Consider the following 113131-nt stretch of genomic DNA (forward strand, 5'->3'; position numbering starts at 1 on the left):
CCTCGACCGGGAACCGGAGCGGAACTGTGGGGCGAACGCCTGGCGCCATCAAATGCGCATCGGCGCCGCCATCTCGGCCGCAGTCTGCACAGCTGATCGAATGTTTGAGAGATTGTGTAGATGAGGTTCTTCCGCGGACGTAGCTCTGAGCAGCCGATCGCGTCTGTGCCGTCGAAGGCCAGTTGTCTGGTTGAGATGACTGGTACGACGACCTTCGGTGCTGAGGCGCTAGCGGACTTGTTCATTGCACATCAGGCGCCTGAAGGCGGCGTCCTCGAGCTCCCGGGGATGCTGATCGCAGAGCCAGAAAACCCGGCCGACGCCAGCGCCGTTGCTGTGCACGTTCAGGGCGCACGCATTGGCTATCTCCCTGGGTACCTGGCGCAGGAGGAACCTTTCGATGATGTCGGTAGCTGCCGCGTCCAGTTGTGGGCAGCCCAGACGGACAAGGGATTGCGGGTGCGAGGCTGGGCCGCGTGGGGTGGTGAGACGATCGCCTGGCCGTATACGACGTCGAACCCGCCGGCGGTGACCGTCGAGGATCGCCGGGTAGAGGCCGCAGCCGCGACCAGCACGATGGTCGACGAGGCGCTGCGGGGTGGCGGCGAGCGGGCGGCACAGTTCCAGCGTGGGTTGCTGGGCAGCTACCACTACCTGGAAACGGTTGAGCCGATCAAGGAGTTGAAGCGCCTCGGACGTCTAGATGAGGCTCTCACATTGTGCTACGGCGCAATCGAGGCTGCCTAGAAAGACCGTGAGGGTCGCGAGCCCGCGCCTTGGTACACAGAGCAGGCTGCCATCATCCACCGCAAGCTCGGTGAACGGATCGAAGAGGAAGCGGTGCAGAAGCGGCTCATCAAGCTCGCCGGGCACGATCAACTTCCTTATAGACATCCCGTACATCTGCCACGTCGACGACTGGTAGCTGGTTGGCGCGACCTGGGGCTAAGGCTGTCGTGCGGGGAATGTGGCCAGCGTTGACTGCAGGGACTCGAGGGTGTCCAGGACGATGTCGAAGAGTGGGCGATCGTCTGTTTGGTCTAGCCATTCGTTCAAGGAGACGTTCAGTAAGGTCACGCTGATCTCGGCCAGTAGGGTCGCGGTCAACGGGTCCTCGCCGCGCTTGACGAAACCGGCGCGGATCGCGTCGCGGAGGGCCGCGAGTTTGCGGAGGTTGCGTTCGCGGAGGCTTTCGTCGGTTTGGATGATCTGGCGCTTCTCGCGGAGTTCGTCGAGCCGGCCCTCGAAGCGGGTCTCCGCGATGGTTTTCAGGCCTTCGACGATCAGTGTCACCGGGTCGATCGCGGCGGGGGTGTCAGCCATCATCTGGGTGACTAGGCCCGGTACCTCCTCCTCGCCGGAGAAGAGGACCTCGCGCTTGTCGGCGAAGTGGCGGAAGAACGTGCGGGTGGTGAGCCCGGCCCGCGCGGTGATCTCCGGCACGGTCGTCGCGGCGAACCCCTGCTGAGCGAAAAGGTCCAGCGCGGCCCGCTCCAAGCGCTCACGCGCGTCCGGCTGCCATCTGCTCACGAGCCGAGTGTAGTTGATGACATGCGGTGTCATCAGTCTGTGTAGAGTGATGACATCACGTGTCATCACTCGGATGGCGCCAAGGGGTTGGAGCTGAGCGCGATGGGCAACGAGGTCTGGATTCTGGGCGGTACCGGCCGGAGCGGCGCCGCGATCGCGGCCGAGCTGGTGAACCGGGGCATCACGCCCGTACTGGTCGGCCGGGACGCCACTCGCCTGCAGGCGGCCGCAAAACGCTTCGGCGACGGCCGGACGGTCGTGGCTGCGACGGTTGAAGCGATGGCGACCGAGATCCGGCGGCAGCAACCGGCGGTGGTGATCAACACGGTCGGGCCGTTCGGTACGACGGCAGTACCGATTGCTCAGGCCTGTCTGCCCGGCAGCCACTACGTCGACCTCGCCAACGACGTGGCGGCAGTGTCCACGCTGCTCGGGATGACCGAGGCGGCCGCGGCGGCCGGACGGAGCTTCGTGACGGGAGCGGGATTCGGCGTGACGGCGACCGAGACCGTCGTCGTCAGACTGTGTAAAGGCCGGCCGGCCCCGGCACACGTCAGGGTGGACATGGTGCCGTCCCTGGCGATCGAGGCTGGCCCCCTCGGCGAGGCGCTCGCGGCCAGCATCCTCGACGGGATCCCCGGTGTCGAAGAGGGAGGGCGCTTTCAGGGGCGCCGGTATGAGGGTGGGCGGCTCGTACCCGCGCGACTCGGTACCGGCGTACAAGCTCTCACGCTGCCCGACGGCTCAACCGTCACCACCGCGAGCATGCCCCTCGGCGAACTCCTCGCAGCCCAACGCGCCAGCGGAGCCCCATCGGTCGACGCAGCCTCCAGCGAAGCCCCGAGCTCGCCCATCGCCCGCGCCCTGATGCCGCTAGCCACCTCATTGCTCGCGATAGGCCCGATACGCCGCTTCGCCATCCGCCGCCTGGCCCAACTGAAACTCAAAGCCCGCGAACGCCCCCGCGAACACTCCTGGGGCCACGCCCGAGTCGAGTGGGCCGACGGCACGGTCCGCGAGGGCTGGCTACAAGTCGGCGACGCTCAGACCTACACCGGCGCAGTCCCTGCCGAAGTAGCCCGCCGCCTCCTCGCAAACGAGGCCAAACCCGGCGCCTACACCCCAGCAGCCCTCTTCGGTACGTCCCTAGCCGAATCCTGCGGCGGCAAGTACCTGTAACTGACTGTCGGTGGGGGCAGTTAGCTTCGCGGGTATGGGCACTTTGTGGAGTACGGCGTTGGCTTCAGTTGCTGAGAAGTTGAACGGCGGGCGGATCGAGTGGATGTTGCTCGGTAGTGCGGCGACGGCGTTGCGGGGTGTGGCGATCGTTCCTGGTGACATCGACATTGCGATTCTGACGGCTGATGATGTCATTCGCGCCGCTGGTGTTCTGCCGACGCCGGACGTGCTTGGAGCAGTTGAGTCCGGCGGATTTGTGCCGGCTGACTGGATCAGTACGGTGGCCGAGCCGGTACTTCAGTTTGCTCCGGCCGGTGAGCGGTGGACCTTTGGGCGGTGGTACGTCCAGGGGGTCAAGGTTGAGCTGGCGCATATCGATGCGCCCGCGGTGGCCGGCCTGATGGTCGAGACGCGCGCGCCACTGGTCTTTCAGGAGCGCGAGACTCTCCGCTGCCACGGACAGTCCATCCCGACCGTACCGATCGAGGTGCAGCTCGCGACGATGGTCGCTCGGCAGCAGGATGCCCGGATCGACGCGACCATCGCCGGCATCGACTCGGCGCTGCTCGATCTGCCACTCCTGCGCCGCGCGATTCGGGACAAGCAATCGGAGGTCCCCGGTTTGGCGGTTCCAGAGTCGGTGCAGAGCCTCGGCTTGAACTAGATGCCGAGAGCGGCGTGGTGGCTCTGTCCCTCGTCAGGAGGTGATGAACTCCTTGGCGAAGAGGCGGATTGTTTCGGGGTTGAGGGCGTCTTGGAAGCCGATGATCAGTTCGTCGACGCCGGTGGACTCGTAGACGGCGAGGCGTTGGCGGATGGTGTCGATCGTGCCGATCAGGCCGTAGGCGCCGAGGTCGCCGGGGAAGACCATGGGGGCCCAGGGTGGGACGGCGGCGCGGGCCTCTTCGTCGGTGTCGGCGATGATGCAGTACGACGTCGACGTCTTGGTGATCGAGCCGAAGTCCCGGCCCACGGTCTCGCAGTGCTTCGCGAGTACGTCGTACTTGCGGGCCACCTCGTCCGGCGGCTCCTGGACGTTGCACAGGTCGCCGTACTTCGCGACCAGCTTGAGGGTGACCTTCTCGCCGCCGCCGGCGATCATCACCGGGACGTGCGGGGTCTGGACCCCCACCGGCTGGTTGACGACGCCTGAGGTCCGGAAGTACTCGCCGGTGAAGGTCGTCGCGGGATCGGTCCACATCGAGTGCGCGATCCGCAGCGACTCCTCGAGCCGCTTCAGCCGTTCCGGCGCGCTCGGGAAGTCGTAGCCGAAGGCAACGTATTCGTCCTCGTACCATCCCGCGCCGATGCCGAACGTGAACCGCCCACCCGCGATCACGTCCAGCGTCGAGGCCATCTTGGCCAGCAGGGCGGGATTGCGGTAGCCGTTGCCGGTGACGAGCTGGCCGAGGCGGATCCGGGTCGTCTCCCGGGCCAGCGCCGACAGCGTCGTCCAGGCCTCGAAGACGTACGCGCCGGGCGGCCCGAACGGCATGAAGTGGTCCGGTGCCCAGATCGTCTCGAAGCCGCTCTCGTCCGCGGCGACGGCCAGCTCCCTGATCTTGTCGAAGGCGGCCATCGGGTCGGTGTAGCCGTGGAACTCCTGGGTGGTGCCGGTCGGGATGTACAGGCTGAGTTTCACCTGAGGTCCTCTCGAGGGAGTACGGATCGCGATCCCCGGTGGGAAGTCGCTCAGTGAGATAGACCTCCCGGCCGGCCGGAATGCATCGGTTACCGGGCCGCCGGTTGCGTGCGGGGAAAGCCGAACCGGGGCACGAGCTCCGGCTCGGCGAAGACGGTGAGCGCGCGGATGTGCTGCCGGTCGACCGTCAGTACGGCGATCGCGAACGCCGCGAAGTCGTCGTCGGTCGTCGGGCGGTAGTAGGCGGCGGCCGCGGGCTGCCCGTTCGCGATCGTCGGCAGCATCCGGTACAGCCCTGGCTCGGTCATCACGCGCCCCCGCAGATGGCCGACGCAGGTGACCTTGCCCTGGAACCAGACCTCCGACGGCACGAACTCCAGCCTCGCGTCGGACCGGAGCAGTTCGTTCATCGCCTCGACATCGGCGCGCTCGAAGGCGTCCATGTACCGGTTCAGGATCGCTCGCGCCTCGGGGGAGTCCGGCTCGACCACCTCATCGGTCGCCGGGGCGATGTCGTCGATCCTCGCCCGCGCCCGTTGCAGCGCGCTGCGGACCGCCGGTACCGACATCTCGAGCATCTCGGCGACCTCGGACGCCGGATACCCCAGGCTCTCGCGCAGGATGAGGACCGCACGCTGCCGCGGCGCCAGGTGTTGCAGGCTGGCCACGAGCGCGAGCCGCAGGCTCGAACGGGCCGCGACGACATCGGCCGGATCCTCGCCGCGGGCCGGCACCAGTACCGACTCGGGCAGCGGATCCAGCCAGAGTCTGTCCTCACTTGTGGGAGCCATCGGTACGTCGGGATCCTGCCCAGGCCCGAGTAGCCCGGACGGCAGCACGCGGCGCTGGCGCGACCCGAGGACGGTCAGGCACTGGTTGGTCGCGATCCGGTAGAGCCAGGTGCGCATCGAGGATCGCCCTTCGAACGACTCCTGTTTGCGCCAGGCCCGCAGCAGCGTCTCCTGCACGATGTCCTCGGCCTCGTGCAGTGAGCCGACCATCTTGTAGCAATGCGCGATCAGCTCCCGGCGGTACTGGTCGGTGTCCTCGAGGAACTGATCGCGGTCGTCGCTGGAGATCATGCGGCAGTGTCCTGAACGGTGTCGGAGGAAGCGGGCCGGTATGTGAGGCTGACCAGACCGGGGTCGTGGCCCGGGCCGGCCTGGACGAGTTCCCAGCGCCGGCTCTCGCCTCCCTCGCGGAACAGCGGCGTCCCGCCGGGTACTGAGACCGGCACCAGCGTGAGCGTCAGCTCGTCGACCAGCCCCGCGTCGACGAGTGTTTGCCCGAACTGTCCGTGCCCGTAGAACAGCAGGTCGTTGCTCTGCTTCAGCGTACGCACCGCATCGACGACATCGCCGGAGACGACCGTCGTGTTGTTCCACTCCGCCTCCCGCAAGGTCGACGAGAACACGTACTTCTTCGCCCGGTTGAGGGCGTCGGCGTACGGGCCGGTCGCGGCGGGCCATTGCCGGGCGAAGATCTCATACGTCCGCCGTCCCATCAGGAAGCCGTCGCTGCGTTGCAGTGTGGCCAGTGAGCGGATCGCGCTCCCTTCGCCGAAGTAGGGACCGGCCCACGTCAGCGGCTCGCCGATGACGCCGTTGAGTGACACGAGGACCGACTGCACCAGCCGGTGACTGCTGTTTTCCGTCATGACAGGTAGACCTGGTCCGTCGCCGAAATGAATCGGTCTAGACCTGTACAGGACCTCGTCTTGAAATAGTCGACGGCGAGATGTCGAGAGCGGCGTGGTGGCTCCGTCCCAGGGGTGAAGGCGGCCAATGGGGTCGCGCATCGTTCGTACGGAGGAAGAGGCATGCGCAAGCTTGTAGTGCAGCAGTGGGTGACTGTGGACAACATCGCGGCGGAGGAGGATGGCGGGCTCAGCTTTGTGTCGGGGGAGCCGTTTTCGGAGAAGACCGACCCGGCTTTCAAGGCGAGCATGATGGGCTTCGGTGACTCGGTGGACACGATGATTCTCGGCGCGAACACCTATCACCAGGCCAAGGATTACTGGCCGTACGCCGAGGAGCAGGGCGAGTGGGGCGAGAAGCTCAACAACTTCACCAAGTACGTCGCCTCGTCGACACTGGATGACGCTCCCTGGGGCGACTTCTCCGCGGCGACCGTGACGCGCGACCCGGTCACCACCATCCGGGAGCTCAAGGAGCAGGACGGCAAGGATCTCTGGCTGTGGGGGAGCCTGAAACTGATGCACTCCCTGCTGGCCGCCGGCGCCGTCGACGAAGTACGGATGCTGGTCTGCCCGGCCTCGCGCGGCAAGGGGACCCGCGTCTTCGAGGACTCGCAAGACCTGAACCTGGTCGAGGCCACCTCGTTCAAGAACGGCCTGGCCCTGGTCCGCTACGAGATCAAGAAGTAGCCCGGGTCAGGCGAAGTCGCCTTTGGTGATGCCGTCGGGGTGATCGGCCGGCCATTGGACGAGTTCGATGCGGTACCCGTCCGGGTCGGTGATCCAGCAGGTCCGCGGGCCGGGGTTCTCGACCGGCCCGGCCTCGATCCCCTTGGCGGCAAGATCGGCGCGGGTCGCGTCCAGGGACTCCACCTGGATCACCAGATGGTTGATACCCACGCCGGGACCGGTCGGACCGGACGCCGGGTCATAGACCAGCTCGATGGTCACGAAGTCGTCACCGAGCAGCTGGAGCATCGTCAGAGTCCCGTACGCCGTGCCCTCGACGGTCCCGACGACCTCATAGCCGACGGCGGTGTAGAACGCCAGCGACCGCTCCAACTCACTGACCCGCAACCCAAAGTGCAAGGTACGCATGACAAACACCGTAGTACTCCACCAGCGCACGGCAGCGCGGCCGACCTCATCCAGTACGCCGTCAGCCAGCTCGCGTCGCAGGTGTTCTGTGCCCGGAGCCGGTACTCGGCGGTGAGCAGCGGGCGCGTCTCGAGCAGCTCGCCCACCTGGTAGGCGGCCGCCTGCGCAACGCAGAGCACCGGTCCGCCCGGCGACATGGCGGAGTATCCCGAGCCAGAGGACCGGCCGGACAAGCCCACGCTTTCCCAGAGACACATGGCGAGCCGCTCAGTGGTCATCTCAAGTGGGCGACGTAGGAGCCCGCGTTCGGGGTGGGTGGGAGCTAGCCGCAGAGGGAGCGACGTAGGAGCGGACGTTGCGGCAGGCGTGGGGAGTACCCGGTCCGTGGGGACCGGGCCGTGTCGATGGGCGGGGGAACCTCGGGGCTGAGATGGTTGGGGGATGAGCGAGCAGGTTCCGGTGCAGACGTTTGTGGTCGGCATCGATCGGGGTGCGGTGTTGCAGCGGCGGGCTGTGGTCAGCAAGGTGCAGCGGCGGGGTGCCTGGGTGACTCTGGTGATCGGTGCTTTGGGCATCGTGCTGGCGCTCTACGCCTTGATCGCCTTCCAGGGAGCCGGCATGTGGCCGTTCTCGTTGTTGTTGATCGCGGCAATGGTTCCGCTGGTCGTGAGTACCTTGCTAGCGCTCAAGCTCGACAAGGAGCGTCAACGCTGGTTCGCCGCCAACGAGTTGCCGCCAGTAGCGATGCGCATGTCACCCAAAGCACTCGAGCTCGCCTGCGAAGGCGCGGCGTACCCAGTGATCCTGCCGTGGACCGCGGTCCAGGGGTTCAAACAGGTCAAGATCTTCGGCCAGTTCGTCCTCGAGCTAAAACTGGCGCCCGGGATCGGTGCGACGACGGCCGGCGTACGAGGCCTCGACCAGCCGGCTGTCCGGACCGTCATCAAGCCCAGCCCGCTCCTCAAACCGACCGGCCTGTACCTCGTGAAGTCCCTCGACCAACCGGTCCACGTGATCGACCAGGCCCTCAAGCACTTCTCAGGCGGCAAGGCCTCGGTCACGAGCTAGCAAGGCAGCGACCGGAAGGTATACCCGCGAGCGCTCAACACAGTCAAAGCCCGATCCAGCGCCGCGACCGTCTGAGTACGGGTCCCACCCCCGTCGTGCATCAGGATGATCGCCCCCGGCCGCGCCCCGCGCAGGATCTCGTGCTGGATCGCCGCCGCGCCCGGCTTCTCCCAGTCGTTGGTGTCGACGTCCCAGAGGATCTGCCGCTGGTGGTTCGCCGCCGCGACCGCCGCCACCGCCGCGTTCGTGTCGCGGTACGGAGGCCGGAAGCACTTCGACTTCACCCCGCTGAAGATCTCCTCGCGCACCCGCTTAGGGGTCAGATGCGTGAGCATCGGGTGGTCCCAGGTGTGGTTGCCGATGTGATGCCCCTGGCTGCGGGCCAGTTCGACCAGCTCCGGATGCGCCGCCGCCTCACGGCCGAGGACGAAGAACGTCGCCTTCGCGTGGTGCCGCGCCAGCACCCGCAGAACCTGAGGCGTGTACGTCACCTGCGGCCCGTCGTCGAACGTCAGGTACAGCACCTTGCCGTCGTTCGTCAGCGTCCAGTCGTCCGCCACCGCGGGCGTCGTCGTCCGCTGATTTTTCCGCCCCGTACTGCGATGTTTCGCGACCACCTTCGACGCCGTCGAAATCTTCAGCGGCGCGGGCCCGGCCGGTCCGGAGGCGACCAGGTGGTGTGCAGCGGCCGGCGGTGTGGCGGGAGTGGCCGCCTGAGCGAGGGCGGCACCGAACAGAATGGCGGCAATCAGAAAGAGTTTGCCGGGCGGCAAGGTCATTGAGGCATCCTCTCGTGTCGCGAGGGCCATCCCTGCACCACCCCCCGGCGTTTCGCACGTATCGTGCGTGTCGGGGCAGGCCCGGCCGGGCCCACAGGTACCGGCGGGGTGGTCCAGCAACAAGTCAGGCAGCAACGCACAGGCAGAACCCGACGACGCGTGAGGCGACAGTGATGACGGACAGCGACCAGACGACGGCCGGTACTGGGGCCGGCGGCCCGGAGTACCAGGCAGACGGAGCAGTGGACCGGAACATGGGCAGGCGAACGGTGATCGGTGGCGCCGCCGCGGTGCTGGCCGCTGCCGGTTTCCAGGCGGCCCCGGCGTACGCCGGAAAGCCGAAGGACCCGGAGGTGGTCCGGCTCACGATCATGGGCACCACCGACCTGCACGGCAACGTGTTCAACTGGGACTACTTCAAGAACGCCGAGTACGACGACGCGGCGCACAACGACATCGGCCTGGCCAAGATCGCGACCCTGGTGAAGGCCGTCCGGGCCCGGGTCAAGGCCACTCGGCACGCGCCCGACCCGCTGATGATCGACGCCGGCGACACGATCCAGGGCACTCCGCTGGCCTACTACTTCGCCAAGATCCAGCCCATCACCGGCGGTCACCGGCACCCGATGGCCGCGGCGATGAACGAGATCGAGTACGACGCCGCTGCGCTCGGTAACCACGAGTTCAACTACGGCCTCGACATCCTGCGCAAGTTCCAGAGCCAGCTGCACTTCCCGCTGCTCGGCGCGAACGCCCAGGACTGGACCACCGGCCTGCCGGTCTTCCCGCCGTACGTGCTGAAGAAGGTCCAGGTGCACGGCCAGGGCACGGTCACGGTCGGCATCCTCGGCCTGACCAACCCCGGCATCGCGATCTGGGACAAGGCCAACGTCGAGAACAAGATCAAGTTCGGCGGCATCGTCGAGCTCGCCAAGGAGTGGGTCCCGAAGGTCCGCGCGGCCGGTGCCGACGTGGTGATCGTCTCCGCGCACTCCGGGATGGACCTTTCGTCCTCGTACGGCGATGCGCTGCCGGTCCCCGAGAACGCCTCCGTCCTGATGGCCGAGACCGTCCCCGGCATCGACGCCGTCCTGGTCGGGCACGCGCACCTGGAGATCCCGCAGCGACTCGTCACGAACAAGGTCAGCGGCGAGCAGGTCGTCCTGACCGAGCCGCTCAAGTGGGGCATGCGGCTCTCGCTGATCGACCTCGACCTGCAGAAGGTCCGCGGCAAATGGAAGGTCCTCGGCCGGGCCAGCCAGGTCCTGAACGCGAACACGGTCGCGGCCGACGCGAAGGTCGTCCGGATCCTGCAGGAGGACCACGACAAGGTCGTCACCTACGTCAACTCCAAGGTCGGCACCTGCACCGAGGCGATGTCCGCCGCGACCGCGCCCTGGGAAGACACCGCCGCCCTGGACTTCGTCAACTTCATCCAGGCCGACGCCGTCAGCAAGGCCCTTGTCGGTACGCCGCAAGCCGCGTTGCCGGTCCTTGCGATCGCCGCTCCGTTCAACCGCGAGGCGTCGATCCCCGCCGGCGATGTCTCGATCCGCGACGTCGCCGGCCTCTACATCTTCGACAACACGCTGCTCGCGGTCACTATGACCGGCGCCCAGGTGAAGGACTACCTGGAGTTCTCGGCGCAGTACTTCAAGCAGGTCAGCGGCCCGGGCCCGTTCCCGGCCGACCAGGTCACCAACGCCGTGACGCCGACCGCTCCGGGCGGTACGCCGGACTACAACTACGACATCATGGGCGGCCTGACCAAGCCGATGGCGTACAAGATCGACATCGCCAAGGCGCCCGGCGCACGGATCACGGACCTCACGTACGACGGTACGCCGGTGGCCGCCGACCAGCAGTTCGTCGTTGCCGTCAACAACTACCGCCAGTCCGGCGGCGGCAACTTCCCGCACGTCAAGACCGCGCCGGTCGTCTACAACCGGCAGGTCGAGATCCGCCAGCTGATGATCGACTACGTCATCGCCACCGGCGAGGTGAACCCCAACACCTTCCACACCACCGACTGGTCACTGACCTCCAACGGCGCACCGATCGTGGTCAACGGCTGATCATCGGTGCGCCGAGTGAACTGATCAGCGCGCCCAGGACGAGCAGGGCGTAGGCGAGTAGGACGCCCACCAGCAGTGCGGCGCCGACCACCCCGAGGGTGTCGTTGGTCGCGCTGCTGGTGGCGTGGGTTATAGCGAGGGTGGTGTTCATCAGGCTGCCTTTGCGGGGGTGCTGTGCCAGTCCGGGTGGCCTGGCATGGGTGGGGTGGTCTTGCCGTAGATCCAGGCACAGAAGTACTGCGTGAGGTCGCGTCCACTGACCTCGTTGGCCGTGTCGATGTAGTCCTGGGTGCCGGCGCTGCGGTCGCGGTACCGGTCGAAGAACGTCTGCTCGATCCGCCGGAAGGTCTGCTCGCCGACGATGCTGTTGAGCCCGGTGAGCATCAGCTGTCCCGGTACGTCGGTGTCGAACAGGACCGCGAGTTGGCTGTTCAAGCGGCCCATCGGACCGGAGTCGTGGCGGGACTGTTGGTCGGTCTCGTACAGGTCTTTGAGCTCTGCGTTGAGGTTAGTGAAGCCGCGGGACGCGTCGTATTTGCGTTCGTAGTACCGGGCATGGCCTTCGCTGATCCACATGTCGTCCCAGCTCCGGACGGAGACCGCGTCACCGAAGTACTGGTGGGTCAGCTCGTGGACCAGCGTGCCCGCTTCGTCCTTGGCGGGCAGGGAAAGTGGGAGGCCGAAGGTGGACAGGCCGGCCGTTTCGAGCGCGACGCCGTCGTACGGGCTCGTGAGGCCGAGGACGCCGTACTGCTCATACGGGAACGGCCGGCCGATCTGCTTCTCCAGCCAGGCGAGCTGTTGCGGCGTCTCGATGGCGTTGGCTTGCATCGCGTCGGTGTAGGACTTGCCTTGGAATTTAGCGAGACCTAAGTAGCTACGGATAGGCAGGCCGTGCGGTCCGGTCTGCTTGATCTCACGGAACTTGCCGACCGCGATCGCGACCACGTCGGTCTTGATCGGGTGTGCGGTTTTGTAGACCCAGGTGGTGGTCTGGCCGTGCTTGTACTTCGCTGTGCGGCGGCCGCTGGCGATCCCGGTGCGGTCGTTCGGGGTGGTGATGCGGATCGTGTACTGCGCCTTGTCGCTCGGATGATCGTTGGACGGGAACACCACGTGGGCACGGTTTGGCTGACCCATCACGCCGAATCCGTCCGGCGTCTCGTTCCAGACGGTGAACGGGTTGGGCACTCCCGGAGGAAGGTTGAGCCCCGGTGGTACCGGATTCTGCGAGCGGTCGGCGGTGTAGACGACGCGGACGGTGAACGGCAGGTGCTTGTACAGGGTGCTTCTTGGGGTGATCGAGAGCTTCTCGCCAACCAGCCTGTACTCCGCCGGCCGCCCGTTGACCGTCACGGCCTCGATCCGCTGCCCAGCCGAGTCGACACTGAACCGGGTCAACGACTGGGTGGCGACCGCCCGCATCGTCACCACACCCGGCATCTTGGTGGTACCGACCTCGTAGCCAAGACTCACGTCATAACTCTGCGCGTCATACCCACCGTTGCCGAGCCCTGGGAACAGCCGATCCCCGAGATCCCCCGCACCGGGTGCCGCCGCAGCCTGCGCGGAGACGACCCCAACCGGCACCAACAGAACAGTTGCTGCCAGCAAACTCCCGGCCCGCGTCATCATTTTCGTTGCCATAGGCCCAGACTGCCGCCCGGCCGACCCACTCCACATCCACCGAAAACAGCAACCTCCGTACTACTAAAGTGCTAGACGCCTGAGCCGGAAGTTCCCCCACGCGCTCTCCACGCCTGCTGCTGCGTCGCGCGGTGCGACCACGATCCCGGTCAGCGGCTCGGGTGGGGTGGAGGTGATGGGGTGTTCGGCGCGCTCGCCTACGCCGGGTCCAGGTCTCGCGATTGCGATGGCGCCCTTGGCCACACGGTGGGCGGGGCCGTTAGGTGGAAACTACTTGTCGCTGGGTGCAAGTTAGTTACCGCTCAGACGTCATGACCCCCGCAGGCGGCACCACCAACCACCTTCGCTCAAGTCGATGACCGGCCCGAACCGTGGTCGCAGTCGCGTGGGGGAATACCTGCTGGAGGCACGCGACCCTACCTGAGGTCTTGACCGGGGGAGAGAGCAAGTGATTTAGTCACTTTGTGACTAACTCAACGGTGGCGCCCAGCCTGTCGGACCGGTTGACCGAGGCGATCCTCGGCATCATCCGGGACGCCGACCTGGGGCCGGGCGATGCGATCCCGTCGGCCCGCGAGCTGGCGAAGCGGTTCGAGATCACCACCCCGACCATCCGCGAGGCACTCCGCAAACTGGAGGCCACCGGAGCCGTCGAGTTCCGCCACGGCTCCGGCACGTACGTCGGTCCGACCATCAACAACGTCGTCCTCGCCAACCCGCACCGCCCGCCGATCACCAAGGAATCAGTCCTTCAACTAATAGGCGCCCGCCTCCTGCTGGAGCCCGCAGTAGCCGCCCAAGCGGCCAACGTCCAGGCAACCGCCGCGCTCGCGCCTAGCGGCGCGAGCGCGGCGGGAGAACGTGCGGGAGCCGAAGGCGGTGTGGGCGCGCATCCAACCGCAGCCCCGGCTGCGGCGCCCGCTCCCTCCACCGGTTCCGGCGGAGCCGGGAGCGGCGGACGGTCTCTGGAGAAGCTGGAGGCGGCGGTCACCAATGCGTTGACGCCTCCGGGTGGGCCGGCGTTTGCGCTGAATTTTCATGTCGAGTTGGCCGCCGCGAGTGGTAATCCGGTGGTCGAAGAGCTGATCGGGAGCCTCCTCAAAGTGCGTCTCCGCGAGCAGCAGCAGATCAGGCAGCTGTACGACAACCGTAAGCGTGACTACGAGGAGCACCGGGCGATTTTCGAAGCCGTCCAGGCCGGCGACGCCGCCGCGGCCGAGCAGCTCACGCGCGAGCACCTTGACCACATCCGTACCGCCATTGAGGCCGCCACCTTCCCGGAGTTGCCGTGAGCAACAAGCTTGCGGAGATGACGACTGACCAGGCGCGCGACGCCGTCCGGCTGGCGCCGTTGGTGATCATTCCGGTGGGTGCCCAGGAGCAGCACGGCGGTGGGATGGCGATGTCGACCGACACCGTACGAGCGGAAGGCCTCGCCGATCTCGTGGCCGAACGCCTCGACGGTCGCGCGGTCATCGCGCCACCGCTCAACTACGGCGTATCCCCACACCACATGGCCTTCGCCGGTACCGTGACGTTGTCCCCGGCAACCTTCCAGTCCGTACTCCGTGACCTCATCGCCAGCCTCCAACAACACGGTTGGCGCCAGTTCCTGGTGATCACCGGCCACGGCGGCAACAACGCCGCGCTGTCGGTTCTGGCCCAGGAGTACCTCCTGCAACCCGACCTCACCTTCGCGTGGACACCCATCACGCCGCTGGTCTCCGACCTCATCGCGGGCATGGAGGTCAGCCAGGTGCACGGCCATGCGGGCGAGGCGGAGACCGCCCAGATGTTGTACCTCGCGCCCGAACTCGTCCAGCCAGAACTCCTGGAGCCCGGCGCGACCCAGCTCGACGAACTACCCCCGAAAGCCCGGCTGTCCCGGCAGGCCCAAGGTCCACGCCTGTCCGTCGGGTTCGATGTCTACCACAAGCGTGGCGTCCTGGGTGATCCCCGACGTGCCACTGCCGAGGACGGCCGGCTCCTGGTCGAGACCGCCGCAGACCGCATCGCCGCCTTCGCCGAAGAGCTGCTCTCGGCCTGACCAGCACCACCCCTTCATAGAACTGGACCGCCCGATGCGTTCCAGGCGCGAGCCTGCCCGCCCGCAGGCCGCCGGCCCGAGGAGGCACCCCGATGAACCTCGCACGCCCGAAAACCCTGGCCGCCCTGCTGCTGACGGCCGGCCTGGTGACCGCCGCCACCATGTTGCCTACAGCAACAGCATCAACCGACTCCCGAAGCGCCGGCTGCGGAAAAGCAGCGGCGACCGGTGACTACACGGTCGAGAGCGGCGGTCTCACCAGGACCTACCGCCTGCACGTCCCGGTCAACTATCAGCCATCCAAGCAGTACCCGCTCATCCTGGTCTTCCACGGCCGCGGCAAGACCGGCGCGCAGACCGAGGCGTTCTCCGACCTCTCGAAGCTCGACGCAGTCGTTGCCTACCCCAACGGTGTGATCGGCGACGAGAACAAGCAGGCCTGGCAGGGCGCGCCGTACGCGGCGAAGGGCGTCGACGACGTGAAGTTCACCGCTGACCTGTTGGATCAGCTCGAGGGCAAGTACTGCGTCGACACCCGGACGGTCTACGCGACCGGCAAGTCCAATGGCGCCGGCTTCACCGGCATCCTGGCCTGCCGGATGGCCGACCGGTTCGCCGCGATCGCCCCGGTCTCCGGCGCGTTCTACATCGAGGGCACCCACTGCGCTCCGAGTCGGCCGATCCCGGTGCTCGACATCCACGGCACCGGCGACACCACGATCCCGTACGGCGGCGACGGCCAGCGCGACCTGCCGGACGTGCAGACCTGGGTCCGCGACTGGTCGGTCCGTGACCATTGCGACCAGGACACCAAAGTGAGCCAGTTGGGCGACGACGTACTGATCACGAAGTACAAGGGCTGCAAGGCGGACGTAGTACACGTGGCCGTGACCGACGGCGGCCACTCGTGGCCGGGGTCGGATGCGTCGTCAGGCCCCGGCTATGTCACCCAGACCTTCGAGGCTCACCAGATGATCGGTGACTTCTTCAAAGCTCACAAGTTGAGGAGCTGAGATGACTACCACCGCAACCGAGCCGAAGAAGGACCTGCCCCGCCTGGTCCGCGGGATGGCCGTGATCGAGCGGGCCGGCAACGCGCTACCGCATCCGTTCTGGCTGTTCTGGATCCTGTCCGCGATCCTCGCCGTGGTGAGCGCGATCCTCGCCGCCCTGGACGTCTCGGTCCTGTCACCGAAGGACGGCAAGGTCGTCGCGGTACAGAACCTGCTGTCTGGAGACGGCCTGCAGATGGCCGTCTCGACCGCGATCTCGAACTTCGCCGAGTTCCCGCCGATGGCCACCATCGTGGTGGTGATCATGGGCGTGGCGCTGGCCGAGCGGACCGGGTTCCTGCAGTCGCTGATGAAGGTCAGCGTGTCCCGGGTGCCGACCTCGATGGTGGTCTTCGCGGTCGCCTTCGCCGGCACGATGGCGCACGTCGCCTCGGCGGCGGCGTACATCATCCTGGTACCGCTCGGCGGGCTCGCGTTCCGCGCGGTCGGCCGGTCGCCGATCCTGGGCATCGTGGTCGCGTACACGGCGATCGCCTCCGGGTACGACGCGAGCCCGATCCCGACCCCGAACGACGCGATCTTCGCCGGTATCACCGAAGCGGCGGCCAAGACGATCGACCCGAACGCGTCCATCTCCCCGCTGTCGAACTGGTTCTTCAACATCGTCTCGTCGGTGCTGCTCGCCCTCGTCATCACGCTCGTCACCCGGCTGGTGCTGAGCAAGCGCGACGACCTGGACGCGGATCCGGACGCCCCGGGCGACGACCCGGACGCGCTGGTCCTGTCCGATCGCGAGCGCACGGGGTTGCTGCGGGCAACGATCGTGTTCGGGATCGCCGCGGTCGCGATCATCGCCGTACTGGTCCCGCACGACTCGCCGTTGCGGGGCGAGAACGGCAGCATCGTCGAGTCGCCGTTCCTGGACGGGATCGCGATGGTCGTCGCGGTGCTGTTCGGGCTGGTCGGGATCACCTACGGCGTGACGGTCGGCGTGATCGAGAAGGCCGGCGACGTACCGAAGCTGATGGCCGAGGGGATCAAGCAGATGGCGCCCGTGCTGGTGCTGTTCTTCGCGATCGCGCAGTTCCTCGCGTACTTCAGCTGGAGCAAGATCGGCGACCTGTTGTCTGCCGAGTCGGCCCGCTGGCTGGGCGATCTGGGCGCCCCGAAGATCGTCATCTTCCTCGGCATCCTGGTCCTGCTGACGCTGATCAACATCCTCGTCACCAGCGGCTCCGCGATGTGGTCGCTGACCGCGCCGATCCTGGTCCCGATGATGCTGCTGCTCAACGTCCCCGCCGAGACCACCCAGGCGCTGTTCCGCATCGCAGACTCCGGCTCGACGGCGATCACCCCGATGAGCCCGTACTTCGTGATGGCGCTGGGCTTCTTGCAGCGCTACCGCAAAGACGCCGGCGTCGGCACCCTGGCGTCGTACACAGTCCCGCTAGCGGTGGCGATGACCCTCGCATGGACCCTGCTCTTCCTCGCCTGGTGGGCCCTCGGCATCCCACTCGGCCCCGGCGCGCCCGTCAGATAACCCATCCCATCGCCCACGCCACCTCGCGGACAGTCCCATCCGCGGCCGACACGACTGTCGCGCTGCGCTGCAGGCACCCGCCCGGACCGCCAGCACATCAATAGCCCCGCGAACGAGCCGGATACGCAGAGGCAAGCGTTTGCAAGCGGGTCATTGATGTCCTGGCGGTCCGGACAATTGCCAGCAGCAACCAATTCGGCCCGCCAGGCAGCACCACCCCCACCGGCCTTGCCGTCATCACCCCGTGGCCTACGTGGCCAACCCGTGTCGATTCCGAGTTAGGCGAGTGCCACGCCCGCAGTACGGAGGTCTACGAGGGTCTGTTCGGTGCTGGCCGGTGCCACCCCTGCGGTGAGGCCGGTCAGCACTGTGGTGCGGAAGCCTTCGCGGTTGGCGTCCAGGGCGGTCGCGCGGACGCAGTAGTCGGTGGCGATCCCGCAGACGTCGACCTGGGTGACGCCCTTCTCGCGGAGCCAGTCGGCCAGGGGCTTGCCGTTCTCGTGGCATTTGCCCTCGAAGCCGGAGTAGGCCGCGGCGTACTCGCCCTTGTCGAAGATCGCGTCGAAGGGTTGCGGATCCAGGTTGGGGTGGAAGCCGACGCCGTCCGTGCCTGCCACGCAGTGCACCGGCCAGGAGTTCACGAAGTCAGGCGTCTCGGAGAAGTGGTCGCCCGGATCGATGTGGTGGTCGCGGGTGGCGACGACGTACGCATAGTCGCGCTGGTCCGGTTCGGCGTCGTGCCAGTGGTGCAGCAGCTCGCCGATCCGGAACGCGACGTCCGCGCCACCGCTGACCGCCAGACTCCCACCTTCGCAGAAGTCGTTCTGCACATCGACCACGATCAGCGCCCGGGCCATCACAACACTCCTTCGAAGAAGGGTCTCTGACCCCACCGTACAAGCCCGCGACGTTGTCAGCGCTGAGGTTTGCCCGCTTTGAGGATGGTGTCCAGTGCCTCGGCGGGTGGCGGTGCGGCCGGCAAAGGCGGTCGGTCGGTGGCGCGCAGACCGTCCAGGATGAGCGCGAGATAGCGCCGCCACAGGTCCGGGGCAACGTCCCGGGTCATCTCGTACGCCGGTCCGAGCAGGGCGAAGATGGCCGCGATGTCCTGCGGGACAGCATCGGCCCGAACCACGCCGGCCGCCTGTGCCCGGGAGAGAAGCAACGTCACGTCCGCGACGATCCCGGGCCAGATCTGGTCCTGCCGTTCGGCATCACCGAGCCCGGTCAGCCGCTCGTACAGCCCTCGATCCTCCGCCTGCCGGGCGCCGTTGCGCTCGAAGAACGTGACCAGGGCCTCCCACGGGTCCTCGATCGCCAGCGCGTCCGCCGCGTCGGCGGCGATCTGCTCGGTCGCGTCCGCGAGCACGACAGCGGCCAGTGCCTGCTTGTTGGGGAAGTGCCGGTACGCCGTACCGACGCCGACCCCCGCGTGCCGGGCGATGTCGTCGAGCGTCGCGCCGAAGCCCCGCTCGGCGAACACCGCCCGAGCGCTGTCGATCAACCGCGCCCGGTTGCGGACGGAGTCTTTCCTGGGTCCCTTCACCTCACTGCTCACGGGTTCATCAGATCACTTTCCAGTCGAGCAGGCTGCGACCGCAGGCGACCACGGTCTCCGCGGCGGGACGGGCCTTCCAGCCGAGGACCCGCTCGGCCTTGGCGGTGCTGTGCTGGTTGCGGCGGCCCAGCGAGACGACGATCGAGCGCAGTGGTTTGTCGAAGAGTGCCGAGAGCCGCACCACGAAGTCGGGCAGTTGGCGGGTCTTCACCTGCGCGCCGTCCGCGCCCAGGCCGTTCTTGAGGTCGACCGCCATGTCCCGCATCCAGAGGAACTCACCGGTCGCGAGGAACCGTTGCCCGGCCGCCTCGGGCGACGTCATCGCGCGGATGTGGATGTCGGCCAGGTCGCGGACGTCGACGATCTCGAGCCCGATCCGCGGCGTACCGGGCATCTTGCCGCCGACCATCCGGGCGATGATCTGCACCGACCCGAGATTGCCTGTACTGAGGATCGGCCCGAAGACCGCGCCGGGCAGGATCGTGGTCAGTAGTTCGGGCCGGCCTTCGCTCTCGACGAAGGCCCAGGCCGCCTTCTCCGCAACGGTTTTCGAGCGTCGATAGGGAATCAGGGTCGGGTCCTCGGGGTCGGTCCAGAGAGTCTCATCGGTGATGCCCTCTTCCTTGTAACTCGACGGGCTCGCCGCGTTCGCCGCCGAGGTCATCACGACCCGCTTCACGTCAGCCTTGGCGGCGGCGCGCAGTACCCGGAGAGCACCGTCGCGCGCCGGAGTGATCAGGTCCTCCTGGCCACCCAGCGGCGAGGCGACGTGCAGTACGTAGTCGACGCCGGCGACGGCCTCGTCCCAGCCCTCGTCGCTGGTCAGATCCGCGACCGCGAAGCTCAACCGGTCACCCGGATCCACCACGGTCCCGACCGCGTCCCGGACCGTCTGTTCCTTCTTCAGGCTGCGCACGGTCGTCCGTACGTCGTACCCACGCTGCAGCAACGCCGTGATGCACCAGCCCGCCACATACCCTGTGCCGCCGGTGACCAGCACCAACTCGTTCATGTCGACCTTCCCAGTTAACGGAGATGGCATCTCCGTTTCTCCCCGAGCGTACACCCAGAGAGGAGATTCCATCTCCGTTTGACTGGAATGATCTACGCCACACGCACCGCGCCGCCGTTCACCCGGACGATCTCGCCCTGGGTGGCGGTGGTCCGGGCTGAGCAGAGGAAGACGATCGCGGCGGCGACATCCGCGGCCTCTGGCAGGTGTCGGGCGGTGAATCCCTGCGCGAACTGGCCGATCACCTCGTCCGGGATCACCCGGTGGCTGCCGTTCTCGAGTGTGACGCCCGGCATTACGAGGTTGACCAGAACGCCGTCCTCGCCGAGGTCGTGTTGCAGGCTGGCGACGAGTCCGTGCAGCCCGGCCTTCGCGGCGGTGTAGGCCCAGGCGCCGGCCATGCCGCGCTCGACGAGATCGGTTGAGAGAAGTACCAGCCGGCCTTGATTCGACTCGCGCAGGGCGGCCGCGGCGTGCTGGACGAGGCGGAAGTTCCCGGTCAGGTTGTCCCGCAGCACCGGGAGCCACTGGTCAGGCTGGGCGTCCTCGATCCGCTTCGGCCGCTCGTGCGGACTCGCATTGCCCCAATTGACCGCGTTGCCGACCAGCACGTCGAGCCCGCCGAACCGTTCGATCGTCTGGCTGACCGCGTCGGCGATCGACTCAGGTGCCCCCAGGTCCATCGGTACTGCGAAAGCCTCGGCGCCAAGCGCGTCGACGACGTCGTGGGCAGCCTCCTTGCGTGAGTTGTAGGTGATCGCGACCCGCGCACCCTCGCGAGCGAACGCCAGCGCCGCCTCCTTGCCGATCCCGGACGACCCGCCCGTCACCAGTACCCGCCTGCCCTGCAATCCCAGCTCCATCAAGCGTCTCCTCGCGGTAGAGTCGACTCATTAGCCGACTAAGAGAAAAACTTAGCCGACTAACAAAGACTGCGCAAGAGAGGCTGGACCCAAGCCGGCAAGCAGCCTGGATCCAGCCTGGAGGGTCAGTCCTGGAGGCGCTTCCTGACTTCCTCGAGGTCGCTGGTGACCGCGGCGAGGCGGGCGGTGTCGCCGGCCTTGTACGCCGCGAGCTCCGCGCCGGCCGCCGTTGCCTGCTCGCGCAGTCGGCCGATCCGCCGGACGGTGTCAGCCTGCTCGCCGGACCGCTTCTTCCGGGCCGCCCAGAAGCCGTAGCCGCCGATGCCGATCAGCACCAGCCCGACCGCGATCCAGAACGGGTGCACCAGGAACCCGAGCCCGATCACTACCAAGAGCCCGACGACGCCGAACCCGATCGGCCCGCGTAGGTCCTGAGCGGACAACGGCTGCACGGTCTGAGTGATCTCGAGCTCAGCCTTCGCGAGCGAGAGCCGATCCGCGCCGTCCGGCGTCAGAGTCACCTGCCGCCACTCGATCTCCTTGCTCACCTGCGTCGGGGTCGGCAGGCTCGCGGTCTTGGCCAGGTCCTCGGCGTCGGCCAGTACGACGGCAGCGACCACCCGCAAGGCCGTCGCCGCGAGGTGCGGCTCCTTCGTCTTGCCGAGGTCCGCCTCGAGCAGCTTGCCGAGCTCACCGGCCGAATCGCCGAGCGCGCCGTTGCTGGGCGCGCTTCCGTTGGTCACCTTGGCGCGGAGCTCGCCGACGCGAGCGAGCATCTCCCGCTCGGGCTCGCTGCCTTCCGAGATCAGCAGCCGCAGCAGGGCGGAGGTGCTGTCGGGGTCGGGGCTGTCGGAGTCCGGGTTGTCGGGGTCCGGCTTGCTGCCGGCGGCATACGCGAGCGCGCCGTCCGGCTCGAGGACGCTGGTGTCACCGGTGATCGCCTCGACCCCGGCACGCAGCCGGGCGAGGTCCGCCCCGGCTTTGAACTGGGTGGTGAACTCCTTGAAAGGCGGCGCCGCGCTGACGGGCAGACCGGTCGCACGTTCCTTCACCACCGCGGCCCAGCGCTCGCTTCCAGCGTTGCCGACCTTGAGCTGGGTGACGATCCAGTGCTGGCCCTCGGCCCCGAATCCACCGCGCGCCGCCGCCGTCCAGAGCGCGCGCTGCGTACGGGTGACAGTGCCGTCAGCGGCCAGCTGACCGAACGCGGTGCTCAGCCACTCCGCCCGGACCTCGTTGCGCCGACCGAGCGCGGCGAGCGCGAGGCAGAGGAACGTACTGGTCCTGACCTCGTCCCTTTTCATCGCCTCAGCCAGCTGAGCCTCGTCCAGAGCGCCCAGCTCGCGAATCGCTTCTACAGCAGGCGCGAGCCAGTACGCCGGTACGTCGCGACCCACCCGGGTCGGCGACTGGCCAGAAGCCAGAGCTGCCAGCACCTGACCCGCATGCCGGCGCACCTCGGCGGCGTCCGCGAACCCGATCAGGCTCTCGCGGATATCGGACAGCTCGACGAAGGCGTCGAAGGCGGTGGTGAGCCGCTGCAGCCGCGTCTCCATCGTTCCCTGCACCTGGGACAGCCGGGACCGCAAGTTCGACGCCTCGGACGAAGCCGCCGCCATCTGGTCCCGGAGGTCTTCGAGCTCGCGGTTCTGGCGGTTGTCGGTGTACCAGTTGTTGGACATGGGCGCTCCCGTTCGGTGGTTCCGGCGCGCAACAGCATCCCGTGCCGACGGGGTCAGCTGATCGGCAGGGCCGGAAGTGGTGATTTCGGGGGAGGATGGGACGGCACCGGGAGGGGACTTGGTGCGTCCGAGCCTAGGCTCGGGGTCATCCAGACGGAGGGGGAATCGGCATGCGGAGCGAACTGTTCGCCGCGACGAATCAGGAGCGGGAGTCGGCTCAGGCCGGCTTGCGGTTGCAGAACTCGAAGCTGCTCAAGGTCGAGTTGCGCGGTGAGGTCTTCGCCCGGCAGGGCGCCATGGTCGCGTACCAGGGGAACGTGCAGTTCGAGGCGCAGGGGGCGGGTGGGATCGGCAAGTTCCTGAAGCAGAAGCTCACCGGTGAGGGCATCCCGCTGATGAAGATGCGCGGGGAAGGGGATGTGTTCCTCGCCGACCGCGCGTCCGACATCTACCTGATAGATCTGGACGGACCGCACGACGGGCTGAGCATCAACGGCGCCAACGTGCTGGCCTTCGAGCCGACGCTGAGCTGGGACATCAAGATGGTCCAGGGCGCCGGGATGATGTCGAACTCCGGCCTGTTCAACTGCAACTTCGCCGGCCAGGGCCGGATCGCGATCACCTGCAAGGGCACCCCGGTCGTACTGAACGTGGACCAGCCCACGTTCGCCGACCCGCAGGCGGCCGTCTGCTGGTCGACCAGCCTGCAGACCGGGTACCAGCGTGCCGACTCGATCGGCCTCGGCACCCTGCTCGGCCGGACCACCGGCGAGGCGTTCACGATGGCCTTCACCGGCCAGGGCTTCGTCGTCGTCCAACCCTCCGAAGAACCGCCCGGCGGCCTGATCGGCGGCACCGGCGGCGGCCAGCAAGCCGGCCAGGAAGGCGGCGTGGCCGGCATGCTCGGCGGCCTCCTCGGCGGCCGCTGACCAAACCAACTGCCGGCCGCTGACCAAGACACCCGGCGCAGGCTGACCAACGCCTGCGCCGGGCCTGGTTCTAAGGCTTTCCGGGCTGAGGGCCGCGAAGGTCTGGCGTGACCATGTTGAGCACCGCCCAGTAGGCGCTCCCGAAGTCATGGTTCGGCTTGAGGGATCTACTGTCGACACTCGTTGATGTCTCGACGCCGACCCACCCCTGGAACTTGCGGTCGTCGTCGATGATCTGCAGCAACGACTGAACGTGGTTGTTGGCCTGGTAGCACGCCGCTCCCTGGGCCAGACACTCACACCAGTAGGTGTAGATGTTGTTCCGGGCCGGGGGTGCATCGGCCAGGTAGCGGATCCGATCCCTGGGGTTCGGGAACTTCTCGCAGAAGCAGCCGTCCTTCGTCTTCTCCCGGAAGCCCACACACTTCCCGCTCGGACAAGACCGCCACTGGTCGAAGGTGGTTGCCTGGTTGAAACCGGCTGCCCAGAGTCCGGCGCCCTCGCGGCCAACTGTGCCCTTGTTGGCCCTGACGAAGGTGCCCACGAACTCGTCCTGCCCATAGGTTGTCCGGATGTCCGTGATGCTCACTTTGTTCCCGGCCGACAGCGGCGCGTTGCTGCCATATCCGATCCCGAAGCTCGCGGAGTAGCTCGAGAAGGTGGACGGCACCACCACCGGGCCGGCGACCGTGCTGTGGTAGCCGTCGCTACTGATCCGGGCGACCTTGCCGCCGGGAATCGGATCGAGTAACCAGTGCTCGGTCAGTGCTGGCGTGAGCGCTTGACCCGCACCGTCCTTGGTCCACGTGACGTCGACCTTGCCGTCCGAGGTCTGGTAGGTGCCCTGGAAGACGCCGGTAGGCCCGGTCAGGAAGCTGCCCATCGTCTGGACCGGACATTTCGGCACGTCGCCACCGCAACTCGCAGTCATGCTGGTGACACGCTCGGGCTCGTCCAGCTCTTTCCACATCCAGTAGTTCGTTCTGACGGTCCCGTCGGCCGCGAAGATGTACCAGCCCAACCGGGTCCAGTTCGCGTAGTTGTTGTCCGCTGCATCATGCAGTCCACCGACCGAGACCACCCAGTTGGCTTTGCCGCCTGGTAGCTCCACCGGGAGCGGTACCGCCGGAGCGGTCACCCCCAGGGTCGCGACCAGCCCCAGCACGATCCATCCGATCAATCGTTTCATGGAGCAGAGCATCGCCCACCCGACTACCGACTGCAACCAATTGGTCACCGATGGATGTGTCCGAAACTGTCGCAAACGGTGACTTGAAATGTGCGGCAGACTATTACCCGGACTTTCTCCGGCCGCCACGAGTGTTTCATGGGGGCCGTGCGCAAGGAATCTGGGTAGAGATTACCCATTGACTGATTTCCCCCGTGTGGGCAGGCTTCCTGGGCGGTACGGAGCGGGCTCGCCTACTTCGGAGAATGCCCAAAAAAATACACTGAAATACCTTTATCGGGCGCATTGGAATAAATAGCCTGAAGTGCTCTAATGATCGCGTTGCGGCGCCGCAATGCGATTGACCCACCCACGACAGTTGGAGGAAGTCATGGAGCAGAAGGCTGAGGTCCGCGAACCGCGGAAACTCCTGGTTCGCAAGCTGGAGAACCTCGAGACGACCCTGATCATCACCGACCCGGGCGGCGGCGGCGGTGGCGGCGGCGGCTGCCGCGACGCCACATGCGGCTAGCCGGTCAGTAGGGCCGGGGCGCGGGAGACCGCGCTCCGGCTCCCCGGCAGCACACCGCCGGAGCACACGAGTCGGGGACACGAGCGGCACTCTGGGGACACGGGAGGTAGCGATGTTGCGGCCACGGATCAAGGGCATCCACAAACCCGTCCGGCTGACGCCGACGCTGATCAACATCGGCGGCCGTCAGCTCGGCATCGGCGCCGAGATCGACGACGAGGACGGCGACCGCTGGCAGCTGCTCGGCCTGATGGACGGCACCCGCACCCGCGACGAAATCGTCGAGCAGCTGCTCGTCGAGCGACCGGAGCTCTGCTCGGTCGAGATCAGGGACTCGATCCAGGGCCTGATCGACGCCGGGTACGTCGAGGACGCCGCCGGTCCGGCCCCCGCCAATCTCAGCCCGGCCGAGATCGAGCGCTACGACCGAGCCACCACGTACTACTCCTGGGTCGACCTGACCCCACGCCCCAGCCGGTACGACGTGCAGTCCCGCCTCAAGGCCAGCAGTGTCGTAGTACTGGGCCTCGGTGGTACCGGCTCGGCAGTGGCCTCGTCACTTGTGGCGGCCGGCGTCGGCACCGTGCACTGCGTCGACTTCGACACCGTCGAGGAGGGCAACCTCACCCGCCAGCTGCTCTACACCGAGGACGATCTCGGCAAGCCCAAGGTCCCGGTAGCAGTCGAGCGACTCAGCCGGATGAACCGGCATGCCACCGTCACCGGTGAGGAGAAGCAGGTCTTCAACACCGAGGACGTGGCCGCGCTGATGCACGACCGCGACCTGCTCGTCCTCTGCGCCGACCAGCCGCAGAAGCTCATCCGGCAGTGGACCAACGAGGCCGCCCTGCGCACGAGCACCCCCTGGATGCTCGCCCAGTACGCCGGGCCGATGGCGGTCATCGGACTCTTCATCCCCGGCACCACCTGTTGCCAGGAGTGCCTGATCAGCATGACCGACTTCATCCGGCAGCAGTACGGCCAAGAGCCCGAGGACCTGTTCCCCTTCGACGGGCACGCGGTGATCGCGCCGACCGCGAACCTCACCGGCCACATGGCGGCGATGGACGCCGTCTACCACCTGGGCGGGATCCCCACCAGCACGGCCGGCCGGATGTTCCACTTGAGCCTCACCGACCTGACCTACCACTACGTCGTCACGCCGCGGACGGGCGAGAAGTGCGACACCTGCGGCTGGGTCGGGCAATGACGGTGGCCGCCGTCGACGCGTCGAGCCGGCCGAGTGTCGGCCATCTGCTGGTGCGCAAGGAGGACGAGGACGAGTTCGTTCTCGGCAATCCGGAGACCGGCAGGTTCGTCGTCGTACCGGAGGCAGGCGCGCGCCTGATCGAGCTGCTGGTCGCCGGGCACACCGTCGCCGAGGTGGCCGAGCTACTGGAACAGGAGCTCGGCGAGCCTGTCGACGTACTGGACTTCGTCGAGATGCTCGTCGAGGCCGGCCTTCTCGACGAACGCGAGGCTGCGGGTGAGGTCGCGTCCACGCGGGTCGAGGAGGCCGTGCCGGGCAAGAAGGTGAAGTACTGGGTGGTCTCGAAGATCCCGCAGTGGGTGGTGAAACCCCTGTTCGGCAAGGCCGCCTGGACGTTCTACGTGGGCTGCCTGGTCGCGACCGGGGTGATGTTCGTCGCCGACCACTCGCTGCTGCCGAGCTACGAGGACGCCTTCGTGGTGACCGACATCCTGCTCAGCGTGATGATCACCAACGTGGTCGTGATGGGCCTGGCCGTCGTGCACGAGATCTGGCACGCCTTCGCCGGGGCGGCGGCCGGCGTCAAGTCGCAGCTGCGGTTCGAGCGGCGCGGCATCTTCACCGTGCTGGAGACCGATCTGACCGGCCTGTGGGCGCTGCCGCCGAACAAGCGCTACAGCCCTTTCCTCGCCGGGATGGCGTTCGACTCGTTCGTGCTGTTCGCCGCCGTCGCGCCGCGGTTCGCCTACTCGCGCGGCTGGATCGATCTGAACCCGCACCTGGTCCGCTTCTTCGCGATGCTGGTGCTCAGCCAGGTCGGCAAGCTCGCCTTCCAGACGATGGCGTACCTCCGTACCGACATGTACCTGGTGATGGCCACCGCGACCGGCTGCAAGAACCTGCACCAGGTCACCCGGCTCGGGCTCAAGAAGCTGATCCGCAAGCTCACCCCGCTGGAGCAGAAGCTGCTGCGTGAGGCCGACGCCAAGGACATCCGGGTCGCCCGGTGGTACCGGCTGCTCTATCTGGCCGGGATCGTCTGGATGGGCTGGTTCGCCTGGAACTTCATCCTGCCGGCCGCCAAGGTGACGCTCGGCTGGGCGTCCGGGGTGATGGTCGGCGCGCCGGTCTTCAGCTTCTACTGGACGGAGGGCATCGTCCTGATCGCGTTCGCCGCGGTCAACCTGACCGCGCCGCTGATCATTGTCCTGCGCAACCGGATCCGCGCCCGGCGTGCGCGCGCCGCGGTGGCCGCCGAAGCAGTGGCGGTGCCGGTATGACGACGACCGTGCGCAAGTGGGGCCTGCTGATCAGCGTGATCGTCGTCGGCCTCAGCGTGCTGACCATGTCGGGCCTCGCGTTCGGCGTCCTGCTCGGCTCGTTCACCGACAAACCCGCGCTGGCCTGCGACCAGGTCCCCGGCACACCCCAACCGTTCGAGGGCAAACGCCACATCGCGTACGACGGTGCGCCCCACGACCCGTATCGCTCGATGCCGCCGACGTCCGGCCCGCACTCGCCGCGCGTCGTCCCGCCCGGCATCTACCGCAAGCCGGTCGCGGAGGAGTTGCAGGTGCACGTACTGGAGCACGGACACGTATTGCTGCAGTACGCGCCCGACGTACCGGCCGACGTGGTGGACGACCTCGAGCGGATCGGGCGGCAGTACCCGCGCGACGTGGTCGTGGCGCCGTACCCGAAGCTCGGTCATGGCATCGCGCTGAGCGGCTGGCAGCGATCGGAACGTCTTGACTCGCTCGACGAAGCCGCTATCGTCGCCTTCGCCACGAAGGTGCCCGGCCGGTACAACCACCAATGGCGCGACGGTGCGACGGACTGTCTTCCACCGCATCCGCCGGATGGTGAGAACTGACAGCGGTGTTCGTGTTCACGGTGAGTCACGGGGGACGTAGATGGGCCGCGAGGAGTTGGAGTTTCCTGGCCGGCAAGGCGTTCTGGACGCCTCGCTGCGCCTGCAGGTGGTGCGTGCCGCGCGCTGCGACGAGTGGGCCGCGGGCCGGACGACGCACGCGGAGGTGCACCTGTTCGGCCGGGACGTACTGACGCTGCGCGACTGGTTGCGTGACGAGTGCGCGAGCGCGGCCGAGCTGATCGCGGTCACCTCGATCCGGGACCAGACGGTGGAGACGTTCGCGCCGAGCCACCGGGCGAACCGCGAGCTGGTCCGGCGCGGGGTCCGGATGACCAGCTTCTTCGACAACAGCGGCGGCTCGTCCGCGGTCACCGACTTCATCATCGCCGCCAGCCGGGACATGCCGTACCACGTCGCCTGCGGGCCGATCCAGATGAAGCTGTTCGACGGTGAGCGGGTGCTCGTCGAGGGACCGGTCACCGGCGAGGGGGAACGCAGCCTGATGGTGATGACGGGCGCGGAGGCGGTCAACGCGGCCCGGCAGTACCTGAAGGCCGTTCGGCAGACCAGCGTCCGGGCATGCGAACTCCGCGACCGTGCCGTCGAGCTGACGCCGCGCCAGCACTTGATCGCCGCCCAGCTGAGCGCGGGCTGCACCGACGACGAGATCGCCGAGCTGCTCACGATCAGCGTTCGCACGGTCAGGTACGAGGTGTCACGACTGCTCGACGAGCTGGACGTGAAGACCAGGTTCGCGGCGGGGGTGCGCTACGCGCGGATGAGAACGCACCCCGACTGACTCGCGAACAGCTGTTACCGGCGACCCTGCTTGGTCGGGGGGACGATCGTGCTGTCCGAGGCGTTCGACTTCGGCGTCTTGGGTTGCTTGGGTTTGCGGACTTCGCGTCCGCCCTTGTTCTTCGCCATGGGGTGCTCCTGGGTGAGGATGTCGCGTGGGCTGCCTGAGCTCTGCCGAGCCTGGTGCGCCGCGGAACTCCTGGTCCCCGGTGGTTACTTCAGACCGTACACCCAGAGTTCTCTAAGCTCTCAGGCATGAAGACGGGACCGCGGTGACCCGCGGGCAGCTGTGACTGGGCTGGAGCAGTTGGCGATCATCGGCGCCGGCCTCGGCGCGGGCCTGCTGACCTCGACGGTCGGCGTCGCGTCGCTGCTGAGCTTCCCGGTGCTGATCGCGCTCGGGATCCCGCCGGTGGTCGCCAACGTGTCGAACACGGTGGGCCTGATCCCTGCCGCACTCGGCGGTTCGCTCGGCTATCGACGGGAGATCCGCGAGCAACCGCGGGTGGGCAGGGTTGTCACGGTGGCGTGCGCGACCGGGGCCGTCGGCGGTGCCGTGCTGCTGCTGGCCCTGCCGCCGGGTGTCTTCGAGTCGATCGTGCCGTGGTTGATCCTCTTCACCTGCCTGCTCGTCGGCGCCCAGCCATGGATCTCCCGCTGGCTGCGTGCCCGCACCATCGCCGGGCAGGCGCCGCGGACCGCGATGTCGCCCGCGACCATCGTCTTCGCGACACTGACCGGCGTTTACGGCGGGTACTTCGGCGCCGCCGCCGGTGTGATGATGATGGCCGTCCTGAGCCTCGGACTCGACCTGGACCTGCGCGTCGTCAACGCCCTGAAAACGCTCGCCCTGCTGGCCGCGAACGTGGTCGCCGGCCTGATCTTCGTCTTCGTCGCCGACATCGACTACACCGTCGCGGGACTGCTGGCGATCGGCTCCGTCGTCGGCGGCTACACCGGCTCCCACATCGGCCGCCTGCTCCCGCCCACCCTCTTGAGAGTCCTCATAGTCCTAGCCGGTATCACCGCCGCCATCACGATGCTCTGAGGGAAGGAAGGAAGGAAAGAAGAAGAGGGGGCGGCGTCACAAGAGGGCTTGGCCGAGGCCGCTGAGCAGGATCAGGCCGAGGATGATGCCGTTGACCCACTTGTGGTCGAGGAGGACGGCGGCGAACTCGCGGATGGTGGCGCTCGGCCAGAAGTACGCGGCCGTGGGGGAGCCGAGGACCTGGCCATTGACCTTCGCCTTGCGGGCCGTGAACGCGGCGCGCAGCGCGTGGTAGTTGTTGGTGACGATCAGACACCGGTACTTCGGGTTGAGGCCGGCCATGATCGTCCGGCTGAAGGTCAGGTTCTCGAACGTCGACGTCGACTGGTCCTCGAGCAGGATCTGATCGGCCGGTACGCCGTGATCGACCAGGTACGTCGCCATCGCGTGCGACTCGGGGACGTCCTCACCGGGGCCCTGTCCGCCGGACGTGATGAGCAGCGGCGTACGGCCCTTGGCGCGAGCCCGTTCCCAGGTGAGTTGCGCGCGATCGAGCCGGCTCGCCAGCAACGGTGGCACGCGGCTGCCGCGCAGGCCCGAGCCGAGCACGACGATGAAGTCGACCTTGCGGGAGCCGCGGATCCGGGCGTACACGAACGAGTACGCGAGAAAGCAGACGAACAGGAACGAGATGTAGGTCAACGCGAGCAGCAGCGTCGACTGGAGCGCATCCACCTTCGGCGACGACCACTGCGTCACGATCAGGTTGAACACGACGAACCCGATGATGCCGAGCCCGGCCGCCAGCGAGAGCAGGTTGGCCGGCCGATGCCCCTCCCGCTTCCACATCGTCACCCCGTTGACGGTGAGGAAGATCGCGAGCACAAAAATGATGACCGGTATCGCCACCAGCACCGCAACCACCAGCAGCCGCGCCGCCGTATCCGACACCGCATCAAGCGCGAACACCGTCCCGATCCCGGCGAACATGATCGTCAGCACGAGATAGACACCGTTGCGCAACACCCGCCGATCCCGGATCCAGGTGATGAGGAAAAGCAGAAAGAAGAACCCGGCGATCCCGAAAGCGATCATCTGGCCACCTCGGCTCCGGACATGGGTTCGGCTTCGAGCCGGCGCCAACTGGCCCAGAAGATCAGCGCGGTGACAACCGATCCGGCCGACGCGAGCGAAGTACCGCCCAGATAAAGCGTCCACGCGTTGTCCCGAGCCGAAGTAGTCAGCCCTTCCCCAACCAGCGGCGCGATCCACAAGATGAGGCCGAGGGCGAGGAAGCCCACGGCGTACAGGCTCCACAGCGAGACGAAGACGACCCGCAACGGATAGCGCCGGCGCCCTTCCCGCTCGCGGAGAGAGCCGCGTCGCAGCAACCACCAGGAGGCGCAACAGGCGAGCGCGAGCGCGACGGCGTCAGCGGCCAGCGTGTCCGACAACCGGTGCCACTTCGCCGTCATCGTGTAGGCACCGATACCGACCGCCCATGGGAGTACGAAGAACATCGTGACCCCGCGCCATCGGTACGGCACGATGATCAGAGCCGCGAACAGCACCGTCATCGCGATCGTCGTATGACCGCTCGGCAGACTGTTGCCCTTGAAGTCGCCGGTCACATCAACCAACTCGGGCCGCACGAGGATGAACCGTTTGAGGCTCTGTGTCACCACCTGGCCGGCGACGATCAGGCCGACGGCCGCGATCATCAGGTCCAGCCGGCGGCGGTTCAGCCCAACGAGCACGATCAGGACACAGGCCGCGGCCAGGGAGTACACGGTGATCTGGGCAAGCGCATCGTCAGCCGTGACGGTCGCGTCGTGGTTGTACGACTCGTCGGCGCCTCGTAGTACCGCGTTCTCGAGGGTCTGGCCGGTCGCGGTCCGGACGGCGAGTAGGTAGACGGCGGCGGCAGCCAGGACTGCGGCTCCGGCGGTCAGCGTCCAGCGCCGGGGCGAGATCACTTCGGGTTGCTCCTTGGTCACCGAGAGGTCGGGCGGTGGTCATCAAACCACGCGCCCGACCGTCGATCGGGGATTTGGAGCTGTGTTGATTCCTTCCCCGCCCCACCGCCCCGGTCGTCAGGCGAGCTTGGTGAGCGAGCTGATCGTTGCCTTGTGCAAGTTCTTGATGACGTTCAGGGTCTTGGAGTCGCCGGCGTACAGGTGCGAGCCGGACTCGAACACCAGGTAGGCGCGGCCGCCGTACTCGGTGATGCCCTCGGACATGCTCGGCGCCCGGAAGCACTTCAGCTTGGCCTTGTCCAGGTCGGGCTGGCCGCGGCGGACGACGTACAGGTTGCTGCGGTTGGTCCGGCCGTACGAGGTGCTGAAGATGAAGTGGGTGCCGGTGACCAGCAGGCCCTGCGTCTTGGTCGGGATCTCCCACGCCTTGTTGATCGTGGTCAGCGAGCCGTTGCTGTTGATCTTGTACTGGTACATCTTGTCGCGGCCCTTGTCGTTGAACTTGCCGGACCAGATGTAGCCGCCGTAGCTGGTCAGGAACGAGGCGCCGTAGACCTTCCGCTCCGCGCCGACCGACTTGATGTACGGCGTACCGGCCGCCTTCATCGCGGTCTTCAGCGTGGACAGCTTGTACTTGCGGATGCCGTTGGTGCTGCCCTGCACGAAGGCCCAGCCGTTGCTGGTGGTGATCCCGCCGCCGTGGGTGGCGTCGATCGCGACGACGCCGACCGTCTTGTTGGTGGCCGGGTCGATGCCGACGATCCGCGAGCGGGCGCCCGCGCGGTACTCCGTGACGAGCAGGAGGTCCTTCGAGCCGTCCCAGTTCCACCAGGTGCCGATGCCCTGCGGCGTGTAGGTGCTCAGGTTCGGCACCGCGGCGCTGTTGGTGAACCGGTCGTTGTACATCTTCGACGCGGACGGGCCGTCGTAGAAGTCCTTGCCACCGAGCGCGGTGCTGCAGCTGATCGCCGCGGTGGTGCTGACGCTCTGGGTGGCAGCCTGCGAGCTGTCAGCTCCCTTGAGCGCGACCGCGACGGCGGTGCCGCCGGCGGCCAGTACTGCGGCCAGTCCGAGGGCGGTGAACTTGGTGAAACGCAAGATGATTCCTCTCGACATTACTTGTGGACAGCAGCCAGGAAGTGTTTCAGACCAGCCGGGTCAAGGTCCGGGGTGTAGGCGGCGTAGTGCGGCTGGTTCCATCCAGACGCGCCGAACGGGAGATAGGTTCCACCGGCCTGCTGGACGAGGAGCTGGCCGGCGCTGATGTCCCAGGCGTTGACCGAGAAGCCGACCGCAGCGTCGACCCAACCCGCCGCCACGTGGGCGAGGCTCAGCGCGGCGCTGCCTGGGCGACGCAAGGTCCCGTACGCCGAGACCAGTTCACCGAAAGCCGCCAGTCCCGCAGCCCCGTCCTCAGCCACGTCGCGCGCGCTGGGGTAGCTGGTGAGGATCGCTGCCTCGGCCTCCTCGCGAGCACCGGACGAACGGAGGATGTTGCCGTTCAGCCAGGCGCCGGACAGGTCGGTGGTGAAGAGCGTGCCCGCCATCGGGTCGAGGATCGCGCCGGCCACGATGCGGCCGTCGAGCACCGCGCCGATCGAGGTACAGAAGAAGGCGAGTCCGCGGGCGAAGTTCGCCGTACCGTCGATCGGGTCGACGTACCAGGTCACCTCGCCGGAACCCTCGTGCGCGCCGTCCTCCTCGCCGACGATGCTGCTGCCGGGGAAGCGCTCGGTGAGCAGACCCGAGATGGCCTCCTCGGCCCGGCGGTCGTGCACGGTCACCGGGTCGTGCTTGTCGCGCTTGAACTCGACGTCCATCCCACCGCGGAAAGCCGTGCGCAGGTCATCCGCGACGAGCCGGGCCGCCTCGGCGGCGGTGGCGGACAGCTCCTGGGACAGGGCGATGTGTTCGTCAGTGGGCATATGCCTCAACCTATCCGAGTCGATGTGGAAGGCTGCGGGCAGACGACCGAAGGGCAGTGGGGCGCATGACGACGAACTGGGCAGGGAACATCACCTTCTCGGCGGAGGTCCGGACACCGCGGACCGTGTCCGAGCTGCAGGAGCTGGTGCGGTTGTCGGACCACGTCCGGGTGCTGGGCAGTGGGCATTCCTTCAACCGGATCGCCGACACGACGGGCACGCTGATCTCCGTCACCGGGCTGCCTCGCCAGGCCGCCTACGACCCGTCCGACGAGACCGTCACGATCGCGGCCGGCCTCCGGTACGGCGAGGTGACGGCCTATCTGCAGGACGAGGGCCGGGCGCTGCACAACCTCGGCTCGCTCCCGCACATCTCCGTCGCGGGTGCCTGCGCGACCGGTACGCACGGCTCGGGCGACGCCAACCGCCCACTCGCCGCCGCCGTCACCAGGACCACCTTCATCGCCGCCGACGGCGAACTCGTCACGCTGACCCGCGACGACCCCGACTTCCTCGGCTCGATCATCTCGCTCGGAGCGCTCGGTGTGGCCGTCGAGCTGGAGCTCGAGACGCGACCGACGTACGAGATCAGCCAGGTCGTGTACGACGGCCTGCCGGTCGCACGCCTCGGCACCGACTTCGAGGAGATCTTCTCGAGCGCCTACAGCGTCAGCGCCTTCACCGACTGGGTCGACCCGGACGTGATGGTGTGGCGCAAGATGCTCGCCGGTACGCCGTACGAGCCGTCCTGGCTGGGCGCCCAGCTCGCCGACGGAGCCCGCCATCCGATCAAGGCGATGCCCGCCGACTTCGCCACCCAGCAATTCGGCGTCGCCGGCCCGTGGAACGAACGCCTCCCGCACTTCCGCCTGGAGTTCACCCCCAGCAACGGCGAAGAACTGCAGTCCGAGTACTTCGTACCGCGAGCAGCCGCCCCCCAAGCCTTCGAGGAGCTGAAGGCCCTCGGCGAGCGGATGGCCCCCGTCCTGCAGATCTCCGAGATCCGTACCATCGCCGCCGACGACCTCTGGCTCAGCCCGAGCCAGGGCCGCGACACCGTCGCCCTCCACTTCACCTGGATCCGGGACGAGACAGCAGTCCGCCCAGTCGTAGCCGCCCTGGAAGAAGCCCTACTCCCGCTAGGCGCCCGCCCCCACTGGGGCAAGGTCTTCACCGCCGACGCCGGCACCCTCCGCGAGTGCTACCCGAAGGTCCCCGACTTCATCGCCCTCGCCACGAAGTACGACCCCAACGGCAAGTTCCGCAACGACTACGTGAACACCTACCTCCCCGCCTGAACCATGAACTGTTGACGGCCCGGGGGTCCTGACCTACCTTTTGTCGAAACGCTTCGTCGAAGCGTTTCGACGGGGGGATGACCAGGAGTCAGATGGCGACGATGACGGATGTCGCGCGGCGTGCCGGGGTGTCGGTCAGCACGGTGTCCTATGTGCTCACCGGGACGCGGCCGATCTCCGAGGCGACCCGGGATCGGGTGCTCAAGGCGATGGCTGAGCTGGGGTATCAGCCGAATGCGATGGCGCGTGGGTTGGCCAGCCGGCGGAGCAACATCGTCGGGTTGCTGCTGCCGCTCACCGGGCGTGGGCTGGGAGCGACCGAGACGGCCTTCGTCACCGGGGCGACCGAGGCGGCGCGCGAGGCCGGGTACCACCTGATGCTGTGTCCGGTCGGCAGTGACGACGCGGACGAGTTGCAGACCCTCGCGACCCAGCGGCTGCTCGACGGCTTCCTGGTGATGGAGGTCCAGCTGGAGGACCGGCGGGTCGAGCTGCTGCGCAAGCTGGAGTCGCCGTTCGTGCTGATCGGCCGGACGACGGACACCAACGGGCTCGCCTGCGTGGACATCGACTTCGAGCAGACCGTCGACGACGCGGTCGCGCACCTGGTCGGGCTCGGCCACCGGACGATTGCCTATGTCAACCATTCGGAAGCCAGTCTGGCCGGCGGTTACGGGCCGGCGAAACGGACCGCCGCCGCGTTCGACGCCGCGCTGGTCCGGCACGGGATCACCGGCGTGATGGTGCCGAGTGAGGACACCGCCAGTGGTGGCAGGCGCGCGATCGGTACGGCCCGCGAGCAGTGTCCGCAGCTGACCGGCGTCCTGGTGATGAACGAGAACGCTGCCCTCGGGATCCTGGCCGAGCTGCGCGAGGCGGCGCTCGACGTGCCCTGGGACGTGTCGGTGGTGTCGATGGTGACGTCCGCGGCCGTCGCCGATCTGGCCAGCCCGGCCCTCACCGCGATGACGTCGCCGGGCGCGGCGGTCGGGGCAGCCGCGACCAGGGTCCTGCTCCGGCGCCTGGCCGACGGCGCCACCTCGACGTACGAAGAGTTGTTGCCCTGCGTGCTTGAGGTCCGGGGAACCAGCGCCGAATCGAGAAGAAACAAGAGGCAGTAGATGAAGTTCACAGACGGCTATTGGCAGCTTCGCCCCGGCCTGACCCGGCTGCGCCCGGCCGCGGTCGAGAGCGTCGAGACCACCGAGCGGTCACTGGTCGCCTATGCGCCCGCGAAGCCGATCATCGGCCGTGGGGACACGCTGAACCAGCCCCTCTTCACCGTCACCGTCAGCTCGCCCGCGGCCGGCGTGATCGGCGTCCGGATCGAGCATCACAGCGGGGGAGTACCGCCCCGGCCCGCGTTCGGGCTGAGCACCGACGACGGTCATCCGGTCAAGATCGAGGTGGACGACGAGGTGGCCCGGCTGACCAGCGGCGACCTCACCGCCGTACTCCGGCTCGACGGTCCCTGGGACCTGCGCTTCGAGCGAGACGGCAAGGTGCTGACCGGATCCTCGGCGCGCAGCATCGGACTGATCACCGACGCCGCCGGCCGGCACTTCCTGCACGAGCAGCTCGCCCTCGGGGTGGGCGAGACCGTCTACGGGCTGGGTGAGCGGTTCGGCCCGCTGGTGAAGAACGGCCAGGTGGTCGACATCTGGAACGCGGACGGCGGTACGTCGAGCGAGCAGGCGTACAAGAACGTCCCGTTCTACCTGACCAGCGCCGGGTACGGCGTACTGGTGGACACCCCGGCGAAGGTGTCCTTCGAGGTCGGTTCGGAGGTGGTGGCGCAAAACCAGTTCAGTGTCGAAGGGCAGGAGCTGAGCTACTACGTCATCAGCGGGCCGGAGCCCAAGGACGTACTGCGCCGCTACACGGCCCTCACCGGACGTCCCGCCCGGGTGCCCGCGTGGTCGATGGGGCTGTGGTTGTCGACCTCGTTCACCACCGACTACACCGAGGAGACGACGAGCGGCTTCGTCGCCGGGATGGCGTCGCGGGACCTGCCGCTCAGCGTCTTCCACTTCGACTGCTTCTGGATGCGCCAGTTCCACTGGTGCGACTTCGTCTGGGACCCGGTCGCGTTCCCGGATCCGGCCGGCATGCTGCGCCGGCTGAAGGAGCGCGGCCTGCGGATCAGCCTGTGGATCAACCCGTACATCGCGCAGCGGTCCGTCCTGTTCGAGGAGGGACGGCAGCTCGGCTACCTGCTCAAGCGCCCCGACGGCTCGGTCTGGCAGTGGGACCTGTGGCAGGCCGGGATGGCGATCGTCGACTTCACGAACCCCGCCGCGACCGCGTGGTTCCGGTCCAAGCTGCAGGTGCTGATCGACCTCGGCGTGGACTGTTTCAAGACGGACTTCGGCGAGCGGATCCCGACCGAGGACGTGGTCTGGTTCGACGGCTCCGATCCGGAGCGGATGCACAACTACTACCCGTACCTCTACAACGAGGCGGTCTTCGGGCTGCTGGAGGACAACCGCGGCGAAGGCGATGCCGTCCTGTTCGCCCGGTCCGCGACCGTCGGCGGACAGCAGTTCCCGGTGCACTGGGGCGGCGACTGCGAGTCGACCTTCGAGGCGATGGCGGAGTCGCTGCGCGGCGGATTGTCCTTGGCTGCTTCGGGTTTCGGCTACTGGAGTCACGACATCGGCGGCTTCGAAGGAACGCCGGATGCGGCGGTCTTCAAGCGCTGGGTGCCGTTCGGGCTGTTGTCGTCACACTCGAGACTGCACGGCTCGGGGTCGTACCGGGTGCCGTGGGCGTTCGACGAGGAGGCGGTCGACGTACTGCGCCGTTTCACCAAGCTGAAGATGTCGCTGATGCCCTACCTGGCGAGGGTCGCCGAGGAGGCCCATACCGACGGTACGCCGATGATGCGGCCGATGGTGCTGGAGTTCCCGGCCGATCCCGGCGTCGCCTACCTCGAGCGGCAGTACATGCTCGGGCCCGACCTGCTGGTCGCACCGGTGATGAGCAAGGACGGCGAGGTCCGCTTCTACCTGCCCGAAGGCACCTGGACCCACCTGCTGACCGGCGAGCAGTTGGCCGGGAGCCGCTGGGTCACCCAGACGCACGGCTTCGACAGCCTGCCGGTACTTGTCCGTGAAGGCGCCGTGATCGCGATCGGCGCCGTCGACGACCGCCCGGACTACGACTGGGCCGACGGTGTCGAGCTGCGCTGGTACGTCCCCACCGAAGGGCAAACGACTCGCGTCCGTCTCCCCGGGCCGAACGGGGAGACGGACGCGGTGATCGAGCTGACCCTGGCAGGTGGCGAGGCGACCGCCCGCGTCGTCGAGGGGACGTGCGAGCGGTTCACCGTCACCGTTCGAAAGTGAGGCTCTCGAGCGCGATGTCGGCGGTGGAGAACACCGCATAGAGAGTGTGCACCCCGCTCGCGGCAGCGAGTGGGGTGTCGCTGTCTATCCAGGTGTGACGATCGCCGGTCGTCGGAACCTGCACAGTGCCGAGGAGCAGACCGTGCAGCGGGTCGTCCAGCCGCAGGTCGATCGTGCCTTCCTCCAGTTCGGAGGAGACCTGGGCGATGCAGCGGGTGGCGCCGTCGCCCAGATCGACGTCCTCGAAGGCGAGCCAGGCACCGGCCTCCAGCGAACGGACGGCATCGCCGTACTCCGGTGTGGTGTCGGTCATCGTCATCGAGCAGTACTCGTCGAAGGCCGTCGCCGCGACGGGTGCCGTGAAGATCGCCCGCGGCGGGATCGACTCTCCAGCGACGTCGAAGGATCCAGTGAGGCGGGTGTCCGTGGCGGACCTCCCGATCAGCACACTGTGCCGGGCCGTCTCCACGCACCGCCGGTTCCGGGTGACGTCCCAGAAGCCGAGGTCGGTGGCCTGGAGCCGGAACTGCACCTCGATGCTCTCCCCGGCGTCCAGCGCGACCTGCTGGAAGTCACGCAACTGGCGCAGCGGCTGCTTGGCACGGGACCGTTGCTGATGGGTGTAGAGCTGGACGATCTCGCGACCGGCCCGCGCGCCGGAGTTCTTGACGGTGAGGCTCACCAGAAGCTCACCGTCGGCCGGTACGGAGGCCGAGCTCAACCGCAGCTCGGAGTACGTGAAGGTCGTGTAGCTCAGGCCGTGCCCGAACGGATAGAGCGGGCGGCCGCGGAAGTACAGGTACGTCGAGTCGGTGGCGACGATGTCGTAGTCGAGGAGATCCGGCAGGTCGGCAGCCGATCGGTACCACGTCTGCGGTAGCCGGCCGGCCGGGTCCGAGTCGCCGAACAGCACGTCCGCGAGCGCCCGGCCGTACTCCTGCCCGCCGTGGGACGACCAGAGCAGTGCGGGCAGGTGCTGATCGGCCCACTCGACGGCGAACGGGTAGCTGCTCGACATCACCAGCACCGTTCGCGGGTTGGCCGCGTGTACGGCGCGGACCAGCCGGTCCTGAGCGGCCGGCAGTTCCAGGTCGGCCCGGTCCTCGGTCTCCCGGCCGTTCACCAGCGGATGGTTGCCCACGACAACGATGGTGACGTCCGCGGCAGCCGCCAGCTCGGCCGCCCGGGCGGCGCCGTCGACGAGCGTGACGACCTCGAACACGGTCGCCGCGGCCAGGTCGTCGGCGGTCGCCATGGCCTCGCCGTCCGTCAGTTCGACAAAGCGGCCGCTGTTGCGATGCCGGAGTACGGAGGTGTTCTCGCCGGTGGGGAGGAGCTCGAACGTCTCCTTGACCTCCCAGGTGCTCGGGCCGGGGTGATCGGCAACGAGCGAGCCGGTGTCGGTCACCGTGACGTAGGAGCCGCTCTCGACCGAGCGCAGGGTCCAGGAGTCGCCGCCCCAGTCGAAGAGGTCGAATGCACCGGTATCGCCGATCCTGACCGACTTGTCCTGGCCGGCGCCCAGGCAGCCGCCACTCGTTCGCAGTTCGACTCGGTCGACGCCTTCGCAGTAGTCGACCGCGTCGGCGCCGAGCCGTTCGACCAGGCCGGCGCGAGCCGTGACCTGGTAGGGGAGTGTGCCCGAGTACCAGTCCTCGTACAGGGTGTCAGCAAGCGGTCCGACGACCGCGACCCGCTTTGTGGTCTCGGCATTCAGCGGCAGTACCTGACATTCGTGTTTGAGCAGCACGATGGACTGCCGCGCAGCATTCTGGGCCAGTTGGCGGTGCACCGGGCAGCCGACGACGTCCGCCGCGGGGGAGCCGTACGGATTCAGCTCGACCGGATCGAACTCGCCCAGCCGGAACCGGATCGCCAGTGCGTGCCGGGCCGCCAGGTCGATGTCCGCTTCGCTCAGCTTGCCTTGGGCCAGTGCGTCGGTCAGGAGCTGGATCGACGGACCCGCGTCGCTGTCGTCCTGCGTGATGCTGTCGACGCCTGCTCTGAGCATCGCGGCGTACGCCGATGGTTTGTCATCGAAGTACCGCTGCAATTCGACCAGGTTCGCCGGGGCGCCCGCGTCGCTGACGACCAGGAGGTCGTCCTCGGTCCAGGTCCGGACCAGCTCGTTGATCAGCGGGCTCAGATGGGCCGGACGGCCGTTCACCAGGTTGTACGACGGCATCATCGCGACCGCCGCGCCGGCCTCGATCGGCGCGCGGAAGGCCGGTAGTTCGTAGTCGTGCAGAACGCGCGGCGGCAGGTTGCTCGAGGTCGTGCAGCGGTCCGTCTCGTTGTTGTAGGCAAGGAAATGCTTGAGCGTCGGCGCGGTCTTGAGCGTCCCCTCGACGTCACCGGTCAGGCCCCGCCCGTAGGCGACGGCCAGTACGCCGGTGAGCCACGGATCCTCCGAGTAGCCCTCCTCGTTGCGCCCCCAGCGTGGGTCGCGCAGTGGGTTCACGACCGGAGCCCAGACGTTCAGGCCGACACCGGCCGGATTCTCGTGATGGAAGCTGCGGACCTCGTCGCCGACCGCTGAGCCGACGGCTCGGACCAGTTCGGGATTCCAGCTGGCGGCCAGACCGACGGCCTGCGGGAAGACCGTCGCCGGGCCGAGCCAGGCGACCCCGTGCAGGGCCTCCGTACCGGTCCGGAAGGACTCGAGCCCCAGCCGGGGTACGGCCGCCTGATGCTGGTGCAGCAGGCCGAGTTTCTCGGCCGGAGTCAGCCGGTCGAGCAGATCGCCGATCCGCTCCGGCAACTTCCTGGCCGGATCGCGGAACGGCGGAAGGGGTGAGCGTGGCGGCGGATTGCTCATCGGGATCGGGCTCCGGGATGCGTTCGGCCGTCTGCCGACGGGAGTGGTGTCGAAGCGCTTCGACTATGCGTCGGAAGACTGGTGCGGGCTCCGATGGGCATCGAAGCGCTTCGATGGATTGACACAGAGGGTCGCACCCTCCACGCGGACGGTCAAGATCTCAGCCGGAATGGACGACCGGCAGCCGCCCGGAGTCGAGCTGGTCGAGGGAGCGGGCGACGGCGCCGATCGACGTCGCCTCGTGGCCGAAGGCCGAGGCGACCACCCGGCAGCCACCCGCCTCAGGGGCCAGGGTGCCGTCGATCAGCTCCTTCTCGACGGCCGGTACCAGCCAGCGGCCGAGTGCGGCGTAGGAGCCGCCGAGGATGACGAGCTCCGGATTGAGGATGTTCGCCAGCCCGCAGACGCTCTGGCCGAGCAATGTCCCCACCTCGGCGAGCGCGTCGATCGTGGCCGTCTCGCCGGCTTCGGCCCGTCTGACCAGTTGCTCCGTCCGGGCCTGCGGGTCGGCATCGGGCAGGTCGCCCGGCTCGAGCCGGGCGAGGATCGCGGGGATGCCGGCGACGGCCTCGAGGCAACCGTGCCGGCCGCAGCCGCACAGCGGTCCGTCCGGCTTGAGCCGCAGGTGCCCGATCTCGCCGACGTAGCCGAGGTTGCCACGCAGTGGCCGCCCGTCGCAGATCACTCCGGCGCCCACCCCGGTCTCACCGGACAGCAGGATGAGGTTGGCGCTGCCCGCGTACGGCCCGTAGCGATGCTCGGCCAGGGCGCCGAGGTTGGCGTCGTTCTCGACCAGTACGGGGAAGGCCGGCCGGCCGAGCGCCGCCACCAGATCCTTGCGCAGTTCGAGATCACGCCAACCCAGGCCGGCGGCCAGGACGACGACACCGTCGCGGTTGACCAGGCCGGGTACTCCGACCGTGAGGCCGAGGACGTCGCGTCCGGACGCGTGCACGGCGGCGATCGCTCGCCGGGCCAAGGCGGCCAGCGCTGCGATGGCCTTGGCCGGACCCGCGCCGGCCCCCGGTCCGGTCCGGTGCCAGCGAAGCAACTGCCCGCCGGCCGAGTCGTACGCGATCGCCGTCAGGCCGCGGGCGCTGATCTCCATCCCGATCGCGGCGTAGGCCGAACCGTCGAGGACCAGCAGCGTGGCCGGCCGGCCGACGTGGTTCTGGGTCTGCTGCGTCTCCCGGGCCAGCCGCCGGTCGATCAGATCGCCGACGATGCTGGTCACGGTCGCCTTGTTCAGGCCGGTCCCGGCCGCGATGGCCGCGCGCGAACAGGGGGAGTTGGCGCGCAGGAATCCGAGCACCACGGCCAGGTTGGCGGCCCGGACATCGGTGTGGTCCGCGGTCTGATTCGTCAAGGTCTGTCCCGTTCGGCTCGGTTGGGGCGGCACCGCCCTGGCTCAGTTCTACACCTTGTGGCGGTATCCGTCGTGAGCTAATTTGTTTGGCTACCAGCCCAACTAACTCTACTCCGGGACGGCCTCCCGTTCCCAGTCGCAAGGAGAATTCATCGTGATCGGATCCGGGAGCGGCTCGACCAACCGCCGTACTTTCCTGTCCCTGCTCGGCGCCGGCACCGCGGTCGCGGCCGGTGGGGTGACGCTGACCGGCTGCTCGTCCGACAGCAAGGGGAGCTCGGTGAACGGCCGGGCCGAGACCGAGGACAAGCTCGGCGGGTTGCTGCCGAAGTACGTCGCCTACGACTCGGTCAAGCCCGACCTGCCCGGTGAGAACGGCGCCTCGCCCGGGTTCACGAAGTACCCCACCGAACTGGTGCGGGCGGTGCCCGACAAGGCGGTGAAGAGCGGCAAGGAGGTGTCGGCGATGACCCCGCTGTGGGCGCCGTTGCCGCCCGGGCTCGGCAGCAACTCGTACTTCGACGCGAACAACGAGCGGATCGGGGCGCCGGTCCGGTTCAACATCCTGAGCGGCAACGACTACGGCGACAAGCTCGGCCCGCTGCTGGCCTCCGGCAACGTCCCGGAGCTGCTCTGCGTGCCCGGCTGGAACATCTCCGGCCTGACCCGGTTCGCGCAGGCGGCGGACAAGTTGTTCGAGGATTTGACGCCGTACCTTGCTGGTGACAAGGCCGCGGCGTACCCGATGCTCGCGAACCTGCCGACCAGGGCCTGGGCGTACGGCGTCTGGAACTCCCAGCTGAAGGCGGTTCCGTTCCCGTCCGACGGCTTCCCGTGGGCGCTGTTCTACCGCAAGGACATCTTCGATCAGGTCGGTGCTGCCCCGCCGAAGACCGCTGACGATCTGCTGGCCCTGGGCAAGCAGCTGACCGACGCGAAGGCCAACCGGTGGGCGTTCGGCTCGATCACCGACGAGGTCCAGCGAGCCTTCGGGGTGCCAGGAGGCTGGCGCAAGGACTCGACCGGCAAGCTCGTGAACAAGGTGGAGACGCCGGAGTTCGAGGAAGCGGTCGCCTTCGTCCGCAAGGTGTTCCAGTCGGGCTATGTGCACCCGACCGTCGTCGGCAATGCGGCGGTCGACCAGAAGCCGCTGTTCGAGGGCGGTCAGCTGGTCGTCCGCCAGGACGGCATCGGTGCCTGGAGCGAGTCGCTGCAGCGGCAGTCGGCGCTCAACCCCAAGTTCGACATGCAGGCGGTCGCGCCGTTCGCCCATGACGGCGGGACACCGATCGTCTGGAGCGGCGACCCGGCCGCCATCTTCACGTTCGTGAAGAAGGGCCTGGGCAAGGACCGGATCGCGGAGTTGCTCGGCGTCCTGAACTACACGGCCGCGCCGTTCGGCACCGAGGAGAACCAGCTCTACAACTACGGGGTCGAGGGCAAGCACTACACCCGGCAGAGCTCCGGGGCGCCCAAGCTGACCGCGCTGGGCCAGAAGGAGGTGGCCAGCACGTACATCTTCCTCGGCGGCCGGCCGAGCGCGATCACCCAGAGCGAGTACCCCGGCTACGTCGAGGCGCTCAGCAAGTGGGAGAACGACGCGGCCAAGCACCGCGAGAAGAACCTGTTCGAGGGTATCCGGGTCGAGCAGCCGACCAAGATGGCAGCGCTGAACCAGCCGTTCGACGACAAGCTGCAGGACATCTACCGGGGCCGCCGCCCGGTCAGCGAACTCAAGGTCGCGGTCAAGGAGTGGCAGACCAACGGCGGCGACGCGGGGCGCGACTTCTACGCCAAGGTTCTCAGTGACAACGGTCGGTAGTCCGCCGCGCCGGCCGGCCGTCCGGAAGGCGAAGGTGAAGCCCGGCGGTGCGAGCTGGCGGCACCGGTTGCGGCGGGACTGGCCGCTGCTGGTGATGGTCGCGCCGGTGATCGTGCTGCTCGGCGTCTTCCACTATTTCCCGACGCTGGGCAACGTGATCGCCTTCCAGGACTACTCGCCGTACACGGGAATCCGGGGCAGCGAGTTCGTCGGGTTCGCCAACTTCAGCCGGATGTTCTCCGAGCCCGCGTTCTGGTCGGCGTTGCTGAACACGCTGTCGATCACGGCCTTCCAGCTGGTGTTCTACTTCCCGATCCCGATCTTCCTGGCCCTGCTGCTCAACAGCGTGCTGTCGGCCCGGCTGCGGACCATCGTCCAAGGCGTCGTCTACCTGCCGCACTTCTTCTCGTGGGTGCTGGTGGTCTCGCTGTTCCAGCAGATGATCGGTGGGGCCGGGCTGCTCGCGCAGACGCTGCGGACGCACGGCTACAACGCCGTCGACCTGATGACGAAGCCGGACAGTTTCATCGTCCTGGTGACCGCACAGTCCATCTGGAAGGACGCCGGCTGGGGAATGATCGTGTTCCTCGCCGCGCTGAGCACGATCAACCCGGCCCTGTACGAAGCGGCCGCCGCCGACGGCGCCAACCGCTGGCGCAGGCTCTGGCACATCACCTTGCCGGGGCTGCGGCCGGTGATCGTGCTGCTGCTCATCCTCCGGCTCGGTGACGCGCTGACCGTCGGCTTCGAGCAGTTCATCCTGCAACGCAGCGCGGTCGGCGGCGGCGCCGCCGAAGTACTCGACACCTACGTGTACTACCAGGGCCTGCTGGTCGGGGACTTCGGCTACGGCGCCGCCGCGGGCCTGTTCAAGGGACTGGTCGGACTCGTCCTGGTCCTGCTGGCCAACCGATTCGCCCACCTCATCGGCGAGCAGGGAGTGTATTCGCGATCATGACCACCCAACCTGTCGCCCTGCCGCGCCGCCGCGCGCGGTCCCGCCCGGAGGAGGAGACCGGCCGCCCGGTCTGGGAGGAAGAACCCACCTTCTTCGGACGGCTGAGCAAACCGGTCGTCCTGGCGATCGTCGTCCTGCTGGTCGCCTTTCCGCTGTACGTCGTCGTGGTGACGAGTCTGTCCACCACCGAAGCGGTCACACGGGCCGGTGGCCTGGTCGTGGTGCCGCGCGAGCTCACGATCGCCGCCTACGTGCAACTGCTGTCCGGGGGCGTGGTCACTCGCGCGCTGTTGATCAGTACCGCGATCACGGCCATCGGCACGTTCTTCAGCCTGGCGATCACCGTGCTCGCGGCGTACGGGCTGTCGCGGCCCGGATCGCTGCTGCACCGGCCGTTGCTGTTCATCGTCTTGCTGACCTTCCTGTTCGGGCCCGGCATCATTCCCAGCTACCTGCTGGTCAACTCGCTGGGACTGATCGACAGCTACGGCTCACTGATCCTGCCGACGGCCGTGTCGGCGTTCAACCTGATCGTCATGCGGTCCTTCTTCATGGGGATCCCGGGCGAGCTGATCGACAGCGCCAGGATCGACGGCGCCGGTGAGTTCGCCGTGCTGAGCCGGATCGTGCTGCCGCTGTCCCGTGCGGTGGTCGCGGTGGTCGGCCTGTTCTACGCGGTCGGCTACTGGAACGCCTTCTTCAACGCGATGCTCTACCTCAACGACAACAACAAGTGGCCGCTGCAGATGGTGCTGCGGACCTACATCGTGCAGGCACAGGTGCTGCCGACCGGAGCTGGTGGGGTCACCTCGCAGGCGGGCCTGGGCCTGGCTGCGGCGCCGAGCCTGGCGATCAAGATGGCGATCGTCGTGATCGCGGTCGCGCCGGTGCTGGTGATCTACCCGTTCATCCAGAAGCACTTCACCAAGGGCGTCATCATCGGCGCGGTCAAGGGCTGAAACCCCTTGTTTCCAAGACTTCTGACAGAAGGAGTGAGATGACGCTTCAGCGTAGGCACTTCCTGGGGCTGGGCGCCGGTGCGGCCGTCGCGGTCGCCGCGTTGCCACAGTCGGCTTCGGCGGTGCCGGGGTCGTCCGGACGGTACCGGTGGCGCAACGTCGAGATCGTCGGGGGTGGTTTCGTCACCGGCATCATCCATCACCCCGGCCGGCGCGGACTGGTCTACGCCCGGACCGACATCGGCGGCGCCGCCCGGCTGGACCAGCGGACCCAGCGGTGGGTCCAGTTGCTCGAGTGGGTCGGGATCGAGGACTGGAGTCTCACCGGCGTCGAGAGCCTGGCCCTCGACCCGCAGGACCCGTCGCGGCTCTACCTTGCCGTCGGCACCTATACCAACGAGTGGTCGCCGATCAACGGGGCCATCCTTCGCTCGACGGACCAGGGCCGCACGTTCCGGCGTACCGATCTGCCGTTCAAGCTGGGCGGCAACGAGCCCGGCCGTTCGATGGGTGAGCGGCTGGCGGTCGACCCACGCGACGGCCGCGTCCTGTACTTCGGTACGCGCAACCAGGGCCTGTGGCGGAGTACCGATCGCGGCGAGACCTGGTCACGGGTGGACTCTTTCCCGACGACCGGGATGGCGGGCATCGGACTCGGCTTCGTCCTCTTCGATCCACGGAGGTCCCGGCGGGGCCGTCCGACGCAGACCATCTACGTGGGCTCGACCGATCGGGCGAATCCCTTGTGGCGCAGTACGGACGGTGGTGCGAGCTGGTCGCCGGTACCGGGCCAGCCGACCGGCTTGTTGCCCCACCATGGCGAGCTGGCGTCCGACGGAACCCTCTATGTGACGTATGGCGATCTGCCCGGGCCGTACGAGATGTACAACGGTGCTGTCCACAAGGTCGACACCGCTACCGGTGTCTGGACCGACATCACGCCGCTGCGGCCCAACACCGGCGGTGAAGCGGGCTTCGGGTATGCGGGGCTGGCGATCGACGCGCGCAACCCCGGCACGGTGATGGTCTCCACGATGAGCCGCTGGGGTCCGGTCGACGACGTCTTCCGGACTGTCGACGGGGGAGCGACCTGGCACTCGATCGGCGCGAAGATCGTGCTCGACACGTCGGGAGCGCCGTACCTCAACTTCCACGGGACGAACCCCAAGCTGGGCTGGATGATCGGGGACATCTCGATCGACCCGTTCGACTCCGGCAAGGTCATGTACGTCACCGGCGCGACCATCTTCGGCACCGACGACGTGACGAACGCCGAGGCCGGCCGCAGCACCCACTGGTCGGTCCGGGCACAGGGGCTGGAAGAGACCGCCGTACTCGACCTGATCAGCCCGCCCTGGGGGCCGCCGTTGATCAGCGCCCTCGGCGACATCGGCGTCTACCGGCACGACCGGCTGGACGTGGTACCGCCCGATGGGCAGGCGGCCAACCCCGTCAGCGGTTCCTCGCCGAGTCTCGACTACGCGGCGAAGGCCGAGGGATTCGTCGTCAGGGTCGCGTACGGCGGCAGCCTGCAGCGCGGGGCCTACTCCACTGATGCCGGGATCAGTTGGCAGCCGTTCGCGGGGGAGCCCAGCGGCTCCACCCAGCCTGGCAAGATCGTCGTCGGTACGGACGCACGCACGATCGTCTGGGTGCCCGGTGACGTGCCGCCGCACTACTCGCGTGACCGTGGCGCGACCTGGACCGCGGTGACCGGATTGCCCAACCAGGTGGCGATGGTCGCCGACCGGGTGAGTCCGGGGTTGTTCTACGCCTTCGACGGCGCCACCGGTACGGCGTACCGGAGTCTCGACGGCGGTGTGACTTTCTTGCCGTCGGCAACAGGACTGCCGATCGGGGGTGGCAAGCTCGAGACCGTGCTGGACCGGAACGGGCACTGCTGGCTCGCGGCCGGCGCGAGCGGACTGTATCGCTCGGTGGACCAAGGGCTCAGCTATCAACGGCTGACCACGATCGAGGAGGCCGTGACGGTGGGGTTCGGCAAGGCGGCGCGGGGCCGGACGGAGATGGCCGTCTTCACCTCCGGCAAGGTCGACGGCGTCCGGGGAATCTTCCGGTCCGACGACAGCGGCCGCCGGTGGGTGCGGGTGAACGACGACCGGCATCAGTACGCGTCCACCAACGATGCGATCGCCGGGGACCCGAGAGTGTTCGGGCGGGTTTACCTGTCCACCAACGGCCTCGGAATCCCTTATGGAGAACCTGTATGACGGCGCTCTACTTCGGCGGGGACTACAACCCGGAGCAATGGTCACCGGAGGTCTGGAAGGAAGACGTCGCCCTGATGCGCCAGGCCGGCGTGAACCTGGTGACGGTCGGCGTCTTCGCCTGGTCCAGCCTCGAACCCGAGCCGGGGCGGTACGAGTTCGGGTGGCTCGACCAGGTGATGGACCTGCTGCACGACGGTGGGATCCAGGTCGACCTGGCCACTCCGACAGCCTCTCCGCCACCGTGGTTCAGCTTGCGCCATCCCGACGCCCTGCCGGTGAGGGCGGACGGCACTCGGCTGACTCACGGGAGCAGAGACACGTACTGCGCCTGTGCGCCGGCGTACCGGGAGGCGGCGGCCGGGATCGCTCGCGTGCTGGCGGAGCGGTACTCGGAGCATCCGGCGCTGGCGATGTGGCATGTACACAACGAATACGGGACCAGCTGCTACTGCGACCACGCCGCAGCCGCGTTCCGGGTGTGGTTGCAGGAGCGGTACGGCGACCTGGACCGGCTGAACGCCGCTTGGACCACCGCCTTCTGGAGTCAGGGGTACTCCGGATGGGACGAGATCCAGCCGCCACGCGCCACGCAGTACCTGGTCAATCCCACCCAGGCGCTGGACTTCCGGCGGTTCTGGTCGGACGAACTGCTCAGCGCTTTCCGGGAGCTGAAGGCGATCTTGCGGTCGCTGTCGCCGCAGACTCCGATCACCACCAACTTCGTCTTCGGCGGCTGGGTGCCGGTCAATCATGCGCGCTGGGCCGCAGAGGTGGATCTGGTCGCGATCGACCATTATCCCGGCAGTGCCGGTCTCGGCGCCGAGGAGCAGACCGCGTTCGGCGCGGACCTGGCCCGCTCGTGGGCGGGTGGACGCTCGTGGCTGTTGATGGAGCAGGCGGCCGGCACCGTGAACGACGGCCACCGGCTGCACACGAAAGAGCCCGGCCGGATGGCGCGGCACTCCCTGTCCCATCTGGCCCGCGGGTCGCGTGGCGCACTGTTCTTCCAGTGGCGCGCTTCGCGAGGCGGGGCGGAGATGTTCCACTCCGCGATGGTGCCGCACGCGGGCGGCGAATCACGGCGGTTCCGGGAGATCGCCGAGTTCGGCGCTTCGTTGCCGCGGCTCGCTGAGTTCGAGGGCAGCGCGGTGGAGGCCGAGGTCGCGATCCTGTGGGACGCCGAGGCGTGGTGGGTCATGCAGTCGACTCATCTGCCGTCGTCCGACCTGGACTACCTGGCGGCCGTGCAAGCGGCGCATCGGCAGTTCTGGGCCGCTGGGATCGGCGTCGACCTGGCCGCCCCGGACGCCGACCTTTCGGCGTACCGGCTGGTGGTCGTACCCAGTCTCTATCTCGTGTCGGATCAGGCCGCGGAGTCGATCGCCCGCTATGTCGAGGGCGGTGGGCGACTGCTTGTCACCTACTTCAGCGGCATCGTGAACGAGGACGCGCAGGTCCGGCTCGGTGGCTACCCCGGGGCGTTCAGCGAGGTTCTCGGGATCAGGGTCGAGGAGTTCTCCCCGGTCGACGAGGTCCGTCTTCGTTCCGGTGGCCAGGGCCGGGTGTGGAGTGAGCAGGTCGACCTGGCCGGCGCCGAGGCAGTCGACCGGTACTCCGGCGGGGTGCTCGACGGTTCGCCGGCGATCACCAGGAACGAGTACGGCGAAGGCGTGGCCTGGTATGTGTCGACCCAGCTCGAGGACGAGGCCTATGCATCCCTTGTGGAGCAGGTGATCCGGGACACAGGGATCGAACGACCAGAGCTGCCCGAGGGGGTGGAGCTGGTCCGCCGCCGGGCCGGCGAGAGCATCTGGACGATTCTGATCAACCACTCGGACGTGGCGGTCGAGCTGCCGATCGAGGGGTACGAATTGCTGTCCGGCACCCAGGTCGTGAGCCCGTTGACGCTCGCTGCCGGGGGTCAGGCAGTGGTACGGGCGTGAACGTCGGGGGCGGCGCTGGTGCTCGCGCGGGCGACGAGTTGCGCGGGCACCAGCGTCACCGCCTCGGTCTGGCTGCCTTCGAGCTTGGCGATCAGCATCTCGACCGCTCGCTGGCCGATGTCGTCGGCGGGCAGCGTGACAGAGGACAGGTTGGGCACGTGCCGCTCGGCCACGTCGTCGGCGCAGATCGCCATCAGCGACATGTCCTCGGGCACCCGGCGGCCGAGCAGCCGCAGTACGTCGAGCAGCGGTCCGATGATCGGCTCGTTCTGGACGACCAGACCGGTGATCCCCGGGTGCTCGTGGAGCAGGTCTTCGACAGTGTCGAGCACCGCGTCGAAGGCGGGCTCACAGGGTGTCTCGATGCCGACGACACCTCGCCGCTCGGTCGCGGCCTGGAAGCCGGCCAGGGTCCGCGCGGCGAAGCCCGTCTGCCGTTCGTAGACGGCCGAAGGCGTGCCCAGCAAGGCGATGCTGCGATGGCCGAGATCGGTCAGGTGGTCCACACACTGCTCGGCGGCGGCGAAGAAGTCCAGGTCGATACAGGTGAGGCCGTCGGTGTCGGCCGGGATCCCGATCAGCACGGACGGCATCGGCAGCTCCCGCAGCAGCGGGACGCGTTCGTCGTGCAACTCGACGTCCATCACCACCAGGGCATCGACGAGCGCACTCTGCGAGACCCGCTCGAGCCCCGAGCGGCCTTCGTCGGCGGTGAGCAGCAGGACATCGTGGTCGTACCGGCGGGCGGTGGTGACCACGGCGGTGGCGAACTGCATCAGCACCGGCACGTGCATGCCGGCCCTGAGCGGAATCACCAGGGCGAGTACGTTCGACCGGTTCGAGGCGAGCGCCCGGGCACTGGCGTTCGGCCGGTAGCCCAGCGCCCGGACGCTGTCCTGGACCCGGTCGCGGGTCTCACTGGAGATCGACCGCTTGCCGCTGAGGACATACGACACCGTGCTGGCCGCGACGCCTGCGTGCCGCGCGACGTCGGCGATCGTGACGATGGCTGCCTCCGGGGATCAGGGCTTCGGATCGAAGCGCTTCGATTTTCAGGTACAGAATCGAGTGAGCGGTCTTGTTTGTCAAGACCGAAATGGCCGTTGACCTGGACCGGATGCACTGAGATAGTTCTGGCATTCGCCGGGCAATTGGAATTCATTGCATTCGTCGAATTCGATTCGAATTCGACGCCCGGTATCCGGAATTCCGTTTCCCCTGCCTTTTGGAAAGGGATGAACATGATCAGAGGGATGAAGTCGGCGGCGGTGGCGCTGGTGACGCTGCTCGCGGTCACGGCGCTGTCGGTACTGCCGGCGAGCGCGGCCGCCTGGTCGTCGAGCGACAAGTTCGGCAGCTGGTCCAACGGTGGCTACACGGTGCGCAACGATGTCTGGGGCGGCGGGGCCGGGTCCCAGTCGATCTGGGCGAACTCGTACTCCAACTGGGGAGTCACGGCGAACCACCCGAACACCGGTGGGGTCAAGGCGTATCCGCACTCGGCCCGCAACGTCGGCAAGAAGATCAGCGCGCTCGGCAGCCTGACCAGCAGCTTCAACGTCAGCCGGCCGGGCAGCGGGGCCTACACCTCGGCGTACGACATCTGGGCCGGCGGCAACGCCTACGAGATCATGCTCTGGATGAACAAGCAGGGCTCGGTCGGCCCGATCGGCAGCCAGCAGACCTCGGCGTCGGTCGGTGGCCACAGCTGGAACATCTACAAAGGGACCAACGGCTCCAACCAGGTCTTCTCGTTCGTCCGGACCGGCAATACGAATTCCGGCACGGTCGACATCAAAGCGGTGATGAACTGGATCAAGAACAAGGGCTGGATCGGTGACGCGACGATGAACGAGGTGCAATTCGGCTTCGAGATCACGTCGTCCAGCGGCGGCCTGAATTTCACCACCAACAGTTACTCGGTCAGCTTTTCCTGACCGGTAGGTCGACCAGCGCGAGTGGCAGGTCGCCGATCGGGTAGGAGGTGCTGTCCGGACTGCGCAGGAGAGTGCCGCTGACGTGGCGGGCGCTGTTGGAGAGGACGACCCGGCCCTGGGCGTTGACGATCGCCATCGTGTGATTGCTCGCCCGGAGCCGGGGCAGGACTGCCTTCTCGAACGCGAAGACCTTGAGGTCTGCTCCCGCCACCCCGGTGAACCGGCCGCCGACGAGTACCGGCACGGTGAAGGTCAGCGTGTAGTCGTCGGTGCAGAGGTAGTCGACGTACGGGCCGGTGATGTGCCGGCGGCTGGTGTTCCGCGGTACGTCGTACCAGGGCAGGGACTCGTAGTCGTAGAAGTTCTCGCCGCGTGGATCGGTGTCGACGATGAGCCGTTCAGGTGAGCCGTTGCGCAGCATGAACCACTCGAGCCACCAGCGGGAATCGGCCAGCGCATCCACGGCCGCGACATACCCCGCGCCCTGGATCCGTCCTTCTGGATCGGCCAGGGCCGGGAGCACCATCGCGCCGACGCCCGCGAGATCGGTACGCCGTACCGCCTCCCGCTCGTTGAAGACCTCCGTCACCTCGTCGGCGATCCGGGTGGCCAGGCCGAACGCCTCGCCGGCCACTGTGCCGACCAGTTGCTGGATGGCCGCGATGCCGGGCGCGACGGGTTCCGTCACCTGTTCGCTCACGGTCCGTCCTCCACGCTTCACGGTCAGTCTTCCAAGGTCAGTCTGAGGTCGATCAGTCGTGTCGTCGAGTCCGCCACCCGTTCCTCGGCCGCGGCTCGGGCGGCCGCGCTGTCACCACGGTCGATCGCGGCAACCACTTCGCGGCAGCTCTGCACGGTCAGCCGGTGACTGTCGTCGTCGCCGAAAGCCAGCCAGAGCAGGGTTCCGACCTCTGCCTGCAGGCTGACCTCGGCCCGGTAGAGCCGGGTTGATTGCGCCGTCGCGGCAACTTCGATGTGGAACTGCGCGTCGGCCCGACGCCGGGCGCCGGCGCCCTCGGCATGCTCCAGCGCGTCGCAGACCCCGGTCAGCCGGTCGACGTCCTCGGGGGTCGCGCGCTCAGCGGCGAGGCGGGCGGCGGTACCGGCGATGGCGGAGTAGTGGTCGCCGAGGTCGCGGAGGTCGGCGAGGCTCAGCTCGTCCAGGCGGTCGCGGACGATCTCGGTGGAGATCGTCTGCTGGGCACGAACGAAGCTACCGCCGCCACGGCCGCGGCGGGTGTCGATCAGGCCGCGCAACCGCAGTGAGGACAGGGCTTCACGGATGGTGGTGGTGGAGACGCCGAAGATGCCGGCCAGGTCGGCCTCGCCGGGAAGCTGTTCGGCATCGGGCAGCAGGCCGAGGGCGATCGCGTCGGTCAGCCGCCGGGCGACCAGCTCGGACCGGCTCAGCGACTCCAGCGGCGCGAACACCGCCGCCGCCCCACTCCCGTAGAACCGCAGCGCCACATCCGCCCCCTTCCAGCAACAGCTCCGACACGTTTCCGGAGTATTCAAGCCGATCGCTTGAACTTTAACATCTGATTTCATATGTTTAGCGCCCCGAGTCGGAGGAGCGTTCATGCGAATCGTTCGGAATCTGATCAATGGGACACCCCAGGACGCGCTCTCAGGCGCCACCAGTGAGCTGGTCGATCCAGCCACGGGCAAGGCATTCGGGACGGCGCCGCTGTCCGGGGCCGAGGACGTCGACCTGGCCTATCGCGCCGCTGCCGAGGCCGCGCCCGGTTGGGCCGCCGCCACGCCATCGGAGCGCCAGCGCGGTCTGCTGAAGCTGGCCGACCTGATCGAGGCTCGTGGCAACGAGCTCGTCGTCGCCGAGTCGCAGAACACCGGCAAGCCACTCGAGCTGACCCGCACGGAGGAGCTCGCAGTACTGATCGATCAGCTGAGGTTCTTCGCCGGGGCCGCGCGGATGCTGGAGGGGAAGTCGGCCGGTGAGTACCTGGCCGGGCATACCTCCTATGTACGCCGGGAGCCGATCGGCGTCGTCGGGCAGATCACGCCGTGGAACTACCCGATGATGATGGCGATCTGGAAGTTCGCGCCGGCCCTTGCCGCCGGCAACACCGTCGTCCTCAAGCCGGCCGAGACGACACCGGTGACGACGGTGATGCTTGCTGAGCTCGCGGCCGAGGTACTACCGGCCGGGGTGCTCAACGTCGTCTGCGGTGATCGCGACACCGGCCAAGCGTTGGTGGAGCATCCGACACCGCAGCTCGTCAGCATCACCGGGTCGACTCGTGCGGGCACGCAGGTCGCGAGCACCGCGGCGCTCGACCTCAAACGCACGCATCTGGAGCTGGGTGGCAAGGCGCCGGCGGTCGTCTTCGAGGATGCGGACCTCGCGGCGGCGGCCGAGGCGATCGGAGTCGGCGGCTACTTCAACGCCGGTCAGGACTGTACGGCGGCCTGCCGGGTGCTCGTCCATGAGAGTCAGCACGATGCCTTCGTCGAAGCGTTGGCAGGCTGGGCCTGCGACAATGCGCGGCCGGGATTGGCCGATGACGAGGATGCGCTGTTCGGTCCGCTGAACAACGCGATGCAGCTCGAACGGGTGCGCGGATTCCTGGCGCGGATGCCCGCGCGTGCGTCCGTAGTACTGGGTGGGGAGCGGTCTGGTGGCGCGTTGGCCGATGGGTTCTTCCACGACGCCACGATCGTGACCGGGTTGCGGCAGGACGACGAGATGATCCAGGACGAGGTGTTCGGGCCGGTGATCACCGTGCAGACCTTCGCCGACGAGGCCGAGGCGCTGCGGATGGCGAACGGCGTGCAGTACGGGTTGGCGTCGAGCGTCTTCACGACCGATCACAGTCGCGCGCTGCGGATGTCGGCGGCGCTCGACTTCGGCTGCGTCTGGATCAACACGCACATCCCGTTGGTGGCCGAGATGCCGCACGGTGGCTTCAAGCATTCGGGCCATGGCAAGGACCTGTCCATGTACGGCCTGGAGGACTACACCCGGGTCAAGCACGTGATGTCGGCGATCTGAGATGACTCTGACCGATCTCAAGACCGCGATCAGCCTGCGCGGCCTGACCAAGACGTTCGGCGACGTCACCGCAGTGGACGGGATCGACTTGGATCTCGCCGAGGGGGAGTTCTTCTCCATGCTCGGGCCGTCCGGCTCCGGCAAGACGACGGTACTGCGGATGGTGGCCGGCTTCGAGACGCCGACGGCCGGCCAGGTGCTGCTCGGTGGAGTCGACGTCACCGAGCTACCGCCGTACGCGCGGGATGTGAACACGGTCTTCCAGGACTATGCGCTTTTCCCGCACATGAGCGTGCTGCAGAACGTCGAGTACGGGCTGCGGGTGAAGCGGGTCGAGCGGCGCGAACGACGGCAGCGAGCCGTCGAGGCGCTGGAGACCGTACGGCTGCAGGGGTTCGGGGAAAGGCGCCCTCATCAACTATCCGGTGGCCAGCGGCAACGAGTCGCCCTCGCTCGTGCGCTGGTCAACCGGCCGAAGGTGCTGCTGCTCGACGAGCCGCTCGGCGCGCTCGACCTGAAGCTGCGCCGGGAGATGCAGATCGAGCTGAAGGCGATGCAGCGCGACATCGGCATCACCTTCGTCTTCGTCACCCACGACCAGGAGGAGGCGCTGACGATGAGCGACCGGATCGCCGTCTTCAACAGTGGCCGGATCGAACAGCTCGCCACGCCGGCCGAGCTCTACGAACATCCGGCGACGGCCTTCGTCGCCGGGTTCGTCGGTACGTCCAATCTGCTGGCTGGTGAGGTGGCGGCCGAGGTGATCGGTGCCGAGGGCACCTATACCGTCCGGCCCGAGAAGATCAGGATGTCGACCCGGGATTCCGTCACGGAGCCCGGGAACTGCACGGCGACCGGGGTGGTTCGTGAGGTCGTCTATCTGGGGTCGGCGACGCAGTCGGTCGTCGACCTCGACGCCGGCGGAACGCTGCTGGTTCTGGAGCAGAACACGCAGGACTCCGCCGAGGCCAGCCTGGGCCGCCGGGGGGAAGCAGTCCGGCTCAGCTGGCGCCGTGAACACACCGTCACCATCCCCACCACCCCTCCATCTCTGGAGCCATGATGAAGAAACTCACTCTGCTGGTGGGCCTCAGCGCCCTCACCTTGCTGGCAGCCTCCTGCGGTACTTCGGGCGACAGCTCCGGCGGCGGCGGTCAGAGCAACGCCGGATTCACCGCGCCGGACCTGCCGAAGCTCGACAAGCTCGGCACCGGCGAGGGCAAACTGAGCGTGCTCGCCTGGCCCGGCTACGCGGAGGACGGCTCGAACGATCCCAAGGTCGACTGGGTCAGCTCGTTCGAGAAGAAGACCGGCTGCCAGGTGACCGTCAAGACGTTCGGCACCTCCGACGAGGCCGTCAGCCTGATGAAGACCGGCCAGTACGACGTGGTGTCGGCGTCCGGCGATGCGTCCCTGCGGCTGATCGCGGGCGGCCAGGTCGAGCCGATCAACACCGATCTGATCCCGAACTACAAGGACGTCTACCCGTTCCTGAAGGACCGGCCGTGGAACTCGGTCAAGGGGCAGATGTACGGGATCCCGCACGGATACGGCGCGAACCTGTTGATGTGGCGGACCGACAAGGTGACGACGCCGCCGACCAGTTGGAGTGCGGTGTTCGAGGCGGATTCGCCGTACAAGGGCAAGGTGACGGCGTACGACTCGCCGATCTACATCGCCGACGCCGCGATGTACCTGATGGCCAAGAAGCCCGATCTGGGGATCAAGAATCCGTATGCGCTGGACGACACGCAGTTGGCGGCGGTTGTCGAGCTGCTCAAGCAGCAGAAGACGATGGTGTCGGAGTACTGGTCGGACTACCTGAAGGAAGTGCAGGCGTTCACCAGCGGCAACTCGGTGATCGGCACCACCTGGCAGGTGATTGCGAACGTGGCCAGCGGCGAGAAGGTACCGGTTCAGGTGACCGTGCCTTCGGAAGGTGTCACTGGCTGGTCGGACACCTGGATGCTGAGCGCGACCTCGAAGAACAAGAACTGCGGGTACTTGTGGATGGACCACATCATCAGCCCATCGGCGAACGCGGCTGTTGCCGAGTACTTCGGAGAGTCGCCGTCGAACGGTAAGGCGTGTGACCTGACGGCGGACAAGAAGCACTGCGCGACGTTCCACGCCGGCGACGCGGCGTACTCGGAGAAGATCTGGTACTGGACCACGCCGATCGAGCAGTGCCTGGACGGCCGTACCGATGTGAAGTGCACCGACTACGGCAAGTGGACGCAGGCGTGGACTCAGATCAAGGGCTGAGCGGGACGGCGGTACGGCGCGGCAATGTGCTGTACCGCCACCCGCGGCTCCGGTTGGGGTTGTTGCTCGGGCCGCCGATGTTGTGGCTCGGGGTCGCGTACCTGGGCGCGCTGGCGGCGTTGTTCGTCACCGCGTTGTGGTCGCAGAACAGCTTCACGGGGCTGGTGGAGCGGAACTGGTCGCTGGACAGCTTCCGGACGCTCTTCACCGTCGACGTGTACCGGACGATCGCGCTCCGGACGATCGGGGTCGCCGTGCTGGTGACCGTGATCGACGCGGTGGTGGCGTTCCCGATCGCGCTCTACATGTCGAAGGTGGCGCGGCCGGGACTGCGGCGGGTGCTGCTCGTCGCGGTGCTGATGCCGTTGTGGGCCAGCTATCTGGTCAAGGCTTATGCGTGGCGCGGGATGTTCTCCGAAGGTGGGCTGGTGTCGTCGCTGGCTGGTCTGGTGGGCTTGGACTCGCCCGGGTATGGGCTGACGGCAACGATCGTGACGCTGGCCTATCTCTGGTTGCCGTACATGATCCTGCCGATCTACGCCGGGCTGGAACGGCTGCCGAACTCGTTGCTGGAGGCATCGGCTGATCTCGGCGGGAAGACGGGGACGACGTTGCGGCGGATCGTGTTGCCGGTGATCGTTCCGGCCGTGGTGGCCGGGTCGATCTTCACGTTCTCGTTGTCGCTGGGGGACTACATCGCGGTGCGGATCGTCGGCGGTACCAATCAGCTGCTGGGCAACGTGGTTTACGACAATGTGGGTGCCGCTAACAACTTGCCGTTCGCAGCGGCGGTGGCGACGGTGCCGGTGGTGGTCATGTTGGTGTATTTGGCGGCTGTACGGCGTACCGGCGCGATGGAGTCGCTATGACCTTCTCCCGGCCGACGAAGATCCTGTTGCGGGTGTTGACCGCATTGATCCTGGGTGTCATCTACGTCCCGCTCGCGTTGGTGGTGATCAACTCGTTCAACGTGAACAAGACGTTCGCCTGGCCGCCGCGCGATCTGACGCTGGAGTGGTGGAAGCGAGCGGCGGAGAGCCAGGGCGCGCTGGATGCGCTCTGGGTGAGTGGGCGGGTGGGCCTGGCCGCGACGCTGATCGCGTTAGTGCTCGGGACGATGATCGCGTTCGCCTTGCAGCGGTTCAGCTTCTACGGGCGGGACGCGGTGTCGTTGCTGGTGATCCTGCCGATCGCGCTGCCCGGCATCGTCACGGGAATCGCGTTGAACAATGCGTTCCGGACGATCTTCGGGTGGCAGCTCGGGTTCGCGACGATCGTGGTGGCGCATGCGACGTTCTGCATCGTGACCGTGTTCAACAACGTGATCGCGCGGCTCCGGCGTACCGGGATCCAACTGGAACAGGCCTCGGCCGACCTGGGCGCCTCAGCCTTCACCACCTTCCGCCTGGTCACCTTCCCGCTGCTGCGGTCGGCGTTGCTGGCGGGGGCGTTGCTCGCCTTCGCGTTGTCCTTCGACGAGATCATCGTGACCACGTTCACCGCGGGCGCGCAGCAGCAGACGCTGCCGATCTGGATCTTCAACAACCTGTTCCGGCCGAACCAGGCGCCGATCGTGAACGTGATCGCCGCCGCGATGATCGTCATCTCGATCATCCCGGTCTGGCTGGCGCAGAAGCTCTCGGGCGACGCCGAATCTCTAGGAGCCGGTCGCTAGCTGCCGGGGAGGTCCTCGATGTTGCCGGTGATGGTCCAGAGGAGGTTGCGGAGCAGGCGGCGGTCTTCGGGGGTGATGCCCTGGAGGGCTCGGTCGCCTGCTTGGGCGTGGAGCTGGGCGACCGTGCGGGCTACCTCGGTGCCGTGCTCGGTGAGCTCGATGCTGACCTTGCGGGCGTCGGCGTCGTTCTTGAGGCGGCGGACCAGGCCGGCCGCTTCCATCCGTTGGGTGGTGCGGGTGGCCGTGGGGACCTCGACATCGAGGACCTTGGCGAGTTGGGCCACCGGTAGCGAGCCGTGGTGGAGCAACTTGGCCAGGACGATCTCCTGGCCGGTATGGACGCCGGTGCCGGCCAGTTCGTCGCCGATCGCCTTGCGGGCGGCCCGGTCCGCGAAGCGCAGGGCGATCAGGATGTCGCCGCCACTGGCCGGCGCATCCGGGTCCCAGCGCGGGGCGGGCGTAGTACCGGGTTGCGTGGTACCGGACTCCGTGGTCATACCGCGCTCCGTGGAGCGAACGGGTTGCGGGCCTGGATGTCGCCGATGTACTCGGTCGGGATGGCGGGCTCGCCGCGGCTGAGCTGGCTGGCGCTGCGGGGGAGCTCGTCGCGGACCTTGAGGTGGTGCGCCTGCGACTCGGCGGGGGTGGTGCGGCCGACGATCTTGCCGGCCTCGACCAGCGACTTGAGCAGTTCGCGGTCGTCGCCGTCGTCCACCGGCGGCTCGCCGACGCCGATCAGCTCGACCTCGGCCACCCCGGCAGCTGACCGACGCCGCAGCGCGTACTTCCGGCCGCCGATCGAGATCTTGTCCGGGCTCTTCTTCGCCACCGGCAACATGTCGCCGTCCGCGTCCTCGCGGGCGACCAGCTTGTAGACGAAACCGCAGGTCGGGTAGCCGCTGCCGGTCACCAGCGACGTGCCCACGCCGTACCCATCGACGGCGGCCGGGGCGAGGGCGGCGATCTGGTACTCGTCCAGGTCGCTCGTCACGATCACCCGGGTCTTAGTGGCGCCGAGCGCGTCGAGCTGGTCACGCACCTGCCCGGCCAGCGACGGCAGGTCGCCGGAGTCGAGCCGTACCGCGCCCAGCTCGGTGCCGGTCACCTCGATCGCGGTCCTGACCGCCTCGGTCAGGTCGTAGGTGTCGATCAGCAGCGTCGTTCCCTTGCCGAGGGCATCCACCTGGGAGACGAACGCGTCCCGCTCGGTGTCGTGCAGCAGGGTGAACGAGTGGGCCGCGGTCCCGGCGCTCGGGATGCCGAAGCGGCGGGCTGCCTCCAGATTCGAGGTGGTCGCGAAGCCCGCGATGTACGCCGCCAGCGCGGACGCCACCGCCGCCTCCTCGTGGGTCCGCCGCGAGCCCATCTCGATACAGGGCCGGCCGCCGGCCCACCAGGTCATCCTCGACGCCGCCGAGGCGACCGCGGAGTCGTGGTTCAGGATCGACAGGAAGACGGTTTCCAGCAGCACCGCCTCGGCGAAACTCGACTCCACCACCAGGACCGGCGAGCCCGGGAAGAAGATTTCGCCGTCGGCGTACCCGGCGATGTCGCCGCTGAACCGGTACCCGGCCAGCCAGTCCCGGGTAGCCTGGTCGACGATGCCGCGGTCGGCCAGGAAGGCGATCGTCTGCTCCTCGAACCGGAACCGCTCCAGCGCGTCCAGGAGCCGGTTCACGCCCGCGACCACGCCGTACCGGCGTCCGTCGGGCAGGCGGCGGGCGAACAGTTCGAAAACCGAGCGGCGGTGCGCCGTGCCGTCGGCCAGACTGGCCTGCAGCATGGTCAGCTCGTAGTGGTCCGTCAGCAGCGCTGTCGTAGCGTTCACAAGAGCAGCCTATTGCGCGGCGAGAACCGATGATGGAGAGAATGGCCTAGTGACCACCGCACCGAGTGAACTCGCGAGCCCCGAGATCGACGAGGCGATCGAGTTGAGTCCACCGTGGGTGACCATCGTCTGGAACGATCCGGTCAACCTGATGGACTACGTCACGTTCGTCTTCCAGACCCATTTCGGCTACTCCAAGGCCAAGGCGGAGAAGTTGATGATGCAGGTCCACGAAGAGGGCAAGTCGGCCGTCTCGAACGGCAACCGCGAGGCGATGGAACGCGACGTCGAAGCCATGCACCAGTACGGCCTGTGGGCCACCTGTGAGAAGTCGTGACGAGGTTCCGCAAGCGCAAGAAGACCGTGATCGTCAGCTTCGCCGACCACGAGGCGGACATCCTGGCGAACCTGCTCCGCAACCTGGTCGAGCTCCTGTACGACGGGATGCCACCGCGCGCCGCCGAGTCGAGCGACCCGCTGGCCGCGCTGCTCGACAACGACGGGCCGACCTCGCCGCCGGAGGACGTAGTACTGCAACGGCTGCTGCCGGACGCGTACAAGTCCGACGACCAGGCGTCGTCCGAGTTCCGCCGCTTCACCGAACGTGGCCTCCGCGACAGCAAGGCCTCGGACGCCAAACTCGTCCTCACCGCGCTGGAGAACTCCCCCGAGGACGGCATCACCCTCGAAGGCGACGCCCAACTCGCCTGGCTCCGCGCCCTGAACGACCTCCGCCTCGCCATCGGCACCCGCCTGGACATCAAGGAAGAGGACGACTACGGCGTCTGGGAAAAACTCCCCGACGACGACCCCCGCCGCCTCACCTACGACCTCTACGACTGGCTCGGCTACCTCCAGTCCGCCTTGCTCCACAACATCCGCTGACGCTTATCCACAGCACCGGGTAATCGCCGAGCGCCGGCCGCGTCGGGCCGCATACCATCGGCCAATGAGCTACCCCAAGGCCGGTAAGACCCGACTGACCGCTAGTCCGGAGTTCCCGCAGATCGAGCGTGAGGTGCTCGAGTACTGGGAGTCGGACGGGACGTTCATTGCGTCGGTCGAGCAACGGGCGGCGGGGGTTGACGGGGAGAACGAGTTCGTCTTCTATGACGGGCCGCCGTTCGCCAACGGGTTGCCGCATTACGGGCATCTGCTGACGGGGTACGTGAAGGACCTGGTGCCGCGGTACCAGACGATGCGCGGGCATCGGGTCGAGCGGCGGTTCGGGTGGGACACGCATGGGCTGCCGGCTGAGTTGGAGGCTCAGCGGGTGCTGGGGCTGAAGACGAAGGCCGAGATCCTCGAGTTGGGGATCGAGAAGTTCAACGAGACGTGCCGGGCGTCGGTGCTGAAGTACACCGACGAGTGGCAGGCCTATGTCACCCGGCAGGCGCGGTGGGTCGACTTCGGGAACGACTACAAGACGCTCAATCGCGACTACATGGAGTCGGTGATCTGGGCCTTCAAGACCTTGTACGACAAGGGCCTGGTGTACGAGGGGCTGCGTGTCCTGCCGTATTGCTGGAACGACGAGACGCCGCTGTCGAATCATGAGCTGCGGATGGATGACGACGTCTATCAGCCGCGGCAGGATCCGTCGGTGACGGTTGCGGTGGTGCTGGAGACGGGCGAGCGGTTGCTGGCCTGGACGACGACGCCGTGGACGCTGCCGAGCAACCTGGCGATGGCTGTTGCCCCGGACATCGACTATGTGGTGGTCTCCGACGCTTTGGGGCGGCCGACGATCTTGGCTGAGGCGCGGCTTTCGGCGTACACGGAGGAGCATGGCGGGGTTGCTGGGCTGTCGAGTGAGGTCTTGCGGCGGTTGAAGGGGTCGGAGCTGATCGGGCTGCGGTACACGCCGTTGTTCGACTTCTTCGCGGATGCTTCCAAGTGGGGGACTGCCAACGCCTTTCAGGTGATCGCGGCCGACCATGTGACGACGGAGAACGGCACCGGCGTGGTGCACATGGCGCCGGCGTACGGCGAGGAGGACCAGCTCGCCTGCGACGCTGTCGGGATCCCGACGCTGCTGACGGTGGATGACGGGGCTCGCTTCACGACCGTGGTTCCGCCGTACGTGGGTCAGCATGTCTTCGAGGCGAACCGGCCGATCATCCGTGATCTCCAGGCGGCCGGGGCGCTCGTTCGCGAGGACAGCTATGTGCACAGCTACCCACATTGCTGGCGATGCCGGAATCCGCTGATCTACAAGGCGGTCTCGAGCTGGTTCGTCGAGGTGACCCGGATCCGGGACCGGATGGTCGAGCTGAACGAGCAGATCACCTGGGTGCCTGAGCACGTCAAGCACGGGCAGTTCGGCAAGTGGCTGGAGAACGCGCGGGACTGGTCGATCAGCCGCAATCGCTTCTGGGGTTCGCCGATCCCGGTGTGGCGCTCGGACGATCCGGCCTATCCGCGGATCGACGTCTACGGGTCGGTCGAGGAGCTGGAGCGCGACTTCGGCGTCGCCGTACCGGATCTGCACCGCCCGTACGTCGATGAGCTCACGCGGCCGAATCCGGACGACCCCACCGGCCGCTCGACGATGCGGCGGGTGGCCGACGTACTGGATGTGTGGTTCGACTCGGGGTCGATGAGTTTCGCGCAGGTGCACTATCCGTTCGAGAACACGGACTGGTTCGAGCACCACTTCCCGGGCGACTTCATCGTCGAGTACATCGGGCAGACGCGTGGCTGGTTCTACACGATGCACATCCTGGCGACGGCACTCTTCGATCGGCCGGCGTTCTCGTCGTGCCTGGCGCACGGGATCGTGCTGGGCAGCGACGGGCAGAAGATGAGCAAGTCACTGCGGAACTATCCCGACGTGCGGGAGGTGTTCGATCGCGACGGCGCGGACGCGATGCGCTGGTTCCTGATGTCGTCGCCGATCCTGCGCGGTGGCAACCTGGTGGTCACCGAGGCCGGGATCCGCGACGGCGTCCGGCAGGTGATGATCCCGCTCTGGAACGCCTGGTACTTCTTCGGCCTCTACGCGAACGCCGCGTCGGCCACGGCGTCGTGGTCGGTGTCGTCCTCCGTGGAACTCGACCGCTACCTGCTGGCGCGGCTGCGGGTCTTCGTGGACGAGATGACGGAGCGCCTCGACCGGTACGACATCGCGTCAGCCTGCGAGTCGGTCGTCAGCTACCTGGAAGTCCTCACCAACTGGTACATCCGCCGCTCCCGCGAACGCTTCTGGGACGAGCAGGGCGCAACCTTCCAAGACGCCCTCAACACCCTCTACACAGCCCTCGAAGTAGTCACCCGGGTGGTCGCACCCTTGCTGCCCCTGACCGCCGAGGAAATCTGGCGAGGCCTCACGGGCGAACGCTCAGTCCACCTCACCGACTGGCCCTCCACCTCCGACCTCCCCGCCGATGCCGACCTGGTCGCGCGAATGGACCGAGTCCGCGAGATCTGCTCAGTAGCCTCAGCCATCCGCAAATCCGAAGGCATCCGCGGTCGCCAGCCGCTGCGCACGCTGACCGTCGCCACCGCTGACGCGAAGGCGCTCGAACAGTTGGTCCCGGTCCTCCAAGCCGAGGTCAACGTCCGATCCGTCGTCCTGACCGCGGTGGACGACACCGACGCCCCGGTCTCCCAGAAACTGACGGTCAACGCCCGAGCCGCCGGCCCCCGCCTGGGCCGCGACGTCCAGACCGCCATCAAAGGCTCGAAGTCCGGCGACTGGTCCGTCTCTCCCGAGGGCGACGTCGTAGCCGGCGGCGTCCCCCTCCAGCCCGGCGAGTACACCCTGGAAACCACCCTCGCCGAATCCACCGACTCCGGCCACCAGGCCCCCGGCCTCCTCACCAACGGCGGCTTCGTCATGCTCGACCTACTCATCACCCCCGACCTCGAACGCGAAGGCATCGCCCGCGACGTAATCCGCCAAATCCAACAATCCCGCCGCGACGCCAACCTGAACATCACCGACCGCATCACCCTGCACCTGACGGCCGACGCCCCCACCCTCGAAGCAATCGATGAACACCGCGAGGTTCTGATGGCAGAAACCCTCGCCACCACCCTCAACATCACCCAAGGCAACGACCTCACCGTCGCGCTGGCGAAGGCCTGACCCGGCTTCCGCCGGGCGACGAGCTCGCGCTTGCTGTGGAGGTCGCCGAAGGCGACGACTTCTCTGACACCGCAGCGGGCTCCTGAAGACACATCGCTTTCCCTCAACCCGCGCCTGCAGCGGCGCCTGTCACCATCGCCTGCTCCGCTGGGCGCAGCCCGGCGCCCGCCACCTGCGCGGAGCCCCGCGCCCGCTCCACTCCGCTCACGTCCGGGCGACGCCCGCCATCTGCTGCTCCACCGGGCGCAGCCCGCCGGAGCATAGGGTGGGTTGTATGGAGAAGCGGACGCTCGGGCGTACTGGTCGTGAGGTTGGCGTGGTTGGGCTGGGGGCCTGGCAGCTGGGGGCTGACTGGGGTGAGGTGGATGAGGGGGATGCGCTCGCCGTGCTCAACTCGGCTGTTGAGGGTGGCGTCACCTTCATCGATACGGCTGATGTGTATGGGGACGGGCGGAGTGAGCGGCTGGTTGGGCAGGTGCTGAAGGAGCACCCGGAGCTGACCGTCGCGAGCAAGATGGGCCGCCGGGTTGAGCAGAAGCCGGAGAACTACAACTTCGACAACTTCCGTGCCTGGAACGATCGGTCGCGGGAGAACCTCGGGGTCGAGACGATCGACCTGGTGCAGCTGCACTGTCCGCCGACCGCCGTCTACTCGACCGACGAAGTGTTCGACGCGCTCGACACGTTGGTGCAGGAAGGTCGCATCTCGGCGTACGGGGTGAGTGTGGAGACGTGTGAAGAAGCGCTGACCGCGATCGCCCGGCCGAATGTCGCGTCCGTGCAGATCATCCTCAACGCCTTCCGCCTCAAGCCCCTCGACGAGGTCCTTCCGGCCGCCGAGCGGGCAGGCGTCGGGATCATCGCCCGGGTCCCGCTCGCCAGCGGGCTGCTCTCCGGGAAGTACGACGAGAACACCACCTTCGGCGCGGACGACCACCGCAACTACAACCGCAAGGGCGAGGCGTTCGATGTCGGCGAGACCTTCTCCGGCGTCGACTTCGCCACCGGCCTGGAGGCCGTCAAGCGCCTGATTCCGCTAGTCCCTGACACCGCCACCATGGCCCAGTTCGCCCTCCGCTGGATCCTCGACCAGCCCGGCGTCTCCGTCGTCATCCCCGGCGCCCGCAACCCCCAACAGGTGGCAGGCAACATCGGCGCCGCCGCCCTCGCCCCGCTCACGACAGGCGAGCTCAAGGTCGTCCAAACCGTGTACGACGAGCTGATCCGCCCCCAGGTCCACGACCGCTGGTAGCTCCCGCCGTGGTGCCGCAGATCGCCGGCTGAGCCCTCCGCCTCAGCCGGCCGGAGTTGGGTAGGAAATTAGCCCTGATCGGGACCAAATTCCTACCCGAGTTCGGCGAAGATCCTCCCCGCTGACGGCAGGCGGGGTCAGGCGGCTGCGACGGAGAGGATCGTGCTGACGATTCCGGAGATGATGCCGACGATGGTGGTGATGGTGGCGAGCGCTTTGGTGCCGTTCACCCAGAGGCCCTTGTTGAGTTCACGCCACCGCTTCGGCACCACGGCGAGCTTGAGCTTCTGCCACTTGTGCTGACAGTACTTCCGCAGTCCCCTCATGCTCACTCATTATGCTCAGCCGATTACTCTCCGAAACCGTCCATCATGTGGACGGAGTGTTCTGCTGGCGGGGTCGGGTTTGCCGGGCCATTACCGTGGAGGCGTGCTCACCATCGACCAGGCCACGTACGACGCGATCGTGGCGCACGCTCGTCGCGACCATCCGGACGAGGCCTGTGGGGTGGTCGCCGGACCGGCCGGATCCGACCAGCCGGCCCGGTTCATCCCGATGCTGAACGCGGCGATGTCGCCGACGTTCTACGAGTTCGACTCCGGCGATCTGTTCCGGTTGTACAAGGAGATTGACGAGCGCGACGAGGAACCGGTCGTGATCTACCACTCGCACACGGCCACCGAGGCCTACCCGTCCCGGACGGACATCAACCTGGCCCAGGAGCCGGGCGCGCACTACGTGCTCGTCTCCACCCGCGACGGCGCGGACGAGGCCTCGTACGACGGGCCGGTGGAGTTCCGGTCGTACCGGATCATCGACGGCGAGGTCGCCGAAGAAGAAGTGAAGATCGTGGCGGACTACGGCAACCAAGGAGACAACTGATATGGCGATCGAGCTTCGCGTCCCGACCATCCTGCGCACCTACACCGGGGGCGAGAAGGCGGTGAACGGGGACGGCGCGACGCTGGCCGAGTTCATCGACAACGTGAACGGCACCCACCCGGGCCTGAAGGAGCGGATCGTGGAAGGTGAGCCGGAGGAGCTGCGCCGGTTCGTCAACGTCTACGTCAACGACGAGGACGTCCGCTTCACCGGCGGCCTGTCCACCGGCGTCAAGGACGGCGACGTCGTCGTCGTACTGCCCGCGGTCGCCGGCGGCTGATCGTGCGTTTCGACAGCCTGCTCGACTCGGTCGGCGGTACGCCGCTGGTCGGCCTGCCGAAGCTCTCTCCGTCCGGTGATGTCCGGCTGTGGGCCAAGCTGGAGGACCACAACCCGACCGGTTCGATCAAGGACCGGGCGGCGCTGCGGATGCTGCTCGACGCGGAGAAGGACGGCCGGCTCCGGCCGGGCAACACGATCCTCGAGCCGACGTCGGGCAACACCGGTATCTCGCTGGCGATGGCGGCCAAGCTGCGCGGGTACCGGATGGTCTGCGTGATGCCGGAGAACACCTCCGAGGAGCGCCGGCAAATCCTGCGGATGTGGGGCGTCGAGATCATCTCCTCGCCGGCCGCGGGCGGGTCGAACGAGGCTGTCCGGGTCGCCAAGCAGGTGGCCGAGGAGCACCCCGACTGGGTGATGCTCTACCAGTACGGCAACCCCTCGAACGCGGCCGCGCATTACGACGGCACCGCGCGCGAGATCTTCGCCGACCTGCCGTCGGTGACGCATTTCGTCGCCGGACTCGGTACCACCGGCACGCTGATGGGTGCCGGGCGGTTCTTCCGTGAGTACAAGCCCGAAGTACGGATCGTCGCCGCCGAACCCCGGTACGGCGAACTGGTCTACGGCCTGCGCAACCTCGACGAGGGCTTCGTCCCCGAGCTGTACGACGCGTCGCTGATCGATGCCCGCTTCTCGGTCGGCCCTCGTGATGCGGTCCGCCGGGTGCGCGAACTGCTCGACAACGAAGGCATCTTCGCCGGGATCTCCACCGGCGCGATCCTGCATGCCGCGCTCGGCCAGGCCGCCAAGTGCGTCCAGGCGGGCGAGAAGGCCGACATCGCCTTCGTGGTCGCGGACGGCGGCTGGAAGTACCTGTCCACGGGCGCCTACGAAGGCACGATCGACGAAGCGGAAGACCGCCTCGAGGGCCAGCTCTGGGCCTAGCGGTCCAGCGGGCCTAGATCTCCTGCGCGAACTTGAAGTACCACTTGCCGTTCTTGAGGAAGCAGGGCTGGGTCACGCCGGAGCCCTCCAGGTCCATCTTGTAGTTGTTGCAGGCGTCCAGGCTGTTGAACGGCCCGAGCGTGTTGAACGGGCCGTGCCCGGCGCTCGCCGGAGCGACCTGCAGGGCGACGGCCAGCGCGGCCGTGGTGAAGGCCACGGCGGCGGCCCGGCGGATGAAGTGGGACGGCACGGTCATCGTGAATCTCCTCGTCGGTGGGCGAAAGTCAGCCGACCGTAGGCGGCCGCGCGGGGCGCGGCAAGGCATCACCCGAAATCTCGCCGAAGGACAAGGGTTTGCCTTTGCCCCAAGGGGAAACGGTCAGGCGACCGCCCGGCGCAAGTGCTCGGCGGTCAGCGATTTCCGGTCCTCCAGCAGCGCCGCCGGAGTCCCCTCGAAGAGGATCTGGCCGCCATCGTGGCCCGGGCCGGGGCCCAGGTCGATGAGCCAGTCGGCGGCTCCGATGATGTCCAGGTTGTGCTCGATCGCGATCACCGTGCTGCCGCTGTCGACGAGGCGATGGATGATGCCGAGCAGTTGGTCGACGTCGGCCATGTGCAGTCCGGTCGTCGGCTCGTCCATCAGGTAGACCTTCGCGGGGGTCTGCAGCTCGGTCGCGAGTTTCACCCGTTGGCACTCGCCGCCGGACAACGTGGTCAGCGGTTGGCCGAGCTTCAGGTAGCCGAGACCGACGTCGTCCAGGGCGGCGATGGTCGCCTCCACCGCTCGACTGCCGAACACCCCGGCCGCCTCGCTGATCGTCAGCTCCAGCGCGTCCGCGATCGACCGTCCGGCCAGGCGGTAGCCGAGTACCTCGTCGGTGTACCGGCGTCCGGCGCAGACCTCGCAGAGCGATTTCAGGTCGTCCATGAAGGCCAGCTCGGTGTAGACGAAGCCGAGACCCTTGCAGTTCGGGCAGGCGCCTTCGGAGTTCGAGCTGAACAGCGCCGGGCTGACGTCGTTCGCCCGGGCGAACAGGTCGCGGATCTCGTCCATGATTCCCGTGTACGTCGCCGGGCTGGACCGGCGGTTGCCCGAGAGTTGACCTTGGTCGATCGCGACGGCCTCGGGATGCTGGGCCCGCAACTCGTCGTTGATCAGACTGCTCTTGCCCGAGCCCGCCACCCCCGTCACCACGGTGAGCACACCGGTCGGGATCTCCACGGTGACGTCGCGCAGGTTGTGCGCCGACGCGTTCGCGATGGTCAGCTTGCCGGTGGGTTCGCGGGGCGAGCGGTTGAGTGGCGCCGCCCGGTCCATGAATCGCCCGGTCTCGGTCTTCGCCGACCGCAACCCGGCGACGTCGCCTTCGTAGACGATCCGCCCACCGTCCGGTCCCGCGCCCGGGCCGACGTCGACGACGTGATCGGCGAGCTCGATGACGTCGCGGTCGTGCTCGACGACGAGCACGGTGTTGCCCTTCTCCTGGAGCTTGCGCAGCAGCCGGCCGAACCGCTCGACGTCCTCCGGATGCAGCCCGGCCGTCGGTTCGTCGAAGATGTAGAGCATGTCGCCGAGGCTGCTGCCGAGGTGCCGAACCATCTTGATCCGTTGCGATTCACCACCGGACAGCGTGCTCGTCTGCCGGTCGAGGCTCAGATAGCCGAGCCCGATGGTGACCAGATTGCCGAGCCGGTCGCGCAGGTTCTCGACCACCGTCGCCGCCTCAGGCTCGTCGACTGAGTCCAGTACTTCGAGCAGCTCATCAGCCTGCAACGCCGCGAACTCCGCGATGTTGCGCCCACCGATCGTGCACCCGAGCGCCTCCGCGTTGAGCCGCCCACCCGCACACTCCGGGCACACTCCCGACGACACCAGCCGCTCGAACACCTTCCGGTTCGCCGCCGACATCTTGCTGACGTCCTTGCGCAGGAACAGCCGGTGGAACCGATCGATCACGCCCTCGAAGTCGTCCGGCGTCGCCGGCAACGGGTGAGCCGCTCGCGCTCCGCGGCGCAAGGTCTGCCAGGCGCTCTCGGAGTACCGGCTGAGGGGTTTGTCCAGATCGAACAGCCCCGACTCGGCGTAGTACTTCCAGTACCACCGCCCGACCGCGAAGCTCGGATGCCGCAACGGCCCGTCCGAGAGCGCCAGCGACCGGTCGACGAACGCTTCCTCGTCGAGCGTCGCGCTGATCCCCGTGCCCTGGCAGGCCGGGCACATGCCCTCGGGATCGTTGAACGAGAACCGGTTCGAGTAGCCGACGAACGGCGTGCCGGCGCGCGAGAAGAGCAACCGCAGCAGCGGATGGATGTCGGTCACAGTGCCGACGGTGGAGCGCGTGCTGCCGCCGATCCGGCGCTGGGCGACGACGATCGCGGGGGACAGGTTCTCGATCGCGTCCGCGTCGGGTTGCCCGTACTTCGGCAGCCGGTTGCGGATGAACGTCGTGAACGTCTCGTTCAGCTGGCGTTGCGCCTCGGCCGCGATGGTGTCGAAGACGAGCGACGACTTGCCCGAGCCGGACACGCCCGTGACGACGATCAGCCGGTGCTTCGGCAGCTCGACGGACACGTCGCGCAGGTTGTTCTCCCGGGCGCGCAGGATGCGAATCGTGCTCATCCCCACAACGTACCCAGGGCCGCCGACAGAAATCGGCGCGCACCGTCCGGCCGCGGGCGGGCGGCAGGCGGTGGGTCGGGCGAACTACGTCGAGGTCTTGAAGAGGACCTTGCGGCCTAGCCGGGGATGGACGCCGCGGCCCTTGCAGCTGCTGCAGGGGCGTTGTGCGTAGCTGAAGAAGTAGCCCTTGTGCCGGCCGGCGCCCTTGCAGCGATTGCATTTGGCGTTCGGGTGCAGGGACAACGAGACGAGGTACAGGGCGAAGGCGGCGAGCGCGATCAGCAGCAGCAGGCCCGTCGGGCCGATCGCCGACGCGACATCCGCGCCGGCGCTGGTGCTGGACGTGCTCGTCTCCACAGCCGGACCGGTGGCAGAGCCTGCCACCGCGGCGTTGCTGGGGTGCGGATTCGGTGCACCGGTGGTGGTGTAAGCCACCGCGATCTGGACCACCAGGTTCATGGCATCGCTGGGGGCGGTTGGAAACACATCCGCTAAGAGTGGCCTGCGTCACGTCACTTTGCAATTCCTGAGAGTAAAGATGTGGATAACTCCGGCGTGTCGCTCGACGGGCTCAGGTAAGGCTTACTTCAGTTCTGCCCGGTAACGGCATTCCCGCCTTCGAGAGTTAGGCTTCGGAGCGTGGCAGACGCACCGATCGGCATCTTCGACTCAGGGTTCGGCGGGCTCACGGTGACGAGGTCGGTGCTCGACCAGTTGCCGCACGAACCGGTCCTGTACCTGGGTGACACCGCGCGCCAGCCGTACGGTCCGAAGCCGATCGCCGAGGTCCGCGAGTATGCGCTGGAATGCCTTGACCATCTGGTCGAGGCCGGCGTGAAGATGCTCGTGATCGCCTGCAACTCGGCCAGCGCCGCGATGCTCAGGGATGCACGCGAACGGTACGACGTACCGGTCGTCGAGGTGATTCTCCCCGCGGCCCGGCGTGCCGTGGCGGCGACGAGGAGTCAGCGGGTAGGCGTGATCTGCACGCAGGCAACGGCAACCTCCCTTGCCTACGAGGATGCGTTCGCGGCTGCTCCTCAAGTACAGCTGACAACGCGGGCATGCCCGAGGTTCGTGGAGTTCGTCGAGGCAGGGGTCACCTCCGGACCGGAGTTGCTTGCCGCGGCTCACGAATACCTCGATCCGCTGGTCGAGGCAGACGTCGACACGCTCATCCTCGGCTGCACCCACTACCCGCTGCTGACCGGCGTGATCTCGTACGTGATGGGTGACAACGTCTCCCTCGTCAGCAGTGCGGAGGAGTGCGCCAAGGACGTCTACGGCGTGCTCACCAAGGAGGGTCTGCTGCGCGCCGACGACCTGCCGGCGCCGCGGCACCGGTTCGTGACCACCGGCAGCCCGGACGAGTTCGCCGCGATCGGCTCGCGGTTCCTCGGCCCGGTGATCTCGGGCGTCGACCAGTTCGCCTGGGTCCGCTGACGATGTCCGGCCGATTTGGTTGCCCTCGGCGACGCTCTGGTCGCTCTGCGAAGTCGGCAACCCGCCGGTAATGTTCAAGATATGAAGCTCATTGTGCTCGGCTGCTCCGGGTCCGTCCCCGGACCGGACTCGCCTGCTTCGAGCTATCTGGTCACCGCCGACGGATTCAACCTCATTCTCGATCTCGGCAGCGGCGCGCTCGGCGCGCTGCAACGCCACCTGTCCGTGCCGGAGATCGGCGCGATCGCCTTGTCCCACCTCCATCCCGACCACTGCATGGATCTGTGCGGCCTGTATGTCGCGGCGAAGTACTCGCCGTCCTCGCCGCTGCCCAGGATCCCCGTCTACGGCCCGCCCGGCGCCTCCGCGCGGATGGCGCTTGCCTACGACCTGCCGCCCGACCCGGGGATGGAAGAGGAGCTGGAGTTCCATACCTGGCAGGAGATCCAGCAGATCGGGCCGTTCACCGTCCGCACCACGGCGATGGTGCACCCGGTACCGGCGTACGCGATCCGCGTTGAGTACGGCAACAAGTCCCTGGTCTACACCGGCGACACCGGCCCCAATGACGGGCTGATCGAGCTGGCCCGTGGCGCCGACCTCCTGTTGTGCGAAGCCGCCCTGCGCGACGACGACCCGAACAACCCGCCCGACCTCCACCTGACGCCTGCCGACGCGGGCGAACACGCCAAGAAAGCCGGGGTCAAACGCCTCGTCATCACCCATGTCCCGCCCTGGTTCGACCGCGAAACGCAGGGGATAGGGGCCCGCCGCACCTACCCGGGAGAAGTCTTGGTCGCCACCCCGAATGCAACCTTCCAGGTCTGATGGAGCTCGTCACCCTGTCTGACGAGATCCGTCTGCGCACCTGGACCTCCGGTACTCCGACGGCCGCGCCGCCGGTGGTACTGCTGCACGGCGGCCCGGGGTTGTGGGACTACCTCGAGCCCGTCGCCGCGATGCTCGACGACCTGACCGTCGTGCACCGCTTCGACCAGCGCGGGTGTGGTGGCTCGGATCCGTCCGAACACCAAACCATGCAACGGCTTCAGGACGATATCGACGAGTTGCGCGAGCACTGGGGACACGAGCAGATCGTTGTCCTCGGCCACTCGTTCGGCGCGAAGCTCGCGCTGACCTACGCGGCCGCCTACCCGCAGCACGTGGCCAAGGTCGGCCATTTCAGCGGCGTCGGCATCGGCGACTGGCATACCCCGTACTACGAAGCGCGCGACCAGCGCATGACGCCGGAGCAACTGGAGCGCCTGGAGTCCTTCCGGCCAGGCCGGACAGCGGCGGAGGAGACGGAGTTCCGGGCGCTGTCCTGGTTCACCGATCACGCCGATCGCGAGCATGCCTGGCAGTGGGCGCTAGAGGATGCCGCCTATCCGTATCCGATCAACTTCGCCGCCAATCGGGCGCTCAGCAACGCCGTGCCGGACGACGAGCTGGTCGCGGCTCTGGCCGGGCTGACGATGCCTGTCTGGCTGGTACATGGCGACGGTGATCCGCGGCCGGCGAGCGCAGTACAGGAGCTTGCGAAGCATCTCCCCAACCATGAGTTCCGCTTGATCGAAGGGGCCGGCCACTCGCTGTGGCGCGAGCGGCCGGACGAGCTTCGTCAAGTACTGCAGGAGTTCCTGACCAGCTAGCGGGTCTGGCCGCGCTCGAAGTAGTCGATGAGGGACTGGTCCAGCGGCGGTACGTCGATCGGGGTGCCGTTGCTGCGCAGGGATGTGGTGGCCGCGTACCCGGCTGCGACCGCCGCTCGGGCTGCGACAGGCGAGGTCAGGGTCGCGCCGCCTTCGCGGACGAAGTTGACGAACTCCGCCACCAGACGCGGATCGGCGCCTGCGTGGCCGCCTTCGGCATCCGGGATCTCGACCACGATGTCGGCGTCCGCGCGATACCCGGAGCGCCTGCTGTTCCACACCTTGACGAGGTCACCAGGGCCGTCGCCGAAGTTCTCCAGCCGGCCCGCCGTACCGATCACGGTGTAGTTGCGCCAGTAGTCCGGCGTGTAGTGGCACTGCTCGTAGGACATCAGAACGCCGTTGTCCAGTTGGAGATTCGCCATCGAGAGGTCCTCGACGTCCATCACCGGCGCCATCCCGGTCTGCGACAGCGGCGGCCAGTTGTCCTCGGACACGAACTCCGAGAACCGTTGCCCGGAACGGTCCTGGCGATCCGCGATCCCGCCGTACAGGGTGAGACCGCCGAGCGCGTTCGCCCGGGTGGTGTAGCCGCCGGCCAGCCAGTGCATCACGTCGATGTCGTGGGCACCCTTCTGCAGCAACAGGCTGGTACTACGCCTGCGGTCGGCGTGCCAGTCCTTGAAGTAGAAGTCGCCGCCGTGGCCGACGAAGTGCCGGCACCAGATCGCCTTGACCTCGCCGATCGCGCCCTGCTGGATCAGGTCGCGCATGGTCAGCACGACCGGCATGTGGCGCATGTTGTGCCCGACGTACAGGCGGGTGCCGGTGTCGTACGCCGCTTGCAGCACCCGGTCGCAGCCGGAGGTGGTGATGGCCAGCGGCTTCTCGACGAAGACGGCGACGCCGGCCCGGAGGAAGTCGATCGCCGGATCCTCGTGCAGATCGTCGGGCGTGGTCAGGAACACGCCGTCCAGCTTCAGGTCGAGCAGATCGGTGTGGTCGGCGTACGCCTGGGCGTCCGGGTACTCCGCGAGCGCGGCCTGCTGCTGCGCCTCGACGGGGTCGCAGACGGCGACGATCCGGGATCCTTCACCGGGCTGGTGGGCATGCTTGGCCAGTCGGCTCCGGGCGCCGAGCCCGACCACACCGAACCGGAGGTCTTCTGTACTCATGCGAGCGACTCCTGCACATAGATGATTGCTAAACCCTATGTCTGAACAGTTCCGCTCTTCAACACCCCTCTGATTCCGAGGTGTCAACCAAGCGGTCATCTCAGGTCTGCGCAGACATCGGACAGCCCCGTCACCATGACGGAATGTGACCCTCCACTATGTGGCACTCGGCGACTCGACCACCGTTGGTGTCGGGGACCCGATGAACGGCAGTACGACCGACCTGGCCGGTGCCGGAGCACGCCCCGGGGAGGGGTGGCGGGGCTGGGCCTCGCTGCTCGCCGACTCCCTGGGCAGCTCCCACCGTGTGACGTTCTCCAACTTCGCGACCAGCGGCGCCACCGCACCGATGGTGGCGACCAACCAACTCCCGTCGACGGGCTCGGGCCCGATCGACCTCGCCTCCTTGATCGTCGGCGTGAACGACACGCTGCGCTCGACCTTCGACGCCGGCCAGATCCGGGACTGCCTCCAGTACTGCGCGGAGCAGCTGACCGGGCGCGGCGCGACGCTGCTGACCGTACGGTTCCATGACCATGGCCAGGTGTTCGGCCTGCCGGCGTGGTTGCGCCGGCCACTGTGGCAGCGGATCGAGCAGGTCAACTCCGTGTACGACGAGCTGTACCTGCGTTTCGGGGGGATCCGGATCGACATGGCCGACTACCCCGAGGTCTACCGGCGCGACTTCTGGAGCGTCGATCGTCTCCATCCCGGCGAACGCGGCCACCGCCGGCTGGCCCGGGCCTTCGCCGACGAACTCCACCGCCAGGGCCTGCCGATCGCGGAACCCCCGGCTCTGGACTGCATCGGCGACACCCCTTCCAAGTGGGCAGACGCCCTCTGGATGCTCCGCGAAGGCGTCCCCTGGCTGGGCCGCCGAGCGGGCGACCTCACCCCCTGGGCCGCCCGGATGGCCCTCACCCAATTCCGTCCCGCTGGGTTATCCACAGCTCGCCCGACCGCCGATGCGGAGGTGCAGCAGGTTCAGGCATAGGGTTTCCGGCATGGCTCGTATCGATGGACGTACCCCTGATCAGCTCCGGCCGGTGACCCTGACGCGGAAGTGGCTCGACCACGCCGAGGGGTCGGTGCTGGTGGAGTTCGGCAAGACGCGGGTGCTCTGCGCGGCCAGCGTGACCGAAGGCGTGCCGCGCTGGCGCAAGGGGTCCGGCCTCGGTTGGGTCAGCGCGGAGTACGCGATGCTCCCGCGCTCGACGAACACCCGCTCGGACCGCGAGTCGGTGAAGGGCCGGATCGGTGGCCGTACGCACGAGATCTCCCGGCTGATCGGCCGTTCACTGCGGGCCGTGATCGACTACAAGGCCCTCGGTGAGAACACCATCCTGCTCGACTGCGACGTCCTGCAGGCCGACGGAGGCACCCGTACCGCCGCGATCACCGGCGCGTACGTGGCCCTGGCCGACGCGGTCTCCTTCCTCCGCGACCGCAAGGCACTGAAGGGCGAGCCGCTGACCGGCTCGGTCTCCGCGGTGTCGGTCGGCATCATCGACGGCGCCCCGATGCTCGACCTCTGCTACGAGGAGGACGTCCGGGCCGAGACCGACATGAACCTGGTACTGACCGGCGACGGCAAGTTCATCGAGGTGCAGGGCACGGCCGAGGGCGCGCCGTTCGACCGCGACGAGCTGAACAGCCTGCTCGACCTCGGAACGACGGGCTGCGCCGAGCTGACCAAGCTGCAGTTGGAGGCGCTGGCGTGACCAAGGTGCTACTCGCCTCGAACAACAAGAAGAAGCTCGAGGAGCTCCGCCGCATTCTCGCGCCGATCGTGCCCGGCATCGAGGTGCTCGGGCTGGGCGACGTACCGGCGTACGAGGAGCCGGCCGAGACCGAGCCGACCTTCGAGGGCAACGCGTTGCTGAAGGCCCATGCCGCGCTGGCCGCGACCGGGTTGCCGTCGATCGCGGACGACAGCGGCATCTGCGTCGACGCGCTGAACGGCATGCCCGGCGTACTGTCCGCGCGCTGGTCGGGACCGGCCAAGGACAACCACGCCAACAACGTGCTGCTGCTCGGCCAGCTCGAGGACGTACCGGATGAGCGCCGGACCGCCTCCTTCGTGGCCGCTGTCGCCCTCGTGCGTGAGGGCTTTGAGGATGTGGTCGTGCGCGGCGAGATGCCCGGACACGTGATCCGTGAGCTGCGGGGGAGCGGCGGCTTCGGGTACGACGTGCTGTTCGCCGCCGAGGGGTACGACCGGACGACGGCCGAGCTGTCGATCGAGGAGAAGGACGCGATCAGCCATCGCGGCAAGGCGCTGCGTGAGCTGGCGCCGATCGTGGCAAAGGCACTGGAGGCCTGACATGTTGTTCGCTGGACCAGACAAAGACGGCGTCGAGTCGGGCAAGATCACCGCGGCGTACCGGCGCTGGGCCGAGCCCCGCGTGGTCGAGGGCCGGGTCTACCGGACCAACGCCGGCCGGATCGAGATCGACAGCGTCCGGCAGGTCAACCCGGAGCTGATCTCCGACTACGACGACGACATCTTCGCCGCCGACCGCCAGAACGCCCGGGACGTCCGCCGCCGCCTCCGCGGCAACGAGGACTGGCCCACCTTCCTGATCAAGTTCCACCTGGTCGAAGGCCCAGACCCCCGCGAGGAACTGGCCGCCACCGCGGACCTGACCCCCGAAGACCTCGAAGACCTCCGCACCCGCCTGGCCAAACTCGACTCCCTCAGCCGCCACGGCGCCTGGACCACCGCAGTACTCCAAAAAATCCAGGAAAAGCCAACCGTCCGAGCCGGCGACCTGGCCGCAGACCTAGGCCGCGACACCCCCACCTTCAAACTCGACGTCCGCAAACTAAAAAACCTAGGCCTCACCTACAGCCTAGAAACCGGCTACGAACTCTCCCCCCGAGGCAAGGCCTACCTAGCCTCGATCTGACCGACGGTCACGGTTTCGAACGATCAACGCCAGGCCCTAGGCAGATTCAGCACGGAGCGTTACGGTGACACTCATCCCGAGGGGGCTCGGGGATGAGGGGGAGAACCATGTCACAGCAGTATCCGGAGTGGCAGCACCCGGATCAGCAGCCGTACGTGCAGCCACAGGATGTCCAGCTACCGCCGATGCAACCACAGCCGTACGGCATCGGCTATCCGCAGCAGGTGGCGCCCAAGAATCCGGGACTGGCGCTCGTCGCGTCGTTCTTCATCCCCGGTCTGGGCACCCTGATCAACGGCAACGTCGGCCTCGGCATCGCGATCTTCGCCGCCTACTGCGTGGCCTGGGTCCTCTGCCTGGTCATCATCGGCTTCGTCCTACTCCCCGCCGTCTGGGTCTGGGGAATGATCGACGCCTACCAAGGCGCCAAGAAGTGGAACACGGCTCACGGCATAGTCAGCTAACAACCGGCCGTAGTACGAAGGGTTGTGCCAGAGGCGGGACTTGAACCCGCACGCCCGGGGGCACCGGCACCTAAAGCCGGCGTGTCTGCCATTCCACCACTCTGGCTGGAGGATCGGCGTCCCCCTGGAGACATCTTAGGGGGACGCCGATCGTTCAGCGGCTCTGCAGGGCGTTGATGAAGACGGTCTGCAGGTCCTGCGGGTTCTTCGCGACGTACGCCTGGCCGCCGGTGGCGGTGGCCAGGGCCTGGAGCTCGGTCAGGTCGACGTCCGGGCCCATGCCCAAGGCGATGATCCGGACCGGGCGCCCCGAGTCCTTCGTAGCTTTCAGGATCGCGACGGTCTGGGCCAGCGAGAGGCTGCCCGGATCGTCGTTCTTGCCGTCCGTGAAGAGCAGGACGGCGTTCACGGCGCTCGGGTCGTAACTGCTGCGGACTGCTTGGACAGCCGCGATCGCGGTGTCGTACAGACCGGTGCTGCCACCCTTGATCGCCTGCTGGGGCGCCAGCGCGGTGGTGATCTTCTGCCGCTGGGCGTCCGACAGTTTGCCGATCGGGACGAGTTCCCTGAAGTCGGCGTTATCCTTCCCGATCTTCGTCGAGAACGTCCAGAGGCCGAGAGCCGCGTTGTTCGGGAACAGCTTCAGGCCGCCGACCGCCGCCTCTTTCGTGAGCTGCATCCGGGTCTTGTTGCCGACCTTCTCGGCCATCGAGCCGGAGATGTCGATCACCGCGAGCGAGTGGGCCGACAGCGAGAGCCGGTTCCAGTCGCCCAGTACCTTGTTGATCGCCGCCGTGGACGGTGCGGTGAGCCGGCTGATCGCACCGACGCCACGTCCGCCACCCAGGTCGCTCACCAGCGCGTCCCGGAAGCCCGCGTCGTCACGGGCCTGGGCGATCGAGTTGTTGATCAACTCCTCGCCGAGGGCCTTGCCCGCGTCGGAGTACACCTCGTTGTTCGACGACGCCGTCACCACGATCGGGTAGTCGAGCAGCAGCGTGCCGGTCCGCGGCACGACCGCCTTCAACTCCGAGTCGGGGTGTTCGTCCTGGTACTTGACGAAGCTCTGCTCCGAGGCCGGTACGACGATTTCGCTGTCGGCCTGTCCGGCTCGCCCGAGCAAGCCGTTCACATCCGTGTACGGCTTGGCCATCGACCCGAGCTTCTGGGCCAGCGGCACGATGATCTGGCCCACCTGGGTCTCGGAGGCGGTCGTCTTCGCCCGCTCCGCCTGGACGGCGAGCAGAGCCAGCGCGCCCGGTGACTGGGTCAACGGGTCGAGCAGAGCCGGCTTGGTCTTGGAGAACGTGCCGAGCCAGGACGAGGTGTCGGCGAAGTTGTCCGACCGCCCGACCAGTACCAGCGGTGAGGTCGCGACCGACGGGACGGCGATCGTCGGCACGGACTGGCCGTCATCGGCCTGGGACACCCACAGCGAGGAGTCCGGCACCCAGAGATCGGGCCGGCCCTCCGCGTTGTTCGAGATGTCCCGGGCCACCTTGGCCGAGGGGGCCGCGGTGATCGTGAACTGCAGGCAGGCGGTGCTGCTGTCGTCCTTCCGGTTCGCCACCGCCTTGGCCGCCGTTTCCAGCAGGGGCTGGATCTCGGGCGTGGTGCTCAGCCGGATCTGGGTCTTCTCCTTACAAGAACCACCACCCAGGAATCCGTCCGCACCCGATTCCGACCCGAAGGAGCGGACCACAAACACGGCGCCCAACGACAGCACCAGTAGCCCGGCGGCCGTCAGGTACAGCGGACGCCGGTTGTTGTTGTTGTTACTTTTCGTCACCGCAGAGGAGTGTTTTCCCATCGCGGCAGGTCCCTCCCTCCCAGAGGCAGACTGCGCGCGCAGATTACCCGGTTTGCACTGGTCAGGGCGAAGAGCGCGGCCGATGTCCATCCAGTAGATGGGGGGTCGCAACTGGACGCAGACCGCGCTCGCAGTACTGCTCGTCCCTCAGAGGTCGGGAATTATGACGGAACGTAGTGTTTCCGCTTCGAACAGGTCACAACCTGATGTGATCCAAATCACACCGACCCGCTTGCTCAAACGACCGTTCCATGGACCAGCGTTATGAAACGGTTGCGGGTTTACCTTCGCGAATTGTCCTGACAATCAGTCGAGGCCGAGATCGCGGCGCAACTTCGCAACGTGCCCGGTGGCCTTCACGTTGTACTGCGCGACCGCGATCTTGCCGTCCGCGTCGACGACGAACGTCGACCGGATCACCCCGGTCACCTTCTTGCCGTACATCGTCTTCTCACCGAACGCGCCGTACGCCTGCAGCACCTCTTTGTCCGGGTCGCTGAGCAGCGGGAAGGTCACGCCGTCGCGCTCGCGGAACTTCGCCAGCTTGGCCGGCTTGTCCGGCGAGATGCCGAGCACGGCGTACCCGTGGGCCTGCAGCGAGTCGAGCGAGTCGCGGAAGTCGCAGGCCTGCTTGGTGCAGCCCGGCGTCATCGCGGCCGGGTAGAAGTACACGATCACGCTCTTGCCGCGCAGCGAGGCCAGCGAGACGTCGTTGCCGTCCGCGTCGGGAAGGGTGAAGTCGGGTGCCGCGTCGCCGACGGACAGACGTTCGGACATCAGTGCCCTCCCAAAAACGGATCCGGTGATTGTCCGACATTCTGCCGTACGCCGCCGACAGGTGCTCAAGCGGCTCCCGGCAAGAGCAAGCGCTTGTGTTACACGGATGCGGTTCGCTTGTTACGTGCGGGAAAACTGACGCCGGATCCGGGTGCGAGGTGGACGTCCGTGGGTGAAGATTCGGAGATGAGCCGCGCATCGATCCGCCCCGCTGGCCCACAGTTGTTCGACGGCTACCTCGATCCGGGGCGGCCGCATGCCGACGCGTACGACGAGATGTTCGACCTCGCCGAGGAGGTGCGGCCCGCGTACCGGCGGTTGCACGAGTCGCTGACGCCGCTGCAGCCCGCCGACCTGACGGCCAGGTCCGAGGCGCTCGACCGGGCGCTGGTCGACCAGGGCATCACGTTCTCGCTGTCGGGCGAGGAGCGGCCGTTCCCGCTCGACCTGGTCCCGCGCGTCATCACCGCCTCCGAGTGGGCCCGGCTGGAGCGCGGCATCGTCCAGCGGGTCCGGGCGCTGGAGGCCTTCCTGGCGGACATCTACGGCGACCAGCAGATCGTGGCGGACGGCGTACTGCCCCGCAGGCTGATCACCTCCTGCGAGCACTTCCACCGCCAGGCGGCCGGTATCGCCCCGCCGAACGGTGTCCGGATCCATGTGGCCGGCATCGACGTAGTACGGGACGAGCAGGGCGACTTCCGGGTGCTGGAGGACAACCTGCGCAGCCCGTCCGGGGTGTCCTACGTGATGGAGAACCGCCGGACCATGGCCCGGGTGTTCCCCGACCTCTTCGCCAAGCACCGGGTGCGCGCAGTCGGCGACTACGCCGTCCACCTCCTCCGTTCCCTGCGTGCAGCGGCACCATCCGGTACTACGGACCCGAACGTGGTCGTCTTGACCCCTGGTGTCTACAACTCGGCGTACTTCGAGCACTCGCTGCTGGCCCGGCAGATGGGTGTCGAGCTGGTCGAGGGGCGGGACCTGTTCGCCCGCAACAACGTCATCTACCTGCGGACCACCGAGGGCGAGCAGCGGGTGGACGTGATCTACCGGCGCATCGACGACGAGTTCCTGGACCCAGTGCATTTCGTACCGGACTCAGTGCTCGGCGTCGCGGGCCTGGTGAACGCAGCGCGGGCCGGCAACGTAGTGGTCGCCAATGCCATCGGGAACGGGGTCGGCGACGACAAGCTGGTCTACACCTATCTGCCGGAGATCCTGAAGTACTACCTGGGCGAGACCCCGCTGCTGCCGAACGTGGACACCTTCCGCTGCTGGCTGCCCGCTGAGCACGACGAGGTGCTCGACCGGCTGGACGAGCTGGTCACCAAGCCGGTGGAGGGCTCGGGCGGCTACGGCATCGTGTTCGGCCCGGATGCGTCGGCCAAGGAGCTTGCCGCCCAGCGCCGCCGGATCCGGAGCAACCCACGCGGGTGGATCGCGCAACCCGTAGTACAGCTGTCGACTGTGCCGACCAAGGTCGGGGAGCGGCTGCAGCCGAGACATGTGGACCTGCGGCCGTTCGCTGTGAACGACGGCGAGTCCGTGTTCGTCCTGCCCGGCGGCCTGACCCGGGTGGCGATCCCGGAGGGCAGCCTGATCGTGAACTCGTCCCAGGGCGGCGGCTCCAAGGACACCTGGGTGCTGGCGGCCAGGGCGTCCGACGAGAACGCGGAGCTGCGCGGCCGGGGCCTGGCCGCGGCCGGTCTGCGCTCGGAGGAGGCCAGTACTCCGGAGCAGGGCCCGGAGCTCAACGTCGCCCAACAGCAGCAACAGTGATGGGGAGGTGCTGACGATGCTCGCACGTAATGCCGAGTCGCTGTACTGGATCGGCCGGTACGTCGAACGCGCGGACGACACCGCACGGATCCTCGACGTGTCGGTGCACCAACTGCTCGAGGACGCGACCGTGGACGCCGACACGGCCAGTCGCCGGCTGCTGGCCGTACTGGGTATCGAACCGCCCAAGGGAACCACGCTGGACGTGTGGACGCTGACTGAGCTCGTGGCGATGTCCCCGGACCGCTCGGGCTCGATCGTGTCGTCCATCTCCAGCGCCCGCGAGAACACCCGGGTAGCGCGAGAGGTGGTGTCCAGCGAGCTGTGGCACTGCATCAACTCGATGTGGAACGCAGTACCCGAGCGGCAGCGCGCTGCTCGCCGGGTAGGCCCACACGAGTTCTTCACCTTCGTAGAGGACCGCGCTGCGATGTTCGCCGGGCTAGCGGACTCCACGATGAGCCGGGACGACGGTTGGCGCTTCCTGGTGCTCGGCCGGTCGGTTGAGCGCGTAGACATGATCGTGCGACTGCTGATGTCCCGAGTGGGCGACAAGCCCACGTCGCCGGGGTGGGTGACAGTACTGCGGTCAGCGGGCGCCCATGACACGTACCTGCGGACGTACCGGGGTGCGCTGGATGCGTCCCGGGTAGTCCAGTTCCTGCTGATGGACCGGCTGTTCCCGCGGTCGGTGTTCCACGCGCTGACCAAGGCCGAGGCCTGCCTGGAGGAGCTCGACCGCGGCCCGTCCGCTCGCATCGGAGCGAGTGCGGAGGCCAGCAGGCTGCTCGGGAAGGCCAGGAGCGACCTGGAGTTCCTGCGCCCGGCCGAGCTGCTCGACGACCTCACCGGACGGCTGCAGGCTCTGCAGGTGACCGTGCGCGAGGTGGGCGAGGCCGTGTCGCAGCAGTACTTCCATGCAGTGCCGTGGGTGGAGTGGAACAACGCGGAGGTGAACCTGTGAAGTGGCGTCTCCGGGTCGTCCACACGACCGGCTACAGATATGCGACAGCCGTCACACAGTCCTACAACGAAGCACGGCTCACTCCGCGCAGCGACGACCGGCAGAACCTCATGGTGGCCCGGCTGGAGACGATCCCGGCCACCCGGTCCTACCGCTACACCGACTACTGGGGCACCGAGGTCAACTCCTTCGACCTGCACGCTCCACACACCGAACTGAAGGTCATCGCGGCCTCGGTCGTCGAGACCGCCACCCAGCCCACCCCGGACGAGGAGGCGACCTGGGCAGACGTCCGCTCGCCCCAGAGCCTCGACCGGTACGGCGAGTACCTGGAGTTCGCGGAGTACGTCCCCAAGAACAAGGAGCTTGCTGCGATCGCCAGAGGCCTCCGCAGGGGGCTCAGCCCGGCAGAGACCGTCCTGGCTGTCTCTAGGTGGGTGCACGAGACCTTGACCTACCAGCGCGGCACCACTGGCGTGCACTCGTCGGCAGTGGACGCGTGGCAGGCCGGTGAAGGCGTCTGCCAGGACTACGCGCACCTGTCGCTGGCGATGCTCCGCGCTGTCGGCGTACCGGCTCGGTATGTCTCCGGTTACCTCCATACCAAGGCTGATGCGGCGGTGGGGGAGACGGTGGTCGGGGAGAGCCATGCGTGGATCGAGGCATGGACGGGTGGCTGGTGGGGGTACGACCCGACTAACGACATCCCGATCGCTCACCGGCACGTGTGGGTCGCCACTGGTCGTGACTACGGGGACGTGTCGCCGCTGAAAGGCATCTACTCGGGAGGAGCCGCCACGGCCATCGATGTCACCGTCGACATCACCCGCCTCGCCTGACGGCTTCAACCGGTCTGAATGACGGCTTCAACCGGTCCGAATGGGGCAGAGTGGTCTCATGCGGGCGATGACGGTGGTGCCGGGCAAGGCTGACTCTGCGTCGGTCGGCGAGGTACCGGAGCCGCCGGAGTCCGACGGCTCGGTCCTGGTCGAGGGACTGCTCGCAGGGATCTGCGGCACGGATATCGAGCTGTGCAGTGGCCTCTTCGGTACTGGCCGTCCAGGCGCCGACAGGCTGGTGATCGGGCATGAGTCGCTAGGTCGGGTCCTAGAGGCGCCGGCGGGCTCTGGCTTCGCTACTGGCGACTTGGTGGCAGGCATAGTCCGCCGCCCCGACCCTGAGCCCTGCCCGGCCTGCGCACGCGGCGAGTGGGACTTCTGCCGCAACGGCCGCTACACCGAACGGGGCATCAAGGAGATGGACGGCTACGGTGCCGAGCGCTGGCGAGTAGACCCGTACTACGCCGTCCCGGTTCCACAGCAACTCGGGCACCTCGGCGTACTGGTCGAGCCGGCCAGCATCCTCACCAAGGCGTGGGACCAGATCGCCAGGGTCGGCGCCCGATCCTGGTACGGCCCGGAGCACGTGCTGGTCACCGGGGCCGGACCCATCGGGCTACTGGCCGCACTGATCGCCAGCCAGCGCGGGTACACCGTGCATGTGCTCGACCTAGCCACCGACGGCCCCAAGCCGCAACTGGTGCGGGACCTCGGCGCGGAGTACCTCAATGACCTCTCCGACCTGACAGTGGCGCCCGACGTGGTGGTCGAGGCGACCGGGGCCGGGCAGCTCGTGTTCGACTGCGCCAAGCTGCTGCCACCGGCCGGTGTGATGTGCCTGACCGGGATCTCGCCCGGCCCGGCCTCCATCGACGTACAGCTGGACGCGCTGACGCGGCAGCTCGTAGTACGGAACGCTGCGCTGGTCGGGACGGTGAATGCGGCCAAGCGACACTACGCGGATGCCGTGGACGTCCTGCTGGCCGCAGACCGGGCCTGGCTGGAGCGGCTCATCACGCGGTCGGTGCCGCTCTCCAAGTGGCCGTCGGCGCTGACGAAGGAGCCGGGCGACATCAAGGTGGTCGTGGACCTCCAGAGTTGACCTGCAAGGATGTGATCAAACACCGTGAAGGGAGCCCCAGGTGTCGGAGACGACGAAGGCTCGGACCACCGAGCAGATCGAGGCGGACATCGCCGCCACCCGCGCCCGACTGGCCTCGACCGTCGATGAGCTGGTCGACCGGACGCACCCGAAGAACGTCGCCAAGCGGCAGGTCGAGCAGGCCAAGGCCCAGGTGTTCGACGAGCGCGGCCAGTTGCGCACCCAGAAGTTGGTCGCCGTCGGGGCCGCGGCGGTAGGTGTTCTCGGCATGCTGATCATGATCCGCAAGCTGGTGGGCCGCCGGTGACGGCTCGCAAGCGGCTGGCCGACGACAAGCTGCCGATCCGGATGCTGCACGACCGGGTGCTGGTCTCGATCGAGACCGAGGGCGAGCGCAAGTCCTCGGCCGGCATCCTGATCCCGGCGACCGCGCAGATGGGCCGCCGGCTCGCCTGGGCGAAGGTGGTGGCGGTCGGCTCCAACGTCCGGACCGTCGAGGTCGGCGACCGGGTGCTGTTCGACCCCGAGGACCGCGCCGAGGTCGAGGTCCGCGGCGACGACTACGTCCTGCTCCGCGAACGCGACCTGCACGCGGTCGCCGCCGGCCGCCTCGAAGACGGCCAGACCGGCCTCTACCTCTAGTTCCCGGTACTACGTACGCGGCCGCCGCAGCACTGATCCCAGTGCCGCGGCGGCCGCATTTCTGCTCAGAAGCTGTTCGGGCCGAAGCGGAAGATCGCGACCACCAGGGCCAGTACCAGGATCACCGCGTTGATGATGATCGGCTGCGGCTCCTTGCGCCGGGCGTGGGTGATGATCGCGCCGATCATGATGATCGCCAGGCCGGATGCGGCCAGCGGGACGAGCACCGGAGCGATGTCGAAGGCGCCCGGCAGGATCAGGCCGAGAGCGCCGAGCGCCTCGGCGGCGCCGATCAGCTTGAGCGTGCCCGCGGAGAAGTCCTTGGTCCAGGCCATCTGCGGGTTCTCGTTGAGCTTGGCCTTCGATTGGCTCAGCTTGGTGAGACCCGCGGCGAGGAAGAACGCGGCCAGGACGCCCGCGACGATCCAGAGAAACACATTCATCAGTGACGATCCGCTCTCGTGGTGTTAGTTGATGCGTCAACCCTAGCCATGATGACTTGAAGCGTCAACTAAGTCGCTAGACTGTCGGTATGACCGGGGAGGATGAGGTGCGCTGGCTCGCGCCGGACGAGCTCGCGGCCTGGATGTCGCTTGCGGCACTGATGTTCAAGCTGCCCGGCGCGCTCGACTATCAGCTGCAGCGCGACTCGGGGCTGACTCATTTCGAGTACCTGGTGATGGCCGGGCTGTCCGAGTCGCCGAACCGCTCGCGCCGGATGAGCGAGTTGGCCGGCTTCGCAAACGGGTCGCTCTCCAGGCTGTCGCATGTGGTGAAGCGACTCGAGAAGCGTGGCTTCGTCGTACGCAGGCCAGACGTCGAGGATGGCCGGATCACGGTCGCCGAGCTCACCGAGGCTGGGTGGGAGCAGGTCGTCGCGGCGGCACCGGGGCATGTGGCGGCCGTACGGGAGTACGTGATCGATGCGCTGACTCCTGAGCAGTTGGCGCAGCTCAAGGAGATCGGCGACGCGATCCACCGGAAGGTCGATCCGGGCAGGTCCTGCTAAATAGCTTGCTCTGATCCGAACGACCGTGCTTTTATTGATCTCGTGAGCAAGGGTGAAGAGACGCGCGCCGCGGTATTGGACGAGGCGGCCCGCCAGGTCAGCCTGGTCGGGCTCGGCGGTCTCACCATCGGGCTGCTCGCGGAGCGGACCGGTCTTTCGAAGAGCGGGCTGTTCGGGCATTTCCGGTCCAAGGAGCAGTTGCAGGTCGCGGTGATCGACTGGGCCGGCGAGCTGTTCGCCGAGCGGGTGTTGCGGCCGGCGCTCAAGGAGCCGCGCGGCGAGCCCCGGTTGCGGGAGTTGTTCGACCGCAAACTGCGCTGGGACAACGGCGATCTCGCCTTGCCTGGCGGGTGTTTCTTCACCAGCGTGTCGGCCGAGCTGGACGACGCGCCGCCCGGACCCGTGCGCGATCGGGTGGTGCAGATCGAGCGCGACTACGTCGACACGATCACCACCGTCTTCCGGACCGGGATCAGCGAGGGGCAGTTCCGTCCCGACGCGGACCCGGAGCAGTACGCCTTCGACATCCGCGGTGTGCTGATGTCGTACCACCTGGCCAGTCGGTTGCTGGCCGACCCCCAGGCCGAGGATCGGGCCCGCGCCGCTTTCGAGGCGCTGCTCCGGGCGGCCAGGATCTGAATCCTTCCCCTGAGGAGTAGTCATGGCGGCGAAGAAAAGCACGAACGGTCGGTCGATAAATAGACAGCGCAGGATCTTCCAGGTGCTCGAGTGGGTCGCGCCGGCGGTGGGCGCGAAGATGCTGGACACCATCTGGTTCCGCCTGCCCGAGGTCTCCGAGAAGGCCAAGCGGCTGCGGGTGGAGTTGCCGGAACCGGTGCTGCTGGAGTTGCCGTTCGAGAACGGTCTGGTGCGTGGGCGTAGTTGGGGTGATGGGCCGACGATCTATCTCGTTCATGGGTGGGGCGGGTGGGGGCTTCAGCTGGCCGCGTTCATTCCGCCGTTGCTCGAGGCGGGCTTCCGTGTGGTCGCCTTCGATGCGCCGAGTCATGGAGAGTCCGAACCTGGTCGCGACGGGGCACAGCGGTCGACGTTGCCGGAGTTGGCTGATGCGTTCGAAGCGGTGGTCGCGGCGTACGGACCGGCGTACGGGGTGATCGCGCATTCGCTGGGGGCGGCTGCGGTGACCTTGGCGTTGCGGGACGGGTTCGGCACGCGGCGGATCGTGTTTCTCGCGACGGCGACCGACTTCCGTGAGGGGCTGGTGCAGTACGAGGCCCACCTCGGCTTCGGCCCCCGCATCAGGAACGGCTTCCTGCGTCGGTTCAATCGCAGGTTCGGCCCGATGGAGAGCTACACCGTCCCGGTGATCGTCGACGCCCTGGCCGAGGAGCGCGAGCTGCCCGCCCTGCTGGTGATCCACGACCGCTCGGACCGCGAAACCTCGCCCGACGGCAGCATCGCCGTCGTCAACGTCTGGCCGGACGCCAAACTCCACCTGACCGATGGCCTGGGCCACAACCGGGTCCTCCGCGACCCCACTGTCGTCGAGGCGGCCACCACCTTCCTCACCGAAGGTTCCACAGAGCGGGCGGTCGCTGACCACCCGGAAGCCGCACAGGAGACAATGCAGGGGTGACCTTCGCACCCACCTCCAGTCGTCTGCCCGACTTTCCCTGGGACAAGCTCGCCCCCTTCAAGCAGAAGGCGGCGGCTCACCCCGACGGGATCGTGGACCTCTCGATCGGTAGCCCGGTCGACCCGGTGCCTGAGCTGGTGAAGAAGGCTCTGGCGGACGCTGCCGACGCACCGGCGTACCCGACGACCATCGGGACCGGTACTGCGCGCCAGGCGGCCGTCGACTGGCTTGCCCGGCGGCTGGACGTGCCGAACGTCGACCCGCAGCACGGCATCCTCCCGGTGATCGGCACCAAGGAGCTGATCATGCTGCTGCCGACACTGCTCGGCATCGGCGCCGGTGACACCGTACTGATCCCTGACCTCGCCTACCCGACGTACGAGGCCGGTGCAGCGCTCGCCCGGGCGACCAGCGTCCCGGTTGCCGACCCCACGCAGTACGACGGCCCGGTACGGGTCGCCTACCTCAACTCCCCGCGCAACCCGTCCGGCCAGATCACCTCTGCCGACGAGCTGCGCGCAGCTGTCGAGTGGGCCCGGGCCAATGAGGTGCTGCTGGTCAGCGACGAGTGCTACATGGAGTTCGGCTGGGACGCCAAGCCGGTGTCGGTGCTGCACCCGGACGTCTGCGGCGGTAGCTTCGACAACCTGCTCGCAGTGCACTCGCTGTCCAAGCGTTCCAACCTCGCTGGCTACCGTGCGGGCTTCGTAGCGGGCGACGAGGCAGTGGTCGCCGAACTGCTCGCAGTACGCAAGCACGCCGGCCTCATGGTCCCGTCGCCGATCCAGGCCGCCATGGCTGCCGCCTTCGCCGACGACACGCATGTAGACGAGCAGCGCGGCCGGTACCTCCGCCGCCGGACGGTACTGCGGGATGCGCTGACCGCTGCCGGCTGGGAGATCACCTTGTCGCAGGGTGGCCTCTACCTGTGGGCCAGCAACCCGGCGTACGACGCCTATGGCTCTGTCGAGGCACTGTCCGAGCGCGGCATCCTCGTCGCGCCGGGTGTCTTCTACGGCACGGCAGGCGAGCGGCACGTGCGGGTCGCGCTGACCGGTACCGACGAGCGGATCGACGCCGCCGTGAAGAGATTGCACGAATAGTCGAACCTTTTGGGCAGAGTGTGACGTCTTCCTGGGTAGAAGCCTCTTAGTAGGTGAGAGGAGAGCTGGGGTGGCTCTCCCGATATGGGGAGGACTGGCCCATGAAGGCTCGTGCCTTGGGTTCGGCCGCTTTCATGGCGGCGCTGTGCCTCGGACTGGTTCCAGCGATCGCAACAGCCGCGGAGAACCCGACACCACCTGCGACCCCACCGGCCGCGGTTGAGGTGACCACACCGACGCCGGCACCGGTCGAGTCACCAACGACACCACCACCGACCCCGACGCCACCAGCGACCCCACCGCCGACCCCGGCAGTGGCGACGCCGATCACGCTGAACCAGCCGGCCAACACCTGGGAGGACCGGCCGATTACGCTCACCGGCCGGATGGAGAGCGGCCTGGCGAACTGGTACCTGACCCTGTGGCAGAAGCAGGGCACCACCTGGGTACTGCGCGGCTCGACTCGCACGATCGCCGACGGCGCCTACAAGTTCCTCTACACCTGGCCGGCTCCCGGTGCGGCCGTCTTCCGGGTGGTGATCGGCAACAAGAACCCGGGCACTCTCGGCTCCTCACCGGACCGCACGGCCACAGTGCTCGACCGCACGCTGGTGATGAACAAGCCGGCCGCGTCGTACACCGTGCTGACCGGTGTGACGCTGACGGGCAAGCTCACCCCGCCCGAGCCCGGCAAGAAGCTCGTCGGCCTGCAGGACCGGTACGGCGGCAAGTGGCGGACCCTGACGAGTGCCTGGATCGCGGCCAACGGGACGTTCGCAGTACCGGTGCCGGACAACCTGCCCTCGACCAAGACCGTCCGGGTCATCACGCTTGGCGTCCCGGCAGCCGCTGTCGAAGCCTCCGGGTATGCCGTGATCACGATCAAGGCCCTGCTCAATGCGAAGGTCGCCCTCGTCGGGGCGGGGTACGTCAACAAGACCTACCGGTCCGGCTGCCCGGTGAGGCCGTCGCAGCTGCGCCTGCTGACCTTGAACTACTGGGGTTTCGACGGTCTCGTCCACCGGGGTGAGCTGATCGTCCGGGACGCGGCCGTGGCGAAGATGATCACCGTCTGGACCGCGAGCTTCAACGCGAAGTTCCCGATCCGGCGGATGCAGCGCGTCGACCTGTTCGGCGGCAGCGACGTCAAGGCGATGCTCGCCGACGACACCTCGGTCTTCAACTGCCGCCAGGTGACCGGCAACCCGTATGCGCTCTCGCCGCACTCCTACGGCTACGCGATCGACATCAACACCGTTGAGAACCCGTACCTCGCAGCGAACAACGTCTGGTACCCGTCGAACGGCCTGGCCTACCGCAACCGGTCGACCGTCCGCCCCGGCATGCTGTTCAGCACCAGCGCGCCGACCAAGGCACTGCGCAGCGCAGGCTTCTTCTGGGGAGCCGGCTGGCGTCAGCCCGACTACCAGCACTTCGAGCCCCAGTGAAAGCCGTACTGGTCGCCGTAGCTGCAGCTGCTCTCTTGTGCGGCTGCAGCTCAGAGCCGGGCGCCACCCCCGCTACTACCCCGACACCGCCTGCGGCTGGCGGCACGGTGCCGGTGCCGACCAACACGCTGAACACAACCCCGCCCACCAACGCAGCAGAGCCGCCTGCCCTCCCGGAGCAGGCAACTGCGCCTCCACCCGCAGCGGCCGGTCCTGTCTCGTCCAGGAACCTCCCGGCCCCCGCCAAGCTTGGTAAGGGCTGGAAGACCTACACCGATCCCGGTGGCTCCGAGGCGGGCTTCGTGGGCAACGAGACCTGGACCCGCAGCCGTGCACCCCAGCAGGCCGCCTACGAGGCACTGCCCGTCGGCTGCGGCCACCCGCTCCCCACCAGCTCCCTGCCGGTCCCGAAGCACGCACTACAGGGCTCCTACCGCACTGCGGCCGGCAAGTCCGCCACAGTCCTCGTACTACGCTTCGCCGACGCCGCCCGCGCTTCGGGGTACTACACCGGCTACCAGGCCCGCATGACAGCCTGCGGCGACAAGGGCAACCTCCAGGTCAAGCAGCTCTGGTCAGCCCCGGATGCGGTCGCGTCGGTGCGTTCCTACGAAGAAGCCGAGGCGTTTGTCGAGGTTTCCACCCTCAAGGGCTCTACCGTGGCCTTACTGGCTCAATCCACGGCAACACCCGGCAACCAGGCCGCCTGGGCGCGGTCCGTCGTACCGGCGCTGCAGGCTGTGATCGATTTGCCCTAAAGATGTACTACCTTTCAGTATTTTTTGGATCTAAACTCCTGACATGGCTGACTTCGACAGATATACGCGGCTGACGGCTGAGCTGGAGCCGCCGTTCGCGGTGGTCGACCTGGCCGCGTTCCGCCGCAACGCGGACGACCTGGTCCGCCGCGCGGCCGGTACGCCGATCCGCGTGGCGTCCAAATCCGTGCGCTCCCGGGCGCTCATCAAGGCTGCGCTCGACCGGCCCGGGTTCCACGGCGTGATGAGCTACTCGCTGCCGGAGGCGATCTGGCTGGCGCAGGACGGCGTCGACGACATCCTGATGGGCTATCCGACCGTGCACCGGGCCGCGCTGCGGGAGCTGGCCGGCGATGCCGAGCTGGCGTCGCGGATCACGTTGATGGTCGACGACTTCGAGCAGCTCGCCTACATCAAGTCGGTCACCGGTGGCGGCGAACGGATCCAGGTCTGCCTCGACGTCGACGCCTCGCTGCGGATCTTCGGCCAGCACCTCGGCGTACGCCGGTCCCCGCTGCGTACGCCGGAGCAGGTGATGGACCTGGCTCGCCGGGTGGTCGCCGACGAGTCCTTCGAGCTGGTCGGCGTGATGTTCTACGAGGCCCAGATCGCCGGGCTGCCCGACACCTCACCCGCCGTACGCCTGGTCAAGAAGCTGTCAGCGAATGAGCTCTCGGACCGCCGCGGCCTGGTGGTCGACGCCGTGAAGCAGGTCGCGCCACTGCGGATGGTGAACTCCGGTGGTACCGGCAGCATCGAGGTCAGCAGTGCCGACCCGTCCGTCACCGAGGTCACCGCGGGCTCCGGCCTCTACGGACCCACGCTCTTCGACAAGTACGACGTGTTCCAGCCGGAGCATGCCGTCGCCTACGCGCTCGGGGTGGTCCGTCGCCCGACGCCGCGGATCGCGACCCTGTTCGGCGGCGGCTACATCGCGTCCGGCCCGACCAAGAAATCGCGTCAGCCCTCGCCGAGCTGGCCGCTCGGACTGAGCCTGCTCGGGACCGAAGGCGCGGGGGAGGTCCAGACGCCGGTCGTGGGTGAGAACGCGCGCGGGCTGCGGATCGGTGACCGGGTCTGGATGCGCTACGCCAAGGCAGGCGAGATGCTGGAACGATTCGACGTACTGCATGCGATCGACGGCAACGAGCTGACCGAGCTCGTGTCGTACCGGGGTGAGGGGAAGAACTTCGGATGAGCACCTGGCGGAACTGGTCGGGCACCGAGTCGGCGACCGGCGTGGAGATCCTCCGGCCGTCGTCGGTCGACGAGGTCGCGGCGATGGTCAAGACGGCGGCCGAGCAGGGCAAGCAGCTCAAGGCGGTCGGCTCCGGCCACTCGTTCACGGGCTGCTCGGTACCTGAGCAGGTGATGGTCCGGCTCGACGGTCTGTCCTCGATCACCAGCGCCGACCAGGCCTCCGGCCGCGTGACGCTAGGAGCGGGGACCGGGCTGGCGAAGCTGAACGCCGGCCTTGCGTCGTTCGACCTGGCGATGGCGAACCTCGGCGACATCGACAAGCAGACCATCTCCGGCGCGATCTCCACCGGCACCCACGGCACCGGCGCGAAGCTCGGTGGCATCGCGACGCAGGTCGTCGGGCTCGAACTCGTCACGGCCGATGGGTCGGTGCTGCACTGCTCGGCTGAAGAGAATCCGGACGTCTTCAACGCCGCGCGGGTCTCGGTCGGCGCGCTCGGCGTGATCACTGCGCTGACTCTCCAGACGGTGCCGGCCTTCCTGCTCCGCGCGCAGGAGATGCCGCTGCCGCTCGGCGAAGTACTGGGTGGCTTCGATGAGCTTGCCGATGGCAACGATCACTTCGAGTTCTACTGGTTCCCGCACACCGACGTCGCGCTGACCAAACGCAACAACCGGGTCGGTCCCGGCGTCGGGGCGTCCCCGGTCGGCAAGGTGCGTGGCTGGGTCGACGACGAGTTGCTGTCCAACCGCGTCTTCGAATGGACCAATCGGCTCTCGGTACGGCGGCCTGGGCTGGTGCCGCGGATCAACCAGCTCGCGTCGCGGGCGCTGTCGGCCCGGGAGTACGTCGACTCGTCGTACAAGGTGTTCTGTTCGGAGCGGAACGTGGTGTTCCGCGAGTCGGAGTACGCCGTACCGCGCGAGCACCTGGTCGAGGTCGTGCAGCAGTTGCGGGCGTGGATCGAGCGGTCGGGGGAGCGGCTGCCGTTCCCGATCGAGGTCCGGGTCGCGGCCGCCGACGACATCTGGCTGTCGACGGCGTACGGGCGCGACACCGGGTACATCGCGATCCATCAGTACCACCGGCTCGCGCACGACAAGTACTTCGACGCCTTCGAGCAGATCGTCGGAGCGTTCGGCGGCCGGCCGCACTGGGGCAAGCTGCACACGCTCGAGGCCGCCGACTTCCGCGCGCGGTACCCGCGGTTCGACGACTTCCTCGCCGTCCGCGACCGGCTGGATCCGCAGCGTACGTTCGCGAACCCTTACACCCGCCAGGTGTTCGGATCCTGAGGTTTTCCGTAGCCTTCTCCCATGACTGCGCCGGAACCGCTGGAAGCATTGCCCGAGGACTGGACCAAGGCCCTCGCGGTCGTCGCCCACCCCGACGATCTCGAGTTCGGCGCCGCCGCCGCGATCGCGCGCTGGACCGGGCAGGGCAAGGAGATCGTCTACGTCCTGCTCACCTCGGGTGAGGCGGGCATCGACGGCATCGCGCCGGCTGAGAGCGGCCCGCTGCGGGAGGCCGAGCAGATCGAGTCGGCGCGGATCGTCGGCGTCTCGGTGGTCGAGTTCCTCGGCCAGCCCGACGGCACGATCGAGTACAGCGTCGCGCTGCGCCGGCTGATCGCGGGGGTGATCCGGAAGTACCAGCCGGAGATCGTGATCACGAACAACTTCTGGGACACCTGGGACGGCGACGCGATGCTGAACCAGGCCGACCACATCAACACCGGCAAGGCCACGCTCGACGCGGTCCGTGATGCCGCGAACCGGTGGATCTTCCCCGACGAGGGTGAGCGCTGGGGCGGCGTACGGCAGGTGTGGGCTGGTGGCTCACCCAAGAGCAAGCACGCCGTCGACACCACCGACACCTTCGACGTCGGCGTCGACTCGCTGAAGGCACACAAGGCCTACATCGACGGGCTCAACTGGCCACACTTCGACCCCGCCGAGTTCCTCGAAGGGATCAGCCGCGCCCACGGCACACGACTCGGTACTACGTACGCGGCAGCCTTCGAGGTGTTCACGCCCTGACGGCCGGCACGTCCTGCGTCAGTCGTTGGGGAGATCGAGTGAGGCTTTCAAGTGCGGCGGTGTGGGCAATGGTTTGCGGGGTTCACGGTCGCCACTGAGGTCGGGACCGGGCGGGTTGCCGGGGCCGACCCAGGAGCGGACGAGCGTACGGCCCTTGCGGGACAGGCGGAGCAGATCGACCTGCTGGACCTGGCTGGCCGGGATGCCGAGCTGGGCGAGCGTCCGGTTCGCCATCAGCGCGGCCTCGTCCTGCTTCCGCGGGCTGAAGTTGTGCTGCAGGACGAGCGCGACCTTGCCGTCGGGAAGGTCCTCGATCCGGCGCAGGTGCATGCCTTTGTCGAGGCGGCCGGACAGCATGGCCAGGGTGAAGTAGGCGGACGTGGGCTGGCTTCGGTCGATGGTGGCGCGGGCGATCACTTCGTAGCGGGCCATATTCCGATCATGCGTCGGCAACGGGCCGTTTTCCAGCAATCCCTGCAGGTGGTGCCAGACTCGAACCGTCGGGCCCAGTCGACAGAGGGGGCGATGGGCGTGACAGCGGAAGATTCTGCCCAGAACCCGGCCGACCCGTCGTCCATGGCCGACTCGTCGTCCTTGGCCGACTCGTCGTCCATGGCGGACTCGTCTTACACGGCGGACACGTCTTACACGGCGGACCTCTGGCAGCCGCCTTGGTGGCTGCTGGCCTTCGCGCCGTTCTGCTGGCTGTTGATCTGCGCCTTGGTCCTCAACGCTCGCGGCTGGCAGGTCGCCTTGGCGGCAGGTCTGCTCCTCGCACCGATCGGCATGCCGATTCCTCTGGCGCTGCGCTGGATCAAGAACCACCCACGGCTGGCCGGCTTCTACGTAGGCCCGCTCACCTTCACCGCCACCGTCCTCATCGCCAGCCTGCCGCTCTGGCTCTGCGCGGCGGTGACTCTTTCCGCCACGCTGCTGGCCCTCACGATCACCACCATCCGCGCCTCCTCCCTAAGCTGACCCGCCACCCACGGCCCGCGGCGGTGTCCCGCTCGACAGGTAGTGCACCCCGAGACGCCGTACACGAACCCCACGGCACGCTCAACCGCACTACTTGCCGCCAACTACTACCTGTCCTCCGGCACACAGATCTGGTGCTGGTGCAGAAGTGGCGACCTCGCTCATGAAGCGGTGACCTCGAACAGGGAATGGTGACCTTGAACAGGAAATAACGTGTTCAAGGTCACCGGATGGTGTTCGAGCCCACCATCGGTGTTCGACCTGAGCGGGTCAGAGAGCCAGTGCGCGGTGGGCGTCGGCCAGTACTGCGGGAGAGGCGAGGGACTGCCAGCGCGGGATCTGTTCGGTGAGGAACGCGTGGAGCTTGGGCTTGAGGTCCGGCGCGTGGTCGAGAACGTCCAGCTCGTTGACGATGGTGAGGTCGATGAAGTCGCGCAGCTCGGCCGACGTCAGCTCCTCCGACGTACCGGTGAAGCGATCCGTCACCGTGCTGTGCTCGGCGAGATCGCGCCAGGTCGTCTCGCGCTCGCAGGAGCCGTACCGGTAAACGAGTTGCTCCGCCTCCGGCCCGATCACCGCCTCGAGCACCGGCCGTTCTTCGTGCCAGTCGAACAAGTGCGTCGGGAACCCGTCCGTCCCGTACGCCGCATGCGCCAGCCCGGCCAGCACCAGCGTCTCGGAACTCCCGAGCGAGCCGAGCCGCTTGGCGACCCGATGCAGATGCACGTACAACGTGCCACCCGCGTGCTCCAGCTCATCGGCACCACGCACGAGCAGCAACGATCCCAGGTCTTGGAATGTGCTCATCTGACCCCTTCTGTTCGGAGCGGTCAGGGCCCAACAGGACCGGCCCAGGCAAACAAGGTACGACGCCCACCCCGCCTTCGCTCCCCAGGGCGGCGTGCCGGATCGGCCACACTGCGTTCCACCACAGTCAACCGACCCGGCACCACCTCAACACCTTCCCCAGCAACCCGCATCGGACGCCTCTGATGCAGTCCCTGGAGAAACCACCCGACGATCAGCACAGGGAAGGTACCAACCACCAGGCGAGTCAATTCCCCCACCACAACACCCCACCAACCACCTACTACGGCCCACCTCTCGACCGCTGAAGCAACCCCACGACCTTCACCAGCCGCCAGCACCCCGCGGCCTTCATCAGCCGCGAGCACCCCACGCACTTCATCAGCCGCGAGCACTCCAGGCACTCACCAACGCGACACCCCACGCCCTCAACCCCCGGTCGGGAACTCCGTCGCCTGATGCGAGCCCACTCCAGACCGGCCTCGTACTGCCGGTCAGCCGCCTTGGCCTCCAGCCCGAACGGTCAACCGACTCGGCCGGCTCACGGCAAGCCATCCACTTCCCCCGGAACTCGACGGCAGCGGCCTCCTGCGCCAGACATCACCCGCGCCAGCCATCCGTCGTTGCCATGGGAACGAGCATCCGCGACAACCAGCTTGTACTCGACAAGCAGGCGACGAAGGAGGCTGCGCCCGGGGCGGGTGGGAGCTAAGCGCCGTGTGAGCGACGAAGGAGCGAGCGTAGCGCCGGCGCGGAATTACCTACGCAAGACGTCAGCCGTCCCCGCCGTTCGCGGTCCGCCCGTCGGGCCGGCGTGGGGGAGTACCCCGTGCCGGAAAGTTGCTGAGTTGTACCCGTCACCCCCACCCGGGGCGAGCCGGTAGGGGTGACGGGTAGCGCCTGCTGGTGATGAGCCGGCAGGAAATCAACTGGTGCTAGTCGTCCAGCTCGGCGAGGGCCTTGCGGGCTGCTTCGAGCTCGGCCTCGAGGGCTGCGACCTTGGCGGCTTGCTGCTCGCGGGCGGCGTCGATGACCTCGTCGATGGGGCCCGAGAGGTCTTCGTGGAGCTCTTTGGCTGCGCGCGAGACGGCGGCGGCCGCGACCAGGAGGTTCTTGGCGATGTAGCTGTTGCCCTGCTTGAGCTCGGCCTTCCACTCGCCGTCGGCGGTGCCGGTGACGGTCAGGGTGAGCTCGAGGGTCTTGGTCTTCTTCGGCGCCGCCTTCTTGGCGGGAGCCTTCTTCGGCTTCTCGGCGACCGGCGCCGAGGAGGAGGCGTCGGCGCCGTCGGAGGTGGCCGGGCTCTCGACAGAAGCATCCGCAGCCGGAGCCTCGGTGGTCGAATCAAGAGCAGTTGAAGAGTCCAGCGCCGAGTCGGGAGTGTCGACGGCGTCGGTCTGTGCTTCTGCTGCGAAGGTGTCTACAGTCATCGTTGCGGCGATCTCCCTGGGTGACATGTCCCCGCCGAAGCGGGCTGGCGCTGAGAGCTTATTAGAACATACGTTCGACCCCCAGCGCCAATCGCCACGCCGCATAACAGCCACGCCGCACAGCCTGGCTCAACCCAAGGGCCGAGCCAGGCGTAAAGCCATCAGGCCGAGTGCTCCTTGCGGTCACCCGACCAGTCGAGGTGGAAAGCACCCTCCCGGTCGACCCGGTGATACGTGTGCGCCCCGAACAGATCCCGCAACCCCTGGATCAACGAAGCAGGCAGCCGCTCCGCCCGCAGCCCGTCGTAGTACGACAGCGCAGCAGAGAACCCAGGAGCCGGCACCCCAGCGGTGGCCGCAGTAGCGACCACCCGGCGCCAAGCGTCCTGCCCGCTCACAACGGCTTCCTTGAAGTAGTCGTCGACCAGCAGCGACGGCAGCGCCGCGTCCCGGTCGTACGCCTCCTTGATCCGGTCCAGGAAGCGTGCCCGGATGATGCACCCACCCCGCCAGATCGTCGCCATCGCGCCAAGGTCGATGTTCCACTCGTACTGATCCGAAGCGGCCCGGATCGCGTCGAACCCCTGCGCATAAGCAACCAGCTTCGACGAGTACAGCGCGTGCCGCACATCATCGATAAACGCGTCCCGGTCAACAGAAACCGAACCGTCCGCAGGCCCAGCCAGCACTCCGGCCGCCGCCTCCCGGCGCACAACATCGCCGGACAACGACCGAGCAAACACCGCCTCGGCCATCCCGCTCACCGGAATCCCCAGATCCAAAGCGACCTGTACGGTCCAGCGCCCCGTGCCCTTCTGCTCAGCCTGGTCGAGCACGATGTCGACGAACGGCCCACCGGTCGACTCGTCGACCTGGCTCAGTACCTCCGCCGTGATCTCGATCAGGAACGACTCCAGGTCGCCGGTGTTCCACTCGCGGAACACGTCAGCGATCTCCGGCGCGCTCAGTCCGAGCACGCTACGCAGCAGGTCGTACGCCTCCGCGATCAGCTGCATGTCGGCGTACTCGATGCCGTTGTGCAGCATCTTGACGAAGTGACCGGCGCCGTCCGGCCCGACGTGCACGCAGCACGGCTCGCCGTTCACGTGCGCCGAGATCTTGGTCAGGATCGGTCCGAGCGACTCGTACGACTCGACCGAACCGCCCGGCATGATGCTCGGGCCGTTCAGTGCGCCCTCCTCGCCACCGGAGACGCCGGCGCCGACGAAGTGCAGCCCCTTGGCCTTCAGGGCGTCCTCGCGCCGGCGGGTGTCGGCGAAGTGCGCATTGCCGGCGTCGATCACGATGTCGCCCTCGTCGAGCAGCGGGACGAGCTCGTCGATCACCGCGTCGGTGGGCTCGCCCGCCTTGACCATGATGATGATCTTGCGCGGCTGCTCCAGCGACGCGACCAGCTCGGACAGGTCGGCGGCCGGGGTGAACTCACCCTCGTGGCCGAACTCCTTGATCAGCGCGTCGGTACGGCCCTGGGACCGGTTGTGGACGGCGACGCGGAAGCCGTTGCGGGCCAGGTTCCGGGCCAGGTTGCGGCCCATCACCGCGAGCCCGGTGACGGCGATCTGGGCTGGAGCAGTACTCATTGGGTCTCTCCTGCGGGTGAGTGCTGGAAGTCTGAGTGCGAGACCAGTCTGCTGCCACGAGCAACCAGGTCGTCCATCGGGTGGCCAACTGCTGGAACGCGGTTCCCATTCCCCATGAGCCCTTCTCAACCGCTCCGGTTCGGTGGTAGACCTCTGAGAAATCGATTTCCCAGATCGTGAGGTCCGCCCATGACCAGCTCACTCGGACGCGCCCTGGCCGCCCTTCTCGGCGTGGTTCTCGTCCTGCCGGCCACCATCCAAACAGCCGCCGGTACTACGTACGCCCCCGCGCCAAGCAACAGCAGCGGCACCGGCAAAGGCACCGGCAGCGGCACCGGCACCAGCAGCGACAACGGCCCCGTCGGCTGGGACGTCTACCGCCACCTCGACCGCCTCCCCGAGCTGCAGACCGGCGTCCGTACCAAGCAGTTCTCCAGCTTCGGCCGCGACGGCACCAACAACGACGGCTTCGACGGCACCTACTCCTGCCTCAAGACGACTGCCGAGGGCTGCGTGATCGCCGAGGACGACGGCCCCGGCGAGATCGCCTCGATCTGGTTCACCCGCGACGAGGGCGACGTCCGCAAGACCGGCACCATCACCGTCGAGGCGGACGGCAAGAAGGTGCTCGACGCGAGCCTGCAGGACGTCGTCGACGGCAAACTGGGCTCGCCGTTCGTCTACCCGCTTGTCGCCAATGCGCTCGAGACCAGCGGCGGCGTCTACATCCGAGTCCCCATGCCCTACAAGAAGTCGATGCGGGTGACCGTCCAGAACAACCCGCTCTTCTACCACGTCGACTACCGCGAGTTCCCCGACGCGACCGGCGTACAGACCTTCGACCCGACCGATAAAGCGGAGGACGTCGTCGCGCTGCTCAAGGCGTCCGGCACCAAGGACCCCAAGCCGGCCCAGCCGCAGGCCAGGACCACGAAGACCGCGATCAACCTTGCCCCCGGCAAGCAAATCACGCTCGCCGACACCCACGGTCCCGGCGAGATCAGCGCACTGAGACTGAAGCTGCCGCAGATTGTCGGACTCGATCTGAAGACCTTCGCCGACGACGGCCGTGCCTTCCTCGGCGGCAGCAAGTTCACGCTGAAGATCGACCCGGCCAACACCGGCGTCAAACTGACCCGCCGGATGGACCTGCGAATCGGCAACCAGCGAGCCAAGGTATTCGTCGACGGCGTCCAGTCTGGTGAGTGGACCCCGTTGCCGGCCAAGGGCGCCCAATGGGCCGATCAAACAGTGGAGCTTCCGGCGAGCGTCACCGCAGGCAAGACCCAGATCGAGATCCGCAACGAGTTCATCTCGTCCGACCTCGACTTCAACGAGTTCACCTACTGGGCAGACTCGACGGTCGGCACCACGACCAAGCGCACCGACACCCTCGACGTCGGCCCGCAACATATCGTCGACGAGCAGGCCCACGGTTACCAGATCACCCAGCAGAACTGGGAAGGCTCCCATTCGATGCCGTACGCCGCCACGCCCGCCGACGGCGAACGCGTCAAACCCTCGGACGCCCTCCTGTCCGCCGTACGGGTGCAGGTCACCGTAGACGGCAAGAAGCGCGTCGACGGCCCGCTCGGCGAATTCTTCGGCTCCGGCCTGGGCGAGAACGACGTCCGCTCCCTCTTCTTCGCCATGGACCCCAACGGCTGGTACCAGTCCTGGTGGCCGATGCCGTACCTCGCCCGAGCCACCGTCACCCTCGTCAACACCTCTCAGTACAAGCTCTCCGCAGGTCAAGCGGAAGTCACCTCAGCACGCAACGCCGAGAAAGCAGTCGATCTCCTCACCGGCAAGACCGGCTACTTCACCGCAATCTCCAAGAAAGCGCAGCCGGCCATGGGCAGCGACTGGCTGATCGCGGACACCACCGGTCGCGGCAAGTTCGTCGGAGTCTCGCACACGATGGAAGGCCTGCAATCGGACGGCAACACTCGCGGCTACCTCGAAGGCGACGAGCGCGTCTACGTCGACGGCGAGCGCACACCGGCCATCCATGGCACCGGCACCGAGGACTACTACGAGTCCGGCTGGTACTTCAACCAAGGCACCTACTCCACGCCCTTCCACGGCAACTCGGGCCACGAGGTCCAGGCAGGTGAGTGCAAGAACGAGTGCGACAGCGCATTCCGCTTGCACATCACCGACTCGATCGGCTTCCAGAACCAGCTGACCTTCGGCATCGAACACGGCCAGCAGGACGACGTCCCAGCGATCTACGGCTCAACAGCCTTCCTGTACTCCGCAGCGCGATTCGGTGCCCGGGAAACGGACCGACTGGACGTCGGCGACTCGCAGAGCCGCCAGCAGCACCAATACGCCGACAGCGCCGCGACCCAAGTCGACCTCACCAGCGTCTACGAAGGCGACCACGACGACCTCGTCATCACCGACCAGGTCCGCACCAGCACAACCCCGATCCGCTTCAACGCCAAGATCGACCCGATCAACCGCGGCGTAACGCTACGCCGCACCAGCGACCAGAACACACCCGGCCAATCGGCCAAGGTCTTTGTCGACGGCAAGGAAATCGGCACCTGGTCCCAAGCCCTCGGCAATCCCAAACAACGCTGGCTGGACGACAACTACCAGTTGCCCGCAGCAATCACCTCCGGGCGCACCAAGCTGACGATCGTACTAAGGCCGACAACGAACTGGACAGCAGCAACCTACGTAGTCCAGTCCGAGGTCATCCCGTACGCCGACCGCCGCGCCCCCAGCCAGGTGCAGAACCTCGCCGCCACGAGCCGCGCCGACAACGCGATCGCACTCAGCTGGACCGAGCCGGCCGACGACAGCGGCATCGCGAAGTACAACATCTATGCCGCGAAGAAGGGAGCAGTCGAGAAGCTGGTCGGCACGAGTCGGGTGCCCGGCTTCCTGGACAAGGGGATCGGCCTTGAGGAGACGTGGACGTATCGCGTCGAGGCGGTCGACCTGGCCGGCAACAAGGGTCCGAAGTCCGCGAAAGTACAGGCAACCTCGGGCAGCACGATCCGGATCGAAGGCGAGTTCATGCTCCCGGCCGACGAGGCCACGGTGCCGGTCGATCCCCAGGGCAACTGCTGTGGGGTCAGCTGGTCTGGAGGTGCGCAACTCTGGATCCACGGCGCGAAGGCGGGTGACCGGGCGGTCCTGCCCTTCACCGTCCCGACGGCCGGCAACTACACCCTGTCGACCGTGCTGACCAAGGCCGCCGACTACGGAATCGTCGACCTCAGCGTCGACGGAGCCAAAGTAGCCACCTTCGACGGGTACGCCGCAACCGGTGTCAGCACGGCAAAGGTCGATCTCGGCACCAAACAACTTGCGGAGGGCAAGCATCAGCTAGGACTCACACTGACCGGCAAGAACCCAGCCGCGACTGGTTACCTCGCGGGCCTCGACCTCCTCGACCTGGAGCTCTCCGTGATCAAGACCGAGCCCTTCAGCAAGACAGAGAAAGTAGTGGCTGCGGGCAAGTTCGTGAAGGTCTACGACCCGAGTGTCGGGGAGTCCAGCCCGTGGTACTACAACGACCACACGATGGTCCAGGATCGCAAGACCGGCACCTGGCACGTCTACGCGATCACCCACGCGGAGCCCGCCGACCCACTCGACGAGAAGAGCTTCGGCCATGCGACCGCGCCGTCGCCGACCGGTCCGTGGACCAAACAGCCGCCGGCGTTGTTCGCTGACCCAACACTAGGTGAGAGCCATATCTGGGCGCCGTATGTGATGTACGACCAAGGCACCTACTACATGTTCTACTCCGGTGGGACGGCCGACCATACGGCGTACCGGCTGTCGTTGGCGACATCGACCGATCTCGTGCACTGGGCGAAGAACCCGGCGAACCCGCTGTTCACCGACGGCTTCGACGGGCGTGACCCGATGGTGCAGAAGGTCGGCAACCAGTGGGTGATGTACTACACGGCCAACTCGACGCCGAGCGGCGGCAATCACATCGTTGCCTACCGCACCAGTACCGACCTGAAGCACTGGGGCGCCAGGCAGATCGCATTCCAGCACCCGCAGGCCGGAACGTTCGGTGGGCCGACCGAGTCGCCGTTTGTCGTGCAGCGCGGCAAGGACTGGTACCTCTTCGCCTGCTGCGATGGCGGCTACGAGTCGACAAAGGTCTACAAGAGCAAGGATCCGCTGCACTTCACGATCGATCAGCTCGTCGGGACGATCCAGTCGCATGCGGCGGAGATCGTGCAGGACGGATCCACCTGGTACGTGACTGGTGCCGGCTGGGGCAAGGGTGGGCTGTTCGTCGCGCCGCTCGACTTCAGCAAGACGCAGGTCACCAAGGGGATGGTGGTCAGTACGAAGTACTACCGAGCCACCGTGCAGACGAGTCCGCGGGCGGTACTGAGCGCGCTGGAGGTCGACCCGGCGGGACAGGCGGAGTACAAGCCCGCTCTGGATTCGTCGTCGCGGGCGACCGCGCCCTATCTCGGGGTCGGCAACTTCGGAGCGACCGATCTCACCGGTGCGGCGGCGCAGGTGGAGCAACACGACGGCACGCTCAACCTCAAAGGCATCCCTCTCGGCGATGAGCAGATCACCGTCGACTGGGCCTTCGACTTCAAAGCCAAAACCTTCGACACGAGCCTGCGATGGTTGGTCACCCAGCCGACAGCGCCGCTCTGGGAGGTGTCCTTCAACGTCGACTCCGCGCTCGCCGATCAAGGCGATCCGGCCGGCTTCGCCCGCAATGGCGACTACCCCGGCCTCCCGAAGTGGTCGATGGCGACGAGTCCGGGGCTGAGCGTCGTATCGGCGTACAAGGCAGGCTCGGCCTGGTCAGCCGACAATCATTGGTACGACCCAGCCAACGCAGCCATCGCCTGGCAACCCCTCTGGCAGCCCGGCGGTCGCGCGTGGGCTCCCGGAGGGTACGACGGCGGCACCTGGCGCTTCGGCTTCTCCGCCACCGAGAAGGACACCGCCTTCGCCGACAGCCTGGCCGCCTCGATGTCATAAAGTCCGAAGCTGTGAGCACACTTGAACTGGAACCCCGTACGACGGCGTTGGTCCTGATCGACCTGATGCCACGGATCATCGCGCTCGACACGGCGCCGTTGACCGGGCCGGAGGTCCTCGAGCGCTGCGAAGCGCTCGCCAAGGCAACGAGGTCGGTCGGCGGATTGGTTGTCAACGTCCGGGTCGACCGCCCCGGCGTTGACGTCCAGCCAGAAGGCAGCGGTTTCGCACTCACCTCCGAGCCAGGCGACGTGGAGATCGTCAAGCGCACAGTCGGCGCCTTCCACCAGACCGGCCTCGACGACGTACTCCGCGAACGCGGCATCAAGACCGTTGCCCTGGCCGGCATCGCCACCAACTTCGGCGTCGAATCCACCGGCCGAGCCGCCGACGAACACGGCTACGACACCGTCTACCTCACCGACGCGATGACCGGCCTCGACGCCACCGCCCACGACTTCGCCATCTCCTACATCTTCCCCAAATTTGGCACAGCCTGCACCGGTTCGGAGTACGTAGCAGCCCTAGGCGTGTGAGGGTCGAGGCCCAGCGTTCTCACCAAAAGTAGCGACTGGTTACGTTGAGTGAACTTCAGGCGGGCGAACGGGAAACTCGAGCTGAATGTTTGCGTGCGCAGCGAAAGTAAGAGCACGCTAGGGGTATGACGAAGCCGGCCACGCTTGGTGCCGAGAGCTCCGCCCCTTCCGCTGCGCACTACCCGCACTCCAGAGACGACTGCGCCGAATGCCACGGTCACGACGCCGACGTGATCGCGCGCTGGCCCAACCACGAGGCGCGCTGGTGCCATCGCTGTACCGGCGTCGCGCTCGCCCTGGTGGTCAACCTCGGCTACGAGGTCACCGTCCGCTCTCTCGACCGCGTCGGGGCCTAACCGAACAGCTCGGCGTTCTCCCGCGACCACTCCTGAAGGGTTCGCGGGGCATGTCCGCGCACCCGCTCGACGGTGTCCGTCACGGTCGTCTCGTCGATGATCCCGTCGCGATAGAACGACTCGATCGCTTCCGCGTACTGCGCCGGCATCGACGCATACAACTCGTCATGCGTCTCGTCCGCACTCAACTCGTACGCCTGCAAGGGCCGCCCGATCGCCTCGGCCACGATCGCCAGCTGCTCGGCCGGCCTCAGCGCCACCGGACCACTCAGCCGGTACGCCGCTCCCGCATGCCCATCCGTCGTCAGCGCGGCGACCGCCACGTCGGCGATGTCGTCCGGGTGGATCGTCGAGATCGGTACGTCGGGGAACTGCAACCGGACCACGTCGCCCGCTTTGAGTTGAGGGAGCCAGCGGAGTGTGTTCGACATGAACGCGTTCGGCCGCAGGAACGTCCACTCCAGCCCCGACTGCTCGACGGCCGCCTCTGCATCGGCGTGGTACTGCGCGATCGCGTTGTCCGTCCGCGTTCCGACGATCGAGCTGCTCGACAGCAGGGCGGCACGGCGTACACCGGCCTGTACTGCGTTCGCCAGCAACTCGTTCATCCGCTCGTACCCACTGAGCAGGAACAGTCCGCTGACCCCGTCGAGCGCGTCGACGAAGGTGTCCGGCTGGTTGAGATCGCCGACCACTGCCTCGACACCGGCGGGCAATTCCACCTGCTTGCGCACGAGCGCCTTCGCCGGGATGCCCTTCGCGGACAGTGCCCGCACGACCGCTCCGCCCGCATTGCCCGTCGCGCCGGTTACCAGGATCGTCATCGGATTCCCCTCAGGTAGGTGATCAGTTCTCCGTTGTTAGTGACGTGCTGTCCGGCGGGGCCGGTGAGCATGTCCTCGAAGCCGGCGCGCAGTCCGTAGCCCTTGGAGCGCGCCCACTCCAGTACCGGCCAAGCCCACTCGCCTTCGCCATGGACGACCAGCTCGACCCCGGCCGGCAGGACGTCGAGCACGGCTTGGGCGGCCGCGATTCCGTCCGTACCGGGCGAGATCCCAGGTATTGCCTCGACAAGCACGCGGACGACCGGACCGCGCCAGCTCAGGAACTTCCGGGCCGCGTCCGGCGTGAAGAGTCCCGCCTCGACGCCGATCCCTCGCTCGAGCAGCAGTCTCGCGATCTGCTCGGCACCGTCCTCGTGCCAGTTGACGCTCGCGAAATCCGGCCCGGCATCCCATTCACTGAGCAAAGCCAAGCGAGTGTCGAGGTCCGGCTCGATCTCCTCCCGAGTCGACACCCCGAGCGGCAGCTCAGGACACCACTCCCGTACTGCGGCAACGGCCGGCTCAACATCGGACCACCGCAGGCTCTCCCGCCCCTCCGCATCACGCGGGTGGAAGTGCACCGCGTCGGCGCCGGCCTTCGCAGCGTCGTACGCGGCCTGAGCGAGCTCGGCAGGAGTCAGCGGCACAGCGGGGTGATCGGCGCGCGAACGGTCGCCGTTCAAGCAGCACTTCAGGATCGCATCCATCGCCGACCACAGTGCCAGACAGAAGGGTGATCCCGAACCCGATTTCCGGCGTACTGGGGTGCTGATGGAAAGGAAATCAGCATGACTGTCCAGATCGATCCGGCGAACGCCGATCAACTGCAGGCCTGGGACACCGCCGAGGGCGTGTTCTGGGCCGAAGAAGCCCACCTCTTCGAGCACGCACTGCATCGCTATGACGACGCGCTGTTGGCTTTGGCTGCCATTCGCGATGGCGACCAGGTGCTCGACCTCGGCTGCGGAACCGGCAGCGTCACCGAGGCCGCCGGACGGTTGGCGGGCTCCGGTACTGCGCTCGGCGTCGACCTCTCGTCGCCGATGCTCGCGATTGCCGAGCAATCAGCCGCCGGGCTGACGAACGTCGCGTACCTCCAGGCCGATGCACAGGTCTACCCGTTCCCGGACGGCGAGTTCGATGTCGTCCTCAGCCGGACCGGGAGCATGTTCTTCGCCGACCAGGTGGCCGCCTTCACCAACCTCGGTCGCGCGATGCGTCCGGGTGGGCGACTCGCCTTGCTCAGTTGGCGATCCGCGGCTGAGAACGAGTGGTTCACGGCGCTCACCACGGCCCTTGCCGCCGGCCGAGAGCTGCCGTCACCTGGTGCACCAGGACCGTTCGCGCAGGCCGATCCGTTGATGGTCACCCGTGACCTGAAGGCGGCCGGGTTCGCCGAGCCATCCTTCGAGGCGATCGACGAGCCCATGTACTTCGGCCCCGATGTCCCCACCGCCGAGGGCGTCGCCTACGCGTCCTCGGCCTGGCTGATCGGAAGTCGCAAGAAATGAATCCCGAATCCGGACGACGACTGCCGCGTATCGCCGGCGCCGTCCTGTTGTCCGCAGTACTGGTCACCGGCCTGGCATCGACCGCCGACGCCCACACGAAGCCGGGCAAGGTGGTGAAGATCGAGCAGCTACCCGACGACCTGAAGCTGCCCGGCTCGGCGAAAGCCCAACGACTCCACTACACCTCGACCGGCTTCGACGGCCGGCCGACTGTCGTATCGGGTGCGCTGTTCGTGCCACCAGGCAAGGCGCCCAAGGGCGGCTGGCCGGCACTGAGCTGGGCGCACGGCACAGTCGGTATCGCCGACAACTGCGCGAACTCAGTCAGCGGCCGATCGCAACGCGACATCGACTACCTGACCAGCTGGCTCGCCGCCGGCTACGCGATCGTCGCCTCCGACTACGAAGGCTTCGGTACGCCCGGCACCCACCCGTACCTGAACGGCAAGTCCGAGGCGTACGGCCCGATCGACGTCGTCCGAGCTGGTCGCCAGGCGGACAAGTCGCTAAGCCGCAAGTGGATCGCATCGGGCCAGTCGCAAGGCGCGCAGGCCGTGTTGTTCGCCGGCACTCTGGAGGACAAGTACGCCCCGGAGCTCGACTACCGCGGCACGATCTCCACGGCGCCGATCTCCCAATGGCAGCTGACCTTCGACGCAGTCCGCCCGTTCACTCCGGACACCCCGGCGAACCCCTTCGTCATCCTCATCCTGGCGGGCACGAAGGCCTCCCACCCGCACACCTTCAACCCCGACCGCTACCTGACGTCTTTCGGGAAGTCCCTCTATCAGAGGGCGCTTGAGACCGACTGCTACACGTCTATCGCCCAACTAGCAGCCGGCAAGAAGAGCCAGGACCTGTACGCCGTCGACACCGCCGAGGCCGACCAGCTCGTAGACCTCCTCATCGCCGACGCCGAGATCCCGATCAAACACCATGATCGCCCGATCTTCCTCGCCCAGGGCACCGCCGACACCGTTGTCTACGCCCCCGCCACCACGCTCACCGCCGACCAACTACGGGCCAAGGGCAACGACCTCACGTACAGGATCTATCCAGGCATCGACCACAACGGGTTGCTGGGCGCCGCCAAGCCCGAGATTCTCGCCTGGGCCGCCCAACGCTTCCAACACTGACGGATAAGTTCGAACCACCGACCGGGAACGGCTGGGCGCCCGGAGCCTGCCGCCTATGGGCGAGGCGCCACCCCCAGTCGTTCTCGGCCGAGCCCGTCGCTCCAGTGCACCCGCGCACGCCCGCCGAACCCGCAGGACCTGGTTTCAGTTCAACACGATGGTGCTGATCTTGTTCCTCATTGCGTTCGCGACGGAGTCTTTCGCGGGGTATCGACTTCCGGCCGAGAGGTAGAGGACAGAGAACTCAAAAACCTCGGGCCACTTGTGCCGGTCGAGGTCCGTGTCGACGGCCGTGATGATCGAGGAGATCTGCTGAGCGCCTCCGTCGACGTCGTCCGGTTCGGCGGCGGAGTACGGGTCCGTCATATCCCATAGAAACGCTGCGACGTGGTTCTCGAAGCGATCGCCCTCCGGCCAGGGACCCGACTCCGCGCACGATGCCTGTTCAAGCGACCCGAATGAGCTGTCGTGGCTGTAGAGATCTGGATTGTCTGCGTATGCCGCATCGCCAAGCCAGTCAGCGAAGCCTTCCAGCCAGGCATGCATCTTTCGGGCAGTCGCGATATCTGTGAAGCCGGGACCGTTCCCGAATCCTCCAAATGAGTGCAGTGCTTTCGGTGTACAGCCTGTATGCGTACTCGCGATCCAGGCCAGGGAGCCGATCTGGGCTTGGACATAGTGCCCGTACTCATGCCGAATGGCGCGGTCGCGCCATCGTGTGCGGGGAACGAAATCCACTGTGTACGCGACCGGGTCGAACCATGTCTTCTTGTCGATGCCGATCCGCGCTCGACCGATCTTGTCGTCGCTCACGTCCTGTTCGTGGCGTCGTACAAACGTGGCCATGTTGCGGACGACGTCGAGAATGTTGAACGCTGATGCGGTGTCGCCCGTGAACGTGTGCGCGAATTCGACCTGCCCAGCACTGGCCTTCTTCTCGGTCGCGATGCCGTCCGCCTGATCCATCCCGAGGGTAATGACGGTGAGATCGGGGTATCTCATCCCTGGAACCACCCAGCCGGAGCAGCATTCGGCGCTGTCGTTGACCAGCTTCACGCGGACCGAATACCGCAGGTCTGGTTCTTGGGCCGGGAGCGTCGCTGAGAACCCACCAGAGGCGTCTGTCGTCCCTGTGGTCACTTCTTTCTCGCCGGCCAGCACTCCGGGTCCATGTGCCATGACCTGCAGAACGACACCGATGACCGGCCGAGTCAACCCGTCCTCCTGGTCTGCATACTCCAGACCGACGTGGATCAGGACATCGCTTCTGGCCGGCGAGCTCGGGCAGCCCGTGAGCGACACAGCGACCGGACACAAGGCAACCGCCGCAAGCCATCTCGTCAAACGTCCAGGACCACGGTGCGTAGGTGGTTGCTTCATCTGGCTCCCCGCTTCTTCTCGATAAGCAAGGCGGGAACCTCCGGTTTGCTTGGCCCGCCCCCAAGGGATGGTTGTTTGCCTGCCACATTCGCGCTGACTACATGTTTCGGTGCTTTGCGGTGTATGACGCAACGAACATCAACACGACCGTCATGGCCGAGGCGACCTCGGCAGGGATCTCGACGCGCATCGTTGTGGCGATGATCCACAAGACGATGGTGTTCACGGCTCCGGCGGCTGCTCCATAGCCGACCTTGCGCGTTGGTGCGGGCGTGGGGTGATTGATCAGCCGTCCCGATGCCTGCACTGATGAGGAATCTCGTGTCGAAGTCACAGTGTCCACCTCCTTGCGCCTTGACGGCGCATCTGACGATCCTGACTAGTTGTGCCGGTGTGGCACCAACTCGGTTCACGCATCGGACGGGTCAGACTGGGAATGAACCGATCGGACTCTTCGAAGGCACAAGAGGATGTGACTGTCAGGCCGGACGATCTGGACCCGCGCAGCGACAGCGAGCTGATCGCCGCTGTCGCCGAGGGGGATCGTGGCGCCATGCGCGAGCTGTTCGACCGGCATCAGCCATGGCTTTCAGCGCGGCTGAGGCATCGGTGTGGTGACCCCGACCTGGTCGCCGAGGCGGTGCTGGACGCCTTCGTTGTCGTGTGGCGGCAGCCCGGAAGATACAAGGGCGATGGTGAGGTCGCAGCCTGGCTCTGGGGTATCGCGATCCGCACGCTGCTGCACGCCGTACGGCCACGCAAGTCGGTTCTGGATCGACTCGTTCAACTGCGGCCACCTCAGGTGGCCTCCGCGGAGGAAGTTGTCTTGCAGTCGGTCGAACACAGCGATGTCGGCCTCGCCCTGTCCCGGTTGTCACCGGAGCTGCGTGCCGTGGTCCAAACGACAGTGCTCGATGGCTTGTCCACTCGTGAGGCAGCTGCCCTGCTTGGCATCCCACGCGGCACAGTCAAGAGCCGGATGAGCCGAGCTCGGCTTGAATTGAGGGAGGCGCTGCTATGACGGAGCATCAGGTCGAGTGGCATGTCGGTGAGGCGGACCTCGCGACCTATCTCGCAGGCACCAGCTCGCAAGTGGTCGGTGCATCCATTGAGGCCCACCTGGTGCGTTGCCATACCTGTCGAGCCAGGCTTGCTGATCGGGCGGGTCAGGAAGATCGACAGCGGGCTTGGAACCGGTTGGCGGAGGCGATCGACCGGCCCACGCCGACAGTGCTGGAGCGGATCACGGGTGGCCGCGCAGTGACTCGGTCCGCGGTCGCGACCCCACCGATGGTTCGAGCCGCGGTTGTCGCTGTCGGGCTGATGGGGCTGGTTCCTCTCCTGGCTGTGTTCTTGGCCGGTGAGTCAGCCCTCATCACATTGCTGATCTTCGCCCCGCTCGCGCCGACGGCCGCGGTGGCTGTCGCCTACCGCTCGGGATCGGATCCTGCCGGCGATCTCGCGCTCGCGACACCGGCTGCTGGTCTGCGACTGATTGCGGTGCGTGCGCTCG

110 protein-coding genes and 1 tRNA gene (1 of these 111 running past the window's edge) are annotated in these 113131 nt (G+C 67.3%); 70 read left to right on the plus strand and 41 right to left on the minus strand.

The genetic code is table 11. The annotated features are described in order from the left end of the window. Positions 1-195 precede the first annotated feature (195 nt). The gene (locus tag OHA70_RS21855; RefSeq protein WP_328320471.1) at positions 196-747 is read left to right on the plus strand and encodes a hypothetical protein; all 552 of its coding nucleotides are present in this window, start codon (positions 196-198) and stop codon (positions 745-747) included. A 198-nt stretch (positions 748-945) separates the two neighbouring features. Here OHA70_RS21855 and OHA70_RS21860 read toward each other — a convergent pair whose 3' ends face one another. Next, positions 946-1530: a TetR/AcrR family transcriptional regulator gene (locus tag OHA70_RS21860; RefSeq protein ID WP_328320473.1), complete on the minus strand. Its 585-nt coding sequence runs from the start codon at positions 1528-1530 to the stop codon at positions 946-948. A gap of 102 nt (positions 1531-1632) precedes the next feature. Between OHA70_RS21860 and OHA70_RS21865 the strand changes: the two genes are divergently transcribed. Continuing rightward, on the plus strand, positions 1633-2709 hold the full coding sequence (locus OHA70_RS21865) for a hypothetical protein (RefSeq protein ID WP_328320476.1): 1077 nt from the start codon (positions 1633-1635) through the stop codon (positions 2707-2709). Positions 2710-2743: 34 nt separating this feature from the next. Beyond that, positions 2744-3373 (plus strand): hypothetical protein, encoded by a 630-nt coding sequence (locus tag OHA70_RS21870; protein WP_328320478.1) that lies wholly within the window; start codon positions 2744-2746, stop codon positions 3371-3373. Positions 3374-3406: 33 nt separating this feature from the next. Here OHA70_RS21870 and OHA70_RS21875 read toward each other — a convergent pair whose 3' ends face one another. The 3 genes from OHA70_RS21875 to OHA70_RS21885 form a co-directional block, all read right to left on the minus strand. Continuing rightward, positions 3407-4351 (minus strand): LLM class F420-dependent oxidoreductase, encoded by a 945-nt coding sequence (locus tag OHA70_RS21875; RefSeq protein WP_328320480.1) that lies wholly within the window; start codon positions 4349-4351, stop codon positions 3407-3409. Between the two features lie 89 nt (positions 4352-4440). Further along, the gene (locus tag OHA70_RS21880) at positions 4441-5433 is read right to left on the minus strand and encodes a sigma-70 family RNA polymerase sigma factor (RefSeq protein ID WP_328320482.1); all 993 of its coding nucleotides are present in this window, start codon (positions 5431-5433) and stop codon (positions 4441-4443) included. Continuing rightward, positions 5430-6008 (minus strand): dihydrofolate reductase family protein, encoded by a 579-nt coding sequence (locus OHA70_RS21885; RefSeq protein ID WP_328320484.1) that lies wholly within the window; start codon positions 6006-6008, stop codon positions 5430-5432. The genes OHA70_RS21880 and OHA70_RS21885 overlap by 4 nt, the downstream gene beginning before the upstream one ends. A gap of 162 nt (positions 6009-6170) precedes the next feature. Here OHA70_RS21885 and OHA70_RS21890 point away from each other — a divergent pair, with 162 nt between their 5' ends. Then, the gene (locus tag OHA70_RS21890; RefSeq protein WP_328320486.1) at positions 6171-6737 is read left to right on the plus strand and encodes a dihydrofolate reductase family protein; all 567 of its coding nucleotides are present in this window, start codon (positions 6171-6173) and stop codon (positions 6735-6737) included. Positions 6738-6743: 6 nt separating this feature from the next. Here OHA70_RS21890 and OHA70_RS21895 read toward each other — a convergent pair whose 3' ends face one another. Further along, complete coding sequence (locus OHA70_RS21895; RefSeq protein WP_328320488.1) at positions 6744-7145, minus strand: VOC family protein; 402 nt, start codon at positions 7143-7145, stop codon at positions 6744-6746. 441 nt (positions 7146-7586) lie between these two features. Here OHA70_RS21895 and OHA70_RS21900 point away from each other — a divergent pair, with 441 nt between their 5' ends. Next, on the plus strand, positions 7587-8213 hold the full coding sequence (locus OHA70_RS21900; RefSeq protein ID WP_328320490.1) for a hypothetical protein: 627 nt from the start codon (positions 7587-7589) through the stop codon (positions 8211-8213). Here the strand turns inward: OHA70_RS21900 and OHA70_RS21905 are convergent. Further along, positions 8210-8992 (minus strand): polysaccharide deacetylase family protein, encoded by a 783-nt coding sequence (locus tag OHA70_RS21905; RefSeq protein WP_328320492.1) that lies wholly within the window; start codon positions 8990-8992, stop codon positions 8210-8212. The two genes, OHA70_RS21900 and OHA70_RS21905, sit on opposite strands and share 4 nt — an antisense overlap. A gap of 173 nt (positions 8993-9165) precedes the next feature. On the opposite strand from OHA70_RS21905, the gene OHA70_RS21910 reads away from it, so the two are divergent. Beyond that, a complete protein-coding gene (locus OHA70_RS21910) occupies positions 9166-11067 on the plus strand; it encodes a bifunctional metallophosphatase/5'-nucleotidase (RefSeq protein ID WP_328320494.1) in 1902 nt (633 codons plus the stop codon). Here the strand turns inward: OHA70_RS21910 and OHA70_RS21915 are convergent. Continuing rightward, positions 11057-11218: a hypothetical protein gene (locus tag OHA70_RS21915; protein WP_328320496.1), complete on the minus strand. Its 162-nt coding sequence runs from the start codon at positions 11216-11218 to the stop codon at positions 11057-11059. The genes OHA70_RS21910 and OHA70_RS21915 overlap by 11 nt on opposite strands. After that, complete coding sequence (locus OHA70_RS21920; RefSeq protein ID WP_328320498.1) at positions 11218-12714, minus strand: M1 family metallopeptidase; 1497 nt, start codon at positions 12712-12714, stop codon at positions 11218-11220. The genes OHA70_RS21915 and OHA70_RS21920 overlap by 1 nt, the downstream gene beginning before the upstream one ends. 464 nt (positions 12715-13178) lie before the next feature. Here OHA70_RS21920 and OHA70_RS21925 point away from each other — a divergent pair, with 464 nt between their 5' ends. The 4 genes from OHA70_RS21925 to OHA70_RS21940 all read left to right on the plus strand — a co-directional run bounded on the left by OHA70_RS21925 (position 13179) and on the right by OHA70_RS21940 (position 17314). Next, the gene (locus OHA70_RS21925) at positions 13179-14006 is read left to right on the plus strand and encodes a FadR/GntR family transcriptional regulator (protein WP_328320500.1); all 828 of its coding nucleotides are present in this window, start codon (positions 13179-13181) and stop codon (positions 14004-14006) included. Positions 14007-14023: 17 nt separating this feature from the next. After that, positions 14024-14761, plus strand: coding sequence for a creatininase family protein (locus tag OHA70_RS21930; protein ID WP_328320502.1), 738 nt, complete (start codon positions 14024-14026; stop codon positions 14759-14761). 92 nt (positions 14762-14853) lie between these two features. Beyond that, positions 14854-15774 carry an alpha/beta hydrolase family esterase gene (locus OHA70_RS21935; RefSeq protein WP_328320504.1) on the plus strand — a complete coding sequence of 307 codons (921 nt, stop codon included), beginning with the start codon at positions 14854-14856 and terminating at the stop codon, positions 15772-15774. 1 nt (position 15775) lies between these two features. Continuing rightward, a complete protein-coding gene (locus OHA70_RS21940; protein ID WP_328320506.1) occupies positions 15776-17314 on the plus strand; it encodes an AbgT family transporter in 1539 nt (512 codons plus the stop codon). A 278-nt stretch (positions 17315-17592) separates the two neighbouring features. Here the strand turns inward: OHA70_RS21940 and OHA70_RS21945 are convergent, their stop codons facing one another. The 5 genes from OHA70_RS21945 to OHA70_RS21965 form a co-directional block, all read right to left on the minus strand. Further along, positions 17593-18171 (minus strand): nicotinamidase, encoded by a 579-nt coding sequence (locus OHA70_RS21945; RefSeq protein ID WP_328320508.1) that lies wholly within the window; start codon positions 18169-18171, stop codon positions 17593-17595. A gap of 56 nt (positions 18172-18227) precedes the next feature. Beyond that, on the minus strand, positions 18228-18872 hold the full coding sequence (locus OHA70_RS21950) for a TetR/AcrR family transcriptional regulator (protein WP_328320510.1): 645 nt from the start codon (positions 18870-18872) through the stop codon (positions 18228-18230). 7 nt (positions 18873-18879) lie between these two features. Next, complete coding sequence (locus OHA70_RS21955; RefSeq protein ID WP_328320512.1) at positions 18880-19884, minus strand: NAD-dependent epimerase/dehydratase family protein; 1005 nt, start codon at positions 19882-19884, stop codon at positions 18880-18882. Positions 19885-19976: 92 nt separating this feature from the next. Beyond that, positions 19977-20747 carry an SDR family NAD(P)-dependent oxidoreductase gene (locus OHA70_RS21960; protein ID WP_328320514.1) on the minus strand — a complete coding sequence of 257 codons (771 nt, stop codon included), beginning with the start codon at positions 20745-20747 and terminating at the stop codon, positions 19977-19979. A gap of 125 nt (positions 20748-20872) precedes the next feature. Next, complete coding sequence (locus OHA70_RS21965) at positions 20873-22429, minus strand: hypothetical protein (RefSeq protein WP_328320516.1); 1557 nt, start codon at positions 22427-22429, stop codon at positions 20873-20875. Between the two features lie 170 nt (positions 22430-22599). Between OHA70_RS21965 and OHA70_RS21970 the strand changes: the two genes are divergently transcribed. Beyond that, the gene (locus tag OHA70_RS21970; protein ID WP_328320518.1) at positions 22600-23358 is read left to right on the plus strand and encodes an AIM24 family protein; all 759 of its coding nucleotides are present in this window, start codon (positions 22600-22602) and stop codon (positions 23356-23358) included. 70 nt (positions 23359-23428) lie between these two features. Here OHA70_RS21970 and OHA70_RS21975 read toward each other — a convergent pair whose 3' ends face one another. Beyond that, on the minus strand, positions 23429-24547 hold the full coding sequence (locus tag OHA70_RS21975) for a hypothetical protein (RefSeq protein WP_328320520.1): 1119 nt from the start codon (positions 24545-24547) through the stop codon (positions 23429-23431). Between the two features lie 370 nt (positions 24548-24917). Between OHA70_RS21975 and OHA70_RS21980 the strand changes: the two genes are divergently transcribed. The 6 genes from OHA70_RS21980 (at position 24918) to OHA70_RS22005 (ending at position 29987) form a co-directional block, all read left to right on the plus strand. Further along, positions 24918-25058 carry a hypothetical protein gene (locus OHA70_RS21980; RefSeq protein ID WP_328320522.1) on the plus strand — a complete coding sequence of 47 codons (141 nt, stop codon included), beginning with the start codon at positions 24918-24920 and terminating at the stop codon, positions 25056-25058. Between the two features lie 112 nt (positions 25059-25170). Then, on the plus strand, positions 25171-26268 hold the full coding sequence (locus OHA70_RS21985) for a HesA/MoeB/ThiF family protein (RefSeq protein WP_328320524.1): 1098 nt from the start codon (positions 25171-25173) through the stop codon (positions 26266-26268). Next, positions 26265-27548 carry a PqqD family protein gene (locus OHA70_RS21990; RefSeq protein WP_328320526.1) on the plus strand — a complete coding sequence of 428 codons (1284 nt, stop codon included), beginning with the start codon at positions 26265-26267 and terminating at the stop codon, positions 27546-27548. The genes OHA70_RS21985 and OHA70_RS21990 overlap by 4 nt, the downstream gene beginning before the upstream one ends. After that, a complete protein-coding gene (locus tag OHA70_RS21995; RefSeq protein WP_328320528.1) occupies positions 27545-28141 on the plus strand; it encodes a DUF3105 domain-containing protein in 597 nt (198 codons plus the stop codon). Before OHA70_RS21990 ends, OHA70_RS21995 begins: the two co-directional genes overlap by 4 nt. A 40-nt stretch (positions 28142-28181) precedes the next feature. Then, positions 28182-28940: a helix-turn-helix domain-containing protein gene (locus OHA70_RS22000; RefSeq protein WP_328320530.1), complete on the plus strand. Its 759-nt coding sequence runs from the start codon at positions 28182-28184 to the stop codon at positions 28938-28940. A 288-nt stretch (positions 28941-29228) separates the two neighbouring features. After that, positions 29229-29987 (plus strand): sulfite exporter TauE/SafE family protein, encoded by a 759-nt coding sequence (locus OHA70_RS22005; protein WP_328320532.1) that lies wholly within the window; start codon positions 29229-29231, stop codon positions 29985-29987. 36 nt (positions 29988-30023) lie between these two features. On the opposite strand, the gene OHA70_RS22010 is transcribed toward OHA70_RS22005, so the two are convergent. The 4 genes from OHA70_RS22010 to OHA70_RS22025 form a co-directional block, all read right to left on the minus strand. After that, a complete protein-coding gene (locus OHA70_RS22010; RefSeq protein WP_328320534.1) occupies positions 30024-31022 on the minus strand; it encodes a YdcF family protein in 999 nt (332 codons plus the stop codon). Next, complete coding sequence (locus OHA70_RS22015) at positions 31019-31903, minus strand: phosphatase PAP2 family protein (RefSeq protein ID WP_328320536.1); 885 nt, start codon at positions 31901-31903, stop codon at positions 31019-31021. Before OHA70_RS22015 ends, OHA70_RS22010 begins: the two co-directional genes overlap by 4 nt. A gap of 117 nt (positions 31904-32020) precedes the next feature. Beyond that, entirely contained in the window at positions 32021-33001 is a 981-nt protein-coding gene (locus OHA70_RS22020; protein ID WP_328320538.1) for a hypothetical protein, read from the minus strand. 17 nt (positions 33002-33018) lie between these two features. Next, the gene (locus tag OHA70_RS22025; RefSeq protein ID WP_328320540.1) at positions 33019-33828 is read right to left on the minus strand and encodes an inositol monophosphatase family protein; all 810 of its coding nucleotides are present in this window, start codon (positions 33826-33828) and stop codon (positions 33019-33021) included. 65 nt (positions 33829-33893) lie between these two features. Here OHA70_RS22025 and OHA70_RS22030 point away from each other — a divergent pair, with 65 nt between their 5' ends. The 3 genes from OHA70_RS22030 (at position 33894) to yicI (ending at position 38473) form a co-directional block, all read left to right on the plus strand. Then, entirely contained in the window at positions 33894-35126 is a 1233-nt protein-coding gene (locus OHA70_RS22030) for a D-arabinono-1,4-lactone oxidase (RefSeq protein WP_328320542.1), read from the plus strand. A 92-nt stretch (positions 35127-35218) separates the two neighbouring features. Next, positions 35219-36247, plus strand: a complete 1029-nt coding sequence (locus OHA70_RS22035; protein WP_328320544.1) for a LacI family DNA-binding transcriptional regulator — start codon at positions 35219-35221, stop codon at positions 36245-36247. Beyond that, entirely contained in the window at positions 36248-38473 is a 2226-nt protein-coding gene (gene yicI, locus OHA70_RS22040) for an alpha-xylosidase (RefSeq protein WP_328320546.1), read from the plus strand. It begins immediately after the preceding gene. On the opposite strand, the gene OHA70_RS22045 is transcribed toward yicI, so the two are convergent. After that, entirely contained in the window at positions 38457-41291 is a 2835-nt protein-coding gene (locus tag OHA70_RS22045) for a glycoside hydrolase family 3 C-terminal domain-containing protein (RefSeq protein ID WP_328320548.1), read from the minus strand. The two genes, yicI and OHA70_RS22045, sit on opposite strands and share 17 nt — an antisense overlap. Positions 41292-41451: 160 nt before the next feature. Further along, positions 41452-42657 carry an ROK family protein gene (locus tag OHA70_RS22050; protein ID WP_328320550.1) on the minus strand — a complete coding sequence of 402 codons (1206 nt, stop codon included), beginning with the start codon at positions 42655-42657 and terminating at the stop codon, positions 41452-41454. A 154-nt stretch (positions 42658-42811) separates the two neighbouring features. On the opposite strand from OHA70_RS22050, the gene OHA70_RS22055 reads away from it, so the two are divergent. From OHA70_RS22055 to OHA70_RS22075, 5 genes are read left to right on the plus strand one after another with little or no spacing between them, the layout of a single operon-like run. Continuing rightward, positions 42812-44479, plus strand: coding sequence for an extracellular solute-binding protein (locus OHA70_RS22055; RefSeq protein WP_328320552.1), 1668 nt, complete (start codon positions 42812-42814; stop codon positions 44477-44479). Next, a complete protein-coding gene (locus tag OHA70_RS22060) occupies positions 44463-45437 on the plus strand; it encodes an ABC transporter permease (protein WP_328320554.1) in 975 nt (324 codons plus the stop codon). The genes OHA70_RS22055 and OHA70_RS22060 overlap by 17 nt, the downstream gene beginning before the upstream one ends. Next, the gene (locus OHA70_RS22065; protein ID WP_328320556.1) at positions 45434-46396 is read left to right on the plus strand and encodes a carbohydrate ABC transporter permease; all 963 of its coding nucleotides are present in this window, start codon (positions 45434-45436) and stop codon (positions 46394-46396) included. The genes OHA70_RS22060 and OHA70_RS22065 overlap by 4 nt, the downstream gene beginning before the upstream one ends. Before the next feature lie 38 nt (positions 46397-46434). After that, the gene (locus OHA70_RS22070) at positions 46435-48627 is read left to right on the plus strand and encodes a WD40/YVTN/BNR-like repeat-containing protein (RefSeq protein ID WP_328320558.1); all 2193 of its coding nucleotides are present in this window, start codon (positions 46435-46437) and stop codon (positions 48625-48627) included. After that, positions 48624-50570 carry a beta-galactosidase gene (locus OHA70_RS22075; RefSeq protein WP_328320560.1) on the plus strand — a complete coding sequence of 649 codons (1947 nt, stop codon included), beginning with the start codon at positions 48624-48626 and terminating at the stop codon, positions 50568-50570. The genes OHA70_RS22070 and OHA70_RS22075 overlap by 4 nt, the downstream gene beginning before the upstream one ends. On the opposite strand, the gene OHA70_RS22080 is transcribed toward OHA70_RS22075, so the two are convergent. Beyond that, positions 50549-51577 (minus strand): LacI family DNA-binding transcriptional regulator, encoded by a 1029-nt coding sequence (locus OHA70_RS22080; protein WP_328335182.1) that lies wholly within the window; start codon positions 51575-51577, stop codon positions 50549-50551. The genes OHA70_RS22075 and OHA70_RS22080 overlap by 22 nt on opposite strands. 234 nt (positions 51578-51811) lie before the next feature. Here OHA70_RS22080 and OHA70_RS22085 point away from each other — a divergent pair, with 234 nt between their 5' ends. Continuing rightward, positions 51812-52507 (plus strand): glycoside hydrolase family 12 protein, encoded by a 696-nt coding sequence (locus OHA70_RS22085; protein WP_328320562.1) that lies wholly within the window; start codon positions 51812-51814, stop codon positions 52505-52507. Here OHA70_RS22085 and OHA70_RS22090 read toward each other — a convergent pair. Together OHA70_RS22090 and OHA70_RS22095 are read right to left on the minus strand one after the other, a co-directional pair. Further along, the gene (locus OHA70_RS22090; protein ID WP_328320564.1) at positions 52494-53207 is read right to left on the minus strand and encodes a cache domain-containing protein; all 714 of its coding nucleotides are present in this window, start codon (positions 53205-53207) and stop codon (positions 52494-52496) included. The two genes, OHA70_RS22085 and OHA70_RS22090, sit on opposite strands and share 14 nt — an antisense overlap. A gap of 23 nt (positions 53208-53230) precedes the next feature. Then, complete coding sequence (locus tag OHA70_RS22095; RefSeq protein WP_328320566.1) at positions 53231-53974, minus strand: FadR/GntR family transcriptional regulator; 744 nt, start codon at positions 53972-53974, stop codon at positions 53231-53233. Between the two features lie 112 nt (positions 53975-54086). Between OHA70_RS22095 and OHA70_RS22100 the strand changes: the two genes are divergently transcribed. The 5 genes from OHA70_RS22100 to OHA70_RS22120 are packed head-to-tail and all read left to right on the plus strand — an operon-like array spanning position 54087 to position 59460. After that, a complete protein-coding gene (locus OHA70_RS22100; protein ID WP_328320568.1) occupies positions 54087-55520 on the plus strand; it encodes a gamma-aminobutyraldehyde dehydrogenase in 1434 nt (477 codons plus the stop codon). Between the two features lies 1 nt (position 55521). Continuing rightward, positions 55522-56583: an ABC transporter ATP-binding protein gene (locus tag OHA70_RS22105; RefSeq protein ID WP_328320570.1), complete on the plus strand. Its 1062-nt coding sequence runs from the start codon at positions 55522-55524 to the stop codon at positions 56581-56583. Then, a complete protein-coding gene (locus OHA70_RS22110; RefSeq protein WP_328320572.1) occupies positions 56583-57785 on the plus strand; it encodes an ABC transporter substrate-binding protein in 1203 nt (400 codons plus the stop codon). The genes OHA70_RS22105 and OHA70_RS22110 overlap by 1 nt, the downstream gene beginning before the upstream one ends. Then, positions 57764-58654: an ABC transporter permease gene (locus OHA70_RS22115; RefSeq protein WP_328320574.1), complete on the plus strand. Its 891-nt coding sequence runs from the start codon at positions 57764-57766 to the stop codon at positions 58652-58654. Before OHA70_RS22110 ends, OHA70_RS22115 begins: the two co-directional genes overlap by 22 nt. After that, entirely contained in the window at positions 58651-59460 is an 810-nt protein-coding gene (locus tag OHA70_RS22120; RefSeq protein WP_328320576.1) for an ABC transporter permease, read from the plus strand. The genes OHA70_RS22115 and OHA70_RS22120 overlap by 4 nt, the downstream gene beginning before the upstream one ends. Here OHA70_RS22120 and OHA70_RS22125 read toward each other — a convergent pair. Then, positions 59457-59957, minus strand: a complete 501-nt coding sequence (locus OHA70_RS22125) for a MarR family winged helix-turn-helix transcriptional regulator (protein ID WP_328320578.1) — start codon at positions 59955-59957, stop codon at positions 59457-59459. The two genes, OHA70_RS22120 and OHA70_RS22125, sit on opposite strands and share 4 nt — an antisense overlap. Further along, entirely contained in the window at positions 59954-61243 is a 1290-nt protein-coding gene (locus tag OHA70_RS22130) for a nicotinate phosphoribosyltransferase (protein WP_442913908.1), read from the minus strand. The genes OHA70_RS22125 and OHA70_RS22130 overlap by 4 nt, the downstream gene beginning before the upstream one ends. 94 nt (positions 61244-61337) lie before the next feature. Here OHA70_RS22130 and clpS point away from each other — a divergent pair, with 94 nt between their 5' ends. From clpS to OHA70_RS22150, 4 genes are all read left to right on the plus strand, one after another. Next, complete coding sequence (gene clpS / locus OHA70_RS22135; RefSeq protein ID WP_328320582.1) at positions 61338-61625, plus strand: ATP-dependent Clp protease adapter ClpS; 288 nt, start codon at positions 61338-61340, stop codon at positions 61623-61625. Next, positions 61622-62173, plus strand: coding sequence for a DUF2017 domain-containing protein (locus OHA70_RS22140; RefSeq protein WP_328320584.1), 552 nt, complete (start codon positions 61622-61624; stop codon positions 62171-62173). Before clpS ends, OHA70_RS22140 begins: the two co-directional genes overlap by 4 nt. Positions 62174-62237: 64 nt before the next feature. Beyond that, positions 62238-65378 (plus strand): isoleucine--tRNA ligase, encoded by a 3141-nt coding sequence (gene ileS, locus OHA70_RS22145; RefSeq protein WP_328320586.1) that lies wholly within the window; start codon positions 62238-62240, stop codon positions 65376-65378. Positions 65379-65652: 274 nt separating this feature from the next. Further along, the gene (locus OHA70_RS22150) at positions 65653-66630 is read left to right on the plus strand and encodes an aldo/keto reductase (protein WP_328320588.1); all 978 of its coding nucleotides are present in this window, start codon (positions 65653-65655) and stop codon (positions 66628-66630) included. A 137-nt stretch (positions 66631-66767) separates the two neighbouring features. Here the strand turns inward: OHA70_RS22150 and OHA70_RS22155 are convergent, their stop codons facing one another. Further along, complete coding sequence (locus OHA70_RS22155) at positions 66768-66956, minus strand: hypothetical protein (protein WP_328320590.1); 189 nt, start codon at positions 66954-66956, stop codon at positions 66768-66770. 103 nt (positions 66957-67059) lie between these two features. Between OHA70_RS22155 and OHA70_RS22160 the strand changes: the two genes are divergently transcribed. The 3 genes from OHA70_RS22160 to OHA70_RS22170 are packed head-to-tail and all read left to right on the plus strand — an operon-like array spanning position 67060 to position 68742. After that, positions 67060-67512, plus strand: a complete 453-nt coding sequence (locus tag OHA70_RS22160) for a M67 family metallopeptidase (protein WP_328320592.1) — start codon at positions 67060-67062, stop codon at positions 67510-67512. Position 67513: 1 nt separating this feature from the next. Beyond that, a complete protein-coding gene (locus tag OHA70_RS22165) occupies positions 67514-67792 on the plus strand; it encodes a MoaD/ThiS family protein (RefSeq protein WP_328320594.1) in 279 nt (92 codons plus the stop codon). 2 nt (positions 67793-67794) lie between these two features. Beyond that, positions 67795-68742: a PLP-dependent cysteine synthase family protein gene (locus OHA70_RS22170; RefSeq protein ID WP_442913843.1), complete on the plus strand. Its 948-nt coding sequence runs from the start codon at positions 67795-67797 to the stop codon at positions 68740-68742. Between the two features lie 13 nt (positions 68743-68755). Here OHA70_RS22170 and OHA70_RS22175 read toward each other — a convergent pair whose 3' ends face one another. The 3 genes from OHA70_RS22175 to OHA70_RS22185 form a co-directional block, all read right to left on the minus strand. Then, on the minus strand, positions 68756-68998 hold the full coding sequence (locus tag OHA70_RS22175) for a hypothetical protein (RefSeq protein ID WP_328320596.1): 243 nt from the start codon (positions 68996-68998) through the stop codon (positions 68756-68758). Positions 68999-69121: 123 nt separating this feature from the next. After that, positions 69122-71362, minus strand: a complete 2241-nt coding sequence (locus tag OHA70_RS22180) for an excinuclease ABC subunit UvrA (RefSeq protein WP_328320598.1) — start codon at positions 71360-71362, stop codon at positions 69122-69124. Between the two features lie 84 nt (positions 71363-71446). Then, on the minus strand, positions 71447-71848 hold the full coding sequence (locus OHA70_RS22185; RefSeq protein ID WP_328320600.1) for a hypothetical protein: 402 nt from the start codon (positions 71846-71848) through the stop codon (positions 71447-71449). 153 nt (positions 71849-72001) lie between these two features. On the opposite strand from OHA70_RS22185, the gene murI reads away from it, so the two are divergent. The 3 genes from murI (at position 72002) to OHA70_RS22200 (ending at position 74457) form a co-directional block, all read left to right on the plus strand. Further along, on the plus strand, positions 72002-72805 hold the full coding sequence (gene murI, locus OHA70_RS22190) for a glutamate racemase (protein WP_328320602.1): 804 nt from the start codon (positions 72002-72004) through the stop codon (positions 72803-72805). An 81-nt stretch (positions 72806-72886) separates the two neighbouring features. After that, entirely contained in the window at positions 72887-73633 is a 747-nt protein-coding gene (locus OHA70_RS22195; protein WP_328320604.1) for an MBL fold metallo-hydrolase, read from the plus strand. Next, positions 73633-74457: an alpha/beta fold hydrolase gene (locus tag OHA70_RS22200; RefSeq protein ID WP_328320606.1), complete on the plus strand. Its 825-nt coding sequence runs from the start codon at positions 73633-73635 to the stop codon at positions 74455-74457. The genes OHA70_RS22195 and OHA70_RS22200 overlap by 1 nt, the downstream gene beginning before the upstream one ends. Here the strand turns inward: OHA70_RS22200 and OHA70_RS22205 are convergent. After that, the gene (locus OHA70_RS22205) at positions 74454-75632 is read right to left on the minus strand and encodes a Gfo/Idh/MocA family protein (protein WP_328320608.1); all 1179 of its coding nucleotides are present in this window, start codon (positions 75630-75632) and stop codon (positions 74454-74456) included. The two genes, OHA70_RS22200 and OHA70_RS22205, sit on opposite strands and share 4 nt — an antisense overlap. Before the next feature lie 145 nt (positions 75633-75777). On the opposite strand from OHA70_RS22205, the gene OHA70_RS22210 reads away from it, so the two are divergent. The 5 genes from OHA70_RS22210 to OHA70_RS22230 all read left to right on the plus strand — a co-directional run bounded on the left by OHA70_RS22210 (position 75778) and on the right by OHA70_RS22230 (position 79005). After that, on the plus strand, positions 75778-76626 hold the full coding sequence (locus tag OHA70_RS22210) for an SGNH/GDSL hydrolase family protein (RefSeq protein WP_328320610.1): 849 nt from the start codon (positions 75778-75780) through the stop codon (positions 76624-76626). A 10-nt stretch (positions 76627-76636) separates the two neighbouring features. After that, a complete protein-coding gene (rph, locus tag OHA70_RS22215) occupies positions 76637-77353 on the plus strand; it encodes a ribonuclease PH (RefSeq protein ID WP_328320612.1) in 717 nt (238 codons plus the stop codon). Beyond that, entirely contained in the window at positions 77350-77955 is a 606-nt protein-coding gene (rdgB, locus tag OHA70_RS22220; protein WP_328320614.1) for an RdgB/HAM1 family non-canonical purine NTP pyrophosphatase, read from the plus strand. Before rph ends, rdgB begins: the two co-directional genes overlap by 4 nt. Position 77956: 1 nt before the next feature. Then, a complete protein-coding gene (locus tag OHA70_RS22225; RefSeq protein WP_328320616.1) occupies positions 77957-78541 on the plus strand; it encodes a hypothetical protein in 585 nt (194 codons plus the stop codon). A gap of 107 nt (positions 78542-78648) precedes the next feature. After that, positions 78649-79005 (plus strand): hypothetical protein, encoded by a 357-nt coding sequence (locus OHA70_RS22230; protein WP_328320618.1) that lies wholly within the window; start codon positions 78649-78651, stop codon positions 79003-79005. Positions 79006-79030: 25 nt separating this feature from the next. Here OHA70_RS22230 and OHA70_RS22235 read toward each other — a convergent pair. The 3 genes from OHA70_RS22235 to bcp form a co-directional block, all read right to left on the minus strand. Next, a tRNA-Leu gene (locus OHA70_RS22235) sits at positions 79031-79111 on the minus strand. A gap of 48 nt (positions 79112-79159) precedes the next feature. Continuing rightward, positions 79160-80794, minus strand: a complete 1635-nt coding sequence (locus OHA70_RS22240) for a substrate-binding domain-containing protein (RefSeq protein ID WP_328320621.1) — start codon at positions 80792-80794, stop codon at positions 79160-79162. Between the two features lie 327 nt (positions 80795-81121). Next, positions 81122-81592, minus strand: a complete 471-nt coding sequence (bcp, locus tag OHA70_RS22245; protein WP_328320622.1) for a thioredoxin-dependent thiol peroxidase — start codon at positions 81590-81592, stop codon at positions 81122-81124. 186 nt (positions 81593-81778) lie between these two features. Here bcp and OHA70_RS22250 point away from each other — a divergent pair, with 186 nt between their 5' ends. The 6 genes from OHA70_RS22250 to OHA70_RS22275 are packed head-to-tail and all read left to right on the plus strand — an operon-like array spanning position 81779 to position 86921. After that, positions 81779-83374: a circularly permuted type 2 ATP-grasp protein gene (locus tag OHA70_RS22250; protein ID WP_328320624.1), complete on the plus strand. Its 1596-nt coding sequence runs from the start codon at positions 81779-81781 to the stop codon at positions 83372-83374. A gap of 16 nt (positions 83375-83390) precedes the next feature. Further along, complete coding sequence (locus OHA70_RS22255) at positions 83391-84338, plus strand: alpha-E domain-containing protein (protein ID WP_328320627.1); 948 nt, start codon at positions 83391-83393, stop codon at positions 84336-84338. Next, the gene (locus OHA70_RS22260; protein ID WP_328320629.1) at positions 84335-85177 is read left to right on the plus strand and encodes a transglutaminase family protein; all 843 of its coding nucleotides are present in this window, start codon (positions 84335-84337) and stop codon (positions 85175-85177) included. Before OHA70_RS22255 ends, OHA70_RS22260 begins: the two co-directional genes overlap by 4 nt. Positions 85178-85235: 58 nt before the next feature. After that, positions 85236-86279: a glucose 1-dehydrogenase gene (locus tag OHA70_RS22265; RefSeq protein WP_328320631.1), complete on the plus strand. Its 1044-nt coding sequence runs from the start codon at positions 85236-85238 to the stop codon at positions 86277-86279. A gap of 40 nt (positions 86280-86319) precedes the next feature. After that, the gene (locus tag OHA70_RS22270) at positions 86320-86586 is read left to right on the plus strand and encodes a DUF3618 domain-containing protein (protein ID WP_328320633.1); all 267 of its coding nucleotides are present in this window, start codon (positions 86320-86322) and stop codon (positions 86584-86586) included. After that, positions 86583-86921: a GroES family chaperonin gene (locus OHA70_RS22275; protein ID WP_328320635.1), complete on the plus strand. Its 339-nt coding sequence runs from the start codon at positions 86583-86585 to the stop codon at positions 86919-86921. Before OHA70_RS22270 ends, OHA70_RS22275 begins: the two co-directional genes overlap by 4 nt. 65 nt (positions 86922-86986) lie before the next feature. Here the strand turns inward: OHA70_RS22275 and OHA70_RS22280 are convergent, their stop codons facing one another. Next, on the minus strand, positions 86987-87364 hold the full coding sequence (locus OHA70_RS22280) for a DoxX family protein (protein WP_328320637.1): 378 nt from the start codon (positions 87362-87364) through the stop codon (positions 86987-86989). 89 nt (positions 87365-87453) lie between these two features. On the opposite strand from OHA70_RS22280, the gene OHA70_RS22285 reads away from it, so the two are divergent. The 9 genes from OHA70_RS22285 to OHA70_RS22325 all read left to right on the plus strand — a co-directional run bounded on the left by OHA70_RS22285 (position 87454) and on the right by OHA70_RS22325 (position 96076). Continuing rightward, positions 87454-87930 carry a MarR family winged helix-turn-helix transcriptional regulator gene (locus OHA70_RS22285; RefSeq protein ID WP_328320639.1) on the plus strand — a complete coding sequence of 159 codons (477 nt, stop codon included), beginning with the start codon at positions 87454-87456 and terminating at the stop codon, positions 87928-87930. A 42-nt stretch (positions 87931-87972) separates the two neighbouring features. Beyond that, positions 87973-88569 (plus strand): TetR/AcrR family transcriptional regulator, encoded by a 597-nt coding sequence (locus OHA70_RS22290; protein ID WP_328320641.1) that lies wholly within the window; start codon positions 87973-87975, stop codon positions 88567-88569. A 22-nt stretch (positions 88570-88591) separates the two neighbouring features. Next, positions 88592-89527 carry an alpha/beta fold hydrolase gene (locus OHA70_RS22295; RefSeq protein ID WP_328320643.1) on the plus strand — a complete coding sequence of 312 codons (936 nt, stop codon included), beginning with the start codon at positions 88592-88594 and terminating at the stop codon, positions 89525-89527. Beyond that, complete coding sequence (gene dapC / locus OHA70_RS22300) at positions 89524-90630, plus strand: succinyldiaminopimelate transaminase (RefSeq protein WP_328320645.1); 1107 nt, start codon at positions 89524-89526, stop codon at positions 90628-90630. The genes OHA70_RS22295 and dapC overlap by 4 nt, the downstream gene beginning before the upstream one ends. A gap of 101 nt (positions 90631-90731) precedes the next feature. Next, positions 90732-92078 (plus strand): M15 family metallopeptidase, encoded by a 1347-nt coding sequence (locus OHA70_RS22305; RefSeq protein WP_328320647.1) that lies wholly within the window; start codon positions 90732-90734, stop codon positions 92076-92078. A gap of 113 nt (positions 92079-92191) precedes the next feature. Beyond that, on the plus strand, positions 92192-92836 hold the full coding sequence (locus tag OHA70_RS22310) for a hypothetical protein (RefSeq protein WP_328320649.1): 645 nt from the start codon (positions 92192-92194) through the stop codon (positions 92834-92836). Between the two features lie 43 nt (positions 92837-92879). After that, positions 92880-94034: an amino acid deaminase/aldolase gene (locus OHA70_RS22315; protein ID WP_328320651.1), complete on the plus strand. Its 1155-nt coding sequence runs from the start codon at positions 92880-92882 to the stop codon at positions 94032-94034. Continuing rightward, a complete protein-coding gene (locus tag OHA70_RS22320; RefSeq protein WP_328320653.1) occupies positions 94031-95332 on the plus strand; it encodes a D-arabinono-1,4-lactone oxidase in 1302 nt (433 codons plus the stop codon). Before OHA70_RS22315 ends, OHA70_RS22320 begins: the two co-directional genes overlap by 4 nt. A gap of 21 nt (positions 95333-95353) precedes the next feature. Further along, entirely contained in the window at positions 95354-96076 is a 723-nt protein-coding gene (locus tag OHA70_RS22325; RefSeq protein ID WP_328320655.1) for a PIG-L deacetylase family protein, read from the plus strand. A gap of 18 nt (positions 96077-96094) precedes the next feature. On the opposite strand, the gene OHA70_RS22330 is transcribed toward OHA70_RS22325, so the two are convergent. Further along, positions 96095-96508, minus strand: a complete 414-nt coding sequence (locus OHA70_RS22330; protein ID WP_328320657.1) for a hypothetical protein — start codon at positions 96506-96508, stop codon at positions 96095-96097. A 99-nt stretch (positions 96509-96607) separates the two neighbouring features. Here OHA70_RS22330 and OHA70_RS22335 point away from each other — a divergent pair, with 99 nt between their 5' ends. Then, on the plus strand, positions 96608-97054 hold the full coding sequence (locus OHA70_RS22335) for a hypothetical protein (protein WP_328320659.1): 447 nt from the start codon (positions 96608-96610) through the stop codon (positions 97052-97054). Positions 97055-97324: 270 nt separating this feature from the next. Here OHA70_RS22335 and OHA70_RS22340 read toward each other — a convergent pair whose 3' ends face one another. From OHA70_RS22340 to gndA, 3 genes are all read right to left on the minus strand, one after another. Continuing rightward, positions 97325-97861, minus strand: coding sequence for a DUF6817 domain-containing protein (locus OHA70_RS22340; protein ID WP_328320663.1), 537 nt, complete (start codon positions 97859-97861; stop codon positions 97325-97327). 935 nt (positions 97862-98796) lie between these two features. Next, the gene (locus OHA70_RS22345) at positions 98797-99288 is read right to left on the minus strand and encodes a DUF6319 family protein (protein ID WP_328320665.1); all 492 of its coding nucleotides are present in this window, start codon (positions 99286-99288) and stop codon (positions 98797-98799) included. A gap of 161 nt (positions 99289-99449) precedes the next feature. Continuing rightward, positions 99450-100889 (minus strand): NADP-dependent phosphogluconate dehydrogenase, encoded by a 1440-nt coding sequence (gene gndA, locus OHA70_RS22350; RefSeq protein ID WP_328320667.1) that lies wholly within the window; start codon positions 100887-100889, stop codon positions 99450-99452. 189 nt (positions 100890-101078) lie between these two features. On the opposite strand from gndA, the gene OHA70_RS22355 reads away from it, so the two are divergent. The 3 genes from OHA70_RS22355 (at position 101079) to OHA70_RS22365 (ending at position 106767) form a co-directional block, all read left to right on the plus strand. Continuing rightward, complete coding sequence (locus OHA70_RS22355) at positions 101079-105875, plus strand: DUF2961 domain-containing protein (RefSeq protein WP_328320669.1); 4797 nt, start codon at positions 101079-101081, stop codon at positions 105873-105875. An 11-nt stretch (positions 105876-105886) separates the two neighbouring features. Beyond that, positions 105887-106411: an isochorismatase family protein gene (locus tag OHA70_RS22360; RefSeq protein WP_328320671.1), complete on the plus strand. Its 525-nt coding sequence runs from the start codon at positions 105887-105889 to the stop codon at positions 106409-106411. A 125-nt stretch (positions 106412-106536) separates the two neighbouring features. Beyond that, complete coding sequence (locus tag OHA70_RS22365; protein WP_328320673.1) at positions 106537-106767, plus strand: hypothetical protein; 231 nt, start codon at positions 106537-106539, stop codon at positions 106765-106767. Here OHA70_RS22365 and OHA70_RS22370 read toward each other — a convergent pair. Both OHA70_RS22370 and OHA70_RS22375 read right to left on the minus strand, forming a co-directional pair. Then, the gene (locus OHA70_RS22370) at positions 106764-107591 is read right to left on the minus strand and encodes an NAD(P)H-binding protein (protein WP_328320676.1); all 828 of its coding nucleotides are present in this window, start codon (positions 107589-107591) and stop codon (positions 106764-106766) included. The two genes, OHA70_RS22365 and OHA70_RS22370, sit on opposite strands and share 4 nt — an antisense overlap. Continuing rightward, positions 107588-108298, minus strand: a complete 711-nt coding sequence (locus OHA70_RS22375) for a 3-keto-5-aminohexanoate cleavage protein (RefSeq protein WP_328320678.1) — start codon at positions 108296-108298, stop codon at positions 107588-107590. The genes OHA70_RS22370 and OHA70_RS22375 overlap by 4 nt, the downstream gene beginning before the upstream one ends. A gap of 81 nt (positions 108299-108379) precedes the next feature. Between OHA70_RS22375 and OHA70_RS22380 the strand changes: the two genes are divergently transcribed. Then, complete coding sequence (locus OHA70_RS22380; protein ID WP_328320680.1) at positions 108380-109102, plus strand: class I SAM-dependent methyltransferase; 723 nt, start codon at positions 108380-108382, stop codon at positions 109100-109102. After that, positions 109099-110238: a lipase family protein gene (locus tag OHA70_RS22385; RefSeq protein WP_328320682.1), complete on the plus strand. Its 1140-nt coding sequence runs from the start codon at positions 109099-109101 to the stop codon at positions 110236-110238. The genes OHA70_RS22380 and OHA70_RS22385 overlap by 4 nt, the downstream gene beginning before the upstream one ends. Positions 110239-110382: 144 nt before the next feature. On the opposite strand, the gene OHA70_RS22390 is transcribed toward OHA70_RS22385, so the two are convergent. Beyond that, positions 110383-111582 (minus strand): hypothetical protein, encoded by a 1200-nt coding sequence (locus OHA70_RS22390; protein ID WP_328320684.1) that lies wholly within the window; start codon positions 111580-111582, stop codon positions 110383-110385. 155 nt (positions 111583-111737) lie between these two features. Here OHA70_RS22390 and OHA70_RS22395 point away from each other — a divergent pair, with 155 nt between their 5' ends. The 3 genes from OHA70_RS22395 to OHA70_RS22405 form a co-directional block, all read left to right on the plus strand. Next, a complete protein-coding gene (locus OHA70_RS22395) occupies positions 111738-111866 on the plus strand; it encodes a hypothetical protein (protein WP_328320686.1) in 129 nt (42 codons plus the stop codon). Between the two features lie 224 nt (positions 111867-112090). Then, entirely contained in the window at positions 112091-112639 is a 549-nt protein-coding gene (locus OHA70_RS22400) for an RNA polymerase sigma factor (protein ID WP_328320688.1), read from the plus strand. Continuing rightward, positions 112636-113131, plus strand: partial view of a hypothetical protein gene (locus OHA70_RS22405; protein WP_328320690.1) — the 5' portion only. Its footprint extends 353 nt past the window's final position; the window shows 496 of its 849 coding nt (coding positions 1-496); its start codon is at positions 112636-112638; the stop codon falls past the right edge of the window. Before OHA70_RS22400 ends, OHA70_RS22405 begins: the two co-directional genes overlap by 4 nt.

This window comes from Kribbella sp. NBC_00382 (assembly GCF_036067295.1).
Taxonomy (GTDB): domain Bacteria; phylum Actinomycetota; class Actinomycetes; order Propionibacteriales; family Kribbellaceae; genus Kribbella.

Excerpts from the sequence above, each read along its gene's own strand:
- OHA70_RS21855 (WP_328320471.1), top strand. The coding sequence starts at position 196 with ATGACTGGTACGACGACCTTCGGTGCTGAGGCGCTAGCGGACTTGTTC.
- OHA70_RS21865 (WP_328320476.1), top strand. The coding sequence starts at position 1,633 with ATGGGCAACGAGGTCTGGATTCTGGGCGGTACCGGCCGGAGCGGCGCC.
- OHA70_RS21870 (WP_328320478.1), top strand. The coding sequence starts at position 2,744 with ATGGGCACTTTGTGGAGTACGGCGTTGGCTTCAGTTGCTGAGAAGTTG.
- OHA70_RS21880 (WP_328320482.1), bottom strand. The coding sequence starts at position 5,433 with ATGATCTCCAGCGACGACCGCGATCAGTTCCTCGAGGACACCGACCAG.
- OHA70_RS21885 (WP_328320484.1), bottom strand. The coding sequence starts at position 6,008 with ATGACGGAAAACAGCAGTCACCGGCTGGTGCAGTCGGTCCTCGTGTCA.
- OHA70_RS21890 (WP_328320486.1), top strand. The coding sequence starts at position 6,171 with ATGCGCAAGCTTGTAGTGCAGCAGTGGGTGACTGTGGACAACATCGCG.
- OHA70_RS21895 (WP_328320488.1), bottom strand. The coding sequence starts at position 7,145 with ATGCGTACCTTGCACTTTGGGTTGCGGGTCAGTGAGTTGGAGCGGTCG.
- OHA70_RS21900 (WP_328320490.1), top strand. The coding sequence starts at position 7,587 with ATGAGCGAGCAGGTTCCGGTGCAGACGTTTGTGGTCGGCATCGATCGG.
- OHA70_RS21905 (WP_328320492.1), bottom strand. The coding sequence starts at position 8,992 with ATGACCTTGCCGCCCGGCAAACTCTTTCTGATTGCCGCCATTCTGTTC.
- OHA70_RS21910 (WP_328320494.1), top strand. The coding sequence starts at position 9,166 with ATGACGGACAGCGACCAGACGACGGCCGGTACTGGGGCCGGCGGCCCG.
- OHA70_RS21915 (WP_328320496.1), bottom strand. The coding sequence starts at position 11,218 with ATGAACACCACCCTCGCTATAACCCACGCCACCAGCAGCGCGACCAAC.
- OHA70_RS21920 (WP_328320498.1), bottom strand. The coding sequence starts at position 12,714 with ATGGCAACGAAAATGATGACGCGGGCCGGGAGTTTGCTGGCAGCAACT.
- OHA70_RS21930 (WP_328320502.1), top strand. The coding sequence starts at position 14,024 with ATGACGACTGACCAGGCGCGCGACGCCGTCCGGCTGGCGCCGTTGGTG.
- OHA70_RS21935 (WP_328320504.1), top strand. The coding sequence starts at position 14,854 with ATGAACCTCGCACGCCCGAAAACCCTGGCCGCCCTGCTGCTGACGGCC.
- OHA70_RS21940 (WP_328320506.1), top strand. The coding sequence starts at position 15,776 with ATGACTACCACCGCAACCGAGCCGAAGAAGGACCTGCCCCGCCTGGTC.
- OHA70_RS21945 (WP_328320508.1), bottom strand. The coding sequence starts at position 18,171 with ATGGCCCGGGCGCTGATCGTGGTCGATGTGCAGAACGACTTCTGCGAA.
- OHA70_RS21955 (WP_328320512.1), bottom strand. The coding sequence starts at position 19,884 with ATGAACGAGTTGGTGCTGGTCACCGGCGGCACAGGGTATGTGGCGGGC.
- OHA70_RS21960 (WP_328320514.1), bottom strand. The coding sequence starts at position 20,747 with ATGGAGCTGGGATTGCAGGGCAGGCGGGTACTGGTGACGGGCGGGTCG.
- OHA70_RS21965 (WP_328320516.1), bottom strand. The coding sequence starts at position 22,429 with ATGTCCAACAACTGGTACACCGACAACCGCCAGAACCGCGAGCTCGAA.
- OHA70_RS21970 (WP_328320518.1), top strand. The coding sequence starts at position 22,600 with ATGCGGAGCGAACTGTTCGCCGCGACGAATCAGGAGCGGGAGTCGGCT.
- OHA70_RS21975 (WP_328320520.1), bottom strand. The coding sequence starts at position 24,547 with ATGAAACGATTGATCGGATGGATCGTGCTGGGGCTGGTCGCGACCCTG.
- OHA70_RS21980 (WP_328320522.1), top strand. The coding sequence starts at position 24,918 with ATGGAGCAGAAGGCTGAGGTCCGCGAACCGCGGAAACTCCTGGTTCGC.
- OHA70_RS21985 (WP_328320524.1), top strand. The coding sequence starts at position 25,171 with ATGTTGCGGCCACGGATCAAGGGCATCCACAAACCCGTCCGGCTGACG.
- OHA70_RS21990 (WP_328320526.1), top strand. The coding sequence starts at position 26,265 with ATGACGGTGGCCGCCGTCGACGCGTCGAGCCGGCCGAGTGTCGGCCAT.
- OHA70_RS21995 (WP_328320528.1), top strand. The coding sequence starts at position 27,545 with ATGACGACGACCGTGCGCAAGTGGGGCCTGCTGATCAGCGTGATCGTC.
- OHA70_RS22000 (WP_328320530.1), top strand. The coding sequence starts at position 28,182 with ATGGGCCGCGAGGAGTTGGAGTTTCCTGGCCGGCAAGGCGTTCTGGAC.
- OHA70_RS22010 (WP_328320534.1), bottom strand. The coding sequence starts at position 31,022 with ATGATCGCTTTCGGGATCGCCGGGTTCTTCTTTCTGCTTTTCCTCATC.
- OHA70_RS22025 (WP_328320540.1), bottom strand. The coding sequence starts at position 33,828 with ATGCCCACTGACGAACACATCGCCCTGTCCCAGGAGCTGTCCGCCACC.
- OHA70_RS22030 (WP_328320542.1), top strand. The coding sequence starts at position 33,894 with ATGACGACGAACTGGGCAGGGAACATCACCTTCTCGGCGGAGGTCCGG.
- OHA70_RS22035 (WP_328320544.1), top strand. The coding sequence starts at position 35,219 with ATGGCGACGATGACGGATGTCGCGCGGCGTGCCGGGGTGTCGGTCAGC.
- yicI (WP_328320546.1), top strand. The coding sequence starts at position 36,248 with ATGAAGTTCACAGACGGCTATTGGCAGCTTCGCCCCGGCCTGACCCGG.
- OHA70_RS22045 (WP_328320548.1), bottom strand. The coding sequence starts at position 41,291 with ATGAGCAATCCGCCGCCACGCTCACCCCTTCCGCCGTTCCGCGATCCG.
- OHA70_RS22065 (WP_328320556.1), top strand. The coding sequence starts at position 45,434 with ATGACCACCCAACCTGTCGCCCTGCCGCGCCGCCGCGCGCGGTCCCGC.
- OHA70_RS22070 (WP_328320558.1), top strand. The coding sequence starts at position 46,435 with ATGACGCTTCAGCGTAGGCACTTCCTGGGGCTGGGCGCCGGTGCGGCC.
- OHA70_RS22075 (WP_328320560.1), top strand. The coding sequence starts at position 48,624 with ATGACGGCGCTCTACTTCGGCGGGGACTACAACCCGGAGCAATGGTCA.
- OHA70_RS22085 (WP_328320562.1), top strand. The coding sequence starts at position 51,812 with ATGATCAGAGGGATGAAGTCGGCGGCGGTGGCGCTGGTGACGCTGCTC.
- OHA70_RS22100 (WP_328320568.1), top strand. The coding sequence starts at position 54,087 with ATGCGAATCGTTCGGAATCTGATCAATGGGACACCCCAGGACGCGCTC.
- OHA70_RS22105 (WP_328320570.1), top strand. The coding sequence starts at position 55,522 with ATGACTCTGACCGATCTCAAGACCGCGATCAGCCTGCGCGGCCTGACC.
- OHA70_RS22110 (WP_328320572.1), top strand. The coding sequence starts at position 56,583 with ATGAAGAAACTCACTCTGCTGGTGGGCCTCAGCGCCCTCACCTTGCTG.
- OHA70_RS22120 (WP_328320576.1), top strand. The coding sequence starts at position 58,651 with ATGACCTTCTCCCGGCCGACGAAGATCCTGTTGCGGGTGTTGACCGCA.
- OHA70_RS22125 (WP_328320578.1), bottom strand. The coding sequence starts at position 59,957 with ATGACCACGGAGTCCGGTACCACGCAACCCGGTACTACGCCCGCCCCG.
- OHA70_RS22130 (WP_442913908.1), bottom strand. The coding sequence starts at position 61,243 with ATGCTGCAGGCCAGTCTGGCCGACGGCACGGCGCACCGCCGCTCGGTT.
- ileS (WP_328320586.1), top strand. The coding sequence starts at position 62,238 with ATGAGCTACCCCAAGGCCGGTAAGACCCGACTGACCGCTAGTCCGGAG.
- OHA70_RS22150 (WP_328320588.1), top strand. The coding sequence starts at position 65,653 with ATGGAGAAGCGGACGCTCGGGCGTACTGGTCGTGAGGTTGGCGTGGTT.
- OHA70_RS22155 (WP_328320590.1), bottom strand. The coding sequence starts at position 66,956 with ATGAGGGGACTGCGGAAGTACTGTCAGCACAAGTGGCAGAAGCTCAAG.
- OHA70_RS22165 (WP_328320594.1), top strand. The coding sequence starts at position 67,514 with ATGGCGATCGAGCTTCGCGTCCCGACCATCCTGCGCACCTACACCGGG.
- OHA70_RS22175 (WP_328320596.1), bottom strand. The coding sequence starts at position 68,998 with ATGACCGTGCCGTCCCACTTCATCCGCCGGGCCGCCGCCGTGGCCTTC.
- OHA70_RS22180 (WP_328320598.1), bottom strand. The coding sequence starts at position 71,362 with ATGAGCACGATTCGCATCCTGCGCGCCCGGGAGAACAACCTGCGCGAC.
- OHA70_RS22195 (WP_328320604.1), top strand. The coding sequence starts at position 72,887 with ATGAAGCTCATTGTGCTCGGCTGCTCCGGGTCCGTCCCCGGACCGGAC.
- OHA70_RS22200 (WP_328320606.1), top strand. The coding sequence starts at position 73,633 with ATGGAGCTCGTCACCCTGTCTGACGAGATCCGTCTGCGCACCTGGACC.
- OHA70_RS22205 (WP_328320608.1), bottom strand. The coding sequence starts at position 75,632 with ATGAGTACAGAAGACCTCCGGTTCGGTGTGGTCGGGCTCGGCGCCCGG.
- rph (WP_328320612.1), top strand. The coding sequence starts at position 76,637 with ATGGCTCGTATCGATGGACGTACCCCTGATCAGCTCCGGCCGGTGACC.
- OHA70_RS22225 (WP_328320616.1), top strand. The coding sequence starts at position 77,957 with ATGTTGTTCGCTGGACCAGACAAAGACGGCGTCGAGTCGGGCAAGATC.
- OHA70_RS22230 (WP_328320618.1), top strand. The coding sequence starts at position 78,649 with ATGTCACAGCAGTATCCGGAGTGGCAGCACCCGGATCAGCAGCCGTAC.
- bcp (WP_328320622.1), bottom strand. The coding sequence starts at position 81,592 with ATGTCCGAACGTCTGTCCGTCGGCGACGCGGCACCCGACTTCACCCTT.
- OHA70_RS22250 (WP_328320624.1), top strand. The coding sequence starts at position 81,779 with ATGAGCCGCGCATCGATCCGCCCCGCTGGCCCACAGTTGTTCGACGGC.
- OHA70_RS22255 (WP_328320627.1), top strand. The coding sequence starts at position 83,391 with ATGCTCGCACGTAATGCCGAGTCGCTGTACTGGATCGGCCGGTACGTC.
- OHA70_RS22265 (WP_328320631.1), top strand. The coding sequence starts at position 85,236 with ATGCGGGCGATGACGGTGGTGCCGGGCAAGGCTGACTCTGCGTCGGTC.
- OHA70_RS22280 (WP_328320637.1), bottom strand. The coding sequence starts at position 87,364 with ATGAATGTGTTTCTCTGGATCGTCGCGGGCGTCCTGGCCGCGTTCTTC.
- OHA70_RS22285 (WP_328320639.1), top strand. The coding sequence starts at position 87,454 with ATGACCGGGGAGGATGAGGTGCGCTGGCTCGCGCCGGACGAGCTCGCG.
- OHA70_RS22295 (WP_328320643.1), top strand. The coding sequence starts at position 88,592 with ATGGCGGCGAAGAAAAGCACGAACGGTCGGTCGATAAATAGACAGCGC.
- OHA70_RS22305 (WP_328320647.1), top strand. The coding sequence starts at position 90,732 with ATGAAGGCTCGTGCCTTGGGTTCGGCCGCTTTCATGGCGGCGCTGTGC.
- OHA70_RS22315 (WP_328320651.1), top strand. The coding sequence starts at position 92,880 with ATGGCTGACTTCGACAGATATACGCGGCTGACGGCTGAGCTGGAGCCG.
- OHA70_RS22320 (WP_328320653.1), top strand. The coding sequence starts at position 94,031 with ATGAGCACCTGGCGGAACTGGTCGGGCACCGAGTCGGCGACCGGCGTG.
- OHA70_RS22325 (WP_328320655.1), top strand. The coding sequence starts at position 95,354 with ATGACTGCGCCGGAACCGCTGGAAGCATTGCCCGAGGACTGGACCAAG.
- OHA70_RS22330 (WP_328320657.1), bottom strand. The coding sequence starts at position 96,508 with ATGGCCCGCTACGAAGTGATCGCCCGCGCCACCATCGACCGAAGCCAG.
- OHA70_RS22340 (WP_328320663.1), bottom strand. The coding sequence starts at position 97,861 with ATGAGCACATTCCAAGACCTGGGATCGTTGCTGCTCGTGCGTGGTGCC.
- OHA70_RS22345 (WP_328320665.1), bottom strand. The coding sequence starts at position 99,288 with ATGACTGTAGACACCTTCGCAGCAGAAGCACAGACCGACGCCGTCGAC.
- gndA (WP_328320667.1), bottom strand. The coding sequence starts at position 100,889 with ATGAGTACTGCTCCAGCCCAGATCGCCGTCACCGGGCTCGCGGTGATG.
- OHA70_RS22355 (WP_328320669.1), top strand. The coding sequence starts at position 101,079 with ATGACCAGCTCACTCGGACGCGCCCTGGCCGCCCTTCTCGGCGTGGTT.
- OHA70_RS22365 (WP_328320673.1), top strand. The coding sequence starts at position 106,537 with ATGACGAAGCCGGCCACGCTTGGTGCCGAGAGCTCCGCCCCTTCCGCT.
- OHA70_RS22370 (WP_328320676.1), bottom strand. The coding sequence starts at position 107,591 with ATGACGATCCTGGTAACCGGCGCGACGGGCAATGCGGGCGGAGCGGTC.
- OHA70_RS22375 (WP_328320678.1), bottom strand. The coding sequence starts at position 108,298 with ATGGATGCGATCCTGAAGTGCTGCTTGAACGGCGACCGTTCGCGCGCC.
- OHA70_RS22380 (WP_328320680.1), top strand. The coding sequence starts at position 108,380 with ATGACTGTCCAGATCGATCCGGCGAACGCCGATCAACTGCAGGCCTGG.
- OHA70_RS22385 (WP_328320682.1), top strand. The coding sequence starts at position 109,099 with ATGAATCCCGAATCCGGACGACGACTGCCGCGTATCGCCGGCGCCGTC.